We start from the raw sequence: 115,343 nt of genomic DNA on the forward strand, positions 1-115,343 counted from the left end.
CTGGGATGTCGATATCGCCCAACAGCGGCCATCACCAGACGGGGTGGGCTTCCCGCTTACATGGTTTCGTCAATCGCGGCACGCCCGCAGAAGACGAAGGCAAGTAAAAGAAAGGGCCCGGCTTTTGCCGGGCCCTTTCTTTATGAACTGCGTGAAGAGCTATTCCGCCGCGTCGCGCGAAATCACCGTCACACCGTTTTCCTCTTTGCGAGACAGACCGGCATCCTTCGAAACCACATGGCGCTCGGTAGTGTCACTGCTGGCAGCTTCGAGAGCCATGCCATCAAAGCCGGCTGGGGCAGGCTCTGCCTTCTTCTGGCCGAACAGGCCGCGCATCCAGATAAAGGCTCCTGCGAACGCGCCACTTACTGACTTGATCTGGCCCCAGAGGACGTTTGGAGCGGTGATCATCACCGGCACCATCACCAGCGTCAGCAGCGTCGACATGAACAACCCGCTGACGATTGCAGCCGAAAGGTGGGTGAACCACGAGCCGGCAATGCCGCCCACGACGATCTCGCGCCGGATGAAGTCGAACTCGATATTCGCCCACATCGGAATCACGCCTAGCGCCGTCAGCGTTGCCGTCAGCAGCACTGGCCGCACACGCTGGCTGGCGGTGATCAGCATGGCCTTCACCGCTTCGACACCTTCACCGCGATTGTACTCGTTATAGGTGTCGATCAAGACGATGCCGTTCTTCACCACGATACCGGCCAAAGCGACGATGCCGAGGCCGGTCATGATTGCCGAGAAGCTCATCCCGCTGATCAACATGCCTCCGAGCACGCCAGCGGTCGACATGATCACGGTCGAGAGCGTCACCAGCACCTGGTAGAAGCTGTTGTACTCCAGCAGCAGCACAAAGAAGATCAGGAACATCGCGCCGCCGAATGCCTGTACGATGAACGCATTGGCATCGCCCATCTGCTCCTCGGCACCGCCATAGACGATAGAGACGCTGTCGGGGAAATTCTGCTCTCCCACCCATTGCTGAACTTCTGCAACGCGGTCGGCGGCAAACACGCCTTCGGGCAGATTGGCGAGATTCGCCGCGACCGGCATCACATACACCTGGTTCCGCCTCTCGATAGCCGCGACCTTCGGCACGGCCTGACGATCGATGAAGTTCGAAACCGGGATAAGCCCTTCGCTGGTCGCAATCCGCATCGAGTCGAACGCGGCAAAAGTGCGCTCGTCCTGCGGCAGGCGAACCTTGATGTCCAGTTCCTCGCCGGTGTCCTCAGTGCGGTAATTGCCGAGATTAACGCCCGAGGTGATCAGCTGAACGTAAGGCGCCAGTTCACGCACGCCTATGCCGTATCTGGCGGCTTCAACGCGGTCGACTGTGATCTGCCAGTCGATACCCGGGCTTGGCCGGCCGTCCTCGACATCCACAGTGTTTTCGAGGTCGTTCTCGATGAAGTTGCGCAACTCGGCAACAACCGGCTCGAGATCGTCGTAGTTTGTGCTTTCCACCCGCAGGTTGATGTCCTTGCCGGCCGGCGGCCCCTGTTCCTGCGCGATCAGCTGAACGGTCAGCCCTGGAATATCTCCGGTACGCTCGCGGATTTCGGCAAAGATCTCCTCTGCCTTGACGCGGTTTTCGTACTCGATGAGCTGCAGCTGGAAATTGCCGATCGTGTCAGGCGGGGTGCTGCCAAGTGCGCCCTGATCGCCAAACTGCATGATGACATCCTTGATGCCCTGTACCTGCAGCAGTTCATCCTCGACCTCCACCAGCATCCCGCGGATCTGCTCGGGCGAATAGTTGCCGCGCGCCACAACGGCCACGGTTGCGAACTCGGGCTCGGATTCCGGAAAAGCAATGCTGCCGGTCGGGTTCGCCGCGTAAAGCGCCATCGTGCCGAACACGATGCCGAATCCCACCACCAGCGTCGGCAGTGGCCAGCGCAGCAACACCTGTAGCGCCCGCACGTAATAGCCGGTCAGTCCGCGCACCTTCTTGGGGTCGAACTTGTCGGCATACATGACGATGTCGGCAGCTTCCTTGCGCTTCGGATCGACATGGCTCGACGCAATCAGGGCGCCGATTACAGGCATGAAGATGAGGGCCGAAACCAGCGATGCCACCATCACCACGATCACGATAATCGGCAGATAGCTCATGAACTTGCCGATGATGCCTGGCCAGAACAGAAGCGGGACGAACGCGCCAAGCGTCGTCGCGGTGGCGCCGGCCACCGGAACAAACATCTTTCGCACAGCCATGATAAAGGCTTCGCGCTTCGGCACGCCTTCCTGCAATTTTCGCTCGGCGTATTCCACGACCACGACCGGGTCGTCGACAAGCACGCCCACGGCGATCACGAGACCGAACATGATCATCATGTTGATGGTCATTCCAAGCGCCTGAACGACAAGGAATGCCATCATGAACGAGATCGGGATCGACATGCCGATCATGATCGCCGGGCGCAAGCCAAGTGTCGCCACACAGGTGATCAGAACGAGCGCGATCGCAGTGAAGACCGCGGCTTCAAGCGAGCGGAAAAGCCCGAGCGTAGTATCCGCCTGATCAAGGAAGAAGCTGACCTCTATCCCGTCTGGCCAGTCAGCGCTGATCTCTTCAGCAGCGGCCCTTGCCTTGTCCGAAACGTCAATGACATTGGTGCCTAGCTTCTTGGAAACGCCGAGGATCAGGGCAGGGGAGCCGTTGACGTTGGTGAATTCGGTCGCATCTTCGAGCGTGCGGGTGATGGTCGCCACATCAGAGAAGGTCACGACGGCGTCGCCATCGGTCTTTAGCGGCAAGGTCATCACGTCTTCGGCGGTATTGATCAGACCGGGCACTTCAACGTTGAACTGGCCTTGCCCGGTGTTGAGCGTGCCACCGGAAACGACGAGGTTGTTGCGCGCCAGTGCGTCAAACAGCTGGTTCGCCGTAAGGCCGTAGGATTCGAGCCGCAGCAGGTCGATCGTGACCTCGAGCACCTCGTCGCGCGCACCGGAAAGCGTGACTTCACGCACCTCGCTGATGCCCTCGATGGCATCCTGCAGCGCTTCGGCACGGGCCGTCAGTTCACGCTCCGAGACATCTCCGTAAACTGCAATCGACAGGATAGGGAAACCAACGACGTCGACTTCCGAGACAGTCGGGTCATCGGCGTCTTCAGGCAAGTCGGCACGAATGGTATCGAGCTCGGCGCGCACATCCTGAAGCGCCTGATCCTTGTCGAAATTGATGTCGAACTCCAGTAGCACAGAGGCGTGGCCCTGGGTCGAGGTCGACGTCATGTTCGTCAGCCCGTCGAGATCGGCCAGCGCGTCCTCGACCGGCTTTGCCAGCAGGTTCTCGGCATCGCGAGGCGAAACACCGCTCTGCGACACAGAAACATAGAGATACGGAACGTCGATCGCCGGAAAGCTCTCTTTCGGCAACGAAACGTACGCGGAGCCGCCGGCAACGAGCAGCAGCACCATCACTGTCATGACGACGCGCGGCATCCTCAGGATGCTTTCGAGGAAGTTCAGCATGGTCAGACGCTCGCCTCGGCTTCAGATTGCGGCTCGGCTTCAAGGTCGGACCCGTCGGTGCGCGTTGCATCGACGGCCTGACCGGTCGTCACGTATTCCTGGCCCAGAGTTATGATCTCTGCCTCTGCCGGCAGTCCTGTAACCCATACGCCATCGCGCGTATCGCGGACCACCTGCACCTCGTGAAAAGCGACCACGCCGTCCTCGACGGTGCGAACGCCGAGCGTTCCGTCATCGTCGAGAGTCAGGACGGATTGCGGCAGCAGGTGTCCGGGGGCGGTCCCGACATCGATCGTTGCTTCTGCCGTAACCCCGTCGCGGATGTTTCCATCTTCGTTCGGAAATTCGATCTCGACGGCGAAGGAGCGTGTTGCAGGCTCGGCTGTAGCTGAAACATAAGTGACCTTGCCCTTCGCGGTCTGATTGGTCACCGTGCGGATCGTGGCCTCAAGACCCGTGCGGGCAAGGGCGATATGGGCTTCCGGCACACGACCGGTGAACAGCATCGGGTCGAGCTGGACGATGGCGGCGCACGGCGTCCCCATCGAGAGCATTTCACCGAGATTGGCCAACGGTTCCTGCACAAGTCCGCCGACTTCGGCAGTGATTTCGGTGTTCTCGAGTTCGGTCCGGGCATTGTCGAGCCCGACCTGAGCTGAACTCAGCGAGGCTTCAGCGGCAGTAACTGCGACGCGCGCCGAGTTGGCTGTATTTTCCGGGGTCAAGCCACGCTCGCGAAGGCGCTGATTGGTCTCGAAATCGAGCTGTGCCTGTTCCAGCGAGGCTTCGGCCTGCGCCACCTGCGCTTCGGCCTGTGCAACGGCGGCCCGCCGCGTACCCTGGTCGAGCGTGCACAGCATGTCGCCGGCTTCAACGCGCTGCCCTTTCGAGACATGCACCGTCTCGACGATACCCGATGTCTCGGCCACCGCGTTCACGGTGGCGCGGGCACTGGTCTGGCCCCGCAGCGGCACGATGATCGGCATGGGCTGCACTTCGTAAAGCGTGGTGCGCACTGACCGCGCCGAGGTGTCACCCTCGCGAGCGGCCTCGTTGCGCTGCGCAATCGTCAGCCGTGGGTCGACCTCGTCCTCACCCTGTCCGTGCTGGGCTAGTATGCCCGCATCATCAAGCGTCTGGGATAACGGGCCATGCGGCTCGCCTTCGATCAGGGAAATGATCGGCGTTTCGCCCATCCCCGGGCCATTGCCACCAACCACGAGAGTGCCCGTCGCGAGCCAGCCGCCAGCCAGCAGCAGGATCAGAAAGGCCAGTCCGTAAGAAAATAATGCGCGCATGAAATCGCCCCTATTCAGCCGCGTCTTTGTCTTGTTCGTTTTGGCGAGCCAAAGCGATCAGTTCTTCTTTGTTCTCGACAAGGTAGTTTTCGGCGGCCCGCATGACTGTCTTGCCATAGGTCAGAACCCACCGATCAGCCGTCGTCAGGCTTCGGTCCGTCTCGCAGTCAGTGAGAAGCTTAAGCCGCTTTTGTTGCCGTTCGATGTGCTCGTCGATGCGTGTCTCGACGAGATCCGCCGGCAGCAAATGCGCATAGCGCGCAAACAGCAGGAACGGGCTGCGGAACACCTCTTCCTCGACAGGCTCCTGCAACGACAGAAGAAATGTCTCGCGGCCCTTGTCGGTGATGGAGTAGACCTTGCGCGCAGGCTTGCCTTCCTGAGGCTCCACCCGGCTTGAGACCAGCCCTTCATCCTCCAGCCGTGCCAGCGCCGGATAGATCGAGCCGAAGCTCGCCTCGACAAAATACGAAAACTCGCCCTCGACGCACAGGCGGCGAATTTCGTATCCCGTAGCGTCTTGCTCAAACAGGATCGACAGGCAAAGCGTCTTGACGTTCACGGAGGCGGCTACCCTATTCTCAACCGATATATGCCGGGCATATATATACTGGTCGTGAGCCGCGCAAGGTTCTGGCCTGCTGCTCTAGCGCAGGGCAGTTAAGAGCATGTTGCATGGCAGGGATTTAGCGTTAGCAAAAAAGCTTGGTCGCCGGTGGGTGTTCGGCTTCCGGCCGCGCTAACGAGACGTTAACCGCATCAACGCTTCGCGCTACACCACGTCACTGTTGCGGAGCGCATTCAATTCATCAATGGCATGCGCGGCCAGCTCTTCGCTGCATGCTGCGACAAAGAACGGATTGTAGAAATCGTCCTGCCTTTTTCCATAGCGCAGCGGCTGCTTGTCGAATGTCAGCACCACGCCGCCAGCAGCCTCTACAACCGCTTGTCCCGCGGCCGTGTCCCACTCGCAGGTCGGCGTCAGACGTGGATAGAGTTCTGCAGCGGCCTCCGCCAAGAGACAGAATTTCAACGACGAGCCGACCGAGACATCTTCCGTGATCTGGAGTGAACTGCACAGCGCGCTGACTTCGATACTGCGGTGGGAGCGGCTGGCAACGACACGCGGCGGATGCCGCTCGGCAACGGAAATCGCGCTCAGCGGGCCAAGCTTCTCATCCGAAACCTCACCGACAAGCGCGCCAGATGAGCAGCCTATATGCGTCCTGCCTGTAACCGGAGCCAAGACCACCCCGGCAATCGGCCGACCGTCTTCCACGAGGGCAATATTGACGGTGAATTCGCCGTTGCGCTTGAGGAATTCCTTGGTCCCATCGAGCGGGTCGACCACGAAATATCGCTCCCCGAGCGATGGAATGCGGCCCGCAGCCACCGATTCTTCGGCCAACACAGGCAGTCCGGTGCTTTCGAGCCACGACAGGATTACGGTCTCTGCCGCCGAATCCGCCTCGGTTACAGGCGAGCCATCGGCTTTTTGCTCGGCCTCCACGTCACGTGCATAAACGTCGTTGATGACCTGAGCTGCCGCTATCGATGCCTCGATCATCGTCTGAACGATTAAATCGAGCGCATCGAAATCGGAGTGATGCGGCATCTCAGGCCTCCACAACAATATCGAGCCCGAGGTCGAGCGATGGCGCCCCCATCGTGATCTGGCTCGAAGAGATGTAATCAACGCCGGTCTCTGCGATTGCCTTCACGGTTTCAAGCGTAACCCGGCCCGACGCCTCCAGCAGTGCACGTCCCGCGTTCAAGCTTACTGCTTCCCGCAAAAGGTCAGGCGTCATGTTGTCGAGAAGCACCCGGGTCGCGCCGGCATCGAGAGCTTCGGCGAGTTCGTCAAGCGTACCGACCTCGATCTCGATCGCTACAAGGTGGCCGGCGAAGGCAAGGGCGGAGGCATAGGCCTTGGCCACCCCACCAGCCACCGCGATGTGGTTGTCCTTGATCAGGACAGCGTCATCGAGGCCGTAGCGATGGTTGGCACCACCGCCGCACCGAACCGCATACTTCTGGAAAGCGCGCAGCCCCGGCATTGTCTTGCGGGTATCGCAGATCCTGGCATTCGTTCCTGCCGCCTCGCGCACGAACCGGCTCGTCAACGTCGCGATGCCACTGAGGGGGTTGAGAAAATTGAGGGCCGTGCGTTCCGCTGCAAGCATTTGGCGTGCGTTGCCGGTAATCTCCGCGACGACTTCGCCGACCTCGACCGTCTCGCCGTCCGCACAGTGGGCTTTGAAGGCGACCTCGTCCCCGATCAGCCGAAATGCGGCGCTCGCAAGCGCCAAGCCGGCAATCGTGCCCGGCTCGCGCGCCGAGAGGGTGGCGTGCGCCCGGGCGTGCGGTGCAATGGTTGCCTGGCTGGTCAGGTCGCCCGAAAGCCCCAGATCCTCCGCCAAAGCAGCTGAAACGGCGCTGTCAACGAGATGCCGGGGCAGGTCGGCAGGATAAGCGGACATGAAATGACCTTGAGGCGGGTGGGTGGCTCAGCGATGGGCGGGCCGGTTGCTTTCGATTATCGCGTGCGTGACCGAGCCGGTCGCCGGAAACAGCGGAATCAGGCAGGCCTGCAACGCATGGTAGATATCCGGCTTGCCGACGAAAAGTCGCTCGACCGGGGTCAAATCTTCCTGCAATTCGGGGCGCCAGCCGCTGTTCTCGTGATCGATCAGATGATTGGCGGCAAAATCCCAGAGCCGGCGATACCAGATTTCGAAGAACGGATCCTGGTCGTAGTGCGTGAAAAATGCGGCGGCTGCAATCGCCTCGCAGACCGGCCACCACAGCTTCTCGCGCATGATCGGCTGATTGTTCCAGTCGAGCGTGTAATAAAAGCCGCCATGCTTATCATCCCAACCAAGCTCGATGGCCTTGCGGAAGAGGCCACGCGCAGCATCCGGAAGCCAGGGCTCTGCCTTGTGCCCAAGAACCCAGAGCTGCATCAAGAGCCGCGACCATTCCAGCCAGTGCCCGGGCGTCGAACCTGACGGCCGGAACATCTCGTTGCCAGTGTAGTCCTTATCGAGAGTCCAGTCGGCATCGAAGTGCTCGGCCACGCGATAGTCAAGTTCCAAGGCGTGCTTGCCGATGATCAATTTCGCGATGCGTTCTGCGCGTTGCAGATACAGCTTTTCGCCGGTGGCCTCATAAGCAGCCATCAGCGCTTCAGTCATGTGCATGTTCGAGTTCTGGCCGCGATAGTCGGTGATCTTCGACCAATCGTTGGCGTATTCCTCACTGATCGCGCCGTGCTCTTCTTCCCAGAAGCGCTTGTCGATCACCTCCGAAACATCTGCGATCAAGCGGTCAGCCAGCGGATGGCCCGCCAGCTTGGCGCTCGATCCGGCCAACAACACGAAGGCATGGCCATAGGCCTGCTTGCTGTCATCGCGCGGGCCGTTATTGTCGAGAGACCAGATATAGCCGCCATGCGTCTTGTCGCGATGATGCTCGATGAGATAGCGCATGCCATGGTCGACAATCTCGTCGGAGCCAGGACGCCCGAGCAGGCTGCCGATGGCAAAGCAATGCACCATCCGGCCCGTGGCATGGATCTGGCGCAGCGGATTATCCCTGTTGACCGGGTGGCCGACGCTGTCGAGATCATGAAATCCGCCATCCCGATTGATCGAACTGCGCTCGAAGAAATCGAAGAGTCGATCGCTCTGGCGCATCAGCCATTGCCTGTGGAACGGCCGAGCGGCAGCGCGCCCCGAATTGGTTGGGGGCAGGTCGAATGTCTCATTGCTCATGCGGGCCTCCTCGCCGGTCGCGCGCCGGTGCGTTTTGCGCAGTTAGCACGCGGCTCGCAACGTTGCAAAGCTGCCCGAGGGTTACAGCTGCTGATAAAGCCGCTCGATGCGTTCGACTTCAGCGCTTGAGCCGAGGATCACAGGAATGCGCTGGTGAATAGAACTGGGCGCAGCCTCGAGCAACCGACCGGGGCCAGTGCTGGCGCGGCCGCCTGCCGCCTCGACGATCAGCGCCATTGGATTTGCTTCATAGAGCAACCTCAGGCGCCCGCCTTTGGCAACGGTCTCGCTGTCGAGAGGATAGAGAAATACGCCACCACGCATCAGGATGCGGTGAATGTCCGCGACCATAGAGCCGACCCAGCGCATGTTGTAGCGCTTGCCGAGAGGGCCGTCTTCGCCCTTTACCGAATCCGCAACATAGGTCCGCGTCGCCTCGTCCCAGAACCGTTCGCGCGCTGCGTTGATGGCATACTCTGCGGACTCGGAAGGGATGGTAAGTGTTGCGGCTGTCAGCACGAAATCGCCGGACGCATCGAGCGTGAACGCGCTGGCCTGCCCCTGATAGACGAGGACAAGACTGGTGGAATTGCCGTAAGCGGCATAGCCGGCAGCGATCTGCTCCGTGCCGGGCTGCAGCAGATGCGCGCCCGGATCATCCGCAGGCACCTCGAGAAACGAAAAGATCGAGCCGACGGTAACGTTGACATCGAGATTTGAGCTGCCGTCGAGCGGATCGCAGGCAATCGCAAGCCCACCTTCATCGGCAGACCTTTCGAACAGCAGCGGCTCTTCCAGTTCCTCGGAAACCAAGGCCGAGACATGGCGATTTGGCCGGAGATGCTCAATGAAGATATCGTTCGATACGACATCGAGCTGCTTCTGGTCTTCTCCCTGAACATTGGTCGTCCCGGCAACGCCCGAAATGCCCTCGATAGGGGCCGTGCGCAGCACTTCGGCAATCTCGGCGCAAGCAGCAGCCACGCTGGTCATGGTCTCTGCCAGCTTTGGGGGCACCTGCCGATGCAGCAGCCATTCCGAAAGATTTGTACGCGCCATTGAATATCCTCGTGCGTTTGTCTGTGACGGCTGCCAGCATGCTGTCCGGCCCGCATCTGGCAAGCAAGACTTTGGAATGATGCGGGATTTAGCTCCCACCTGCTATGTCGGTCAGTAGCCCCGCCGCAACGGAGAGGCGCGATACGGTCAATGTGCCGCGCGTCAGCTCCGACACGGCTGAAACCGTCCGTGAGACCGCATCAGCTCGCCCCTGTTGCCACGCCAGCAGTTTGTCAGCCACGCTGGAGCCGCCGGTTGCGAGCACATCCGCCGCCAGCTCGCGCTGCGCCCTTGTCAGGTTCGCAAGCGCTCGATCCAGCGCCATGCGGTCATAGCGATCAAGAAGCACCAGCTGGCGTGCATTTTCGCCGACCCCCGTCAGGTTGAACAGGGTTACGATCCCGAAATAGGCTTGCGCCGCGTCCGGCAGGCTAGCGCCCGAACGATCGCTGACCAGCACCACATCGCTTGCATGTGCTATCATCGGCAGATCAGCGATCCGTTGTGCCAGAGCTTCGGGAACGCCGCCGGCAGCCAATCTTTCGATATGCCGTGCGCGGCGCTCCGCCACCTCTGCAGGCATCAGCTCCGCCAGGAGATTGGAGACGGTCACCACACCCTCGCGATGCCTTGCAACGATCGAGCGGGTGTCACCGGCCAGCGCGGCATTGCGAAGGAACCACAGCGCCTCGCGCCGCATCAGCGCCTCGACTTCAGCATATAGCTCCAGCTGCAAAGTGCCGCTGATCGCCCCATCGAGCGCATCGATGGCACTGTTGAGATCGGTGAGGCCATAGGTGTCACGTGTCGCAACATAAGCCCGCGCTACGTCTCCTGGCCCAGCGCTTGTTGCTGCTCGCAACTCGTCAACCACCGCAGGTCCGCCGCGGTTGATGATCGCGTTCGAAAGAACCGTCGCAACCACTTCCCGGCGAAGCCTGTGGTGTTCGACTGCGTCGGGATAGGTTGCCGCAAGCTGATCCGGAAAATAGCGCAGCATCTCGCCTGTGAGATAAGGGTCATCCGGCGCATCGGACTCCAACAGGTCGGCGTAGTAGGTGAGTTTGGCGTAGGCGAGCAGAACGGCGAGTTCAGGCCTTGTCAGGGCCTGACCATTTGCTGCGCGGTCGTCGATTTCCTGCTCGCTCGGCAGGAATTCGACGCCACGATCGAGAAGGCCGCGCTCTTCGAGCGTGCACATCAGGTCGCGAAGGTCTGGCAATTCCGAGAGCCCGGCGCGATCGGCGAGCGATATCGCAAGACTCTGCAGGTAATTGTTGCGCAAGCACAGCTGGGCCACGGCCTCGGTCATCTCGGCGAGGAAGGCGTTTCGCTGGCCATCCTCCAGCCTGCCAGCTTCCTGCACCGGACGGAGCGCGATCTTGATATTGACCTCGAGATCCGAGGAATTCACGCCTGCCGAGTTATCTATCGCGTCTGTGTTAATCCGCCCGCCTTTGAGCGCATATTCGATACGGCCTCGCTGCGTGATGCCGAGGTTGGCGCCTTCACCGATCACCAGGGCGCGCACCTTATCGGCGCTGACACGAATGGCGTCGTTTGCGCGGTCACCGACATCGGCATTGCTTTCGCTTCTGGCCCGGACATAGGTGCCGATCCCGCCAAACCACAGCAGATCGACATTGAGGGACAGGATAGCCGACATGATTGCTGTCGGGGTGGCAGCCTCGCCCTCGAGACCGAGCAGATCGCGCAGCCTGTCGTTCAGCGGAATGGACTTGGCACTGCGCGAGAATACGCCGCCCATCGGTGAGATCAGCGATTTGTCGTAGTCCTGCCAGCTCGAGCGCGGCAGTTGAAATAACCGGCGACGTTCGGCAATCGATGCTGCAGCGTCGGGATCAGGATCAAGGAAGATATCGCGGTGGTCGAACGCGGCGACCAGCCGGATCTCCTCTGATAGAAGCATGCCGTTGCCGAACACGTCCCCGGACATGTCGCCAACACCGGCGACAGTGAACGGCTCGGTCTGGATATCGCGGTCCATCTCGCGGAAATGGCGGCGCACGCATTCCCATGCGCCGCGCGCGGTGATGCCCATTTCCTTATGGTCATAGCCGGCGGAGCCACCGGACGCGAAGGCATCGCCCAACCAGAAGCCTCGACTGACCGCAATCGCATTCGCCGTATCGGAGAAGCTGGCCGTGCCCTTGTCAGCCGCAACAACCAGGTAGGGGTCATCGCCATCGCGGCGTATCACACGCTCCGGCGCCTCGATATCGGCGCCCACACGGTTATCGGTTATGTCGAGCAGCGCACCGATGAAAATCTTGTAGCATGCGGTTCCCTCCGCCTGCCGCGCCTCGCGCGCCATGTCGGTCGTCAAGTGTTTCGGTACAAACCCGCCTTTAGCGCCCACTGGCACGATGACCGCATTCTTGACCTGCTGCGCCTTCACCAAGCCCAGGACTTCCGTTCGGAAATCCTCTGGGCGATCGGACCACCGCAGTCCGCCACGCGCGATAGCGCCGAACCGCAGGTGAATGCCTTCGACGCGCGGCGAGTAGACGAAAATCTCGCGGAATGGCCTTGGCGCCGGCATGGCCTCGACAAGAGAACTGTCAAACTTGATCGCGAGCGCGGGACGCTGCTCGCCGGTCTTTCCCCGCTGGAAGAAATTCGTGCGCAGCGATGCTTCGACCAGATTGGCGAAGCGCGCCAGGATACGATCTTCATCAATGGAACTGGCAGCATCGCGCGCCGCCTCGATGCGCTTGCGCGCCTCCTCGGCCTCGGCCCCATCGGCACGATCCGGGTCATGCAGGGCATGGAACAGGCTGACCACCGCGGCAGCTGCGTCGCTGTGAGTGTTCAGCACCTGTGCCAGATAGCGTTGCGAATAAGAGATCCCCACCTGACGCAGATAACGCGAGAGCGCCCGTAAGAGAGCAACATCCGGCCACTCCAGGCGCTCAAGAACGGTCAAGGCATTGAGGCCATCGCTCTCCGTCGCGTCACTCCAGACCGCCAAGAGGGCGGATTCGAGAACTGTGAACAGAGCCTCGACATCGGCCTCGCCACTGAGCGGCGAGACAAGAACCATGTCGTGGATATAGCGCACCGCTTCATCGGTGGCCCGGACGGTATAGGTCCGCTCCTCGATGACCCGGAAGCCGAATTGCTCAAGCATCGGCACGCGGTCGCTCAGCGGGATGGCGCTGCCGAGATGGTAAAAGCGCAAACGCACGCCGTCCGGCACCTCACTGGTCCGATTAAGGGCGATGGCGAGACTTGCGCCGTCCGAAAGGCTCTCGAAACGTTCGATATCGGCCAGTGCATCTTCGACCGAGTTTCGCGACTGGTAGGCCTGCGAAAATCCCTCGCGGAAACGCGCGGCGCTCGCAGGATTTTTCGTAGCAGCCATCAGCCGTTCGCCAAAGCCGCGGCTGATCTTCTCCACCCGCTCTTCAAGGGCCGAACGCGATGGCGTTGGCGTGTCTCCGCCATTGCGGCCGATGATAACGTGAACCCGCACCAGCTCGCCTTCGAGATAGTTCGGGTAGAACGCCGAAACGCGTCCGTCATACTGCTCGGCGAGTTCGTTGAGAATTGCGGCGCGGATATGAGCGTCGTAACGGTCGCGCGGCACGTAGACGAGGATCGAGACAAAATTGTCGAACCTGTCGATGCGCGGCAGCACGCGAACGCGCGGCCGGTCGTAGAGCGCTGCGATAGCTGCGCCATACTCCGCAAGAAGGCCGGTGTCGATCTGGAAGAGTTCGTCGCGCGGATAGCTCATCAATGCGCCGAGCAGGGCACGCCTTGCATGGCTCTCCGGGTTGAGCTGCGATCGCCGCATCACCTCGAGGATCTTCTGGCGAATTATTGGAACATCGGTATGGGGTGCTGCCACCGCCTGCGCAGTGAACAGCCCCAATAGGCGCACCTCGCCGCTGACCTTGCCGTCTCCATCCACCAGCTTGATGACGACGTAATCGAGATGGACGCGCCGATGCACCCGGCTGCGGATGTTGGCCTTGTTGACGGTGACAGGTGCGGCATTCCTGATGAACGCCTCGTGCTCTGGCGTGAACTCGACGAAATCGGTGCCGCTGCGCAAAAACTTCAAGTCGGGATCGCGCAGGATGCCGAGGCCAGACTCAGGCAGGGGAGAGCTGTCCGCTTCCGAGATGGTGTATTCGCGCAGGCCGATAAACGTGAAGTTGTTTTCCGTCAGCCAATCGAGAAGCGCCGCCGCTTCGGCATTTGCCGTGTCCCGTCCGGCGCGCTTTTCGATGTCACGGGCGAGCGAGCGGGCACGCGCCTGCATCGGCTCCCAATCGGCGACCGCCAGACGCACGTCGGCCAGCGTGGCCTCGATCTCCGAGACCAGCCGCGCCTCTTCCGCGATTGGATCGATCTCGACATGCATGATGCTGAGAGCTTCAGCACCTTCGTGCGGCTTTGCCGTTAGGGTGCCATCCTGGCTCTCGAAAACTCTGGGGTGCGCGAAGAGTCTGATGGTGCCGCCGATCTCGCGAATGGACGCAAGAATGCTGTCGACGATGAACGGCATATCGCGCGACACCACCGATACCACCATAGTTCCGGAGCTGTCCGGAGAGACCCGAACCGCGCCCACCTCCTCGGTCCGAGCAATATCGAACGATCTCTTCAGCCGGTCGATGAGTGCGTCAGGATCGGCGGACTTCAGATCATCTTCGTCAATCGAGGCGAGGGCCGCATCGAGAAGCGCCGCGTTGTCCGTATCCACCTCGGTAAGTGTGGCGATACGGCTCGCCATCTGCTCCCGCGCATCCTTGATCGAGTCTGGCACGCTTTCCCCCTCCGGTATGGTCTCGCACTGATGAAGGCTATACCGGAACGAGCGCGATTTCGATTGGCTGCGTAATCAGTCGTCAATGACGTCCTGGCGCATCTGGCTCGGCGTGATGCCATATGCGCGGCGGAAGTGTTCATAGAACTGTGTCAGCGAGGTGAAGCCGGACTGAAAGGCGACGTTGGCAATCGACAAATTGCCTTCGAACAGCAATGCGCGCGCACGAATGAGCCGCATCCGCGTCACGAATTTCTGGATCGAAATGCGCATGACCTTTGAAAACAGGTCAGCGGCATAGTTCGGGTGAAGGCCGACAACCTTGGCCACCTCCGCGGCGGGCAGGGGCTCCGAAATGTTCTCGATGACGTAGCGCACCATTGCCACTACGTACCGGACCGGTGAGGCGCTGCGGGTCCGTCGGCCTTCGCTTTCGATCCAGGCAGGCAGCAGCATCTCCCAGCCGGTGAGGGCTGCCCGCCGGAACATGGCGCCCATTTCGACCTGAACAATATCTGTGCGCAGCGCATTGCCGCTGCGATAATCCGAATGCCAACGTTCCAGCGTATCGATCCCCACCGCATCGGGGTTCAGAGCGACGATGCCACCCCCCATCATCGTCTCCGTCAGACGACCGAGCTGCGGCATGTGGAGGAACGAATCGAGCGGCAGGTAGACGTTGAGCTGGCGACCTTGCTGCGCTGTCGGACTGAGTGCAACCGTCTGGTGTGGAATACCGGCCCAGAAGGCCACCAATCGTTCCGAAGGCACGCACACTGGACGCCCGTCATAGACATAGTGCATCTCGCCAGCGCTCAGCCAGTTGATCTCGATATGTCCATGGCTGTGCGGTTCCGACATGACGATGGGCCGGAAAGACCGGATGCCGAACCGGCCGAAGGCCCGGCTCGAAGCATAAAAGCTCCTGTCCGGGCGCGGCATCGGTCGTGGCGCCTGGCTACCCGGCACCTTCGTGGTGGATGAAGCTTGCTTGTTAACTTCCATTCAAGACTGCGTGGATCTGTGAAACCCGGAAATACTCTCTAGAAAAGCGGATTGCTTGCGCCATTGCAAGGCTTAGGGTCACCCCATGGACGTGTCGGGGAGGAAACCGGCACCGTGGCCAACCGGCCGTCCGTTATACTGGGAGGTATCATGAGGAAGCATGTTCATGCCCTTGGCGGGGCAAGTCTGCTGCTTGGCGTATCGATAATCGCCACGCAGGCGCAGGTGCTGGAGCCAACCACTCCGCCCGAGCCACCTGAGTTCGCTGCCCAAAGCGAACCGAACTTTGTCGGCGTTTCCGAGATCCTAGGCTTCGAGGCGCTCGACGAGTATCACGAGCCAGAGTGGGTGACTGAAAACTTCGTCGAGCCCGGCCTGCTACCGCCGGTCGAGGAACGGCTGCCTGCGGAGCCGATGGTCTACAAGACCAGCAATATGCCGGACGGCATCGGTGTCTACGGCGATGTGATGCGTCACGTCATCGGCGGACGGCCCGAAGGCTGGAACTATATCGGTGGCCAGTCTCAAGGCTGGGGCGGTATCGATATCGGCTTGTCCGAGTGCCTCACCCGCACCGGACCCCTGTTCATGGTCAATGCCGACGAGCTTGAGCCTCTGCCCAACTTGGCAAAGAGCTGGGAATGGTCTGAAGACGGTCACGAACTGACCATGCATCTCATCGAAGGTGCGAAATGGTCCGATGGCGACCCCTTCGATTCAGAAGACATCATGTTCTTCTGGGAAGACAACGTTCTCGATTCCAACGTTTCGCCGCTCAACGGCGCAACACCGGAAACATTCGGCACCGGCACGACCCTCGAGGCCGTCGACGAGTACACGATCAAGTGGACGTTCCAGGAAGAGCGGCCGACGCAGTATCTCTATCAGATGGCTTACGGCACATTCTGCCCCGGCCCGAGCCACATCCTGAAGCCCGAACACCCGAACTACTCGGACAACACCTACGAAGAGTACAAGAACGCGTTCCCGCCTGATTACCTGAACATTCCGGTCATGGGCGGTTGGGTTCCGGTCGAATATCGGGCCGAAGACATCATCGTGATGCGTCGCAATCCGTACTATTGGAAGGTCGACGAGGAAGGCAACCAGCTCCCATATCTCGACGAGCTGCACTATCGCCTGTCCACATGGGCTGACCGTGACGTCCAGACCGTTGCGGGTTCTGCGGACTTCTCGAACCTCGAGCAGCCGGAAAGCTTCGTTGAGTCACTGCGCCGTTCTGCCGAGGAAACGGCTCCGGCACGCCTGCAGTTCGGTGCTCGCACCATCGGGTATGCATTGCAGATGAATCTGTCGGCGAATGGCTGGGGCGACCCGGACGAGCGCGAGCAGGCCGTCCGCGAACTCAACCGTGAGCTCGATTTCCGCAAGGCCGTCACCTCTGCTGTCGACCGTCAGCGGCTTGGCAATTCCCTTGTCCAAGGGCCGTTCACGGCAATCTATCCCGGCGGTCTTTACGCTGGAACACCGTTCTACGACCGCGAGTCGACAGCTTACTATCCCTTTGATCTTGAAGGCGCCAATGCGGTGCTCGACGAGATGGGGCTCGAGGATACGGACGGCAATGGCATTCGCAACTTCCCCGAAGGCGGCGAAGACATTGAGATAACGCTGCTCGCCAACACAGATTACGCGACCGACACAAACGTCGCCGAAGCCGTGATAGCGATGATGCAGCCGCTCGGAATTCGCGTTGTTGCGAACTTCCAATCTGGGACCTCGCGTGACGATTCCGCAGCGGCGGGCCAGTTCGACTGGCAGATTGTCCGTCAGGGTGCCGAAGTGGCATCTGTTGTGCAGAACACGGTGGCCTTGGCGCCTGTTGGCCCACGCACCCACACGTTCCACCGTGCAGGCCCGGATGGAGAACTCGATCTGATGCCGTTCGAGCAGGAGCTCGTCGATATCGTCAATGAGTTCATCGCAACGAGCGACACCGAAGAGCGCGTCGACCTGATGCACGAGTTCCAGCAGGTCTACACCGAGAACGTCTTCGCCGTGGGGCTGACCCAGTACCCGGGTGCGCTGATCATCAACAAGCGCTTCGCCAACGTGCCGGCCGGTACGCCGATCTTCCAGTACAACTGGGCTGAAGACAGCGTGATCCGCGAGCGGCTCTATGTGCCCGAGGACCAGCAGACCGATGCCGCGTTGTTCCCCAACACGCTGCCGGGCGAGCCGGGTTCCGACGGTCCGACCGAAGGCGAGCCGAGCTGATCGGTCTTTGAACTGAGACAGGGGGCCGCTGGCCCTCTGTCACCTGCACCACGGACAGGCTTGTGGCATGTTTAGATTTCTGACTTTTCGCATTCTCGGGGCGATCCCGCTGCTGCTGCTGCTCAGCGTCGTCACATTCGCGATCATCCAGGCGCCGCCCGGAGACTACAGCGATTACATCCGCTCCATGCTCATCAATCAGGGCGGTGCGACGTTTGACGAAGCTGAAGCGCAGGCGCAGGCCTATCGCGCCGCAAATGGCCTCGACGATCCGTTGGTGGTACAATATTTCCGCTGGATAACCGGCATTGTTACCCGCTTCGATTTCGGTCACTCGCTGTATTACAATCGTCCCGTAGGCGATGTGGTGGCCGACCGACTGCCGGCGACCATATTACTGGCGCTGACCTGTCACATTCTCGCGTCGATACTGGGCATCTCGCTCGGGATCATTGCTGCGACCCGCCAGTACAGCTGGGTCGACACGCTGCTCGGCGTCATCTCGTTTCTCGGCATGACCATCCCGCGCTTCCTAATGGCGCTGATCATTCTTTACGTGCTGGTCTTCAAGCTGAACGTTTCCGAAGTGGGCATGTTCTTTTCTGCTTACTACGGCGGTCAGCCCTGGAGTTGGGGCAAGTTCGTGAACCTGCTGCAGCACGTCTGGCCGGTCATCTTCATCGCCACGTTCGGCGGGCTCGCTTACAACATGCGCGTTATGCGCGGCAATCTGCTGGACGTGTTGAACGCACAATATGTGGAGACAGCCCGGGCCAAAGGCCTGCCCGAACGGTCCGTCATCATGAAGCACGCGGTGCCGAATGCACTGCATCCGCTGGTGGCGTACCAGGGTGTCGTGTTGCCTTACATGCTCACGGGCGAGATTGAAGTCGCCGTGGTCTTCGGGCTGGCGACTGTAGGTCCTGCCATCGTTGGGTCCATGGGCGTCGGCGACGTCTTCGTGACCGCGACGTTCATGCTCGTGCTCGCTGCAACGCTCATCATAGGCAATATCATCGCAGATATCCTGTTGGTTGCGCTTGATCCCCGTATTCGTCTGGGAGGTTCGGCCGAATGACTCAGGATACCAGGCCAAAAACACAAGCACCGGCAGAGCCTTTGCCGGTGGATCCGGGTGGCGGTGCGCGGATAAGCACCGATGTCACCGAGACGGAAGCGCGTGGCCGCTTCGTACAGACTGGCAATGAGAGCTATCCCACGCTGGTCTGGCGCAGGTTCCGGCGATCGGTCATGGGGATGATCGGCTTCGTGCTGGTTCTGGCACTTCTCGTGCTGGCGATCTTTGCCGATTTCTTCGCCCCAATGGATCCGAACCGCGCCGACCTCTCATTCGCGCCGCCGGACATGATCGCCTTCCAGAATCCCGAAGGCGAATTCAGCCTGATCCCCTATATTTATCCTATCGGGGAGACCGGTGAATTCGATCCCGTTACGTTCCAGCCGCTGACGGGTCCTGTGCTGGACAGTCCAACGCCTTATGGCTTTTTCGTGCGCGGTTACGAATACAGCCTTTTCTGGGTTCTGCGGACCAATATCCACTTTTTCGGCGCGACAGACGGCAGCTCCCTGCACCTGCTGGGAACCGATCGGCTCGGACGAGACATCCTGTCGCGCGGGATCATCGGTTCGCGCATCTCGCTGACCATCGCGCTGGCCGTCGTGACATTGACCACCATCATCGGAACTCTCGTCGGTATTACCTCCGGCTATCTTGGGGGAGCGCTCGACAGCTGGCTTCAACGGTTCGTAGAGTTCGTGCTGGCATTCCCGCAATTGCCGCTTTACCTGGCTTTGACGACGCTCATCCCGGTAACTGCGCCGTCAAATCTGTTCATCGCTTTCGTCATTGGCGTCATGGCGGTGATTGGCTGGGCCCAGCTCAGTCGCGAGGTGAGATCCAAGACCCTGTCACTGGCGCGGATTGAATATGTGCGCGCGGCGATTGCCGTGGGCTCAGGGGATCTGCGTATCATCACGCGCCATATCCTGCCGAACGTCATGAGCCACGTGATCGTCGCGGTCACATTGGCCGTGCCAACCGTGGTCCTTCTGGAGAGCTTCCTCGGGTTCCTGGGCTTTGCGGTCAAGCCGCCTCTGATCTCCTGGGGGCTTATGCTGCAGGACACCAATACGTTCTCTGTGATCGGCTCCTATCCCTGGATCCTGTCGCCGGTGGGATTCGTGCTGGTCACGGTGTTCGCGTTCAACGCGTTGGGTGACGGCCTGCGCGACGCTATCGATCCTTATTGAGAAGGCCGCCTGATATGTCTCAAGACAAAGAGAATCTGGCGCCAAGCGAGCGCCACGACATTGGCACGCACGACCGCGAACTGATCCTTGATGCCCGCAATCTCGCGGTCAATTTCAAGGTCGAGGGTGGCATTGTCGAAGCGGTACGAGATGTTTCGTTCCAGCTCCACAAGGGCGAAACCATCGCGCTTGTCGGCGAGAGTGGTTCGGGCAAATCCGTCACGGCCCGCGCCATCATGAAACTCCTGACCAAGCGCGCGACCATAATGCCGGGCAGCAAGATCACGCTCAAGGACCGCGACATCGTTGCGACGAGCGATCAGGATATGCGCAAGCTGCGTGGCAATGACGTCGCAATGATCTTTCAGGAGCCAATGAGCTCGCTTAATCCAGTTTATACAATCGGACAGCAGATCTGCGAGGTCTTGCACCTGCATAACAAGATGTCGCGCAGCCAGGCGATGGATCGGGCGCGCGAACTTCTGGAGGAAGTGCAGATACCGGAGCCTGAAGCTCGCCTGCGGCAGTATCCGCACCAGCTGTCGGGTGGGCAGCGCCAGCGTGTTATGATCGCGATGGCACTGGCGAACCGCCCGGATGTCCTCATTGCCGATGAGCCAACAACGGCACTCGACGTGACCGTTCAGGCGCAAATCCTTAACCTGATCAAGGATTTGAAGGATCGTCACGGCATGGCGGTGATCCTGATCACCCATGACCTGACGATTGTCCGACAGTTCTCGGAATACGTTTATGTGATGCAGAACGGCGTCGTGCAGGAGCACAACGACACCGAAGCGTTGTTCAACAACCCGAAGCACGCATACACCAAGCACCTCCTGGCCTCCGAGCCGAAGGGTGTTGCAAATCCCTTGGTGGGCGAGGAAGGGACCGTTCTGGAGGGCAAAGACGTCCGCGTCGTCTTTACGCTCAAACGTGGCGGCTTTTTCAAGCCGAACTATTTTGATCTCGTCGCAGTAGACGATCTATCCCTCAAGCTCCAAAGGCACGAAACCCTTGGCATTGTGGGAGAAAGCGGGTCGGGCAAGACAACGTTCGGCCAGGCGCTGATCCGATTAATCGGCAATAATGGTGGAGAGATCTTCTTCGACGGCAAGCCCATCCACGGAAATGACCGGCGTGCAATGCGTCCGTTGCGAAGCCGCATGCAGATCGTCTTCCAGGACCCCTTTGCCAGCCTCAACCCGCGCATGTCGATCCGTCAGATCATTGAAGAGGGCCTGATCGTCAACGGCATCGGCGCCAATACAAAGGACCGTGTCGATCGCGTTCGCCAGGCGCTTGTCGATGCCGGCATGCCCAACAACATTCTCAACCGCTTCCCGCACGAGTTCTCGGGCGGGCAGCGGCAGCGCATCGCCATAGCCCGTGCGATTGCGCTTGAGCCGGAGTTCATCCTGCTCGACGAGCCGACTTCTGCACTCGACCTGTCGGTTCAGGCTCAGATCATTGATCTGCTGCGTAAGCTGCAGGATGAGAAGGGCCTCAGCTACCTGTTCATCTCGCATGACCTGAAGGTCGTGCGCGCGCTCTGCCACCGAGTGATGGTGATGCAGCATGGCAAGGTCGTGGAGCAGGGGCCCGTTAGCGAGGTTCTGACCAACCCCAAGACCGAATACACGACGCGCCTCGTGCGCGCCGCCTTTGAAATAGCCGCATAACCTTCGGGAGTTCGTTTATGGCTGCCAATCCAAAAGTCACATTCATCGGTGCCGGCTCGACGGTGTTCATGAAGAACATCATCGGCGATCTGCTTCAGCGTCCCGCGCTTGCCGGCGCATCCATTGCGCTGATGGACATCAACACAGAGCGCCTCGAAGAGAGCGCCATCGTTGCCGGCAAGATCGCCAAGACGCTCGACGTTCCGGCCAAGATCGAGACGTACACGGATCAGAAAAAAGCCCTCGAGGGCGCCAATTTCGTTGTCGTAGCCTTCCAGATCGGCGGGTATGAGCCGGCAACCGTCACCGATTTCGAGGTGCCGAAAAAATACAATCTGCGCCAGACCATTGCCGATACGCTCGGCGTCGGCGGCATCATGCGTGGTGTGCGCACGGTCCCGCATCTGTGGAAGATCTGTGAGGACATGACGCAGGTCTGCCCCGATGCGATCATGCTGCAATACGTCAACCCGATGGCGATCAACACCTGGGCGATCTCGGCCAAGTATCCGAATATCAAGCAGGTCGGGCTCTGCCATTCGGTCCAGGGCACCGCGCACGAACTGGCGCACGACCTCGACATCCCGTACGAGTCGCTGCGCTATCGCGCTGCCGGCATCAACCACATGGCGTTCTACCTGCAGTTCGAACAGCGCATGGAAGATGGCTCGTATCGCGATCTCTATCCGGAGCTGCACAAGGGCTACCGCGAAGGCCGCTTCCCAAAGCCGCCCGAGCACAATCCGCGCTGCCCCAACAAGGTACGCTACGAGATGCTCAGCCGCCTCGGCTACTTCGTCACCGAGAGCTCGGAGCACTTCGCTGAATATACGCCGTACTTCATCAAGGAAGGCCGCGAGGACCTGATCGAGAAGTTCGGCATTCCACTGGACGAGTACCCGAAGCGCTGTGTCGCCCAGGTCGCCCGCTGGAAGAGCCAGGCTGAAGAGTACAAGAACGCCGACACTATCGAGGTCAAGCAGAGCCACGAATACGCGTCCTCGATCATGAACTCGGTCTGGACCGGTGAGCCGAGCGTGATTTACGGCAATGTGCGCAACAATGGCTGCATCACCTCGCTGCCGGCGGACTGTGCCGCAGAAGTCCCGTGCCTCGTCGACGACACCGGCATCCAGCCGACCTATATTGGCGCTCTGCCGCCGCAGCTGACGGCTTTGATGCGTACCAACATCAACGTGCAGGAACTGACGGTCCAGGCGCTCCTCACCGAGAACCGCGAGCATCTCTACCATGCCGCGATGATGGATCCGCACACCGCCGCCGAACTCGATCTTGAGCAGATCTGGAACCTTGTTGATGATCTGACCGCCGCGCATGGCGATTGGCTGCCGGAGTGGGCCCGCGGTCCGCAGCAGCGCAAGGTCGCCTGATCGTTCTGATATAAATTGAAAGACCCCGGCTTAAGCCGGGGTCTTTTTTTGTGCACCGCGGCAAGTCTTTGACCTCAGGCACATGCGGGTGTTTAACACCTCCAGCCTTCTCGCCGGTTGCAGCAATGCCTGATACGACTTCTCCACCGCGGCGCGCCGAAATACCCATGCTGGTACGCACCGCCCCGGCGTTGTTCCTGGTCTTATGGGCGTCCGGCTTCGCTTTTGCAAAACTCGGCCTTGAGCACGCGGCGCCGTTGACGCTGCTGTCGCTGCGCTTCGGCATCATCGTCGTGCTGTTCGTCGTCATTGCCGTCGTCATGCGCCCGCCATTGCCAAAGGCACCCGTCGAATGGCTGCATCTGGTGGCCGTCGGCTTTCTCATCCAGTCGGTCTATTTCGGCCTCGCTTATGCTGGCATGAGCCTCGGCGTCTCTGCCGGCATTGCCGCCGTCATCGCCTCGACACAGCCTCTGATCGTCGGCCTCGCTGCCCCACTGGTCACCAGCGAGCATATCGGTCGGCTGAAATGGGCAGGCCTGTTGCTCGGTGCCATTGGCGCCGTTCTGGTGGTCATCGGGGCGGATCGCCCCTTCGATTCCGCGCTCGATGTCGGACTTTTCTTGTGCGCCGGCTCGGCATTCGGCATGGCCGCCGCAACGCTCTATCAGAAGCGGTTTCCGGTCGCGGCGCATCCGGTCACCGTCAATCTGGTGCACTACGTCGTCGGCTTCGTCACCATCACGCCGTTTGCCTTGAGCTTTGAGACAACACCGATTGATTGGGGGACGGAACTCGCAGTCGCCCTCGCCTGGCTGGTTGTCGCCAATTCGCTGATTGCGGTTTCGCTGCTGCTCTTCATGATCAGGCAGTCTGAGGCCTCAAGGGTATCGGCGCTGTTCTTTCTCGTGCCGCCGGTTGCTGCGCTGATCAGCTGGCTGGTCATGGGTGAGACCATGACCCCGATGGCAATCATCGGCATGGTGGTGGCCGTTATCGGCGTTGGCCTCGTCACCCGTCGGGCATAAGTCTAGCGCATGTCTCGCACATGCCGGAGAAACGCGGAATGGCCGATCGCCTTGCCGGCGGCCGCGCGATACTCCCGTGTCAGCCCCTCGACCGTTTGCTGGGCGAACCGGCGTAGCTTTGGCGTGCGCTCCATCTCCTGACGCGCCACGGATTGATCCAGCAGCCCCAACCCGTCGAGCACTGGGTAGTAAAGCTGTGTCTCGATGTGCGGTAGACCGCCAAGATAATCGCGAAACTGCTCCCGGCGCGGCATATGCCGTTTCCAGAAATCGAGCCGCCGGCGCGTTTCACCGTGAATGCGGTTTTCTCGCACGTCGCGCCAGAAGGGCGTGTCGTCCCGCTCGGTCATGTAGTGCGTGTTGACGAAGGTCCGGAAGTCATCGACCTGGCGCGCTACCCGGCTATTGTATCCATCGCGGTCCGTGGGCGTCATCTGCTCGGGCGCCTTGAGAAACGCCTCGGCGAACATCATCATCTGCACAATCGTGCCGTGGATGGAGGTCGACTCCAGCGGCTCCAGAAAGCTCGAGCTCAGCCCGACCGCCAGACAATTGTTCTTCCATGGCGTTTCGAGCCGCCCAACCGAAAAGCGGATATCGCCGCGTACTTCGATCTCACGACCGAGCCGCTGCTCGACCTCGCGTTTTGCCTCATCGGCCGTCGTGTGCGCATCGGAATAAACATAGCCGCAGCCATAGCGTGACTGCGTCGGAATCATCCACATCCAGCCGGAATCCTGTGCCCAGGCCCGCGTATAGGTGGCAATCTCCTCGTCTTCGCCGATATCGAGCCAGAAGGGCAGGGCGCGATTAACCGGCAGCTCGTTGGCATAGGAAATCCAGGAGGCGTCGAGCCCCTTGACGATCAGCTGCTTGCGAAAGCCCGTGGCGTCGATGAAGAAATCGCCCTTGAGGCGCGTGCCGTCATCAAGCCGAAGCGCGGCGATATCGCCGGTCTCGGCGTTCCGCTCGATATCCGAGACCAGCGCATCGATGACGTCGACGCCCTCGGCCTTTTCAGCAAAGAACTTGCCGACCAGCGCCTGATCGAAGTGATAGGCGTGGTGGTACGGCCCCAGCGCAATCAGCGAGCCATCGTCCTTGAAGGCATAGGGTGCCTTATGCTGCTCCAGCAGCGGCTGGAACAAATGCATGTCCTGCACGGGTCGGCCCGCTGCAACGCTGTAAACGTTGAGAAAATCCGATGGCACGCCCTTCGGCGTCTTCACCACCTGGTGCGGGTCATCGATCGGTCCGTAATAGGTATATCCCTTTCGCCGCCAGTCCTGGTGCCGAATGCCTAGCTTGAACGTGGCTTCGGTCTTGCGGAAAAATTCGAACTCGTCGATGCGGAAATATTGGAGAAGCACCCTGAAGGCTGCGGTGGTCGCCTCGCCGACACCCACATTCGGAATCTTCGTGGACTCAATGACGCTGATCCTTGCATCGATGCTCTTTCGGCGCACCGCATCCTGAAGAATGAACGCCGCCAGCCAGCCAGCCGTGCCACCGCCCACGATGACGAAATGTGCCGGATCGCTCATGCTGTCTCCCCTCCTGCAGACAGCATCCTTGTGCCATCTTCGCCGCAACGATAGCGCGGCAACTCATTGGTCCGTTGATAGCCCAGAGGCGACGATACACACCAGACGAAAACAGGCCGCCACGTCACCGCGGCAGCCTGCTGATTAACAGATCTAGCAGTCTCGATCAGTGGTGACCGCCAGCCATCTCGCGAAGCTCTTCGACACCGCGCACGCGCTTGCGGGCAGCGCCTTCCCAGTCGCGCGTTTTCACGGTCGACTTTTCCATGCGCTCCTTGGCAGCCGGAATGGCATCGGCGTATTGCGGCAGCCACTTGGCTTGGGTGACGACCATTTCGTCGACCATTGCCCACACTTCGTCCGGCGTGCAGATGGCGCCAACCAGCGGATCGTGCAGCACGGCAAGCTTGAGCATGTCGAGATCGCCGGTCATCGCCGCCTCGACGCTCATCCGCTGAACCGAAACCGACACGGAGCACGTGGCGGCACAGGCCATCGGCAGTTCGATGCCCTCGACCATGTTGAGGCCGAACCTGTCGACAAAACCGGTGCTCTCGATGATCGCATCGCTCGGCAGGTTGCGAATGATGCCGTTATTGCGAACATTGAAATGTCCACGATACACGCGGCCGGTTTCCAGCGCCTCGATGATATGGCTGGCGTGCTCGCTGGTGCGCTTGTGCTCGCTCAGCGGCTTGCCGGCCTGATCGAGGAACTTCGGGAAATCGGTCTCGAACCAGTTCCGGCGTTCGGTCGAATAGCGCAGATATCCGCCGGTCTCGCCGTGGATCCAGTCGCTCATGTCGATCCAGTTGCCGATCTCTTCAGGGCGCTTGCGGTACCAGGGCAGGTACTCGGACAGGTGGCCATTGGATTCGGTGGAATAGACGCCGAAGCGCTTGAGAACGTCGATCCGGACCTTCTCCTGCTGCGAATATACCGGGTGCTTCTCGAAGGCGGCGACCAGTTCGTCCTTCTCGATCTTGCGGCCCTTGGCCCTGATATCGATGTACCAGGTCTGGTGATTGATGCCTGAGCAGACATAGTCCAGCTCGTCATTTTCGACGCCCAGCACCTTGGCGATCTGGTCGGCCCCGTGCTGCACGCCGTGGCAAAGCCCGATCGTTTCGACGCCGCCATAGGCGTTGGCGGCCCAGGTGTTCATCGCCATCGGGTTGGCGTAGTTGAGGAATTTAGCGCCGGGTTCGGCAACTTCGCGAATGTCCTTGCAGAAGTCGAGGATCACCGGAATGTTGCGCTGGCCATAAAGAATGCCGCCGGCGCAGATGGTGTCGCCGACGCACTGGTCGACGCCGTATTTCAGCGGCACCGAGATATCGCTTGAAAAGGCCTCGAGCCCGCCGACACGCACGCAGCTCATGATGTAGCGCGCGCCACTGATCGCCTCTCGCCGGTCAGTCGTCGCCGTGACCTTGGTGGGTAGATTGTTGACCGATACGATCTTCTCGATGATCTGCCGGATCATGTCGAGATTGTGCTCATTGAGGTCGGTCAGCGCGAACTCGACATCGACAAACTCCGGCACCTTCAGCAGATCGGAGATGAGCGTTTTGGTGAAGCCGACGGAACCGGCACCGATAATGGCAACCTTGAATGACATGGATTTCCTCCTAGAAATGCCGCTCGATGCGCCTTCTCTGAGAACGCCCGGTCGAGTGGCCGTAAGTTTGCCCCATCACTAGCGTCCTGCGTTCCGGACGTGTAGAGAAAGGTTATGCCGCTTAGGGTAATTTTGTGCTGAAAGATCTGTTGGAATACGGTCATGCAGTGCGTGCCGTTGACTTGGCGCGCGGCCATGTGCCGTTGCACGCGATGGCCATCAGCGCAGGGTACGAACAGCGCGCCAATGAAGTGTATTCCTGGGATGGTCGCCGGCGCGGCAATGCCCCTTTCCTGGTGGTGCAGCACACGCTTTCGGGACGCGGGCGTCTCGATTTCGCGGGCGCCGATTTTGCGCTGACCCGCGGCCAGACGATGGTACTGGCGATGCCGCATGCGCACCGCTACTGGCTCGAGCCCGGCCAGACCTGGGAATATTTCTGGATCGTTCTGAATGGTCGGGAGGCGTTGAGGCTGGCGCGCGACATCATCGACGCAAACGGCCCGGTAATTTCGCCGTCGCAAGCCGTCATTGACCGAATGGCGGCGGCCTGCCTCAGCCTGATCTCGCGACCCGAGTTGCAGCCGGGCGAAGTCTCCTCACTGGCTTACACCACCATGATGGCGCTTCATGATGCGGTGTTTGCCGGGCGCCAGCCGGTCAGCCCCGAGCTGCCCCCGGCGATAGCGCGCGTCGTTGCCTATGTCGAAGAGGATGTTACCCGCCCAATGCATGTCGAGCGCCTGGCGGCAATCGCACAGATGAGCCGATCCCATTTCGTGCGTCAGTTCTCAGCGGCGACAGGTCTTGGACCGGCCGCCTTTGTTTTTTCGGCCCGCATCGAGCGTGTGCAGCGCCTGTTATTGGCAACCGATCTGTCCGTGGGAGACATTGCCGCTGCCACTGGTTTCGCAAACGCCAACTATCTTGCCAAGTCGTTCCGCCGCGCCGAGGGAAAGTCTCCTCTCGAATATCGGCGTTTCATGCGCGAGCATGTCGGCGCCTGAGGCGGCGCCTTGCATGCAATGGCAAGGCATGCTCCACTGAGTGTGCGTGTTCAACGCACTTCGCAATTTCAGTCCGATCCGACGTGTTCTTTCAATGCCGTTCCCCGCAGGGGCGCAGGCTGCCGGATCGCGACGCAACCCGACATTGCAGGGAGGACTACTCATGAAGTACCGCAAGCTCGGCAACTCTGGTGCCGTTGTATCGGAATTCGCCCTCGGCACGATGACCTTTGGCAGCGAGGCCGACGAAGACACCTCATTCGCGCTGATGGACGATTATTTTGCCGCTGGCGGCAATTTTCTCGATACCGCAGACGTCTATTCTGCCGGCGTTTCCGAAGAAATCATTGGTCGCTGGCTGAAGGCCCGGCCGACCGAGGCGCGTCAGGCCGTCGTCGCCACCAAGGGGCGTTTTCCGATGGGGCAGGGGCCTAACGATCTCGGCCTGTCACGTAGACACCTTGACGATGCGCTCAACGCATCTTTGAAGCGGCTCGATGTCGAACGCATCGATCTTTACCAGATGCACGCATGGGATGCCTTGACCCCGATCGAGGAGACCCTGCGGTTTCTCGATGATGCCGTTTCAGCCGGCAAGATCGGCTATTACGGCTTTTCGAACTACATCGGCTGGCAAATCAGCAAGGCCGTTTATACCGCCAAGATGCTGGGCTACAGCGCTCCTGTCACGCTGCAGCCTCACTACAATCTTTTGGTACGCGATATCGAGCACGAGATCGTCCCGGCCTGCGAGGATGCGAAGATGGGCCTCTTGCCCTGGTCGCCCCTCGGTGGCGGCTGGCTGACCGGCAAGTACAAGCGCGACACCCAGCCAACGGGCGCAACCCGGCTCGGGGAGAATCCGAACCGTGGTTCAGAAGCTTACGGCCCGCGCAATTCGGACGAGCGCGTCTGGAAGATCATTGAAGCGGTGCAGGCGGTTGCTGATGGCCATGGTGTCAGTCCTGCACAGGTGGCCTTGGCATGGCTCAACCAGCGCCCGGCCATGACCTCGGTCATCCTCGGCGCCCGCAAGCGCGAGCAGTTGGCAGACAACATGGCTGCCGCCGATCTCGCCCTGAGCGTAGACGATATCAAGACGCTTGATGAAGTCAGCGCACCGAAGCAGCCGGGCTACCCGTATGGCGAAAACGGCGTCAACCAGCGCCACCGCAAGATCGAAGGCGGCCGCTAATCACCGGCACCACCGGTAGATCGAACAAAGAGAAGGGGCCGTTCAGGCCCCTTCGTATGTCCGCACCAAACGCCCGTCCGGACGCTCCTGCAGCCGGCTCGATGGCATCGTCGCCAATCGGTTTGCTTCTGCCACCATGTCCGGGTTCGTCGCCAGCTTGCCTTGGCCTGCATCCTCGCTCGAGAGCACAGACGCTTTCAGCAACCTTGAATACGGGTGCTCCGGATCACTAAGCACCACGCGGGCGTCGCCCATTTCGACAATGCGGCCCTTTTGCATGATGATCAGGCGGTCAGAGATATAGTAAGCCGTTGCCAGATCGTGCGTGATGTAGATCACCGAGACCCCGAAATCATCCCGCAGCGAGCGCAGCAGATTGACGATCGCCATGCGCAGCGAAGCGTCGACCATTGAAACCGGCTCGTCCGCGATGAGCAATGGCGGGTTGGGGATCAGCGCCCGCGCAATGGCGCAACGCTGCAACTGACCGCCCGACAACTCGTGAGGATAGCGACCGGCAATTTCCTTGAGGCTGAGGCCGACTTTTTGCAGCGCGTCATCCATCGCCGCATCGATTTTCGCCCGGTCGCTTGTCTTGAGAAACTGCCTGGCGGTCGAGGCCAGGTAGCGATCAATGCGCTTCAACGGATTGAACGCCTCGAACGGATTCTGGAACACCGGTTGCACCTGGCTCATGAACTCGAGGCGCTTTTCGCGGTTCATGTTTCGGCTGACCGACTGTCCCTTGAACAGGATCTCCCCTTCACTTGGCTGTTCAAGTCCGAGGATCATGCGCGCCAGTGTCGTCTTGCCCGATCCGGATTCCCCGATGATCGTGAAGATCTCAGGCTTGTCCGCGGTTAACGAGAAGCTGGCATCCTGTACCGCGTCGATGTGAGCACGTGACAGCAATCCGCCCATCGGGAAGCGCTTCCAGACGTTCCGGATTTCAAGCAGGTCCGTCATAGCTGCGCCTCCATTTTGCCAGTCGGCGCACCATCGAGGGGACGCACATCCTGCCAGCGCCAGCAGGCCGTGCGGTGATCAGTGTCCACGGTTTCAAGCGGCGGAACATCAGTCCGGCACTTGTCGATCGCCAGCGGGCAGCGCGGATGGAACCGACAACCGGGCGGGGGGTCAGCGAGGTTAGGCGGCTTGCCCTCAAGGGCAGGGCGCTGCGTGGTATCGCCAATGCGCGGCAGGCTTGCGACGAGATGCGCCGTATAAGGGTGCTTCGGCGCAAAGAACATCTGGCGCGTCGGGCCTTCTTCGACCAGCCGGCCCGCATAGATAATGCCGATACGGTCAGCCATGTTGGCGTGCACCGACATGTCGTGCGTCACGAACACCACCGAAGACCCCATCTTCTGCTGGATCTCGCGGATCATCGACAGCACTTCCTTTTGCACCACCACATCGAGCGCCGTCGTCGGTTCGTCTGCAATGATGAACTCTGGATGGCATACCGTGGCGAGCCCAATAGTGACGCGCTGGCGCATGCCGCCGGACAGTTCGTGCGGATAGGAACGAAGCACGGATGGTGGCAGCTTGAGGCTGCTCAGATGCTGTTCCACACGTTCCCTGAAGGCCGGTCCCGACAGGCCCAGCGGCTCCTTTGCAAAATCGGCGAAGGTCCGTTCGATCCGGCGCACCGGATTTAGCACGCTCATGGAACCCTGCATGATGTAGCTCAGGTGCTTCCAGCGGATGCGCTTCAGGTCCTCCTTGCTGGCGGTGGTCGGGTCGATCTCCTCGCCGTTGAAATGATACCTCACAGATCCATCAACAACTTCGAGCGGGGGCCGCATGGCAGCGGCGAGCACCTTGATCAGCGAGGTTTTGCCGCTCGAACTCTCGCCGGCAATCCCATAAATCTCGTTGCGGCGAATGCTCATTGTAATGTCGTCCACCGCCCGCACTTCGCGGGAGATGCCGAAATACTTCATGAGATAGTAGGCCTTGAGGCCTTTGACATCGAGAACGGTGTCCATCATGGCCTCCTAGCTGCCCATCCGGCGGAGCCGGCTGCGCGGGTCGATATATTCGTTGATGGAAACAGCGAGCAAGAACAGCCCGAGGAACATCATGACCAGCAGCACGACCGGAATGATGATCCACCACCACACGCCCACCACCATGGCTGAATGGTTGTTTGCCCAATAAAGCGCTGTGCCCACAGTAGGGATGTTGATGTTGGTAAATCCGAGAACGGCCAAAGTCACTTCGAACCCGATCGACCAGATCATGTTGGCCATCGCGGTCGAGAAGACGATCGGCATGACGTAGGGCAAGTGTTCTTCCATCATGATCTTGCGCGGTGACATTCCGGCGAAAATCGCCTGGCGGGTAAATTCGCGGAACCGGAGACCAAGCGCCACCGAGCGGATCAGCCGGGCATCGAACGCCCAACCAAGGCACGCCATGATAACCGCGAGCGTATAGGTGTTCAGATCGCTCCTCAGCACGAAATAGAAAAGGATCAGGATTGGGAAAATCGGGATCGCAACAAAAATGTCGTTGAAAAACATCAAGATGCGGTCAACCCACCCGCCCAGATAGCCGGATGCGAGTCCTATGGTGATCGAGATCAGGCGGCTTAGCACCGCAACGATAATGCCAAATGTCAGCGTGTTCCGGAACGCGAAGCTCAGCTGCCAGAAGAGGTCTTGGCCGCGCGAGTTTGTCCCGAACCAATACTGCCAGCTGGGCGGCTGGTCAGGGATGACCACATAGATATCCTGCGCTGGGTATGGCGAGAAAAAGCTCAGACAGGCGAAGATGACGATAAGCGACACCAGCAAGAGGCCGATCGTGAACTCTCGGTTGTAGCGAATGAGATCTTTGAAAACGGACAGCATGGCCTATTCCACCTTCACGCGTGGGTCGAGCAGTGGGTGGATCATGTCGATGACGAAGATCGCAGATGCCACGGCAATCACGGCGACGGAGGACACCGCCAGCACGAGTGTGGAGTCGCCACCGTTGACGGCTCGGATTAAAAGAGTCCCGAGCCCAGGATAGGAGAACACTTGCTCGGTGATGATCGTGCCCGAAAAAATACCGCCTAGCGCCATCGCCAAAGCCGTAAGCTGCGGCACCAGGGCGTTGCGGATCACATAGGAGCCTACGATGCGCTCCTCTTTGACCCCTGCGATTTCTGCGTACGTTACATAATCCTCGGTGACGATGTTGGAGACCAGAGAGCGCATTCCCAGGAACCAAGTGCCCATGCCGACAAGGACCAGCGATGTAGCTGGCAAGATCGAGTGATGCAGGATCGATAGGATAAACTGCGGCGTCCAGCCGGGCCTGACGTTCATCGAGAAGCCGCCACTGATCGGAAGGACCGGCCAAAGGAAGCCGAAAATGATCACCATCAAGAAAGCGACGATGTAATAGGGAATTGGCTGCACGCCGATAGCCAAGACGCCAAACGCCTTGAGCAGTCGCGAGTTTTGGTAGTAGCCGGCGAGCCCGCCGAGGATATTACCGAGCAACCAGGTTATGATGATTGAGACCGTGAGCAGTCCCACTGTCCAAGGCAGTGCAAGCATTACAAGCTGCATTGCCGGTGTGGGGAAGGCGATCAGCGAGGGCCCTAGATCACCGACAATTAGCCGGCCGAGAAAATTGAAGTACTGCTCATGAAGCGGAATATTTAGCCCGAACAGCTCGTTGAGCGTGGAACGCAAGGACTCGATCGCCTGTGGCGAGAAACTGGAATTGCCGGAAACACGTCCGATGATGGATTCAACCGGACTGATCGGAGACAGCCGGGAGATGAAGAATGCAGCTGAAACACCTGCGAACACAACAGCGGTAAGCTGCAATAACCGTTTGAGCGCAAATAACAAATAGGCGCGCATCCCGATACCAAACCTCTCGACAGAACCGGACTTCAAAGCAGGAAGCGGCGCCCGTGGCCATGCCCGGGCGCCGCACTGTTGTCAGAGCTAGTTGGCGGTTTCGCCAGTCGGCTCAAGCTGGGTGAGGATGTACTTGGAGTTCGCCCAGTTGGTCACGATATTGGCGTACGGGTTTTCTTCCGCAGTCGGGAAGCCCTCCCAGTAGAGTGTGTCATACGCCGAGAAGACGTTGAACGACATCACTGGAATGACCGGCATCTCTTCGACCATCAGCTGGATGAACCGGTTGCCAAGTTCAATGTTCGCTTCGGTATCGGTGAACTCGGTCACACGCATATCTTCGATGATCTGGTCGAGCTCTTCGTTTTCCCAACGCTGCCAGTTACGCTGCGGCTGACGTTCGCCTGGTTCGGCAACGTAGTCAGAGTGCCAGCTGTCAAGGAAGAAGCTCAAGTCCGGATTACCGCCCCAGGTCTCGATCGACCAGGCGGTGGCAACCTCGAACTGGCCCAACGGCAAGGTCTGAGCAAAGATTTGCGGATCGGCTTCAGGGGTTACCTGGATACCCTGCTGCGACCATTGCTGCGCAACCATCGTACCCATGCGGTTGATCACGCCTTCAGTAAAGGTCGAGAGCGTGAACTCGAAGGGTTCGCCGTCCGGCGTCATCCAGGTGTTGCCCTGCTTCGTGAAGCCGGCCTGCTCAAGCAGCGTATTGGCCGCTTCGATATCCTGCTGCCACCAGCCGTATCCGAAGGCATTGCGGATCGCGGTCTCGTCAGTCGGCACGCTTTCGCCGAACTGCGGCCGGACCATCTCTGCGACCTGAAGGCCGACATCCGGATCGTACGGAGTGATCGTCTCGCCATTGCCAAGGTCCAGCTCGTAGTTCGTGAGCCATTCCTGCAAGGGAGCGTGGTAGTCCTGCGGATGCGTGCCGGTCGGCGGCATTGCGATCGCCGAAAGCGTGGCTGCACCACGATAGGACGCCATCGAAATCTGGCGCGCATCAAGCATCAGCGCAAGCGCCCAGCGCACGCGGCGGTCGTCAAAACGCTCATCCTGAGTGTTGAAGATCACCATCGGCAAGGTCGGGTCAGGGTGGGCATAGGGGAAGCCCTCGAACCAGCCGCGGCAGGTGTCGCACTGTTCAACCAGCGAGAACATGCCTTCAGGCGTCAGATCGTGGATCATGTCCAGATCGTGGTTCGCCATTTCGATCAAGCGGTTGTCGGTAGAGGGAATCGAGCGATAGATCACATACTGAGGTGCAGGCTCTCCCCATTCCGCGATCGCCGTGCGGTCCCAGTCTTCGCGTTTCTCCCAGATATACCAATAGCCGTTGGGGTCGTAGGAGTTGAGGACATAGGGCCCAAGGCTGACAGGCGGATTGAAGTCGTAGGCCAGAACGTCGTCAACTTCCGAGAAAACGTGTTCCGGCATGATCCAAGCGGCGTTCCAGCGAACCGAGAACAGCGAATGGAAGCGCGAGTTGGCTTTGCTGAGCGTGAAGTGGACCGTGTGCTCGTCTACGGCCTCAACGCTCTCTACATATTCGGAGAACGGAGCGCTCCAGACCATTCCGGGCGTGTCGATCTGGGTCTGGACGGTGAACACTACGTCATCCGCAGTGAATTCCTCACCATCGCTCCAATAGATGCCGTCGCGAAGGTTCACCGTCATCTCGGTGAAGTCGTCATTATATTCCCAGGGCTCGGCAGCCAACTGGTTGTAAAGCGCGCCATCAAGACCAGCATCCGGGTCGATGAACCATAGTGTATCAAGCGACAGCTGATGCAATCCGTTGGACCACGCAGCGCCATTGCCGGCTACCCACATGTTGAACATACCGGGGTTGGTCGCCGGTTGTTCAGGATTGTTGATAATCAGCGTCTCTTCACGCGGGAATTCGTTGATCGGCGGCGCTTCGGCTGCTTCCTGGGAAACAGCAGGTAAAGCAGAGCCGGCGACCGTGGCGGCAACGGCCGCCAGGGTAATCCATTTCTTCATCGATGTTCCTCCCAATAAAGGGGCTCCTCAGCACCCTTCAATACGTGGACTAGGCTAACGCAGCATCGCCACGTGTCAACAACTTTAGTGATATGAACCCCAAAGGATGATACAAAAGAAAGCGAGCACGCTTTCGCGTGCTCGCTTTGCTTCACTTCGTGTCAGTATATCGTGCTGGCCTAGAGCTTCACACGGATCATCTGGTAGGAATAGGGCGGTAGCGATGCGGATAGCTTGCCATCCGCGACCTGTGCGCCGCTGCCTTTTCGCGGTGCCACTTCTTCCTTGTTCTTGGAGGTATTGACCGCTTCGAGGTTAGAGTGCGTCATCACCTGATGATCGGCAATGGTGCCACCGGTGAACCCCTGAAGGCCGATCTCCACGTCGATTGATTCGTTCGCATGGCGGTTGACCAGGAAGAAGGTCAGCATGCCGTTCTCCTCGTCATGGACGCCCGAAACATCGAGGTACGGAACGTTGTCGTCGTGGATGCTGTCATATCCGGGCGAGTTGACCAGAAGGTGCAGCGCCGTGCCGCGCCCGTAGATCGAGGCGAAGTAGTACGGATAGTAGATGGTCTGCTTCCAGGCGTCACCACCGCGCTCGGTCATGATCGGGGCAATCACGTTGACCAGCTGTGCGATACAGGCGATCTTCACCACGTCAGAGCGACGGATGAATGTGTTGATCACGCAACCGACCTGCAGCACGTCCTCGAAGTTGTAGATGTCTTCGAGAAGGGCGGGTGCATGCGGCCATCCGGTGCTGCCCTGAAGAATGGCGCGGTCCTGCTGCTGCGAGTGGTACCACACGTTCCATTCGTCGAATGAGATATACACGTCGCGTTTCGAGCGCTTTTTGCCCTTCACGTAGCGAATGGTCGAGGCAATGGTCTCGATATACCGATCGAGCTTCTGATTCAGCGCCAGGAAGTTCTCGGTGTTCTTTTCCGGATTGCGGAAATACATGTGCAGCGAGACATGGTCGACCACATCGTATGTGTGCTCGAGAACGATCCGCTCCCACTCCGGATATGTCGGCATATCCGCGTGCGACGAGCCGCAGACGATCAGTTCGAGCGAGCTGTCGAAAGCACGCATAGCCTTCGCCGTCTCATTGGCAAGCTTGGCGTACTCTTCAGCGTCCTTATGGCCGACCTGCCAGGGGCCGTCCATTTCGTTGCCCAGGCACCAGACCTTGACGTTCCACGGGTCTTTCTGGCCGTTCTTGATGCGCAGATCGGACCAGTAGCTGCCGCCAGGGTGGTTCACGTATTCGAGGAAGTTGCGGGCTGCATCGAGGCCGCGCGAACCGAGATTGACGGCCAGCATCATTTCGGTGCCGACGGTCTCGCACCACTTGGCGAACTCGTGAATGCCGACTTCGTTGTTGTCGGAGGTGTGCCAGGCAAGGTCGAGCCGCGTCGGGCGGTCTTCTTTGGGGCCGATGCCGTCTTCCCAGTTATAGGCCGAAACGAAGTTGCCGCCGGGGTAGCGCACCAGCGGGATATTCAGCGCCTTGACCAATTCGGCGACGTCGCCGCGCATGCCGTCTGCATCGGCTGTCGGATGATCCGGCTCGTAAATGCCGGAGTATATCGCGCGTCCGAGATGTTCGAGAAATGCGCCATAGACCCGATCGTCGATTTCCGCGATCGTATAGTCCTTGTGGGCCGTGACGGTGGCCTTCATGTCTTCCTCCCTTTGAACCCATAAAGCTGATTTGTATCAGTGATTGTGTTCTACAGGAGGGCTTTCCTTTTGCGCAAGTGCGCTTTCGTCTAAACCGCGAATTAATGTGGCGGTGGCTAGCGCGAGGTTTGGAGCCGCAAAACGATGTCCTGATCATAATTGCCGAAGCCACGGCCGAATATATTGAGGCCCCCGGGATGACGCGCGTCTTCCTTGACTGCAATGCGCAGGCGGATCGAGTGGTGCGTTTCGAGATCCAGATCCTGAAGGGAAACAGGAGAGATCTTCAGTCCGTCAATGTAGGTGCCATCCGGTGTGACCCGCCAGTCCTTCAGCTTACCGTACTGGCTGCCCTTCAGCTTCCACCAATCAGGCGTATAAAGCCCGCGCTTGTCGCCGAAATCGCCGGGCGAGGTCCACGTCCCGCATTCGATCCCGTTGATCGACAACGTGATATCCGAGGGCCAGTTGGCCGATGTACCTGGAACCTCGGAAGAGAGTTCCATCGAGACCTCGAGGCTTTCAAGGCGCGTGTGGCCAAGCTTGGCATTATTGGGGAACTTGTATTCAACATAGCCGCGGGTGAACCAGATCAGACCCGCTTTCATGCGCTCAGGGTCGAGAAACGTGTCTGGAACATCAAGCAGCCCGATAATGCCGTCCTTTGAGCATAATCCGCACGGGGCCGACACTTCGCAACTGGTGTAAAGTCCGAGCGGCATCGCCACCTCGATGCCGTCGCTGCGCACCGGCGCGATGTCGTTCTTGAACATCACCAGGACTTCGTCGAAGGTGGAGTGGCAGATCTTCTGATTGCCTTTGCGCGCCTTCTGCGTTTCGGTGCGGATCAGCCCCGCGCGTTCAAGGATCTGAAGGTTCGTCGAGACCGTCGATTGCGGCAGCTGCAGCATTTCCGCGATGTCGTTACCGTTGAGCGGGCCCTCCACATGCAGCAGCTTCAGTATGCGGACACGGATCGTAGAGGCGAGCCCCTTTAATACATCGAGCCCTTCCTCGGGGTCGACGACAAGAAAATTCCGGCTCATCCTACGATCTTCTATTCAATATTTCTGACCAATCCATCATCTGTATCAGAGAAGCTGATTTGGTCAAGGATTGCCGCTAGAGGGTTATTTGCCTGCCTTCGTCGGCCGATTGGCGAGCCGCAAGTACGATCCGCAAAGAGTCGAGCCCATCGCGCAGCGGCACATGCGGCGCTTTGTTGCCGGCAATTGCTTCCAGAACATCCTGTAGCTGCGCTACAAACACGTCGCGCTCTCCCACAATGGGCACTGCGGTGACGTTCTCGGGATTTTGGGTGTCGATGAATTCCGCAGAATTGTAGCCGGCAAAGCTGCCAGTCATCTTCTCGGCTATGATTTTCCAGCCACTCTCCCAGCGGCCCGGGATGGCGCTGTTTGTGGCGTCGAGGACGCCGACCCTGCCATCGCCATAGCCGAGGATCATCGCGCTCACGTCTTCACTATCATAGCCAGGCACGTCCTGATGAAACATGTTGGCCGCACGGGCATAGACTGTTTCCGGCATGCCCAGTGTATGCCGTGCAAGGTCGACGACATGGATTAATTGCTCGACGGTCTGCCCCCCTGAAAGTTCGCGCGTTCGCCACCAGGGGGCGTGAAGCGAGTTGCAGTGAAAGTAGCCGGTGAACATACCCGGCCGTCCCGTTCGATCCGCGGCCAGAGCCTGCTCCCACCCTTCGACGGCTACGCCAAAGCGGTGCATGAAGCCGCATGATGCAACAATGCCGGCTTCATCGGCAGCCTGAACCATTGCCTCCGCACGCTCGAGACCAAGCGCGATGGGCTTTTCAACCAGAAGGTGCACACCAGCGCGTGCCGCCGCCTCGACTTGCCCCTCGTGCGCGAACGGCGGCAGAGCCACGATCAGCAGATCAAGCTTCTCGTTAGCGAGCATTGTCGACAGATCGGTGTATGCGGCGGCCCCGCCGCGTTCCACAGCGAAAGACTTCGTACGTTCTTCATCGCGCCCGCAACACGCTACCAGCGTTGCAAAGGCTCGCAACTCGTTGAGCGCTTCCACGTGCCGCGCGCCAATGCCGCCGCAACCCAACAACCCTACGCGCAGCGATTCCATCACGTCCTCCCCGACCGGTCGCGGTGGCCACCTGCGAGCAGGTCCGCCTCACCGGTTCATGTTTTCAGTCTTCGGGTCTTGCACTGAAAACATGAACCGGACAAGGGTGGCGGGCAAACGCGAGGGTCCCAGACATGTCCGACAGCACGGTTCATCTGTTTATCGGTTCAATCAATCGCACAGCCGACACGCTGACAGCGGGGCAGGGGATCGCTGTCATGCGCTTCAATGAGGAGACACTGGACCTCGAAAGTCTCCACGTCACAGACGAGATTGACAATCCGAGCTTTCTCGCCGTCGACCGGCCCAATGCGAGGCTCTATGCGGTTTCCGAGGTTGCAAGCTGGATGGAAGGCACCGTCACCGCCTTCGCAATCGATGTCGAGGCCGGCAGTCTGACCTATCTCAACAAGCAGCCGACACTTGGGCGTGCCACCTGCCATGTCACGGTGACCGGGGAGGGGCACGTGGCGACGGCCAACTATAGCGCAGGCACAGGCGGCCCAGACCGTGCCATGGCCGTCTATGCGATTGCCGAGGACGGCCGCCTCAGCCCGCCGCTTGCCAGCGTTGCGCATGAAGGCACCGGTCCACGCACCGACAGGCAGGACCGTAGTCATGCGCACAGTGTGCAACTGACGCCGGATAAACGCCATCTGCTCGTGGCCGATCTCGGCACGGACGAACTGGTCGCATATCGGCTTGAAGGCACCGAACTAAAGCGGGCATTCGCCTTTAAGGCGCAGCCGGGCTCTGGCCCACGCCACTTCACGTTCGCCAAGGATGGCAGCGTCGTCTACCTGATGAACGAGATTGCATGCACGGTCAGCGTATTACAGTGCAGTGGCGACGAATTGACCGAAATCCAGACCATTTCCACTCTGCCAGCGGACTACTCTGAGCAGTCCTGGGGCGCGGACATTCATCTCTCCCCCGATGGCCGCTATCTCTATGCCTCGACGCGCGTGCACGATTCAGTGGCCGTCTTCGCAGTTGGCGGGGATGGCACCTTGAGCCTGAAGGAAATCGTTCCCAGTGGCGGCAAGTGGCCGCGCAGCTTCGCCATCACGCCCTCTGGCAGGCATGTCCTCGTTGCCAACCACAATTCAGATCTCATCGCCATCTTTGCGCGTGATGCCGAGACCGGTGCGCTGACGCAGACTGGCAAGTCGATCGCCATTGGCACACCGATGCGGATTCAAGCTGTCAGCTTTGCTTGAGGGGTTACTCCGCCGCCTGCCGGCGACGGGCAGGACTCGGGCGCTGGCCGCGATCCTCTAGGAACCTGTCTTCCAGCCGGGCCTTGAGGCCCAGCATGTGCTGTTCGGCTTCGATCATGTGGTGGGTGAGGATCTGGTCGACGCGCTTTGCATCGCCGGCTTTCATCGCGGCAATCATCTCGCGCTGGTGCTGGATGCCGCTCTGGCGCAACACCGGCTCTGGCTGAACGTATATGTCGTGGCAGATCGCCAGTTCTTTGAGCAGGCGCTGCAGGAAGCGGCAGGTGAAGGCGAGGATCGGGTTGTCGGAGTATTCCGCCACCACGCCGTGAAAATCGAGTTCTGCCATGCGCTGATCCCAGCGCTCCTGCGCATCGGCAGGTTCGTGATCATAGATCGCGATGATGCTCTCAAGCCGCTGATAGCCGGCCTCGTCGATATTGCCGATAGCGCTGACCGCGACCTGCGGTTCAAGCACCTTGCGCATCTGGTAAATGTGCTCGATCGACAGATCCTTTGCGAACAGGAAATTCGACAGAAGGCTCATCGCGCGGCTTTCCGACATGCGCGCGATAAAGGCGCCGCCCCCCGGACCGGTCCGGATACGGATCAGGCCCTGCACCTCAAGCGACTTCAGCGCTTCACGCACAGTGCCCTTGCCGGCCGAGAACTGCGCCATCAAGTCCTTTTCCTGAGGCAGCCGATCCCCCGGCGCAAGACCATGCTCGACGATCATCCGCTTGATCGCATCGACGATTTCATCGGTGCGTTTGAGGCGGTGTGGCGAAGGCGTGCTGCCACCTTTGGTGGCAGGCTCGGCGGCGTCAGGCATGTCTCAGGTCTTTTCGGCGCCGGCTAGGCGCGGTGCGCTCTCGATCAGATTGCGCGTGTACTCGTGTTCGGGCTGTCTGAACAGGTCTTGTGCGTCACCGATCTCGACAACCTCGCCGAGATACATCACGGCGACGCGGTCAGAGACGGACTCGACGACGGCAAGATCGTGGCTGATGAACAGGTAAGAGAGCCCGAATTCCTCTTTCAGCTGGTCGAGCAGTAACAGGACTTGAGCCTGGACCGACACGTCGAGAGCGCTGACGGGCTCATCGAGAACAAGAATCCGGGCATTGGCGGCGAGGGCCCGGGCAATGGCTATACGCTGCGCTTGCCCGCCGGAAAACTCGTGTGGATAGCGCTCAAGGGTATCGACCGGCATCTGTACGGCGTCGAGAAGCTCGCGCATGCGCGCCTTGCGGGCGCCACTATCAAGGCCTCTCAGCCGCCTCAGGGGGACATCGAGGATCTGTCGGATCGTCTTGCGCGGATTGAGCGATGCCACCGGGTCCTGGAATACATATTGGATCATGCGGCCAAACGCTTGCGGCCCCTGTCGCGCCAACTCGTCGGCACTGGCCCCGCCAATGGTCATCGTGCCCGATGTCGGCCGCTCCAACCCCACAAGCATACGGGCGAGGGTCGACTTTCCAGATCCGCTCTCGCCCACGATGGCGAGGGTTTCGCCGTCCTTCAACTCCAGCGAGACGCCACGTACAGCATGCACCGCATGCTGCTCTCCGCCAAACAGGCTACGTCCACCGCCAAAGGTCTTGGTGACATTGTCGATGCTGATCGCTGATCCGGTCATGCCTCGGCTCCCTTGCCACTGAACAGCGGACGTACCTTATCGAGAAATGCTCGTCCGACGCCGAGCTCTGGCACGCAGGCGATCAAGCGCTTGGTGTAGGCGTGCTGTGGTGCACGAAGCACATCCGAGGTTTCGCCCTGCTCGACGATCTCACCATCCTTCATCACTGCAACGCGGTCGCAGATCTGCGCGACAACGCCGAAATCGTGCGTGATCAGCAACAGCGCAAGGCCGCGTTCCCGCCTGAGCTTTTGCAGCAGTTCCAGAATGCGGGCCTGAACTGTCACATCGAGCGCCGTGGTTGGCTCATCGGCAATGATCACGTCCGGATCATTGGCGAGCGCCATTGCGATGCCGATGCGCTGGCGTTGCCCTCCGGACAGTTCGTGCGGATAGGCGCTGGCGCGCTGCTGTGCGTCGCGAATGCCGACCGTTTCCATTAATTCGACCGCTTGGGCACGGGCGGTCTTTCCGTCCATTCGCTGGTGCGCGGTGATCGCCTCAGCAATCTGGTCCCCCACCGAGAACAGCGGGTGAAGTGTCGTCAGCGGGTCCTGGAAGACGTAGGACACGCGCCCGCCGCGCTGCGCAACGATCTGCGAGTCCGGCTGCGACAGCACATCCTCGCCGTCGAGATACACCGCTCCATTGCTGATAACGCCTGGAGGCGAGGCGACAAGCCCGAGCAGCGACAACGCAGTGACCGATTTGCCGGAGCCGCTTTCCCCGATCAGGCCAAGGCATTCCCCCTTGTTGAGCGAGAAGCTGACACCCTTAACGGCCGCGTTTACGCGATTGCCGGAGCGGAAGCCAGTCTCAAGATTGGCAACCTCCAGAAGCGCCGCATTGGCTTTGCGAGGCTCCGGCTTGACCGCACGGTCAATGGTCGTCACTGCCATTGGCCGGTTGAGAGCGCCGGAGCGAAGCCGAGGATCGAGCACGTCGCGAATACCATCACCCAACAAATTGATGCTCATGACGAGCAGGAAAATCATGATGCCGGGCACCATCGAAACATGCGGCGCCGTGAACAGCTGCGCACGACCCTGCCCAAGCATCGAGCCGAGATCCGAGGTCGGCGGCTGTGCGCCGAGCCCGAGGAATGACAGGCCAGCCGTTTCAAGGATCATCCAGCCGACCGTGGTCGACATGGTGATCACGATCACAGGCAGGACATTCGGCAGCACTTCGGTGAACAGGATGGCCAGATGGCCTTTGCCGGAGAGACGGGCTGCATCAACGAACTCGCTGTGCCGGATCGACAGCGTCACGCCGCGTATGTTGCGGGCAAAGAACGGGATGTTGACGACGGCGATGGCATAGAGCGCGTTCAACAGCCCCGGGCCAAGCACCGCGACAATGGCAAGGGCCAAAAGGATATAAGGAAACGCCATCAGCATATCGATGAGACGCATCATGATGTTGTCTGCCTTGCCGCCGACATAGCCGGCGGACAGCCCGATCAGCGAGCCGATCAGGGCTGCAATTGCCGTGGCGCTGATGCCGACGAGGATCGAGACCTGCGTGCCCCAGATCAGGCGCGAGAGGATATCGCGTCCCAGATGATCGGTTCCCAACAGGTGCCCCGGGGAAAGCGGCGGCAGCAGACGGTTAGGCTGGTCGGTTATGTCCGGATCGGGCAGGGGCAGGATCGGCGCCAGAATGGCAATCAACAGGATCGCTGACAAAGCGAACAGACCGACGGCGGCCAGTCGGTTCGCCATCAGCAACTGCCAGCTGCTGAGCCGGCCGGATTGTGGGGCGGCGGCGGAGGGCAGGGCGGTCTCGCTCATGACTTCAACCTCGGGTCCAGCATGGCCTGCGCGACATCCGCAGCCAGGTTTACGAGAACGTAAAGTGTGGCGGCGACCAGGACGCCGCCCTGCACCAGCAGCAGGTCACGTGTTGAGACGGCCTGCACCAGCATGGCGCCAAGGCCCGGCCACTGAAACACGGTCTCAATGTAGACGGCGCCGCCAAGCACAAACCCGGCCTGCACACCGATAACCGGGATGATCGAGACGAGGGCCGCGCGCAGCGCATGCTTGAAGATCACTGTGCGCTCGTTGAGACCCTTGGCGCGCGCGGTTCGAACAAAATCCTGCCGCAGCACCTCGAGCATCGCAGCGCGTGTCAGACGGGCAATGACGCCTGTTGCGACAATCGCGAGTGTCACTGCCGGCATGATCAGGTGGCGCAGCAGATCCGGCAGATCGCCGCCGCCATAGACCGCGTACATGCCCGAAGCGGGCAGCACGCGCAGTTGCACGGCAAACACCAGGATGAAGATCAGCCCGAGCCAGAAGGCCGGCATCGAGATGCCGATGAGGACAAAGAAGGTGACGATCCTGTCGGTCCAGCCGAACTGGCGGACGGCGGATACAATGCCGGCGATGAGGCCGAAGACTGAACACAGCACCAGCGAGACCCCCGCGAGGATGAGGGTCGCGGAGAGCCGCTCAAGAACTTCGTCGATGACCGGGCGGTTGAGGATGTAGGAGCGTCCGAAATCGCCCTGCACAAGGTTGGCGACCCAGATGAAATACTGCTCGGGAAGCGATCGGTCGAGGCCGAGATCACGGTTGATGCGCGCCACGTTCTCGGGTGTCGCATAAGAACCGAGCAACGCCAGTGCAGGATCCCCCGGAATCATCGCCATGATCAGAAAAACGATGATGGACAGGCCGATAATGACCGGTATGGCGGTCAGCAACCGCTTGATGATGTAGCTCGCCATCGTCTGCCTCCGGCGTCACGATCTCGGGAAACTGGTGGCGGCGGGCCGCCACCAGTCAGTCGCGGGAGGAGAAGCTAGTTCTTCTCGACTTCGCGCAGCACCAGATTGAAGTCTGGCTGAACCACGAAGTTCTGGACGTTGTCGGTGGTCACGGCATTCTGCTGCCAGTTGGCGACAAACAGCCATGGCGCGTCGTCATGAACGATCTGCTGGATCTGCTTGTAGAGTTCGCCACGTTCCTCGCGGTCAGTGGCTTCGCGAGCCTGCTGGACCAGTTCGTCGACTTCTTCGTTGGAGTAGTAGCTGGAGTTGAAGCCGCCTTCGTCCGGGAACGCGCCCGAGGTCAGGGTTAGGGCTGGCAGAGTGTCTGGATCAGTGGTCATCCAGGCCATTTCCGCCATGTCTGCCTTGCCTTCGAGGCCCGGGTTAACTTCTGAGAGGAATGTGTTCCACTCATAGGTCTCGATGTTCACGTCGAGCCCGACCGCCGCGAGATCAGCCTGGATTGCGGTGCCCATGGGCACAGGGTCGAGCATGCCGGAGCCACCTTCGGTCACAAAGAATGTCAGCTCAGTGCCGTCTTCGATACCAGCTTCCTCGAGCAATTGCCGCGCCATATCCGGATCGTATGGATACGGATCAACATCCTCGTTGTAAGCCCAGTTGAAAGCCGGGGGGATCGGCCCGGCGGCAACTGCCGCAGTACCCTGCAGCACATCGTTGACCAGGCTTTCCTTGTTGACCGCATAGTTCACGGCCTGACGGACGCGCTGATCGGTAAACGGGCCGTCATTCATGTTGAGCATGGCGTACCAGACATGCGGGCCAACGGCTTCGTGGACGACGAAATTGGCGTCCTGTTCGAAAGTCGCGACGTTGTCCGGCGGCGTTTCTACGAGAACGTCGATGCCGCCAGAAAGCATTTCTGCAACGCGCGTATTGGCATCGGTGATCGGACGGAAGACCACAGCTTCAAGCGAAGGCGCGCCATCCCAATAGTCTTCATTGCGCGAGGCAACGACGCGCTGGTTTGATTCCCATTCCTCGAACTTGAATGCGCCGGTGCCCGAGGGATTGCGGCCATAATCCTCACCATATTCCTCGACAGCCGTTGGCGAGACGATCAGGCCCGTGGGCGAGGCAAGGTTGGACAGGAACGGGGCAAACGGCTGGCTCAGCGTGAACTCGACCGTCATGTCGTCTACAACTGTCACCTCTTCGATCGAGGAGAAGTTGAACGAAAGCGGGAACGGGCCAGTATCATAGTAAGGATGCTCTTCATCGAGCATACGATCGAAGTTGAACTTCACAGCTTCGGCGTTGAACGGCGATCCATCATGAAAGCTCACGCCTTCGCGAAGGTTGAACGTGTAGGTCAGCCCGTCATCCGAAACCGTCCAGTCCGTCGCAAGCGCGGGCTCGATCTCGAGGGTGCCGGACTTGTTGCGCACAAGCCCGTCATAAAGATTGACGTGGATGCGGAAATCGTTGGCTGCAGTCGACACGTGCGGATCGAGCGACGCAGGCTCGGCGATCTGACCGACGATCAGAACGTTGGGCGGAGTCTGGGCATTTGCCGGACCGGCAAGAGCGAGAGCGCTGGCTACTGCTAGAAGCGCTACACCCTTTTTCAGATTGAACATCACGAAACCTCCTTGGGGCACCTTTTTTGGGGGCTGTTGCCTCATGGGGGGTTCCCGTAGGCAACCGACCTTGCGACAATTTATCAGCATAAATTTGCGGCGCAACTCATTTATGCGTATAAATTACGCACCACAGTGCAAGTGGGGGAGTGATGACGTTTTCGATAGTGGCACGCGATCCGGCAACAGGTGCATTCGGCGTAGCAACTGCCACAGGTGGGCCGGTGGTCGGCTCTCTGGTGCCTCACGCAAGGGCGGGTGTCGGGGCAATTGCGACGCAAGGATACACCAATGGCCTCTACGGCTTTGATGGCCTTGATCTGCTGTCCGGCGGGCAGCCGGCAGAGACTGTTCTCAGCATACTCACCGATGCTGACGCGGGGCGGCAAAGACGACAATGCCTTGTGATGGACCGCGATGGATCAACGGCAGCCTGGTCCGGCGATGGTCTGACGCCCTATGCCGGGTCCCTTTCAAGCCGCGATGTCGCAGTTGCGGGCAATTTGCTTGTAGGGCCCCAGGTCTTGCAAGCCATGCTGGATGCCTATCAAGCCATGGATGCGCCGATAGAAGACAAGCTGCTCGCGGCGCTGGTAGCGGCTGACGCCAAGGGCGGTGACAGCAGGGGCACCCGCTCTGCGGCGCTCAAGGTCTACACCAGCGAGCCATATCCGGCGATCGACATCAGGGTCGACTGGTCCGACACGCCGATCGCGGATCTTGAGCCGATCCTCGATCGTGTTCGGGCGCCGGATTATGCCTCGTTCTTCAAGCGCGTTCCGACGCGCGCTGATCCCGGCCGAATGTAACCCGCATCTTTGCTAGCGAATAACTTCCTTGCTGATACTTGCGGGCGTACGGGAACTGGACTAACCGTCCAATTCCTTGGCAAGATGATGCCGAGGGGGAGGATGATTTGCAGATTCTGGCAGGATTGGTCCGCCTAGTTGGCGGGATAAACTGGATTGTGGGGCAAGTCCTGTCCTGGCTGGCGCTGGCATGCGTCGTCGTCTGCTTTGCAGTCGTTGTCCAGCGGTACCTATTCTCCATCTCGATCCTCTGGATGCAGGATCTTTATGTCTGGCTGAGCGGAGCGATGTTCACCGGGGTGGCCGGCTTCGCGCTGCTGCGGAACGACCATGTGCGCGTAGACGTCTTCTACCGTCCTTGGCCTGTGCGCCGGAAGGCAATCGCAGACCTGTTCGGGGTTGTCTTCTTCCTCTTGCCGTTCGTTTACGTGGTCTGGAGCTACGGCTTCGTCAGCGTCTCGCGCTCGTGGGGATACTACGAAGGATCTGCGAATTTCGGCGGCATGCCGGGCCTGTTCGTACTCAAGACCTTCGTTCTGGTATTTGCGGTCCTGATCGGTATCCAGGGCATTTCCATGGCCGCCCGCTCAATCCTGGTGCTTGCGGGGGAGGAGCACCGCTTGCCGGAGGGCCTGCGGTACCGGCAGGGCGGTGAATCCGTGCCCGCAGGAGAACGCGGCTGATGGATCCGGTTCTGCTCGGCGAAATTCTTGCCGCCCTCATGTTCTTCGGCGTCATCGGCATCCTGCTGATCGGCTTTCCGGTCGCGTTTTCACTCGCCGGCACGGCCTTGATTTTCGGGGTGATCGGATGGTGGCTCGGCGTCTTTGACCCGAGCAATTTCGGCTCGCTGTTCGGGCGCTATATCGGACTGATGACCAACGAAGTGTTGGTCGCGGTTCCTTTGTTCATCTTTATGGGTGTGATGCTCGAGCGGTCCGGAATCGCCGAGCAATTGCTGCTGACGATGGGCAAGCTGTTCGGCAATATGCGCGGCGGGCTCGGCATCTCGGTTGTCGTTGTCGGTGCGCTCCTCGCCGCATCGACAGGTGTCGTCGGCGCCACCGTCGTAACCATGGGCCTGATATCGCTGCCGGCCATGCTGCGGGCAGGGTACGACCCGAAGATGGCGACTGGCGTGATTTGCGCCTCTGGCACGCTGGGGCAGATCATCCCGCCGTCGACCGTGCTGATTTTCATGGGCGACATGCTGTCCGGCATCAACCAGCAGGTGCAGATGGAGCAGGGCAACTTTGCGCCCGAGCCCGTATCGGTAGGCTCGCTCTTTGCCGGCGCTCTCATTCCCGGCTTCTTGCTGGTCGGGCTTTACATCGTCTGGGTGCTGATCAAGGCGGTGATCGATCCCAAGTCCTGTCCCGCGACGCCGGTGCCGGCTGACGAGCGCGGTCATTTGTGGCGTGAAGTGCTTGTGGCCCTGGTGCCGCCGCTTCTTCTGATCCTTGCAGTGCTCGGCTCAATCCTCGGCGGCATCGCCACTCCGACGGAAGCTGCCTCGGTTGGCTCGGTCGGTGCAATGGTGCTGGCAGCAGCGCGTCTCAAGCTGAGCTTCAAGATCCTGCACGAGGTGGTGATCTCGACAGCGACGATCACATCAATGGTCTTCGTCATATTGTTTGGCGCTGCGGTGTTCTCCGTCGTCTTCCGCATGATGGGTGGTGACAATCTCGTTCACGAGTTCCTGTCATCCATGCCTGGTGGTGCACTTGGTGCAGCCATCATCGTGATGTTCATCATGTTTCTGCTGGGCTTCATCCTCGATACTTTCGAGATCATTTTCATCGTTATCCCGATCACGGCACCCATCCTTCTGACCCTGGGCCTCGATCCGGTTTGGCTTGGTGTGATGGTGGGCGTGAACCTGCAGACCAGCTTCCTGACGCCGCCTTTCGGATTTGCGCTGTTCTACCTTCGCGGGGTGGCGCCGCCCACGGTATCGACCGGCATGATCTACAGAGGCGCCGTCCCCTTCGTCATTCTGCAGATCATCGGGCTCGCGCTGTTGTTCGCATTCCCCGATCTCATCACCTGGCTGCCGGATGTTCTTTATGACTGATCATGGACACTGGACAGCGCCGCGCATTGCGGCTTTCTTGAAATGCCGGCCAAAAGGCCGCAACTCCGCCGCTGACATCGTGGCGGACACACCTGCGGAGACTTTTCCGCATAGCCCGGCTCTCTTGGGAGGAGACCAATGAAAAGACGCGACTTCTTCAAAACTGCAGGCATTTCCGCAGCCGGTGCGGCCGCCGCAACCCTTGCCACTCCTGCCATTGCGCAGGGCGGCACCACCTGGCGCATGGTCACCACATGGCCGAAGAACTTCCCTGGTCTCGGCGTTGGTGCCCAGCGTCTGGCCGATCGCATCACCGCCGCCTCGGGTGGGGAGCTCACTATCCAGGTCTTCGCAGCCGGCGAAATGGTGCCAGGTCTGCAGGCGCTCGATGCCGTCATCGACGGATCGGCGGAAATGAGCCATGGCGCGGCCTACTATTGGCAGAACAAGAGTCAGGGCCTGGCGTTCTTCACCGGCGTGCCCTACGGCATGACCAGCCGCGAGTTGACCGCCTGGGTGCGTTTCCTCGGCGGGCAGGAAATCTGGGACGAAATATACGACCAGTTCGGCGTTCAAGGCTTCCTGTCCGGCGATACCGGCACGCAGGCTGGCGGCTGGTTCCGCAACGAGCTGACGGGCGTCAGCGATATCGAGGGCCTGCGGTTCCGCACTCCCGGCCTCGGTGGCCAGGTCTGGCAGAAGCTTGGCGCATCGGTCACCAACCTCGCCGCTGGCGAGATCTTTCAGGCGCTGCAGTCCGGCACGCTCGACGCTGCTGAATTTGTTGGCCCGTACAACGACCTGGCGCTCGGCTTCTACCAGATTGCCAAGAACTACTATTTCCCGAGCTTCATCGAGCCGGGCCTTGCGACGGAGCTGGTCGTTGACAAGGCAAAGTACCAGGCTCTCCCCGAGAACCTGCAGGCGATCATCCGCGATTGCTGCCAGGCAGAATATGACAACGTGGCAGCCGACTTTGCCGCCAACGATCCGCGCGCTCTCGAGACACTTATCAACGAGCATGACGTTACCATCCGTCAGTTCCCCGAGGAAATTCTCCAGGCTGGCGCTGAAGCGGCCCGGGAACTGCTCATGGAAATTCGCGAAGGCGGCGATCCGCTGACGAAGAAGACGGCAGAGAGCTTCATTTCAGCGTTGAACCTGACGCGTCAAAAAACCGAGGGCACCGACATGCTGTTCCTGCGCGCCCGCGATCAGTACTTCAGTCTCGACTGATACCGGTTGTTCTGAGATTCGGGCCCCGGCGTGTTGCGCCGGGGCTTTTTTGTCCGCGTTTACGGCGCCAGAAACAGCCGGACGACAAGCCCGATCAGCGTCACCACGCCGACACCACCAAGCCACAAAGCGGCGAACCACAGCCAGTTTCGTGCCTTTGGGGAATTCAATGGTAGCCCTCTTCCGGGTCAATTTTGCCGCGAAACACCCAGTAGGCGTATCCAGTGTATGCCAGAATGACCGGCACGAGCACGAGCGCCCCTGCGAGCAGGAATGCCAGCGAGCTATCGGGCGCAGCAGCTTCTTCGATCGTCAGCGCGCCCGGCACCATATAGGGGTAAAAACTCACACCGAGCCCGACGAAGCTGATGACGAACAGGCCAAGCGCTGCAAGAAACGGTTGCAGGTGCTTGTCTGTCGTGAGGCCATGCCAGAGCGCGAACGCGCAGCCGGCGAGCAGTAGCGGAACGAGCGCAGAATAGAACGCGGTCGGCCAGCCAAACCAGCGATCGAAATAGTTCGCGTTGAGGAACGGGCTCCAAAGGCTGACAACGCCGATCAGCGCCAGTGTCACCACCCCTGTCACCATCGATAGCCGCCGCGCATGGGCCTGCAATTCGCCTGATGTCTTGAGATTAAGCCATGTGGCGCCGAGCAGAGCATAGCCGATGGTGACCGCGAGCCCGCACAGCAGCGTGAACGGCGTCAGCCAGTCCCACCACTCGCCAACATATTGCCGGTTCGCAATTTCAATTCCCTGCACCAAAGCCCCAAGTGCGATGCCCTGCATGAAGGCTGCAAGTGTCGAGCCGATCCAGAAGCCGACATCCCACGATCTCGAGCCGCGCGTCGTGCGCCAGCGGAACTCGAACGCCACGCCGCGAAACACCAGGCCCAGCAGCATGACGATGATCGGCATATATAGCGCCGGCAGGACAGTGGCGTAAACGACCGGGAAGACCGCCATGAGCCCGCCGCCACCAAGCACCAGCCAGGTCTCGTTACCGTCCCAGACCGGAGCGATAGAGTTGGTCATGATGTCCCGGTCATGCCGCTTCGGGAACAGTGGGAAGAGGATTCCGACGCCTAGATCGAACCCGTCGAGGACCACGTAGGCGAGAACGGCAAAGGCGATGAGCCCGGCCCAGACCGTTGGCAGATCAATCTCCACTTGATGACCCTCCTGCGCGGATCGGCTCTTCCTGTGCCGGGCCGGGGTTGATGCCGGCGGCGCGATGCGGCCCCCTGTCCAGCTCGTGGTCCTCCTCAAGGATCGGCACGCGGCGGAACAACCTGAAGAGATAAAAAACGCCTGCGCCGAACACCAGGAAGTAGACGATAACGAACGCCACCAGCGAGGCGCCCACGGCTGGCGCGTCCACCGGAGAAAGGCTGTCGCTGGTACGCATCAACCCGTAGATCGTATAGGGCTGGCGGCCGATTTCGGTGGTGTACCACCCGGCCAGCACCGCGATGAAACCCGATGGCCCCATCGCCAGTGCTGCGCGATGCAGCCAGCGGTCCTCGTACAGCGTCTTGCGGTAGCGCGCCCACAGCGACCACATCCCGATTCCAAGCATCAGAAAGCCGATGGCGACCATGATGCGGAAGGTAAAGAACGGTATCAGCACGGGTGGGCGCTCATCCTCGGGAAAATCCTCAAGACCTTGAAGCGGCGCATTGAGGTCATGCTTGAGAATGAGCGAACTGAGTTTCGGGATCTCGATCGCGAAGTCGATCCGCTGCTCGTCTTCGTTGGGAATGCCGAACAGGATCAGCGGCGCTCCATTTGGGTGGCTCTCGTAATGGCCTTCCATCGCCGCAATCTTCTGCGGCTGGTACTCGAGCGTGTTGAGCCCGTGCTGATCACCGACGAAGATCTGGATCGGTGTCACCACGGCGGCCATCCACATCGCCATCGAGAACATGATCCGGGCCTGCCGGTTCGTCCGATCATGCAGCAGATGCCAGGCACCCACCGCACCCACGGCGAACGCTGTCGTCAGGAATGCAGCAAGAACCGTGTGCGTCAGGCGGTAGGGGAATGAGGGGTTGAAGATGATCGCCCACCAGTCTTCAGGGACGAAATTGCCGTTGCTGTCTACGGAGAAGCCTGCCGGCGTATGCATCCAGCTATTGGCCGAGGTGATCCATGTCGCCGATATTAGTGTGCCGACTGCCACTGCGACGACTGCCACCATGTGCAGCGGTTCGCCGACACGCTTGCGACCGAACAGGGCGATACCCAGAAACCCGGCTTCCAGAAAGAATGCGGTCAAAACCTCGTAGCCCATGAGCGGCCCGATGACTGCGCCGGCCTTGTCGGAAAACTCGGACCAGTTGGTGCCGAATTGGTAGCTCATGACGATGCCGGACACGACGCCCATGCCAAAGGTGATCGCGAAGATGGTCTTCCAGTATTCGAACAGCTTCAGATAGGCACGGTCGCGTTTCCAAAGCCACAGACCATTCAGCACGGCGAGGTAACTCGCCGTCCCGATCGAGAGGGCGGGGAAGATAAAATGAAAGGACACCGTGAACGCAAACTGTATGCGTGCCAGCATCTCCGCAGTCAGACCCATTGTCATCGGCAGATCACCTTGCAGGGTTCGTGCGAGTTCTTACTCGTGGCACAATGTAGCCTCTTCGCTGCCACTTCAAGAATGCGACCAAACGTGTCTGCGACGCCTGGTCTCACTTCTAGCTACCGCTCTCGCCCTCGGCCTGCTCATCACACTGTCATAAAATCGCGAAAATCTGCCATACCAGATGCGCTCTCCCCTTGCAGCGACATGTGTATTGGGTCTTAATTGCCGAGCGAGTGATTTTCTCCCGAAAGAGTCGTCTTTCGGCGCCAAATCGGCGAAAAATTCAGTTTGGAACATACTTTGAGCAGCGATGCGATAAGCAGCGCGGCGAAGCGAAACAATTCGTTCGCGCATGTCGAGGCGGCCGGCTGGGGCCGGGGCCTCAGTACACTCCTGCGCATTACGCGCATGTGTCTGCGGCACTCGTTTCAGGTCTCGGTTGCCATTGGCGCAACAATCGTCGCGGCTGTTCTGCAGCTGACAATTCCGGTTCTTCTGGGCACTGCCGTCGATCAAACACAGGTGGTGCTTGAAGGCGGCAATGCCGGCGCGGCTGCTGAAAGCGCATTGTGGCTCACGGCCATGTCGCTGTTGTTCGTCAGCATATTCCGCGGCGTTTTCACGCTCTTGCAGAACTATTTTGGCGAGTCCGTCGGGCACCATATCGGCTATGAGCTGCGGCTCGCCTGCTACGAAAAGATTCAACGCCAGAGCTTTTCGTTTCACGACAGCATCCACTCGGGCGACCTCATCACGACGGGCATGCTCGATATCGAAGGCGTGCGCATGTACTTTTCCACGGCGCTCATCCGCGTGGTCTTGCTTGCGATCCTGATCGGCGTTGGCGCTTACCTGCTGATCTCGACGGATGTGGTGCTCGGGTTGCTGGCGCTGAGCTTCGTGCCGTTCGTCGCCTGGCGCTCGTCGGTGACACAGCTGCGCCTACGCGCCACCTGGTTGGAATTGCAGAACAGGTTGTCCGTGCTGACACGCGTGATGGAAGAAAACCTCGGCGGCATCCGCGTGGTGCGCGCTTTTGCGGCACAAGCCTACGAAATGACGAAGTTCGATGTAGCCTCAAAGCGCGCTTTGACACTGGCCTACGAACGCGTTGGCATCCGTGTGCGGAATACCAGTGCGATGACATTCTCGTTCTTCGCAGCAATGGGGCTGGTGCTGTGGGTGGGCGGCAACAAGGTGATTGCCGAAGAGATTTCGGTTGGTACGCTCGCGTCGTTCCTGACCTTCATGACCATTCTGCAGATGCCGGTCCGCCAACTCGGCATGATGGTGAACTCGTTTGCGCGCGCATCCACCTGCGGCTCGCGGCTGTTTTCGCTGCTCGATCTCGACATTCAGGTCAAGGACGCACCGGACGCGCAAAAGCTCGAGGTCACGGAAGGAACGCTGCGCTTCGACAATGTCGACTTTGCCTATCCCAACGCGCCGGAACGGCCAGCGTTGAAACATATCAGCTTCGAGGGCCGCAAAGGCGAGACCATCGGTATCGTCGGCCCGCCGGGAAGCGGCAAATCGACGATCGCGCATTTGATCCCGCGCTTTTACGACACGACCGGTGGCTCCATAACGATTGACGGCCAGGATATCTCGAAGGCGACGCTTGCATCGTTGCGGCAGGCTGTAGCCGTTGTGCAGCAGGATTCGTTCCTGTTCACCACGACGATCGAAAACAACATCGCTTACGGAGATCCGTGGGCGAAGGAGCATCGCATCGAGCGTGCGAGTGAGTTCGCACAGCTCCACAACTACGTCCTGGGCCTACCCTCGCAATATGGCACGGTTGTCGGCGAGCGTGGGGTTTCTCTGTCCGGCGGGCAGCGTCAGCGTCTCTCGATTGCCCGCACCTTGATGCTGCGGCCGGCTGTGATGGTGTTCGACGACTCGACCGCTGCAATCGATGCCGCCACCGAACAGCGCATTCGCAGCGCCATGAAGCGCTTCGCCAAGGACCGTGTGACGATCATCGTGGCGCACCGGCTCAGCTCGCTGATGCATGCCGACCAAATCCTGTTCGTTGAAGATGGAGAGATCGTCGAGCGCGGAACACACGAGGAATTGCTGGCCAAGGGTGGTCGATACAAGGCGCTTTACGACCTGCAGATCCGGCCTGGCGACGACATGCTGGAAGACACGACCGAACAGGCCAATAAGGAGGCCGAGGACTAATGGCGGAGGAGCTCGAAACTGAACGCAATGACGTGCGTGAAGATGGTCGTCGGCCGCCACGGGCTGTCGTCGGCTCGACGAGGGTCGAGGAGGAAATGTTCGGCAAGGTGTTCGATGGCAAGGTCGTGCGCCGGATCTGGAATTTTGTCAGCCCATATAAGTCGAAGGTCTACCTGGCAGTGGGCGCGGTGCTTGTGTTTACAGGCACGCAGCTGGTGATCCCGCTGATCATTCGCTACGCCATCGACAATGGCATGACCCCTGGCAATGTCGACCATAGCGCCTTGATGTGGGCGGGGATTGCCTTTGCCATCGCCATTCTGATCAATTTCGCTGCGAGCTTTGTGCAGGAGAACACGGTCGGCCAGGTGGCCGAGAACGTGCTCTTCGATATCCGCCGGTCAATGTTCGGCCACCTGCAGAAAGTGTCGCTATCCTTCATGGACAAGACGGAAGTCGGTCGGCTGATGTCGCGCCTGCAAGGCGACGTCAACTCGATGCAGGAGTTCCTCGAAACCTCAGTGCTCTCGATCGGCGATATCGTGCTGCTGTTCGGCATCGTTTTCGTCATGCTCTGGCTGGATTTCCGGCTTGGCCTTCTGACCCTTTCGGTGCTGCCCATACTCTTCATCGTGCGCATTTTTTGGCTGCCGCGGGCGCGCAAGGCCTTTATGCGCGCGCACGAGACAAACTCGCTCACGAACGGGGCCTTGGCCGAGGGCATTCATGGCGTGCGTGCGGTGCAGTCGATGGATCGCCAGCAGGTCAACTTTCAGCTCTTCGACGATAAAGCCCACCAGAACCTTAAGACGCATCTCATCGCATCGCGCTACGCGCAGGTGATGGTTCCGATCGTCGATACGCTGACCGGCATGGCCATGGCCGTCGTCGTTGTAGTTGGCGGTTCGATGGTGCTGAACAATTCACTCGATGTCGGCGTGATGGTCGCTTTCCTCTTTTACATTCAGCGCTTTTTCGACCCTATCCGGTCGCTGACCATGCAGTACTCGGTGATGCAGCGGGCAATGGCCTCGGGTCAACGACTGACAGAAGTGCTGGATGTCGATCTCGACATTACGGACAAGCCGGACGCCAAGGTTCTGTCGCCGCAAATGGATGGCTCGGTCGAGTTTCAGAACGTCACCTTCGGCTACAATCCTGGCCAGCCAGTGCTGAAGGACGTCAACTTTAAGGTAAATCCCGGCGAGACCGTTGCGCTGGTCGGCCCTACTGGCTCCGGCAAGTCGAGCGCCATGGCGCTCGTGCACCGCTTTTACGATGTGCAAGAGGGGCGCGTATTGGTGGGCGGGCACGATGTACGTGATCTCACCCAGGAGTCGCTCGGTCATCAGGTTGCAATGGTGTTGCAGGAGCCGTTCCTGTTTACCGGCACCGTGTTCGAGAACATTCGCTACCAAAAGCGCGACGCGACGCTTGATGATGTGATCGAGGCGGCCAAGGCCGTGGGTGCTCATGACTTCATCATGGACCTGGCGGAAGGTTACGACACGGAACTGGGCGAGCGCGGCGGCAACCTGTCCCTCGGTCAGCGCCAGCTGATCAGCTTTGCCCGAGCACTCGTCGCTGATGCGAAGATCCTTGTGCTCGATGAAGCGACTGCAAACATCGACAGCTACACAGAAATGCTGATCCAGAAGGCGCTCATCCGTCTGCTGGAAGGGCGCACCGGGCTTGTCATCGCGCACCGGCTGGCAACCATACGCGGTGCGGACCGGATCATTGTGCTGCAGAACGGGCAGTTGATCGAAACCGGCAACCACGACCAACTGATGGCGCAAGGTGGCCTGTACTCGAAACTCTACAACCTCAATTACGCTTCGTTTGACGACATCCCGGATGATGCGCTGGAAGCGGCCGCTCAGGGCAACTACGCCACCTGACGATCAGGTGCAGGCGCTGATAAACAGCGTCGGCGCGTAAACGAGGACAGCGGCGCCCAGCGCCGCTGTCGCCGCCCATAATCCGGTCTGTTGGAGGAACGGCTGTGGTTGCGGGCCGCCGCGGGCCCGCCAGATCAGCAGCAGTGTCGCTACTTGCACCGCTATCGCCACCACAAAACCGGCGACAAGCAGGATGCGGTGCAAATCGAACAGCCCGACAGTGATGGTGTGCCAGCCGAACCTGCAGCCCAGCGCCTGCAGCGTATAAAGGCCGACAAAACTACCTGACCAGACGATAAAGCCTGCAAGTAGCAGCATGACTCGGCGCGGGCCTATTGCGGTCTCGCTCATTGGAGTCCTCCAACGCCGGCCAGCAACTGTACGAACAGCAGCCCCAGCACGGCACACGCCAGCGCATAGCCCTGCCAGATGACGGAAAGCCTCGGATCCGTCTGGCGTCTGGCTGAGACATAGCCACCGCGCATGCGCCAGACACAGTGACCACTGATCAACGCCGCAACGGCGCAATGTAGGCTCATATAGACCAGAATGGCGAAGCTGATCGCGCCGCGTGCATGGGTGAAGAGATCCGGAATGGTGAATGCCAATGCACTAAGCAAACAAGCAGCGAGGAGCTGCGACAGACACGCACCGCCCTGAACCAGCATCGGGTTCCGCCCACGCTCGGTCTGCTTGCGCGCCAGCCATGCAAGTGCCGTTCCCGCAGCGCTGAAAACCAACGCCAGAACAAGCATCGGCGAAGGCGGGGCAAGGCTTAACGTTTCCGACCAGCCGGGTGCCACCACCAAGAGATAGAGCGCGCCGAAAAGCAATGAGCCATATAGCGTCGCGTCGACGATCACCGCGGTGATGTTGGCCATCACGGTCAGGTTGTAGTGTGTTTCTTCACTCGAGGGCACAGCCTCGCCATTGCCGATGTCGATCGGGCCGAGGTCCTTTTTCTCCCCAAGCGCGGCCGGCCATAGGCAGAACATTGCGACAGCCGCAAGCGCAGCGAACGGTGTCAACCAGTAGACCTTGAACAGGAGCGACAGGAAAAAGACCCCCGTCACGAGCGCTGTAAGCAGTGGCAGATAGGTGCGCTGTGGCAGCACCATGAGGTGCTCCACCCGGCCAGTGGTCATATCGACCGCCAAGGTTTCCTGCCTGCCGCGCGAGAAGCCGAGATAGCCGGCGCCGGTGGCCAAGGCCGGACCGGCCTCCTTCGGCTTTAACTGATCGGCGCGCCGATCAATGTGCGGCAGGGACGCAAAATTGTAGGATGGCGGCGGTGTGGCAGTTGCCCACTCGAGCGTTGCAGCATCCCAAGGGTCGCGAACCTGACGCTTGCCGAACCGCGTCTGCAACACCAGGTCGGCCAAAACCAGGGCAAAGCCCATGGTCAGGATGAACCCGCCGATTGAGGACAGCAGGTTGAGCCAATCCCAGCCGAACGAGGACGGGTAGGTCGATATGCGCCGTGGCATGCCCATCAGGCCTGTCAGGTGCATCATGAAGAAGGTAAGGTTGAACCCGATAAAGATCAGCCAGAAGCCGGGGATCGAGAGGCGGTGTACGCTTAACCGGCCGGTGATGTGCGGCAGCCAGTAGTAAAGCCCCGCCAGCATCGGAAACACGAACCCGCCGACCAGCACGTAATGCAGATGGGCGACGACGAAATAGCTGTCATGCGCCTGCGTGTTGAAGGGCACCATTGCCAGCATCACACCCGTTAGGCCGCCGAGAACGAACACCGCAAAAAAACCGGCCACATAGAGCATGGGCACTTCGAAGCGTGGTTTTCCGTAGGAGAGGGTGGCGATCCAGGCAAAAATCTGCACTGCCGTTGGGATGGTCACAAGCGCGCTCGCGGCTGAAAAGAAGGCGAGCGCGAGGTGCGGGATGCCGACCGTGAACATGTGGTGAACCCACAGCCCGAAGCTGAGAAAGGCCATTGCGATAATGGCGACGACGATTGCGCGATAGCCAATGATGGGGCGCTGCGCAAACACCGGAATGATCGTCGAGAGCACCCCGGCCGCCGGCAGGAAAATGATGTAGACTTCAGGATGTCCGAACAGCCAGAACAGGTGCTGCCACAACAGCGGATCGCCGCCGCGCGTCGGATCGAAATAGGGCAGGTCGAACGCCCTTTCCATTTCGAGAAGGATCGAGCCTAGGATCAGCGGCGGAAAGCCCACCAGCATCATCCCTGAGGTACCCAACATGTACCAGGCGAACAACGGCATGCGATCGAGCGACATGCCCGGGGCGCGCATCTTGAGGATGGTGACGGTGATCTCGATCGCAGCGGTAACGGCGGAGATTTCAACGAAGGTTATGCCCAAAAGCCAGACATCCGAGTTGATGCCAGGCGTGTAGACGTTGGAGGACAGCGGCGTATACATGAACCAGCCGCTGTTCGGCGCATAGCCGAGCACCATCGCCACGATCAGGATGCTGCCTCCGAACAGGTAACACCAAAACCCGTAGGCGGTCAGCCGTGGGAACGCGAGGTCACGGGCCCCCAGCATTTTCGGCAGCATGTAGATCGCGAAGCCCTCGAACATCGGGATCGCGAACAGGAACATCATTACCGTGCCGTGCATGGTGAAGACCTGGTTATAGAGTTCGGGCCCTATAAACGCGCTGTCAGGCGTTGCCAGCTGCGCTCGGATCAGCATCGAAAGAATGCCACCGATGGAGAAAAAGGTCAGCGCCAGAACCATGAAGCGCTTGCCGACAATGTTGTGATTGACCGCGGACAAGCGCGCCCATCCGCCCGGCGTGCCCCATATGGATTCAAGTTGGCTGTGCAACCTGACGGCGACCACGCCACCATCCGTGTCAGTCGAGCCTGTCATTGCTCTTCTCCCCCGAGTGCAGCGGCGAACTCATCCACCGGATGCGCCTCGACAATGAATCGCATCGTCTCATGTCCCACACCGCAGTATTCAGCGCAGACGCCGTAATATCGGCCGGGCTCGTCAGCCTCGATGAGAGTGGTATTGGTGTGGCCAGGGATGGCGTCCATCTTGCCACCGAGACGCGGTATCCAGAACGAATGGATGACATCGCGGCCAACCACCTCCACCAGGACCGGTACGCCGGCTGGAATGTGCAGAAGGTTGTCCGTCGTTGCTGCGCCTGGCACATCGGGATAGGAAAAAGTCCACTGCCATCGTTCCGCCGCAGCAATAACGCGAGTGGGTTCGCTGCCGTCGGCTGGCCGGGCCAGGAATTGCTCGCCGATCAAGAGCGCCGAAACGGTGAGTGCGACCAGAACGGGCAACGGCAGGAGCAGGCCGCCCGCTACGATCCACTGCCCGGGCGAGAGCTTTTGCATCGCGGTCTGCCAGCGATGGCTCGCATACAGCAGCACCATCAAGAGAGCGAACAGAGCCATAGCGCCGACGAACATGATCCACCACAGATTGGCGAGGATGGAGGCTCTGGGCCCTGCAGGGTCGAGCGTAGACAGCGGTGCTGCGCAACCGGTGACGGCGCCGAGCATTGCGGCTAGACTGAATAGACGAACCAGCGAGTATCGATGATGGCCGAACGCGAAGCGCAACGGGAACAGGAAGAAGAGATCCGCTCCGAGGAAAGCCCGGCGGAAGCGCGTCCCGACCATCCCAATCCAGGCATAAGGGCGATTGCAGAAAAGGACGTCGGTTCGGCTATCGCAGTTGCGGGACACCCCATCCACGCCATGATGGTGCACTTCCCCATTGCCCTTGTCATTAGCACGTTCGGAGTTGATCTCCTGTACTGGTGGAGCGGCGATCCGTTCTGGGTGCGCGTTGGAATCTACTCGTCCGGATTCGCCTTCCTGTTCGGCGTGCTCGCAGCGCTTGCCGGAACGGCCGAATTGCTGCTGGTTCCGGGGATCAGGGTGCGCGTGGCCAGTTGGAACCACGCCGTAGCCGCAATGGTGCTGGTGTCCATCGCTGGCGCCAATTGGGGTTTCCGCGTCTATCATCCCGAGGACATTCTTCCGCACGGGTTGCTGCTGTCGTTTCTGGCGTCCGTGGCCACAGCGTTTGCTGGCTGGCATGGCGGCAAATTGGTGCTGGATCATGGGGTCGGCCTACTCATATCGACCAAGCAGTAAGCTGTTCAAACATATTGCCAGCAATGCGCCCCAGTTCACCGGGCTGAAACAAGCCGTTGAAATCATCGACTTGATTGATTGACGGTTTGCCCAGCACGATGAACAGAATGCCCGACACGATCAGCACCACGGCGCTGGTCATGGTCACGGCGCGCCAGCCCGGATAGGCCTTCTCCGGTTCGAACAACCAAAGAATCGTCAGGCCGCACAAAATGTGCGCCAGCGTCATTGCTGCGACCAGCAATAGCTTCAACGAGAACCACGGCATGAACGTGGCTTGAACAAAAATCAATGCCGTGCCGGATGCGATCGCCACGAACGCGGCAGGCGACACCAGCGCCACGTAGAAAAACCGGGTGAAGAGGTGCAACCGGAAGAGCGCGTCCTGCTTGAGACCGGCCCGCTGGTTGTAGATGAAGGGAAGGCTGATCAGCCCACCCGCCCACACCGCGATGGCCGCAAGGTGTACGAACTTCAGGATCAGGACGGTCATCCGGTCTCCGCGGTGAAAGGGCTACACATAAAGCGACCCGCCGGCGGCGGGTCGCAAGACAGTAATCTGCGAAGCTGGCTCTTGTCATGCGCCAGTCGGTGAAGGGCCGGCATCGCCGGCCCTCTTTTCCTAGTCTTCAACAACATCCTCGGGCAGGGCCCAGGCTATCACTTCATCGCCGATCGGCGTTTCCATGAAGTGGTGGCCACCCGGAGCCAGCACGATGAACTGGCGGCCACCAACTTCGTAGGAAATCGGCGTCGTCTGTCCGCCGGCTGGCAGCGTGTCCTCCCACACAGTCTCGCCTGTTGCGACATCGATAGCCCGGATCAGACCGTCGGTGGCCGCCGCGACGAAGATGAGGCCGCTCTCGGTGATGATCGGACCACCATTGTTGGGCGTGCCGATGTTGAGTGGCAGGCGGGACGGGATCCCAAAAGGACCGTTGTTGCGCGCGGTCCCGAGTGGGCGGTCCCAAATGGTTTCACCGGTTTCAAGATCGATTGCGCGAATGCCGCCATAGGGAGGCTCCGTGCAGAGCAAGCCGGTGAAGGGAACACGCCAGCCGGCATTGATCGCGATAGCGTAAGGCGAACCCAGTTGTGGACCTGCCTCCGCGCCGCCCGGCTGATACTCCGGCTCGAAGATGGCGTGGACACCCATCTCTTCAGCCTCTTCGCGAGGGATCAGCCGATTGTAGTTTGGCATGTTGTTGTAGTTTGCGATCAGCACGCCGCGTTCCGTATCGACTGCCATTGATCCCCAATCCTGACCACCGTTGTAGCCGGGATACTGGATCCACCGACCATCGGCCGTGGGCGGCGTATACATGCCCTCGTAGTTGGCCATGCGGAACTGGATGCGGCACCAGAGCTGGTCCAGTGGCGACATGCCCCACATGTCCTTCTCCTCGAGCCTGGGGAAGGCAAGCGTGTGGTATGTGGAGAACGGCTGTGTGGGCGACAGGTAATCCTGCTCGACGCCCATGTCGGTCGGCACCTCGCGTTCCTCGACCTCGAACAGCGACTCGCCGGTCTCGCGGTTGAGAATATAGATGTCACCCTGCTTCGAGCTCAGGATGATGGCCGGAACCGTGCCCTCGTCAGTCGGAAATTCCACGAGGCTCGGCTGAGACCCGAGATCATAGTCCCAGACGTCGCGATGGACGGTCTGGAAGTGCCAGACGTCGTCGCCGGTCGTTGCATCGACGGCCACGAGCGATGTCGAGTACTCGTTTTCGGCCTCGGAACGGTTGGAGCCGTAATAGTCGACTGCCGAATTGCCGAGCGGCAGGTAGACGAGGCCCAGCTCTTCATCGGCCGCCGCCATTGTCCACATGTTTGGCGTGCCGCGCGTGTAAACTTCGCCCTCGGCAGGCTCAGCACGGTTATCCGGGTTGCCGAGATCCCAAGCCCAGGCAAGTTCCCCGGTGATCGCGTTGTATCCGCGGACAACGCCCGACGGAGAGTCCTCGGCCTGCCCGTCATTGACCTGCGCGCCAGTAACGACAACGCCACGCACGATGACCGGCGGAGCCGTCACGGCATACCAGCCCGGCACGGTGTCTCCGAGGCCTTCTTCAAGATAGACCTCGCCGTTCAAGCCGAAGTCCTCGCATGGCTGACCGAGCCGCGCATCAACGGCGATAAGGCGTGCATCGAGAGTGCCCCAGATAATGCGCTGAGCGCACAGATCGTCCGGGCTGTCGGCGTTGGGATTTTCATAGTAAGCCATTCCGCGGCAGGTTGCGCCGTACGGGATAGCGTCCACCGGAACCTCCGGGTCGAAACGCCACTCTTCAAGGCCAGTCGCTGCATCAACGGCAATCGCGATCCCCATTGCCGAACAGACATAAATGTCATCGCCAACCTTCAGCGGGGTGTTTTCAGGAGAATATCGCCCCTCGGCTTCTTCCGAAGGCATATCGCCGGTTTCGAACGTCCAGACGCGCTCCAGTTGATCAACATTTTCCGGCGTGATCTGGGACAGCGGAGAGTAACGATTGGCGCGATAGGTTCCGCCATAGGCGGGCCAGTTGGCCCCGACGTCCAACTGTTCCTCCGGCGTCATGGAAACCAGCGAAATCTCTTCACCACCGCCTTCAGTGCCTTCTTCGTTTTCCGGCTGCGGTGGCTCGAGTCCTGCGGTGCCTTCGCCGGTGTCAGGACTATTGACGCCAAGATCGGCTGGAACCTCTTCTGGATCCGGGCTTTCGGTCGTAGCGTCCGTAGCCTCATCGGACTGAATAAGCGCGTCGGTCTCGCCTTCTACCGTGTCTTCCGGCCGTGCGCTTGGCGTGGCAGGTGTCTCGTCTACCTCGTTGCTGACGGTCTCTTCGCCAACTGGGGCGCCGGTTTCTGCAGAGGCTTCGTCTTCATTCAAAGGCTCCGGCAATTCAACGACAGGTGCCTGCGTTTCCTGCGCGACAACAGCGTCCCCCTGAGATGTCACGAGCACGGCGCCAGAGGCGCCGAGCGCAAATAGTCCGGCCACGCCGGCAGCAAACGCTCCACGACCTGCACCAGCCCGACTGCGCAATGCAGGAATTGTCAGCAGAACGAGGACAAGCACGATACTGGGCGCCACAAGACGGGGAACTTGCGCCCAGCCATCAAACCCTTTTTCCCAAAGGGCCCAGATTACCGTTCCGACGAAGGTGAGGAGGTACACCCAGACGGCGCCCATCGACCGCCGAAAAAGAAAGTATGCAGTGAGAAGCAGGCCGATCCCGGCGAATAGGTAGTACCATGTACCCCCGAGCGTCAGCAGCCAGATGCCTCCGCCAAAAATCGCAATTCCGAGTAGGGTAATTATGGCGCCAAGCAGGATGGCCCACCAAAAGCCAAATCCTTTGCTCGGCGTATCGTGATCGCGCCCCGCCATGTGTCACTCCCGTAAAATAAGGCTGTACTTTGGCGCAAACGGGGCGGGTGCGGCTTGGTTCCTGCCTGCGAGAATGGTTTTGCGACGATCGCGAAGATTGGATCAAATGCGGCTCAGCCCCTGAGGGCAACGCGCCTCTCGCGGAAAAATATGAAAAGTCCTGCGGCGACGATGATCGCCGACCCGAGCAACATTGCGGGACGAGGCACCTCAGCAAACACGAACCAGCCAAGCGCGATCGCCCAGACTAACTGTGTGTATTGATATGGCGCGACGGCGTTGGCGTCTGCCAGCTTTAGGGCGCGATTGACGCAGGTATGTGCCAGCATGGCGATTACCCCAAGCAGCCCCAAAAGCAAAAGATCGGTAGGCGCAGGATTAACCCATGTTAATGGCGCGATCACCAGCCCGGCCAGCCCGCCACCCAGTATCTGCCAGAACACCAGAGTAATATCGGGAGTTCCGCGCAGCGTGCGGCCGGTAATCATCATCAACGCGAAAGTCAGGCTGCCAACGATCGATATTGCGGCGGCCGGGGAGAGCGAGGCGCGAGATGGCTCAAGCGCCACCAACACGCCGATGAAACCGCAGATAATGGCGGTCCAACGCACCGGCCCTACACGCTCTCCAAGAAGAAACGGCGACATGGCTGCGACATAAATCGGGGCCGCGAGCCAGTATGTCATCACGTCTGCCAGTGGCAGGTAATAAACTGCCCAGTAAAAGCAGATGACCTCCACTGTCGAGAAAACGACGCGCAGGATTTGAGCACCGGGTCTGTCCACCTGCAAGAGGACCTGAAAGCCTCGGCGCCAGAGGAACGGCAAAAGCACCAGCAGGGCACCGATGCTGCGCAACACAAGCACCTGCCACACTGAATAACTCGCCACCATCCACTTGCCGATTGCATCATTGATGGAAAACAACAGCATGCCCGTCAGCATCATCAGGATGCCGAGGCGAGCCGTCGGCATCGCGCGGATGCTGGCCAAAGTTGCGGTAATGGTGCTCATGAGAATCCGGATTGACGATAATTCCAGCAATATAGACCGCCACCGGCGCTGCCAATACGTCGTTGGGCTTTCTTCGGACGCAGCCGGAAGGTATGCCGAGGCTTATGGCTTGCAATGCACGGAGACGGACATGAACCAGATAGACCTTGATCAGCAAACGGCAGTGGTGACCGGTGGTGCGCAGGGGCTGGGGTTGGCCATGGCACGCCGCCTACTGCAGTCGGGTGCCAAGGTGAGCATATGGGATCGCGATGCAGCAATGCTCGATCGTGCAGTTGAAGCGTTGGGAGAGGGGGCGGAAGCTCGACTCGTCGACATTACAGATCTGCCGGGACTGGAAGAGGCACACGAACGAACCGAGGCGGCGTTGGGGCCGGTATCAATTCTCGTGAACTCGGCTGGTATTGCAGGACGGAACGGCCCACTCGAAACCTTCGACCCGGAAGAATGGCGTCAGGTTATCGAGGTCAACCTCAACGGGACATTTTACGTCAATCGGGTGGTCATTCCATCGATGAAAGCCCGAAATTACGGGCGTATTGTCAATATTTCCTCGGTTGCGGGCAAGGAGGGGAACCCCAATCTTGCGGCTTATTCGGCGGCCAAAGCCGGCGTCATCGGTCTAGTCAAATCCTTGGGCAAGGAACTGGCCGGCTATGACATCGCGGTAAACGCCATAACGCCGGCTACAGCCAAGACCCGGATTCTCGACAGCCTCACCGAGGAGTTTATCGAATATATGCGGGTGCGCATTCCGCGCGGCCGTTTTCTTGAGGTCGAGGAGGCAGCTGCGATGGTGGCCTGGCTCGTTTCGAAGGAGAACAGCTTCACCACTGCCTCGGTCTTTGACCTGTCAGGCGGGCGCACGACGTACTAGCTCAACTCTCAAGCTTGAGTTCGGCAATGAAATCGTACCGATCGCCGCGATAGGAGGAGCGGGTCACCTCGATAGCGCGGCCATTTGCCAGAAAGGCGTGCCGCTCGATATGAAGCACCGGGCTTCCGGTGGAAATGCCAAGGAGCTCGGCCTCGGTTCTGTCGGCAATTGCCGCGCGCAGGCGCTGTAGAGCTCGCACTGGCATGTTTCCGCTGGCGCGCAGAGCATCGTAAAGAGATCCTGCAATCGTGTCGGGGTCTACTGCGCCTGATGGCACCACCGCACGCTCGATCGCCAAAGCCGTATCGTCCGCCAGCCGAACGCGTGACAGGCGTACAACGGTTTCGCCAGAGGACAATCCAAGCTTGACCATTTCATCCGGGCGCGGGGCGCCGACAGACTTTTCCAGCAGCCTCGAACTGGCCCGAGCACCGCGCCGTTGCATGTCGGCACTGAACCCGATCAGGACCGAAAGCGGCTGATCGACAAGCGGTGATACATACGAGCCAGCACCAGGGCGCTTGTAGATCAGCCCGTCGCGGAACAGATCCTCTACGGCGCTGCGGACCGTCACACGGCTATAGCCGGTGGCTTTCATCAGCGAGCGTTCCGAGGGCAGGGCCTCGCCACCACGCAGTTCGCCGCGTTCGACCATCACGCGCAGGGCCGAAGCCAGTTGCATGTAGAGCGGATCGCTGGATGTGCCGCGGCTAGGCAGGTACGCGAGAACCTTCGAGGCCGTATCGAGGTGCATCGTGTCCATTCAGGATGCGCCGCGCAGCCGCGGATCGAGCGTGTCGCGCAGTGCGTCGCCCAAGAGGTTGAAGCCGAACGATAGCAGGAGGATGGCAAATCCGGCGAAGACGGCGGGCCATGGAGACAGCAGCAGGAAGTTCCGCCCCTCGGACAGCATGAGCCCGAGCGACGGCGTTGGCGGCTGCGCTCCGAGACCGAGAAAGGACAGCGACGCTTCGACCAGAATGGCAGCAGAAAGCAGCAGGCTGGTCTGGACGAGAATGACAGAGGCGAGGTTGGGGAGAAGATGAATAAGGATGATGCGCCAGTTCGATGCGCCGATGGCCTTGGCGCCATTGACGTACTCGCTCTCGCAGATCACCAGCGCCGGCCCACGCAAAAGCCGTGCAAAAATCGGCGTATAGACGATGGCAATGGCTAGAGCCGCACTCCACGACGTAGGCCCCAGAACCGCGATCACAGCAATGGCCAGCAGCATGATCGGGAAGGCAAAGAGAATGTCCATCAGCCGCATGACGATGCGGTCGAACCAGCCTCGATAATAGGCGGCGAGCATCCCGATAAGCCCGCCGACAACGAGAGCCAGCGACACCGCCGTCAGACAGGTCAGCAGTGACGTGCGATAGCCGTAAATGATGCGCGCCAGCACATCCCGTCCGAGCTGGTCGGTCCCGAGCAGATTGGCCGTGCTCGGCCCTTGCATCCGCGCCACCATGACCTGCGCGAAAGGGTCCTGGAGCCCAAGAAAAGGGGCAAATATTGCGGCAACGAGCTGCAGGACCACCAGCGCGATGGCAAAGCTGAGAAGCTTGTTACGGGCGTAGAAAGCGGTCATTTCGAAACCCGCGGATCAATCACTGCATAGAGCAGGTCGACGAGGAAATTGACGATCACGAAGGCCGCCGTCATCACGAGGATCGTGGCCTGCACCAGAGGATAATTGCGTTCCGAGATGGCCCCCAGCACCAGCCGCCCGAGCCCCGGTATTGCAAACACCTGTTCCACGACAATCGCGCCCCCCAGCAGGTAACCTGCGGCGACACCAACGCTCGTTATGTAGGGGATCAACGCGTTGCGCAGTGCGTGTTTGTAGATCAGGCGGCGCTTGCTGGCGCCTTTCGCCTTGGCCGTGCGGATATAGTCCTGTCCGAGCGCATCCAGCATGGCCGAGCGCACCAGCCGCGACAGGTTGGCGAGCATCGGCAGGCTGAGCGCGATGACCGGCAGGATCATGCGCTGCAAATTCCCCAGCGGATCCTCCGTGAAGGGTACATAGCCGAGCGCCTGAAAACCCGGAAAGAGTTTCGACAGCACAAAGATCGAGACGATTCCCAGCCAGAATGACGGGATTGTCAGCCCTGCAATGGCACCAATGCGCACCGCGACCTCGGCTCCCTTGCCGCGCGCCGAGGCCATGAAGGCGCCGAGCGGTATGGATAGACCCGCGCCGACAAGAATGGAGAGGAGTGTGAGTTCTAGCGTCGGCCAGATATTGGCAGCGATTTCTTGCGCCACCGGCCGTCCGGTCCACACCGAAGTACCGAAATCACCTCGTAGCGCTCCCCAGATCCAGTTTCCGTACTGGATGAGGATCGGCTGATCGAGCCCCAGCCGCGACTCCAGTGCCGCAACGCGTTCGGGTGTGATGTCGGTGTTTGCGCCCAGCATGATCGCCACGGCATCACCTGGGATCAGCCGGATCATCAGGAACACCACAACCGATATCCCGAACAGCACCACTGCGAGGTCAAGCAGCCGCCCGAGAAGAAAACGCTGGGACATCTGAACTCCTGCGAGGCCGGCCGGCACAGAATGCCGGCCGGCGGGTCGACTACTCGCTGACCGTCACGTTGACGAGGCTGGTCAGGCGACCGTTCGGATAGATCTCGAAACCTTCAACCCGGTCGTTCACGGCCGTGTACAGCGTGCCATAGGCGACGTGCGCGACAGGGCCCTCGCAGGCAAGCTTGGTCTGCACCTGATCGTAGATCTCCTTGCGGGCAGCCTGATCGGTCTCGGAGCGGCCCGCCTCCAGCCACTCATTGATCTCTGCATCATCGTAGTGGAAGACATTGGTCGAGCCGCCACCGATGAAGGTCCGGTAGAAATACTCGTCCGGATCCGGGCTGCCACCATTCGCCGAGACGAACATGTCGAAGTTGGAATTGCGCCAATCCTGAACGAACTGGCCGATCTCCTGGTTGAGCAGTTCGACTTCGATGCCGCCTTCAGCGAGCTGCTGCTGCACGACCTGGGCGATATCGCGGGCGTCCTGGCGGGGCAGGACGTTCATCGAGACCTGCACCGGCGTCTCGACGCCAGCCTCTTCGAGCAAGGCCTTGGCTTCTTCGACATTGTGCGAATAGCAGGAGAATTCCGAGGTATCGAGCGCCCAGTCAGCTAGCGCCGGCGAAAGCGGACCGGCGGGGACACCGGCACCGAACAGCGCGCCGTTGATGATTTCCTGCCGGTCGAGCAAGAGGTTGACAGCCTCGCGTACCAACGGGTCATCGAACGGCTCCTGCGACGCGTTCATGCCCACAAGCGTATAGGAGATATCGCGCGTTTCCTCGACTGTGACATTCGGCTGGCCCTGCAGCTGCAAAGCAGTGGCCGGGTCAATACCTGGCAGCAGGTCATATTCGCCACTGACAATGCCGACCTGACGGGTTGCGGCCTCTGGTACGAAGTTGAACACCACCTCGTCGAGCTGCGGCTGGTCGGCAACGTAGTACTCGTCGTTCTTTTCAAGACGAATAAAGCCGTTCGGCTGCCATTCCGCGAACGCGAATGGACCGGTGCCGACTGGCTCCTGCTGAAGGCTGTCGATGTCATCCTCGAGCTCAGCCGGTACGATTGCGATGCCCGACAGCGACGACAGGATCGGCGCAAACGGGGCATCGAGAGTCAGTGCGATCGTTTGCGGATCGACTACTTCCATGTCAGTGATGGGCGAAACGCGGCTGGCAAGTGGGGAGCCGGTATTTTCGGCCTGAACCCGGCGGATCGATGCCGCTACGTCTTCCGCGGTCATCTCGGAGCCGTCGTGGAATACGACGCCGTCGCGGAGATGGAAAGTGTAGGTCAGCCCGTCATCCGAGATGTCCCAGGATTCCGCGAGTCCCGGCACGACCGACAAATTGCTGTCGATAGCCGTCAGTCCCTCGTAAATATTGCTCTGAACGATCACCACCGAGTTGAAGGCAGTGATCAGGTGCGGATCGAGGCCCGCAGGCGACGAGTCGATTGCAACGTCGAGCGTTGCGGCCATAGCGCCGCCGGTGAGTACGGACGTCGCCAGCAGGGTTGCACCAAGCGATTTCAATGTCATGTCTCCCTCCCCGGAGAAGGCGCGGCTGCGCCGGTTTGAATAGGTCCAGTATAAGACCAGTCTGGACTTCGCTGACGCTATGGTATTAGTTTGGACATGGCAAGCATCTCGCGTAGCCTCGCGGGACTTCAATCAAAACAGCGAGTGCGATGAGCCAGCAGCCTCTTCTCGACATCGAGGATCTCAAGATCACCGTTGGCGGCAACGCGGTGATCGAGGACGTATCGCTTGGCATCGCGCCGGGTGAGATGGTCGGCCTTGTCGGCGAGTCGGGCTGCGGCAAGTCTGTGACGGCGTTGTCGATCATGCGGCTATTGGCCGAGCCCCCCATGCGGGTTGCAGGTGGCCGGATACTGTTCGAAAACGAGGATGTCCTCGAGTACTCCGAGCGGGCGCTCGAGAAATTGCGCGGCGACCGCATTTCGATGATCTTTCAGGAGCCGATGACCTCGCTGAACCCCGTGTTCACCATCGGCGAGCAAATCGCCGAAACGTTGCTGCTCCACCGCGAAATCTCGTCGTCCGCTGCCGAGGCGCGTGCTGTCGAATTGCTGGAGCGCGTCGGCATCCCGGGGCCGAGCGCCGCATTGCGCCGCTATCCGCACCAGCTTTCCGGCGGTCAACGTCAACGCGTCATGATCGCGATGGCGCTTGCCTGTGAGCCGAAGCTTCTGATCGCCGACGAGCCGACAACAGCACTCGATGTCACGGTTCAAGCGCAGATTCTTGATCTGATTGACGATCTCAGGCGCGAGACCGGCATGGCGGTCTTGCTGATCACCCACGATCTTGGCGTCGTTTCGCAATATTGCGACAGGGTCGCCGTAATGTATGGCGGGCGCATCGTTGAAACTGCAAGCGCCGAGGATTTGTTCGGCCATCCGCGTCATCGCTATACTGAGGCGCTGCTGCGCACCATTCCGGCATCCAATCCCCCCGGCACCGACCTTCCGGCGATTCCCGGAGCGGTGCCGCCCCCAGGCCGCCGCCCCTCAGGCTGCGCCTTCCACCCGCGCTGCCACGCGGTTGTCGAGGAGTGCCCAAGGCTGGTCCCGGACCTTGTCGGCGGCACCCACCGCGCCAGGTGCTGGAACCCCGTCGCATGAGCCTTTTACAAGTCAACAAGCTATCGAAGACCTACCCCAATTTGGGCGGGCCACCAGTGCAGGCGGTTTCGGAGGTGTCCCTTCACGTCGACGAAGGCGAGGTCCTTGGAGTGGTCGGGGAATCCGGCTGCGGCAAGTCCACCCTGGGACGCAGCCTGCTGCGCCTGATCGAGCCGAGCTCGGGCGAGGTTATTTTCGCCGGCAAATCGCTGACGCGGCTGTCGCAGACCGAAATGAAAGCGGTTCGGCGCGACATGCAGGTGATCTTTCAGGATCCGTTCGGCTCGTTAAACCCGCGCCACACAGTCGGCTACATTATCGGCGAGCCGCTGATTGTGCATCGCCGCGGGAATAAGGCTGAGCGGCGTCGGCGGGTCGAAGAGTTGCTCGGCATTGTCGGCCTGCCTCAGGATGCTGCAGACCGCTACCCGCACGAGTTTTCGGGCGGCCAGCGGCAGCGCATTGCCATTGCGCGAGCCCTGGCGCTCGACCCGAAACTGCTGATCGCGGATGAGGCCGTCTCCGCGCTCGACGTGTCGATTCAGAGCCAGATCATCAATCTGATAGCCGATCTGCAAAAGCGCCTGTCGCTGGCGATCATCTTCATCAGTCACGACCTCTCGGTGATCCGCCACGTCAGTGACCGTATCGCGGTCATGTATCTTGGGCGGATCGTTGAGGTCGGCCCTGCCGAAGAGATCATGCAGGCCCCAAAGCATCCCTATACGCAGGCTCTGCTTTCAGCCGTGCCGCGGCCCGGTGTTGCGCGCACAGAGCGTATCAAGCTGGCGGGAGAACTTCCCGATCCGACAGATCCTCCGTCGGGCTGTGCCTTTCACACCCGATGCCCGAAGGTAATGGATGTGTGCCGGCTCGAGCGGCCGGACCTAGTGCAGCGCCAGATCGATGGACACCCAACCCCAGGCGAGGCCGCATGTCATCTGTATCCAGCGTAAGTCATGAAGAGCGTCTCGGCAGGGCCTTCGCGCCGGTTGCGGAGGCCATTGAAGCCGGTCGAATCCCCGGCGGTGTACTTGGGCTGATCGATGCCGAGGGCCAGAGAGGTGTGCTGGCAAAGGGCCGCGCGCAGGTCGTGCCGAACGCGCGCGAGATGCGTGAGGATACCTGGTTCGATTTGGCGTCGCTCACAAAGGTGATTTTCACCAGTGTGCGCATTCTCGAATTGGCGGCGCAGGGGACAATCGATCTCGATGCGCCGCTGATTTCTGTGCTCCCGGATTTGCGCCAGTACAATCCCGATGCCTGGGAGCGCAAGATCACCTTTCGTCAATGCCTCGGCCATCAGACGCCGTTCCCGGCGGTCGAGCCGATCTACACCTATGGGCGCGATCCCGATCTGTTGCGGACCTTCATCTTGCAGCGCGAATGGCGGGCGGGCCCTTCGGTCTATTCCGACATCAACTACATCCTGCTTGGCCTTGCGCTTGAACGGCTTGAAGGAAAATGGATCCGCGAGATGGATGCGGGCAAGGGATTTGCCTGGTCCGCCGATCCGGAGCAGAGCGCTGCAACCGAGGACTGCGTTTGGCGCCACCGGGTACTGTGCGGCGAAGTGCACGACGATAACTGCGCAGCGCTCGAAGGCTCGGGGCATGCCGGGCTTTTTGGCACCGTCGCGTCGGTGCTCGATTTCGCGGAGGGCGTTTTGAACGCGTCCCGGGTCTCACCGGCTACGGTTGCGCTGATGCGAACACCGCTTTCCGACAAGCGCACGCATGGCTGGGAACGGCCCTATATCGGTTGGTCCGGTGGCGGGCACTGCACAGCCGATACGATCGGACACACCGGCTTTACCGGCACTGGCCTATGGATCGATTTCGAGAATGGACGCGCCTGGACGCTGTTGACCAACAGGGTTCATCCGACACGACATTTCGACAGCGGCATCTTTGCCCTCAGGCGTGCCGTTGGTGACGCGATCAATCAAGCATAAAGGACTGACGATGCAGCCAATCTGGACCATCGGCTTGATGACCGGCACGGTTCTCGATGGAAATATCGACATCGCGCTGCTGCGCACCGACGGCGAGAGCATCGAAGAGTTCGGCGCCTATACGCTCGCACCCTACGGGGCAGAGTTAAATTCACTCCTGCAGGAAACGCTGGCCGCAGCCCGCATCTGGAATTTTGATCCCCCGGACCCTGAAATTTTTGCTCGCGCCGAAGCCGCGCTCACAAAAGCGCAGGCAGAGGCAGTTGCGGCATTTGTCAGCGCGCAAGGCCTCAAGATGGCGGACATCGGCGCTGTGGGCTTTCATGGCCAGAGCGTCTTGCACCGCGCGCCTCGAAAAGACCGGCTTGGCGCGACACGACAACTCGGCGATGGCGAGCTGATGGCCGCGATGCTTGGCACCAAGGTGGTCTATGATTTTCGCTCGGCAGACGTTGCAGCCGGCGGGCAGGGCGCACCGTTGTCCGCTGTCTATCACCGGGCCCTTCTCAGGGATCTAGGCGCTTCCGGCGATACTGCAGTGCTCAATCTCGGTGGCGTCGCCAATATCACCTGGACCGACGGAGATGAGGAGGTCATCGCCTTCGACACGGGGCCTGCCAATGCGCCGATCAACGACTTCGTGCGCGCCAATGGCGGCGGCGATATGGATCGCGACGGTCGGTTGGCGCTCACTGGTACGGTTGCGGAAACGCGGCTCCAAAAGCTGCTGCGGCATCCATATCTGAGCGCCCCCTTCCCGAAATCCCTTGATCGCTTCGACTTTACCGCCGACATGGCCGATGGCCTCAGCCTCGAAGATGGCGCCGCGACACTGACCGCGTTTACAACGTCAGCAGTTGGCAAAGCTCTGGATTTGCTGCCGCAACGGCCGCAACGCCTGATTGTGTGCGGCGGTGGCCGACGCAACCCGGCCATCATGCAGATGCTCAACGAGCGGGCTGGCGTGGAGGCTGTTTCAGCAGAGTCTGTGGGCTGGCGCGGCGATGCCATCGAAGCGGAGTGCTTCGGTTTTCTCGCCGCGCGCGTCTTGCGTGGTTTGCCAATAAGCTTTCCGACAACTACCGGCGCCCCCGAACCGATGACCGGGGGCAGGGTGGCCGGCTGATCAGACGAGGGCCCGGCCGAGCTTGCCGTCCACCCGATCGAGCAGGGCTTCGGCATCGGAAGCGTCGAGATGCTTGGCGATCATCACGGAGGCAATCTTGATGCTACCCTGTGCGGCGTCGAGCGCTTCTCGGGCAGTCTCGTAGTCGGCGTCCGTGATCTGCGCCACCATTTTCGCGGCGCGATCCTGCAGCTTTACATTGGTTGGACGCATCTCGACCATCATGCCTTTGTAAACGAAGCCGAGCCGGATCATGATGCCGGTGGAGATACAGTTCAGCGCCACCTTCTGCGCGGTCCCCGCCTTCATGCGGGTGGAGCCGGCAAGAAACTCTGTTCCGGTCTCGATAAGAACGGGCAACTCGGCAGCGTCGCCCAGTTTGCCGCCACGATTATTGAAGATGCCGATGGTCAGCGCGCCGGACTTTTTTGCATGTTCTAACCCGGCGATCGCGAAAGGAGTGCGTCCGCTTGCCGCAAGACCGATGACCACATCATCCGACCCGATCTTTAGGTCATCAAGTCCTTCGATGGCCAAAGCCTCGCTGTCCTCGGCGCCTTCTGCGGCGTGAAAAAACGCATCGCGCCCGCCGGCCATCAGCGTGATTGCCCGCTCATAGGGCCAGTTGAAAGTCGGGGGGAGCTCTGCAGCGTCCTGCATTGCGATGCGCCCTGATGTGCCGGCTCCGAGATAGATCAGGCGGCCCGTATCTCCCAGCCGCGCTGCGCCTTGGTCGATGGCCGCCGCAATCTGCGCATTCGCCATTTGAACGGCAGCGATCGCTGCGTACTGGCCCTCAATGATACCGGCCACCAGCTCTGGGCTGGTCCAGTCATCGATGCCGGCAAATCGCTGCGAAGCGGTTTCGGTGGTGCTCATCGGTTCTCCTGTTTGTGTGCAGCAGTGGCTGCCCGTTGTGCTGCCGATAGCGCAGCGTCGATCTGGGGGAAATAGACCTCGAGATCGCTGAGCGCTCTTTCTATTTCCGGCTTGATACCATGAAGGCGCGGTATCCCGCCGACGATCGCCACCGGTAATTGTGTAGTGCGCGAGATCAAGGCGCGAGCTAGCCGGGCCAGCTCCACGCCGGCCTCTTCGATGATGCCGGCGGCCACGGGGTCGCCCTTGGCGCCGGCTTCCGCGACCGATTGTGCGAGCGTTCCGATGCGCCCACGATCGCCACCGTAAACGAACGCCCGCGTCGCATCCCAATTGTCCCCGCCAATCGCCGAGAACACGGTTTCGGCGAGGAGCGACGCCTGGTCGAAGCCCCCAGTTTCGTCGAACAAGCGATACAGTCGATCGAGCGCCTTGAGCGCGATCCAGCTTCCGGAGCCGCCATCATCTATGAGAATGCCGCGGCCACCGACGCGGATCGGCGTTCCGTCGCGCTGAAGATGTAGCCCAATGGAGCCAGTTCCTGCCGAGATCAGATGACCCTCACCCGGCGCAAACACCGCGCGATACGCTAGGGCGATATCGTCATCGAGCGCGATCGCCTCATCTGTAAGGCCAAAGACTTCACGGACCAGCGCGCGAAGTGCGTCCCGCACCTGTACCCCGTAGCCCGTGAGGCCGATCGAAAGTGCGCGAGGCCGCAGATCTGCGCCCAAAGTGCCAGCGATCGTCTCGAGTACCGATTTCAGTTTGGTCCGCTCATCGGGGTTGAACAGATGTCCCGTGGCCCCGCCCGCGCTCCCGCGTGCGATCTCATCGCCTTCGCCGTTGACCGCCACCCAGCGTGTGGCCGTGCCACCAACGTCGATGCCGAGATAGATCGCGGTCATTAGTGCCCCAGAACACGCCGCGCAAAGCTGCGGGTAATCTCGCGCGGGTTGGTGATCATCGTGCCGACAACGACAGCATGGGCTCCTGCATCTATGGCGGCGCGCGCCAGCTCCGGTGTATTGAACCGCCCCTCGGCAACGACCGGGATGTCGATGCGCGCTGACAACTCGGCAATGAGCGCCAAGTCCGGCCCCTCGGGCTTCGGCGCAGATGCGTCCGTATAGCCGGACAGGGTTGTCGCGACATAGGTGGCGCCCATTGAGGCGGCCGCCATACCTTCCTCGAGTGTAGACACATCAGCAAAGACTTCGAGACCCAAGGTATCTCGCACATGCTGGATAATGGCATCGGCCGGATCGCCGCTCCGCTGGCGCATCGTGCAATCGAGCGCAATGATGTCGGCGCCCGCACCCGACAATGCCTCTGCGGCGGCGATCGTCGGGGTGATGTAGACCGGTGATGCCTCGTCGAAGACCTTATGGATACCAATGACCGGAAGGCCGGTAGCCTTGACGGCCTTGACGTCCTCTGGCCCGTTGGCACGAATAGCGCAGGCGCCGCCATCACGCGCGGCCAGCGCCATCGCGGCCATGAACATTGGTCCATGGAGCGGATTGTCCTCGCGCGCCTGGCACGAAACGATCAGCCCGCCTTTCTCGATAAGCGTCGTCATTTGATCGCTCCGGCTGTCATGCCTGCGATGAACTGGCGGGACAGCAGAATGTAGATGATGATGATGGGCAGCGCCGACAGGGTTAGACCCGAATACAGCACGCCATAGTCGGTGGAGTACTCGCCCATGAAGGTCGTCAGACCTTGAGGCAGCGTCTTGAGGTTGTCGTTCTGGATGAACACCAGCGGGAAGAAGAAGTCGTTCCAGATCGGAACGACATTCTGAATGCCAGCAATGACCATTGCCGGGCGCACTAATGGCAGCATGATCGCCCACATGATGCGTGCTTCGCTCGCACCATCCATGCGCGCCGCATCTTCGAGTTCATTCGGCAAGGAGCGAATGAATCCCGTCATGATGAATACCGTCGTCGGCAGCCCCATCGCGGTATAGACGAAGATCAGCGAAAACTGGTTGTTCAGCAGCCCGAGGTCACGCATCAGCATGAACAACGGGATGATCGCCAGCTTCAGCGGCAAGGTCAGCCCAGCCAGAAAGAACAGCAGGATGAAGCTCGCGCCGAAAAATTCGTACCGCGCGATGGCGTAAGCCGCCATGGTGCCGAGCGTCAGCACCAGGGCCATTGCCCCACCTGTCACCACAAACGAGTTGATCAGGTAGCGCAGGAAATTGGTCTCGGTCCAGATCCGCACGAAGTTGTCGACATGCGTGAAGTCGGGGATCGAGAACGGAGATTGGAAGATCTCCGGATTGGTCTTGAACGCCGAAAAGACCATGATGACGATCGGCGCCAACATGATGAACGTGTTGGCGATCAGGATGATCTGGATCAACCCGTCGCGGCCGAGCGTGCCAAGAAGGCTATTGTGCTGGGGCGGATTGGCAGTGGCGACGGTCATACCTGGATCTCCCGGGCACGCAGCCGCACAGTGATGACGCTGGCAACCGCAGCTATGAAAATGAAGATCAGCACCGCAAGCGCACTACCCAAGCCGAAATCCTGCGTACCGGCGGAAACATTGCCGAAGGCGGTGCGGTAGAAATAGAGCCCGAGAACGTCGGTCGATCCGAACGGCGAGCCGTCAAGACCGGCCATGATATAGGGTAGCTCGAACCAGTTGAACGCACCGACGAACAACAGCACGAACACGATCGTCGCGCTCGGGGCGACGAGCGGCCAGACGATCTGCGTGATCTTGACCCATTCGCTCTCGGTTTCCATGCGTGCGGCGTCGAGAATTTCTGTCGGGATCCGCTGCATGCCGGCGAGGAAAACGAGCGTGGGAAAGCCCACAAGATGCCACGCGTTGGCGATGATCAAGGCCCAGAGTGCGGTTGAGCTCTGCCCGAGCCACGGCTGCGCTAACTGGTCGAGGCCGATGCCACGCAGCACCTGGTTCACCGGCCCGAACAGCGGATGATAGAACAGCTTCCACAGATAGCCGACGATGATTGTCGACAGCACCACAGGCATGAACACCGCGATCCGATGAAACCGGGCGCCTGGTAGACCGCGCCATAGGCCGTAAGCCAACAGGAACCCAAGCCCGTTCTGCAACACCATCAACGCGAAGAACACGATGATGTTGTGCGTGAAGGCGTTTCGCGTCCAGCTTGCATATGGCTCGACGAACAGCACCTGGTGAAAATTCGCGAAGCCGACGAATTCGCCGCGCAGCAGGCCCTGCCAGTCGAAGAACGCATAAGCGAATGCAGCGATGATCGGATAGACGATGAACAGCGCGACGAACGCGAGGGGTGGGGCCACGAGCGTCGTGATCCACAGGCCCCGTCCGGTCATGCGTAGCTTGGCCATGAAGGTCTCTTGGCAGGGCGACCCGGCGGTCGCGTTGGCGAGGAAACTTGCCGACCCCCAGCGGGGATCGGCAGTGCGTCAGGCGTGAAGCCTCAGTCCTGGAATGGCTCGTACCACGTCGACAGGCCCTCGGTGATCGTTTCACCGGCAGCCTCTGGCGTCGTTTCACCAGCAAGCAGCTTCTGCACTTCCTGCTGCAGCAGAACCGAGCCAGACGGCTCGCCATAGCGGAAGTCCACCAACATCATGTAGGGAATCGATGCCTGGTTGAGTTCAGAGACTTCCTGCAGCAGGGGATCGGAGAACTCGACACCCGGGATCGGCGAGATGTTGCTGAGACTATCTGCAAAAGCCTGGCCGAATTCCTGGCTCGCAACGTAGTTCAGGAACTTGAGGGCAGCTTCAGGGTGGTCGGTCGACGCGTTGGCTGCGTAGCCGCCATCATAAAAGAGGCCCACGAGTTTCTCGTCATCGGTCGAAGTGCCGGGAGCGGCAAACACACCGAGTTCGAGATCCGGATTGAGGTTGCGGAACGTCGCGATCTCGAACGACCCGCCGGCGAACATCGCCGCCATGCCGGAGCTGAACAGCTGCTGAGCCGACGCGTAGTCCAGCCCGATGAAGCCATCCGGGAAGTAAGCGCTGATCTCTTCGAGATGCGTCAGTGCGTCGATGAAGCGCTCGTCGGTGAAATCAGCTTCACCGGCGTCGAGATCTTCATAGAAGCCCGAGCCCATGATCGAGGAGGTCAGCGCGCTGACGATAGTCTCGTTCTGCCAAGCAGTCGCCGTGCCATTGGCAAACGGCATCATTCCGGCTTCCTCGATGGTCTGGGAAATCTCCAGCAGCTCTTCCCAGGTCTCGGGCTCTTCGATGCCGAGGTCATCGAAGATCTGCTGGTTGTAGATTACCAGCATTGTCTGGCTGGCAAACGGAACGGCGTAGAGCGTTTCATCCGAACGCATGGTCTCGGCGGCAAGCGCCGAGTCGGGGAACTCCGCCAGTGCCGGAATTTTCTCTTCATCAAGCGGCATCAAATAGCCGGCAGAGGCCACGTTTTCGAGCCCGCCGTATGCGCGAACCATCATCAGGTCCGGGCCGGTCCCGCCGGCAAGGGCGGTCGACAGGATGGTGTTGTAGTTGGTCGCCTCGAAGCTTTCGAACGTCACCGTGATGTCCGGGTTTTCTTCCTCGAACGCTGCGATGAACTCCTCGTACTGCGCGCGATCTTCCTGGCGCCAGCTCCAGAATGTGAGGTCCTGTGCCAATGCCGGTGCGGCGATCGTCGCCGCCCCGAGCACTGCCGCAATGCGGATTGTGGTCTTTGTCATGTGCTCTTCCTCTCCTTGTGGTCGTTCCCTCGTCGGCGTGGCACGCTCAGGCCAGCCTCTCACCGTTTTCGAGCGAGAAGTAGTGTGCGCCCTCGGACGCCACGCCCAGACGAATCTTTGTGTCCGGCTGATAATTGTCGGCCGGGTGCGTGCGCACCGCCACCAACGTCCCATCAGCCAGCCGCGCATAGACATAGGCGTCATCGCCCAGATACTCAGTGTAGACGACGCTGGCGTCGAAACCGTCTTCACTGCTCGTATCGAGCAGCCGGAACGCGTCGGGACGGACGCCGAGACGCAATCCCTTCGTACCGCTATCGGGGACGCGCTCAAGCACGACCGAGCCACCATCGGGGATCGCGAGCCGTGCACCCTCACGCTTGACTTCGAACAATGCCATGCGTGGTGCGCCGATAAAACCGGCAACGAAGGTGTTCGCGGGTGTCTCATAAAGCTCGCGCGGCGACCCGACCTGCTCGATGCGACCGTGATTCATCACAACGATACGATCGGCCAGCGTCATCGCCTCGACCTGATCGTGCGTCACATAGATCATCGTGCCGCCGATCTCGCGGTGCAGCCGCGCGATTTCCAGCCGGACCTCCGAGCGTAGCGCCGCGTCGAGATTTGACAGAGGCTCATCGAGCAGGAACACCTGCGGCTTGCGCACCAGCGCCCGGCCGATGGCGACGCGCTGGCGCTGGCCGCCGGACAATTCGCGTGGCCGCCGTTTCAGCAACGGCTCGAGCTGCAGCATCCTGGCGGCTTCGCTGATGCGGCGCTCGACTTCCGGCTTATCGAGCCCCATCAGCCGCGCGCCGAACGCCATGTTCTCGTAAACGTCCATATGCGGATAAAGCGCGTATGACTGGAACACCATTGCGATGCCGCGACGTGAAGGCGCGACCTCGTTCATCCGCTCGCCGTTGAGGTCGAACTCACCGTCCGTGATCGGGTCGAGGCCGGCAATCAGTCGCAGCAAGGTAGATTTGCCGCAGCCAGACGGACCAACGAACACGACGAATTCTCGGTCATGGATGTCGAGGTCGATGCCGTGCAGCACCTGGGTGGATTTGAAGCTTTTCTTGATGTTTCGAAGCGTCAGCCGTGCCACCGTTGCCGTCTCCAGTCCAGACGCAGTCCATCTGCATACCAATTCAATACCAAATCATCGGACAGTCCGGCGGACGTGTAAAGAGGCTCAACGTTATTTCACAAAGAAACCGTCACGCGGTATTGCCTCAAGTCGTCGAGCGCTACCCTTTTTTCTGCGCCGTATATGGAAACTCAAAGCTATGGCGACGTTGACCCTGCAAACGCGCCGTGAATGCAAAAGAGAGTTTCATGACCAGCCAGATCACCACCATTAATCCGGCGACTGAGCAACCGATCAAGTCTTACGACCTGATGACCAATGCCGAGCTGTCCGAGGCAATTGAGGCTTGCCACAAGGCTTTCCTTTCTTGGAAGGCAAAGCCCCTCGATGAACGCGCAAACATTATCCGCGCCATCGGGCAGGAGCTACGAGCCAGCAAGACGGAGTTCGCCAAGCTGATGACCGAGGAAGTAGGCAAGCTCATCGGTGACAGCGAACAGGAAGTCGAGTTGTGCGCCTCGATCTGTGATTTTACCGCAGAGCAGGGGCCGAAGGAACTTGCAGACGAGGAGCGCGAGATTCCCGGAGGCACCGGCGTGGTGAGCTATGCCCCTGTTGGGGTCATATACGGAATACAGCCTTGGAACTTTCCCTGCTATCAGGCTGTGCGGTACGCAATCGCCAACCTTATGGCAGGCAACGGTGTCCTCCTGAAGCATGCTGAAATCTGCACCGGGTCGGGGCTGTTCCTGAAGCAGGTTTTTGAAACGGCAGGACTGCCGAAAGATCTCTTCACCGTCTTGCTTATCGATCACGATCAGTCGGATGCCGTCATTGAAAATCCGCATGTGCGCGGCGTGACTTTGACTGGCAGCGATAGCGCGGGCCGCACCGTCGCGGCGAAAGCTGCGGAGAACCTCAAGAAGACGGTGATGGAGCTTGGCTCCAATGACGCCTACATCGTGCTCGAAGACGCCGATCTTGATGTCGCCGTAAAGGCTTGCGTCGAAGGCCGGCTCTACAACAATGGTCAGACCTGCGTGAATGCAAAACGCTTCATCGTGACTGAAAAGATCTACGATAGCTTCGTCGAGCGCTACGCGGAAAAGATGCGCGATATCGAAATGGGCGACCCCACCGACCAAGACACCAAGCTTGGCCCCATGGCGCGAAATGACTTGCGTGACAAGCTGGCTGCGCAGGTCGATGAGAGCATCGATAAGGGCGCGCGCGCAATCGTTGGCGGAAAGACCCCCGACCGGAAAGGCGCGTATTACCCCGCGACGGTGCTTGTCGACGTGGAGCCCGGTCAGCCAGCCTATGAGGACGAGTTGTTCGGTCCGGTTGCCTCGATCATCAAGGCAAGAGACGATGACGACGCCATCCGCATCGCCAATGACAGTCGCTATGGCCTTGGCGGCGGTATCTTCTCAAGGGACGAGAAGCGCGCGCGCAAGCTTGCCGCAGAACGCTTTGATACCGGGATGATCTCGGTCAACGGCTTCAACATCGCCATCCCCAACATGCCGTTTGGCGGTGTGAAAGATTCGGGTTATGGCCGAGAACATGGCGGCTTCGGCATGAAGGAGTTCGTCAACATCAAGTCGATCTATCTCGCTTGACGATTGACCTGCTCGGCGGCCTCGAGAGGTTGCTGCCGAGCAGGGCCTGCTATGAAGCGTCTCTGGTGGCGATCGTACGACCTTTCGAAGGCCCGCTACCTGCGACCATTTCCTGCTGCGCCACAATCTGCAGGCCCACGCTGCGAACCTGATTCCTGCCGAGCCGTTTTGCTTCGTAAAGCGCAGCATCGGCCCGGGTAAGAAGGCTGCCGAGGGCCTGTGGCTGCCCCACGGATACCGCGAACCCGGCGCTGGTCGTCGCAAAGACCACGCCCTTCGGATCCTTGAACGTTTCAGCCTCAAGCTCCGTGCGTATTCTTTCGGCGATCTCGAAAGCAGTTTTTGCACTGCTGTTGCGCAAGACGACGCAGAATTCTTCACCGCCCATTCGCGCGGCTATATCGTCGTGGCCGATATTAGCGGTGACGATACGCGCAAACTGCCGAAGCACCAGATCGCCCGCGGCATGTCCAAACAGATCGTTGATGCTCTTGAAGTGGTCGAGATCGAAGATCATCACGGCAGCGCCGGGCTGCACGCTTTTCGTATGAAACTGCTCCATCAATGCACGCCGGTTGAGCAGTCCTGTCAGCGGGTCCGTGATCGCATCCACGCGGTGCCGACGAGCAATCCGCGACTGGTTCATGGCCAACGACAGGGCGCCAATGCCCGTAATCCCGATAATCAGGGTGATTGCGTTGAGGTCTTCAGCCCAGTTTTCCGGGAGCGCATTGAGCACGAGCTTGCCCTCGAACAGCAACACCAGACCACACAACGAGAAAGAAAACGCGTTAAGGGCGTAAAGAAATGCGTTTGCTGCCATTGGCACCGGCGCTTCGGCCCGGCCCGCCCAGAACTCATAGGCAGTGAGAGCAAGAAGCGAGGTGATCGCAAAATTGCCAAGAACGGTCCCAATTCCGGAATACCCGAGCGCGTAGGCGACACCAGAGGACATTACCCCTGTCGCCGTAACGATCAGCACCCTGGGCCAGTTTGCGGCTTCGCTGCGGTATTGCATGGCTCCGGCGTAGATTTGACCGAAACCGCAGATGATCAGCACGAATGACATGTACTGAACCGTGGCCTGGTAGCTTGTGCCAAGTGCGCCGAATAGAACCACGCCGCCAACAAGGGTCGCCAGTCCGCCGGCCCAGCTGACGAGGAACACATCCCGCCGGCTGATGAGCCAATGCAGGCAGAGTGTTGCGCTGAGCGCCGCGGCCGAAAAGCCGATTGCAGCCAGCAAAGAGACCTGATCCAGAATCAAGGGCAATACCGCGTGAGAATTTTCAGCATCTTGCTCGATTGAGGCGCGGAAGTCGCTTCACACTTGGCGGTATTCAAAGGTTTGGTTTTCAAATTCTTAGCTTGTGTTGCCAACTTTACAGGCTGGCTGGCGAGGACGGCCCGATGCTCCCCGCTGGACGCCGCTCCGCCTCTGGGAAATACTCCCACAGGAGCAAGTCGACGCCGAAGAGGCGTTGCCGGGGAGAGGAGAGCACTATGTATGCCGACATGAAGGGCTCGGCCCATCGATTGGCACCGGCGGAGATCGCCATACCAGTCTTGCCGGAAGACGAGAGCGTCTGGGTGCCGCAAGCTGAGGGGGTATGGTTTCGCCCGCTGATGCTCAACACCATTCAAGGGCAGTGGTGCAATCTGCTCAGGGTGCGCCGTTCAGGCATTCTCTCGCGGCACCTGCATACCAACCCCGTTCATGGCTACGTGATCAAGGGACGCTGGTTCTACAAGGAGCATGACTGGGTAGCCGAGACCGGCTCTTACGTATTTGAGCCACCCGGCGAGATCCACACCCTGATGGTGCCTGAAGATTGCGAGGAGATGATCACCTTCTTCAATATCACGGGCTGCATGTTCTACCTCGACGAGGCCAACCGTCACGTCGGTTATGAAGACGTCTTCACCAAGATCGATATGTGTCGTGCGCACTACGACAAGGTTGGGCTGGGAGCAGACTATGTCGACCAGTTCATCCGCTGACCACTCCTGGGCAAGGGGGAAACATGTCCTTGTGGCCGGTGGCACCTCGGGGATCGGCGCCGCGATAGCGCACGCGTTCTCCGCAGCGGGTGCACGCGTGACCGCCACCGGCGCTAATGAGGCTGAGATCGCGCACTTCGCATCCAGGACCGCCTCGGAGATATCGGCGAGACTGCTCGATGTGCGTGATCAGCAAGCTGTGCGGCGCATCTTCGAGGAACAGGAAAGCCTTGATATCCTCATCAACTGCGCCGGCATCATCAGGCGCAACGATGAGCATGACCCCGATATTTTCGCTGACGTTGTTGACGTGAACCTCAATGGCACGATGCGGATGTGTGCCCGCGCGCGCCCGCTGCTTGCGAAACGCGGAGGCAGTATCGTCAACCTCGCCTCGATGCTGTCATTCTTCGGCGGAGGTCTGGTCCCGGGATATGCTGCAAGCAAGGGCGGCATTGCTCAGCTGACGAAATCGCTCGCCATCGCGTATGCGTCAGAGGGCATTCGCGTAAACGCAGTAGCGCCGGGCTGGATTGACACGCCGCTGACATCGGCTCTCGTTGCCGACGCCGACCGCAGTGGGGCAATCCTCAGCCGCACCCCCATGAAGCGCTGGGGCACGCCTGAGGACATTGTTGGCCCCGTGCTCTTTCTCTGCTCACCAGAAGCGGGCTTTGTGACGGGTGTCATCCTGCCGGTCGATGGCGGTTACGCCGCTGCCTGATCCTTAAGGCAGTTGCACAGTATGGTCAGGCTCAAACTCTGCCTTGCCGAAGGTCGACTTGAACTGGTTCTCAGTCCACTCGAACGGATAGCCAAGCTTTAGCGGCATCGCCTCGCTTAATTCGTTGTAAGCCTCCTGCGGCAGATCGAAGTCGCCTGCTACGAGGTTTTCCTCAATCTGCTGTGCATTGCGCGCCCCAATGATGGCCGACGTGATGCGCCGGTCGCCGAAGAGCCAGCTCAAGGCGACCTGGCTGGGGGTTTTGCCAAGGCGGTCTGCCACTGCCACCAGTTTTTCGATCATCGCCAATGCGTCATCGAACCAGTACCGGGGCAGGGTGACCGCAGCCTGAAGTCCCAGCCGGGAACTGGCGTCCGGCTTGTCCATATTGCGGTATTTGCCACTCAGCATGCCGGCCGCAAGGGGGCTCCAGCAGATCATCCCGAGACCAGAATCCGCACAGGCAGGCAGGATCTCGCGTTCGATATCGCGGCGTACGAGATTGTAGAGATGCTGCGCCGATACCAGCGGTTCGTAGTCCCGCGCATCGGCTATGGCGTTCGCCTTCGAAATCTGCCAGCCATAAAAATTCGAGCACCCGATATAGCGCACCTTGCCGGATCGTATGAGGTCCTCGGCTGCCCTCAGCGTTTCAGCGAGCGGTGTATAAGGGTCGGGCCCATGAAACTGGTAGAGATCGATATAGTCGAGCCCCATGCGCTTGAGACTGCTCTCGCAGGCTTCCACGATGTGCTTGCGTGACAGGCCGCGCGCTGTAACGGCCTTGCCACTTGGAAACCAGCACTTCGTCGCAATCACCAGATCATCCCGGGAATAGGCCTCTAAGGCCTTGCCCAACATCTTCTCCGACTCGCCTCCCGAATAGCCGTCCGCCGTGTCGATGAAGTTGCCGCCGCCCTCGATAAAGGTGCGGATTATGGCGTCCGCGTCGTCCTGATCGCACCCCCAGTCGGCATTGCCAAAGGTCATCGTGCCAAGGCACAGACGCGAGACGAGCAGGCCTGATCGGCCCAGATAGCGATATTTCATGGCATTGCCGCCGGGTTAGTCGAAGAACCCGGCATCCTCTTCATTCAGATATTTGCGGGCGCCCTCGGGATCGATATCGAGCCCGAGGCCGGGGGCCTCCAAAAGGTCTACCATCGAGTTCGTCACGATCTGGTCTGGCAGTCCAATCACGATATCCTCCCACCACGGGTCGGACGCGCTTGGATATTCGAAGGCGATGAAGTTGGCCGGTAGCGTCGCGCAAACATTGATCAGCGCGCCAAGGCCCAGAAGGCCGTTTGCCGTGCCATGCGGCGCCATCATGATCGAGTGCATATGGGCGTGTTCCGCCACCCATTTCAGTTCGGCAATGCCGCCAATATCGGCAGGGTCCGGCCCGACAACGCGCACAGACTGCGTTTCGATCAGTTCTTTGAAGTTGTTCCTGAGATAGATCTGTTCGCCAGTGTGAATGGGGGTCGAGGTTGAGACGGTGAGTTCCCGGTAAACCTGCGGATTGACCCACGGAACGTAATCCCCGGTCAGCATGTCCTCGAGCCACATCAGGTTGTATTGCTCAACGGCACGCGCGAAGCGGATGGCGTCGTTCAAGAACCATCCCGGCCCGCAATCGAGCGCCAGTGAAACTTTGTCTCCCGTGACCTCCTTCATCGCCGCGACGCACTCGAGCATATGGCCCATGGCGCGCTCGCTGATCTGGCCCTGTTCCATCATGCCGTGGTAGCCGGATTTCGAGGGCTTGGTGCCATAGTGAAAGTCTGGCACCGTTTCTTTCATGTTCGAATGAAAGCCGATGCCCTGCTTGATCATGAAGAAGCCTTGCGGCTGCTCCATCATCCACTTTACGTCTTCGGCATAGTCTTCCGGTCGGTCCCCGGTGCGCTTTCTGCGGATCGAGCCGTTATAGCACCGCACCTTGTCCCGCACCTTGCCGCCAAGCAGCTTGTAGACCGGCACGTTTGCAGCTTTGCCGGCGATATCCCACAGCGCATGCTCGATCGCACTCACGGCAGCGCCATAGGGCTTGAAGCCGCCGCGCTGCCTGATCTTCAGCATGCAGCGTTCGACATCGGTCGGATCTTCCCCGAGCAGCGCCTCGCGAAAGTGGAGCACCCAGGGTTTGAGATAGGGTTTGGTGTACTCCACCTCACCAAGCCCATAGAGTCCCTCATCCGTAACGATGCGCACGATGGGGTGACGGCCAATGACCGCGCAGCGCAGGTCCGTGATTTTCATTGTCTTGTTCCTTCAGTCTTCGCCGTGCACATCATGCGGCACCCGGTCGAACCCGACACGGGTATGATTCCACTCGCTGGTATCAGCGAAATACTCCTGGCCCTTGCGCAGGTTTTCCCGGATCACCTCCTCATTGAGGTCGATCCCGAGTCCCGGCGAATCCGGCACAGTGACGTAGCCGTCGGCCATATAGTCCTCGTCGAGACCGGTAACGAGTTGCCGGAAGAACGGCAGATCAAGCCCATGATGTTCAAGCGCCACCAGGCTGGCAATCGACGCTCCCAGGTGAACATTGGCCATGAACGCCACCGGCGAGCAGCAGGCGTGAAGCGCTGTCGGAATGCCATAGCGCTCGGCATGATCGGCGATCTTCTTGGTCTCGGTCAATCCGCCGGAGCTGAGCATATCCGGGTGAATGATATCCACGGCGCGGGTTTCGATCGGCTCCTGAAATCCCTCCCACAAATACCAGTCCTCGCCGGCTGCGACAGGAGTAAGCAGCGCGTCCGCGACTTTCTTGTGCCCGGCGATATCTGTCCATGGCATCGGATCTTCGACCCAGGCGAGATTGTGCGGCTCAAGCGCGTGCCCGATGCGGATCGCCTCATCGGCGGTAACGAAGCCTTCGCCAAAGTGGTCGGTACACAAGCTGATCTCCGGCCCCACCGCCTCGCGCACTGCCCCGGCGATGGCAGCAACGAGTTCAAGCCCCTGCTGGGAAACCCGGGCGCCGGCGCCACGTCCTGGCACGTACCACTGCCGATACTGCTCATATTCGTATTTGGTGGCAGAGCCTACGAGTGCGCCGGCGTTGCGCTCGAAGACGCGGGCCGGCAGGTCGAACTTGATGAAGGTGAGGCCCAGCGCCTTTCGCTTCAAAACCACCTCGACATAGCCCTCGGGCGTCATCTCACGCGGGGCAGGGGTATCCCCATAAAGGCGCACTTTGTCACGGAACTTGCCGCCGAGGAGCTGGTAGCACGGCACGCCATAAGCCTTGCCGACGAGATCCATCAGCGCAATCTCGATGCCGCAAACGCCACCCGCCTCACGGCTGTCACCGCCATAGGCTTTTATGGACTTGAACAAATACTCCACGTTGCATGGGTTTTGCCCGATCAGCAGCGATTTCAAGCGCATCGCCGTGTCGTGGTGGGCGCCGTCACGCACTTCGCCGAGCCCGTAAATGCCCTGGTTGGTGTCAATTCTCAGGATCGGGTAGTAGCCATGTCCGACCACGGTGGCGACGCGTATATCCGTGATCCGCAATTCGCTTGGACGCGAGCCCGTGCGGATATTGTCTTCGATCGTATCGGTGGCCTTCAGATCACCTAGTTCAATGCTCATTTGTCCCCTCCCTGAGACAGAAAACGGTTAGGCCGGGCTACGCCGCGGGATGATGCGCTTCGCTGCGCCCATCTGCTCGATGATGTGCCGGCCTGATCCCTCAACATGCTGCGCAACGATGGCAGCGGCCCCCTCGGCGTCCTGCGCCCGCAACGCCGCGATCAGCGTACGATGTTCTCTCAGCACCGCTTGGCGTCTGCTGAGCGATGTTGCGAAGCGGCGGCTGATGGCGCGCAGCACTTCGCGGTGTTTCCACCACAATTCGGATGCGTGGCGGTTGTAGTGGCGGTCATAGATGAGTTGATGAAACCTGGTGTCGAGTTCGCCGTGGCGGACGCGATCGGCAAAGTCGTTTTCCTCGATCTGGGCTTGTACGGCTTCGAGTTCGGCGATGTCGGCCTCGTTCGCGATCGAGACGAACCATTTCGTCAACGCTGGTTCGAGCAGAACCTCGATCTCGATGATATCGCGGACGAAAGCTTCATCGATGGGGCGGACGCGGGCGCCGCGATTGGGCTCCATCTGCACAAAATCCTCGCCCCGCAATTGCTGCAGTGCCTCGCGGACCGGATTGGTCGATGTGCGATAGCGAAGGGCAAGTTCAGCAATCTTTAGACGTGCATTGGGCTCCAGTCGCCCCGAAACAATGTCGTCGCGGATCATCTCATACACCGAACCTGTCGACCGGTTATCGCTTTCGATCATCTCGCGCGCATCGCAATGTCGTTACCAGATGTGTGTTTAGGCTCATTTCATGTGTACGCCAATAAACCAGATGCCTGAAAGTAGAAAAATCATACATGATCTATTCCGCTTGACACACACCTGATGCTCTGGAACTGTCATGCTTGGGTAACAGAGGCGAAATTGCCCGGCCCTGAGGAGGCGCAGGCCCAGACCTGCGAGGAAGTCCCGGTTCGGCCGAGGGGGCTGAACGGTCTTCCGCATCGAGGAGGACTAACCATGAAGGATATGCAGGTCCGCATGCCGCGGCCCGGCGCGAGGACGCGTCGGCGCCTGATGGCCAAGACATTGGCCGTCGCGAGCGTCGCGTCGTTGTTGTCCAGTACCGCTTATGCGCAAAGCGTCGACGTCAGCCAGTGGTCGCCGGAATACATCCGCTCGATCGCGGGTACCGAGGAGTTCGACACCGCCGGCCATTGTGCGGATGTCGTGCCGCTCGATTATGAGGGCAACCTGACCTATTGGTGGACAGGTCCCACCGAAGCATCCCCGCAGATAGAACACGAGATCAACGACGAGTTCTGGGCCGCCTGGGAAGAGACCTATCCCAATATTGAGACGGACGCCCAAAACGTCGACTACAACCAGCTTCTGGACCGTTTGCGCACCACCCTGCTGGGAAATGCAGCGCCAATGGTGGTGCGCCTGCAGATCCTAGGCGGTGTGGAGTTTGCCTCGAAAGGCTATTTCCAGCCGCTGGCGCCTGAAGATATCGGCTACCCAACGGAAGATTTCTGGCCTGGCGCGATGAAGTCGGTCACCTGGGACGGCGAAACCTACGGTATCCCGACCAACAATGAGACCATGGCGTTTATCTGGAACGCAGACATCTTCGAACGGGCCGGCCTCGACCCGGAAGAGCCGCCAGCCACCTGGGACGAAGTTGTCGAATACTCCAAGCAGATCCACGATGAACTGGGGATTTCCGGCTATGGGCTCGTGGCGCGGCAAAACGCCGGCAACACCCCGTTCCGGTTCATGCCGACATTGTGGGCCTATGGCGGTGGCGCGCTCGATGAGGCCGAGGATTCGCCGAGCTACTCGGACGTTTACATCAACAACGAAGGCTCGAAAGCTGCCCTGCAGGCCGCGTACGACATGTATGTGCGCGACAGGTCTGTGCCGACGTCGGCTTTGACCAATACCCAGAACGAGAACCAGGCGCCGTTCATCGCCGGCCAGCTGGCCATGATGATCGCGCACCCGTCCGAATACGCCAAGATGGTGGACCTGGCCGGTCAGGCGACGGGCGCCGACAAGGAAGTCGCCGATTCCGTGGTCGAAAACATGCGTTATGGCCTGATCCCGGAAGGTCCGGAGCGGCGCGCCGTGGTGTTTGGCGGCTCCAACATGCACTTCATCGAGGAAGAGTATGTCGACGGCGAGTTCGACGAGATGGCTGCCAAGGCCTTCGCATGCTTCTGGAACAGTCCTGAATGGTCGACAAAACTGGCCTGGACCGGCTCCAACCCAGGAAACCTCGCCGGCTTCAAGACGGAGTGGATGAAGGAACGCCTGGATACGATCAAGTTCCTTGACGTCACCACCTCGATGTTGCCGAGCGGCGTGCCGTTCCCGGTGATCCCGGAAGCCACCGAGATCATGAACATCATCGTGCCGGACATGCTGCAGAACGCACTGACCGAACGCATGACAGTCGACGAAGCAGCCGAAGACGCTGCTGCCAAGGTCGACTCTCTGGTCGGCGGCGGTCTCTAGAGCCTCCTGTCCGTCGGCGCCACGCGCGCCGGCGGACCTTCTCCGAAAGAGCGCCACAAAGGAAGGACGGCTCGTGAGCATTGCAACGGGACGGGCGGCGAGCCCCCTAAGTGCTCGATCGGCAAAAAAGCCGAATGTCTTCAGCCGCATGGCGGCACACCGGACGGACTATCTTTACGTCCTGCCGGCGCTCATCGTGATGATGGTGGTGATCGCGTACCCCATTTATTACACGATCGAATTGAGCTTCTATAGAACGCCCCCGAACCTGCAATTGCGTGACAAGGTCTGGGCAGGGTTTGACAACTATACGGCTGTCCTCAGCTCTTCGGTATTTCATGAGGTTACGCTTAATACTGTCATCTGGACGGTTGCATCGACCTTCTTCTCTTTTGTGCTCGGACTTGGAGCAGCGCTGTCGCTGCATCGCGAGTTCATCGGAAGAGGGCTTTTCCGCGCGCTTTTGATGATCCCTTATGTGGTGAGCGCGGTCGCTGCCTCATATGTTTGGAAGTGGCTCTATCACTCGGATTTCGGCGTTATCGGCGCTCTGGCGGTGCAACTCGGGTTCACGTCCGAACCGATCAATTTCCTCGACAATCGGCAGACGGTTCTTTCGTCGCTGATTGTCGTCAACATCTGGCGCGAGTTCTCGTTCGCCATGGTGATGATGATGGCCGGCCTTCAAACTGTGCCCGAACAGTTGCTGCGCGCGGCACAGGTTGATGGCGCCACCCCCTGGAACCGCTTCTGGCACGTCACCTTCCCACACCTGAAGGGCGTGTCGATGGTGACAGTGCTGCTGTTGATGGTGGCCAATTTCAACTCGATCATCATCCCGTTCATCATGACCGGTGGCGGACCGGCCGATGCCTCGCACATCTGGATTACGCATATCTACCAGCTGGCCTTTGGCCGCCAGCAATGGGGCGCGGCTGCGGCCTACGCGGTCATCCTGTTCATCGTGATGATGGCGCTTGGATATTTCTACGTGAAGGCACTGACCCGCGGCGATGAAGCGAGGCAAGAATGACCACGACAGCAACCTATGAGCGTCCACGCGTCCGCAAGCCGATTGATTGGTGGCGCTGGGCCGGGCGCGGGTTCATCACCTTCATCATGCTCTTCGCCACACTGCCGATGCTCTGGATGATCCTGACCTCGGTCAAGACGCAGTTCGCAGCAATGCAGTATCCGCCGCAATGGTGGCCCGCCGAGCCAACGCTGAACAGCTACATCAAGCTGCTGAACCCGAACGACCAGATCGGTCAGGATTTTCTGCGTTACTTCGGAAACAGCTTTTACGTGTCGTTTCTCACGACGGTCCTCGGCGTCGTCGTTGCTGTACCGGCCGCCTATGCCTTTTCGCGCTTCCGGTTCCCCGGCCGCACCTTCCTGTTCTTTTCAGTGCTGGTGCGCAACATGTTCCCGGCGGTGGTCTTTCTTGTGCCGCTGTTCATCCTGATGCGCTGGCTCGGGCTGGTGAACACCCACGGTTCGCTGGTGCTGACATATCTCACCTTCGGGCTGCCGCTCTCCATCTGGCTGCTCAAGGGGTTCTACGACAATATCCCGATCCAGCTCGAGCAGGCCGCCCGCATCGATGGCGCTACGCGCTTTCAAGCCTTCCTGCTGATCGTGATGCCGCTATCCTCCCCCGGGATCATCGCCACATCGATCTTCTCGTTCATCGGCGCCTGGAACGAATACATCTACGCCTACACTTTCTTGTCGCGAGACGACCAGATGACTTTGCCGGTCGGCATCCAACGGTTCTTCACCGAGTTTGCAACCGATTGGCCGGGCCTGATGGCCGCGACGTTCCTGATGAGCGTCCCTGTCGTCGTCATGTTCCTCGTCTTGCAGAAATACTTCGTCCAGGCGCTCACCGAAGGTGCCGTCAAACACTGATGCTTCGTCCAACCCATGCTCAATGCGCTTTAGACTAGGAAAGTTTACCGTATGGCCCAGGTCGTTTTGCAGGACATCGTCAAGAGTTACGGCAGCCTCTATGCCGTCAATCATGTCTCCCTGACTGTTGATGATGGCGAGTTCGTCGCGCTGGTCGGACCGTCGGGTTGTGGCAAGACGACGACACTCAATCTCGTCGCCGGATTGCTGCCGATGACCGACGGCGACATCGTCATTGGCGACCGGATCGTGACCGATCTCGATCCCAAGGATCGTGATATCGCCATGGTGTTCCAGAACTACGCGCTTTACCCCAACAAGACGGTCTACAAGAACCTCGCCTTTCCGTTGCAGATGCGCAAATTGCCCAAGGACGAGATCGACCAGAAGGTGCGCGCCGCAGCAAAGGTTCTCGATATCGTGCCTTTGCTGGAGCGTCGCCCGCGAGAACTGTCAGGTGGCCAGCAGCAACGCGTTGCCTTGGGGCGTGCCCTGGTTCGCGATCCGCGAGTCTTCCTGATGGATGAGCCGCTCTCCAACCTCGACGCCAAGCTGCGCGTTCAGATGCGCACCGAGATCAAGCGTTTCCATCAGGATCTCAACGCGACCATCATCTACGTCACCCATGATCAGCTCGAAGCCGTGACCATGGCCGACAAGATGGCGGTGATGAACAAGGGCTTCCTGCAGCAATACGACACCCCGAAAAACGTCTTCGACAACCCGGTCAACACCTTCGTTGCAAGTTTCATCGGCAGCCCCGCCATGAGTCTGGTGCCGCTTGAGGTCGTGCAGAGGGGTGATCAGGCGGTGCTAACGAACGAAGCTGGATGGGAGTTACCGCTGTCCGCGATGAATACGCGCAAAGCCTTGAAGGCCACCACAAACAAGGTGGTGCTCGGTGCGCGCCATTCCACCATAAAGCTGCACAAGAGCGAGACCGTCGGCGCCGTACCCGCAAGGGTTTATACGGTCGAACCCACCGGCGACATCACCTTCGTTCAGGCCTTTGTCGGAGAAGCAGTCGTCATCGTCAGCCTCGATCCAACGGTGATCGTACGCCCTGACGAGGATGTATGGCTCGAGTTCGACCAGGAGCGGATGCATCTGTTCGATGGTGAAACCACCATGGCGCTGTCCGCTGCCTAGGACGGGCACAAATCACGGCGTCGTCGATCGTGACGTCGCCACCACCCATGGCCGACTGCGTCGGTGAGCAACTGGTAAGAAGACATGACGAGCATTCCCACCATCACCCGTCCGCCGAAAGACGTCATCGCCGCCGTCCTTGCATTGGGCGCCGCCTCTGCATCGAGCACGCTTGCCCATATGGGCATCCGCAATTGTCATATTCTCGGGCCGGTCCCGTGGTCGCCTGGCAAGGCGATCGCCGGTCCGGCGCTGACGCTGCAATTCATGCCCAAGCGCGAGGATATGTACGACGAAAGCGAATACTCGGATCCTGAAAAGCAGTTGCACCGGCACGTCCTCTATCAGGTGGAGGAAGGCGATGTGGTCGTCGTCGATGCGCGCGGAGACATGAGCTCGGGCGTTTTCGGGGACATGATGTCCACCTACTTCAAGGGACGCGGTGGCGCCGGTATGGTCATCGACGGTTGCCTTCGCGATCAGCCCAATCTCAAAAAGCTCGATATCCCGGTGTGGATCCGCGGTTGGACACCGAACTTCCATACGCAGACCAACCTCATGCCGTTCGCCGTCAATGTTCCGGTCGCGTGTGGCGGCGTCACCGTCATGCCAGGCGATATCATCATCGCCGATGACGATGGCGCAGTGTGCGTGCCGGCAGCGCTCGCCGAAACCGTCGTCGAGCGCTCCAACAAAAGCCATGACTGGGAAGATTTCTCGCGCATGAAACTGATGGAGGGCGCCCCGTTGCAGCGCTATTACCCGCTGCACGAAGACGCCCGCCCTGAATATGAGGAGTGGAGAAAGCTCAACCCGCTCGTCCACCCCTGATCCTTGGTGCCGGTCGGTCTTCTAGACCGCCGTGTATCCGCCATCCGCAAGGTGATAGCTGCCGGTAATAAAGCCGGCGGCCGGGGATAGCAGGAACACGGTCAGTGCCGCCACTTCCTCGGGAGTGCCGAGGCGGCCGATCGGATGCAGGCTCTGTATGTATTCCAAAGCCTGCTTATCGAGGTTTTGCGAGAGCAAGGGGGTGTCGATGAACCCCGGGCCCACCGAGTTGATCCGGATGTTCTGCTTGGCATACTCGGCAGCGGCCGCTTTCGTCATCCCGACTACGCCGTGCTTGGCCGCGACATAGGCCACCGAATTGGCAAATCCTACTGACCCGAGAATGGACGCCATGTTCACGATAGCACCGCCGCCTGATTCCAGGATGGCCGGGATTTCATACCGCAACCCGTAAAAGACGCTGTTGAGGTTGATCTCGATGACCTTTGACCAGCCCTCGAGAGGATACTCGCCGGTAGGCGCGGCAGGCCCGCCGATGCCTGCATTGTTGACCGCATAGTGCAGCGCGCCGTACGTGCTCCTGCATTTCTCGACCAAGGCCTCCATTTCGCTGGCGACGCCAACGTCGACGGCCACGGCAGTAGCCTCACCGCCATTTGCGCGGATGGCCTCAACCACGGCTTCTGCACCGTCCTTGTTTAGGTCCCCAAGCACGACCTTTGCGCCTCTTTCCGCCAGCTGGTGGGCGACTGCCGCGCCGATGCCGGACGCTGCTCCGGTAACCAGAGCGACCTTGTCCTTGAAATCGTGATCCATTGCTTCTTCTCCTGAAGTGGTATGAGTGAGGCTATGAGAAGGTGCCGCCGATCGCATTGATCAGGGTCAATCTCAGGGCAACTTATGATTGAGGTGATTCAGTGTCAGCTACGTCTCAGGGTGCACGTCGACGAGCTGAAGCCGGACAATAAGTGGCTCCGAAAGACCATCCAGATACTCGAGTTTGAAGCCGAGCGCCCCGCACAATGCCAGCATCCGATGATTGTCCGGCAGGACGATGCCCGTGAGTTCTTCAAGGCCCTGGCTGCGTGCATAGCGAATCAGGTGCTTCATCAACCCTGCGCCCAGCCCGTGCCCTTGCAGATCGCTGCGAACCAGCAATCCGAATTCGGCACTACGCCGGTCGGCATCGGCGGCGTAGCGCACGATACCCGCAAGTTCCCCCTTCGGCTCCGTCAGAGCAACGAAGGCGATGTCGCGGTGATAGTCCAGCTGCGTCATGCGCACCAGCATGTCCGGCGACAGCTGCCGGATAGGGCCAAGAAAGCGCAGGCGCAAATCCTCACGCGTCGTTCTGTTGAAGAATTCTGGGTAGAGCGCCGCGTCGACCGGGCGTATCGGTCTTACGTGGTATCGCGCTCCCTTCGCAGCGATCTCTGCGCTCCACTCCGCCGGGTAGGGGCGTATGGCGAGCGACGGGTTGGGCGCCGTTGTGCTTATTTGCGACGGGTCGATTTCAATGCGCGCATCAAGCGCGATAACGCCCTCCGCGTCAGCCAGCAGCGGATTGATGTCGAGGCCTTTGATCAGCGGAAAGTCGATCAGCATTTGCGAGACCGCCTTCAGGGCCCGGACAATGCCGGCGCGGTTGGCGGGCTTGCGGTCGCGGTACCCTGCTAGCAGGGCGCTGACCCGGGTCCGACCGATCATGTCTTCAGCCAGCACATCGTCGACGGGAAGCAATTCCATCGTCGTGTCCCTGACGACTTCGACAGCCGTCCCGCCTGCACCGAACATCAGCACGGGCCCGAATACGGGGTCGCTGTTCACTCCGACGATCAACTCTTCTGACTGAGGGCGTTTGATCATCTGCTGTACGGCGAAACCCTCTAGTTCATCACCAACGCCCTTGGCGGTCAGTCGTCCGGCAATCTCGCGGGCTGCATCGGCCGCCGCCTCTGCAGAGGAAAGGTTAAGCACCACCCCGCCGAGATCTGATTTGTGGGTGAGGGTGGAGGAGACCATCTTCACGGCTACTTCGTCCGCATTCGCGAGCAGCTCGGCGGCAGCCTTGTGGACACCATCGGCATCCGGCACCACCGTCGTACCAGGCACGGCGATGCCGTAAGCTTTCAGCACGGCCTTCGCTTCGGGCTCGGTGAGCATCGTCCGGCCTTGGCCGGCAACGTCATGCAGCACTGCTTGTGCCGAGGGCCGGTCTACATGCAGCGTTTCAAAGGTCTTCGGTACGCGCTGCAACTGCGTGTTGAGATGGCGCCAACGCACCAGCAGGCTGATCGCGTCGGCAGCCTTGGCCGGAGTATCGAGGCTGGCGATGCCACCGCAGTTCAACGCGTCGCGGGCCTTTGCAGCGGCATGCTGGCCAAGCCAGGTTGCAAGGATTGGCTTGCCGTTGACCATTCCTTTGCGGGTCATTCCTGCCAGGCCTTCAGCGGCGGCCACCGGCTCCGCGAGTGCGGTCGGACAGTTCATCACCAGCAAGGCATCGACATCCGGATCCTCGGCAACGATGCGCACGGCATTGATGTAGCGCTCAGGGGTAGCGTCGCCGATTATGTCAACGGGGTTGGCGCGCGACCAGGTAGGGGGCAACACCTTGTCGAGCGCCGCGATAGTGTCCTCAGAGAGGCTGGCGATCTCCATGCCGCGATCGAGAAGGTGGTCCAGGGCCAAGACGCCAGCACCGCCGCCATTGGTGACGATGGCGACACGCCCGCGTTCCAGGGGCTTGAAACGCGCCGTGATTTCGGCGGCAGAGAACAGGTCTTCGAGGTCATCCACCCGCAGCACGCCGGCCCTGCGCAGAGCAGCGTCGACAACTGCGTCGGCGCCGGCCAGGGCCCCGGTATGGGTGCTGGCGGCTTTCGCCGTCTGCTCGTGCCGTCCCGGCTTCACGACAATGACCGGCTTGATACGGGCTGCGGCGCGCGCCGCCGACATGAACTTGCGCCCGTGCGGAAGCGATTCGAGATACATCAGAATGGCGCGCGTATGCGGATCCAGCGCCATCATGTTTAGGCAATCGCCCACGTCCACATCCGCCATGTCGCCGAGCGAGACGATCTGCGAAAAGCCGATACCCTCGGACTCAGCCCAATCAATGATCGAGGAAACGACGGCTCCGGATTGCGACAGCAGGGCAAGCGAGCCGGGCCTGGCGGGAATATGCGTGAAACTCGCGTTTAAGTTGAGGTTGGGCGCGAGCAGGCCGATCGTGTTTGGCCCGATGATGCGCACGTCATGACGGCGCGCAGCCTCGAGCATGCGATTGCGCAGATCGTCCTCACTGCCAATTCCTGCAGTGATGATCACCGCTGCGCGTCCCCCAAACGAACCGATCTGCTCGATCAGATCCGGTATCGTCCGCGCCGGCGTCGCGATGACGCAGAGGTCAGGGATTTCTGGCAACTCGTCGACGCGCGCGTAACAGCGCAGGCCGCACAGCTTCTGGTATCGCGGGTTAATCGGGTAGATCTTCCCGCCATAGCCGCCTTGAACGATGTTGGTGAGCAGGTGTGCGCCAAGTTGTCCCTGTCGTTCCGAAGCCCCGATGACCGCGACTGATCTTGGCGCGAATGCGGCGTCGAGATTGCGAATGGTCATGCGGGCTACTCCTGTTCAGGCGAAACAGGGACAAACTGCAGTCTGCGAACAACAATTTCGTTGATCTAGATCAACGGCAGCGACGCCGGATAAAGTTGCGGTTCGGCATGGCCGCCGGGTTTCGCCAGTCAGATATGGGGTTGCAGCGATTGTAGGGCAATCTGTATGCGCTCACGAAGCCAGAGCAGGGCCCCATCCTCGCTGGTGCGCTTGTGCCAGGTCATGTGAAAATTCTGTGTGCTGAGCGGAAACGGTGGCTCGATGATCTGCAGCCGGTCCGCATCCGGGCAGGTCTGGGCGTGAAGGCGACTCGCAAAGCCCACGAGATCGGTCGTTGCAGCAAGTTCAAGAATGGACCCCACGCGACTGACCAGCACCGCATCCTTGCGCTCGAGCCGTGAGGTGAGATTCACCAGGTGCGCATTCGCCATTGCACCGGGAGTCATGTCGAGTGCGATATGCGGAAGCGTCTGCAGCTGCTCCCGCGTGATTGCCCCGTCAATTTGCGGGTGCCCCTTACGTGCGACAACCACCACATCCAGCGGCGCCAATACCTCCCAGCGAAAATCGCGATGGGTTGGCGCTGGCACGTTGACCGCGAGGTCGATCAACCCTTCTTCCAGAGCCGCCTCGATGGATGTTGCGGCAGACAATACCAGCCGAAACGAAATCTGGTCGTTCTGCGCCGCATCGCGGACAAGCGCCGGCATGACGATGCGCTCGAGGGCGTCGACGACCATCAGTTTGAACTCGCGTCTGCTCTTGGCAGGGTTGAAGGCCGCACCGGGTTGCAGCGCAGAGCGCATATCCGCAAGTGCCCGCTGAACGGGGCCAATCAATTCGTCGGCCTTCGCTGTCGGCACGATCCCGCGTGCCTGTCGGACAAACAATGGATCGTTGAGGCTAGTACGCAGCCGCGCCACGGCGTTGGAGACGGTGGGCTGCGACACACGCAGCCGCTCCGCCGCACGCGTCATGTTCCGCAACAGGTAAACGGCCTCGAAAACCTCAAGCAGATTGAGGTCAAGTGAGGAGAAATGCTCGGCCAAACGGGTATCTCCGGATGCGATCTGCGCGGCTGGAGTTAAGAGCACGCCGTGCCATTCACCGTTCAGGCGGAACAAAGTCAACAGGGTGATGCATGATCAAGAGACGATATTGGCTCACCTTATGGGTGAGGGAAATAAGGCTGATATCACAAAGGATAAGCTTGTGGTGATCAACGCCCCGCACTAGAGCAAAAACCAGAACAAGGATAGATACTGCAAAGAAGCGCCGAGGTGCAAGTATATATGAAATATAAAATGCACCGAAGAAGCTTTGTGTCGTCTATTGGCAGCGCGGAGTGGTCTAACTTTCGCATAAGGACGGCATTGTTTTCTCGCATGCGAGAACTTTTCAGGCTGCAGCGTCTGCGAGCCAGGTTTCCCGTATGATCGATATCTTCCTGCTGGCCTGAACCATGCTTTCAAATCAGGCACGTTATCTTGTCGAGGACTGGCGCAGGGCGCTGTCCTCCGGTCGCAAGCCTTCGCAAAGTGAACTGGTACATCTAGCCGTCGTGCTGAATGCCCAGGTGGATACGCGACAGGCGCTCGAAGCGAGCTTCGAGCAGTTTGCGGCCTCCCTGCAAGCCTGGGTGGTGACAAATCCGCGCCAGAAGCGCTCTGTTCTCAGCGCGTTTGAGGAATTGTGCGACACTGCCGAACGTGGAGGGCCGTGCCGCCCCGGCGCTTCGCAGGCGTCAACCAGACCCTTGCCCTGAACTGATAGCACTACAGCTTTCGCGAGGGTTGCGGCGACGACAACTGTGCATGCGCGTGAAATAATCGCATGCCTTGCGATCCGTTTTCGCTCGCGGCGCATTATGCCGTGTGTGAAACTCCTCGGTACCCAGTCAATGACGAAGAAGAAGCGGGTCGCCCTTGTCGGCGGCGGCCCTACGGCGGTCTATACCTTAAAGAACCTCCTGCAAAAGGCGGAGGCTCTGCATATAACCATTTTTGAGGCCGGGCGCGTGGCTGGCTGTGGTCTGCCCTATTCGGAGGATCACAACACACCGGACCTGATGGCAAACATCACGTCTGTCGAGATTCCACCGGTGCTGGTCTCGCTATCTGATTGGGTACGCTCGGCAGATGGCAAGCTGCTGAAAAAGTTCGGTATCGCGCGTGACCAGGTGAACGAGCGAGACTTCTACCCGCGTGTGCTGATTGGCGCCTATTATTCTGAGCAGCTTGCGCGCCTGGCCGAAGCCTGCGCGCCTTGGCAAACGGTCACTATCGAGACCGAGACGCGCGTCGTGGACGTAAGTCCGGCTGGACAAGGCTTCACGCTTCGCATCGACAAGAATGGTAAAAAAGCCAGACGTCACTACGATGCGGTGATCATGGCCACTGGCCATTTGACAAAAGGCCAAAACGCGCAGCCCCTGCCAGGGCTTTTCCGCTCACCCTATCCGGTGCAGAACCTTGAAGTGGGTTCCGATCGTGCGGCGCTGATCCTCGGGTCTTCGCTGAGCGCCATCGATGCTGCCGTTGGGCTGGCAAACCGTTACGGCAAATTTGTCGGCGACGAAAACCATCTTTCGTTCGAGCTTTTGTCCAAAGAACCGCTGCGGCTCGTCATGGCCTCACGGAAGGGCACACTGCCGGATGCCGACTTTTTCTATCCGATCCCCGAAGAACCACTCATGATTTTCACGCCTGCTCGGCTTCAAATGTTGCGGCAAGAGGGCCAGTCGGGGCTGCTTGGAAGGGCTTTTAAGCTGTTCAAGAAGCAATTGGCGGCCGATGATCCTGATTTCGTTGCTCGGCTTGCCTTACAGCGGTTTACGCCAGAGGGCTTTGCCAAAGCGTACCTCGCCATGCGAAAGGCACGCCAGGGATTCGACGCTATAGAGCAAAACCTGGCCGAGGCCACGCGCGATTATCGCGAGCGGCGCGTGGTGATGTGGCGCTACACGATGATGCGTGCCCACGAGGTATTCAGCGAACTGGTGCCCTTTCTTGATCGGCGTGACCTTGCCCGGTTTCGCCGCCATCTCGCCCCGGTATTCGCCGACGCCTATGGATGCGTCCCGCACCTCTCCATCCTGCGGCTTCTGGCCCTCCAACGCGCCGGTTGCTTGGATATTGTGGCTTTGGGCGAAGACGGCACGATACGCTATGGCGCCGGAAACTTTATCCTTGCAGCGGGCGGACGTGAAGAAAGCTTCGGGACCTTTATTGACGCGCGTGGTCAGCAGGCTGCGTCGTTTTCAGAGCTTGGCTTCAGCCAGCTTGATCAAGCCCTGGCAACAACGGACCCGCTGAAACGCACAAATGGTCAGCGGAATGACGATCAGTTTCGGCTCCGGCTGGACGGACAGCCTCACGCCGATATTTTCTGTATTTCGATCCCGGTCATGATGGAGCGCTATCCGTTTGCCCAGGGCTTGGTCGCCTGTTCGGAAGCGGCAGAGGTCGTCGCAACAGCGATATAAGCCAAAGGCGCACGGGAAATTCATGAGCAGATTTTCGATTGAGCAGATTTTCATCTATCCGGTCAAATCGCTCGGCGGTATGGCCGTTTCGCGCGCCGAAATCACGTCCAGTGGGTCGCTGCGCGGAGACCGCGAGTGGATCGTCACGCGCCCGAATGGCACCATGCTCTGGCAGGGCGATATCCCGCACATGACCCTGCTTTCAGCCCAATTGGAAAACGGCCGCCTGATTATCGTCGATCGCGATGGTGAGTTTTCGCCACGTGCAGAGGAGGGGGGCGGCGTTACGGTCGATCTCGAGGGTCATGAACTTGCGGGAACCGATCAGGGCGATGCGGTTGCCGATTGGCTTTCGCATCGATTGCAGTCGGCGTGCCGCCTTGTTCACATCGGTCGGCAGGCTCATCAATGGGCCGGGTTGAACCCGGTGCACGCTATCTCGACAGTATCGCTTCACGCCCTCAACAAACGCTTGACCGAACGCGGGGAGGCAGCAGTAGAGCTGAAGCGCTTTCGCCCAAATGTCGTGCTGTCCGGCACGCACCCGGCCTTTGCGGAGGAAACAGTAGAGGAGATAATCTTCAACGGCGCATCGCTTAGCCTGCGCGAGCCTTGCGTGCGGTGCGAACTGCCAAACATCAGTCTCGAGGACGCCAGCCGCGGCAAGCAGCCGCTAAAACTGATCGGCGCCCTAAGCCGCGAACGCCCATCCGCCCGTCCTGCCTCATTCGGCACATACTGCACCGCTTACGGACAGACCCTGCAGGTCGGCATGTCTTCATCTGAAGTCTAGCGCCGAGAAACGCATCAGAAAAATTGGCTGGGGAACCTGGACCCTGCCCTTGTCTAGATCAGTATATATACTTCAAAGACTTAGCAAGGTCGGGAACGAAAAATGTGGACTAAAGTGGATCACCCTTGTGGTCAGGCCGCTGCCAGGTTCGACACCGGCCCCTTGTCAATAGCATAAGAGGTGATAGAGCACTAAGGTGTGACACGCGCTATGACTGCTCGCTTAGGGGGGAGTGTGTGGACGAATATACTGGTTTAAAGTTCGCTTGGTGGAACACTCGATTAACGCCACCGCGAGGCGAGCCTCTCATCGCACCAGAACGCCACATAGTTTTTGCCTATCTTTTAAAAATTCTTGGCGGAGGTGTCGAAATGTTGGCGCTGTGTGAAGTTGCCAATGACGACATAGACGCGCTTAAGGGTGCGCTGGCCGGTTCACCTTACAGCGTCGCTCCCTACTTCGGTTCTGATAACACCGGTAGATTTGGAATTTGCCTTATTTGGAAGCCAGACACGATTACAATTATCTCGCACGACTATATAGTTGATATTGTTCGCGGTTATAGTAAGCGTATTGCTGTAAGACTAACAGTCTCGCACAACTCAGGTTTTGTTTTTGACATGTTCTTAGTGCATTGGCCCAGCAGATTGCACATGAATGAAGAGTCCGCAAGTCGAGAATTACTAGGCAGTGCTTTGCGGCGGAGCGTCACTCATCAACATCTTCAAGGGCAGCAACACATCGTGGTGATGGGCGACTTCAATGATGAGCCTTTCAATGATGCGTTGACAGAGGGGCTCAGATCCACGCGGGATCCAAATCGTGCGTCTCAACAGTCCGATTTGTTCTACAACCCTTTTTGGCGACATATGGCTCCAGCAACAGGACACGTGTGGGGGCAAGACGCGTCAGAGCGGCAAGGCAGCTATTACTATCGCTCGCACCAATTGGATCGTTGGAGAGTGATAGACCAAATCCTCTTTTCCTCGTCGTTCGTGATGAGCGATGGGGTGTGGCAAATGGTTGAGAATGGCACCCACATCAGCCAGGATAACGAACTCCGGGAAATAGTCGAAAGCTCGCGATCGAAAATCGACCATCTGCCGATTTTTGGGGAGATTAGGAGAAAAAAATGACCAATTTTCTCGAAGGGCTGCGTGCCGGTTTGGCTGCGCACAATGAAGTCGACGCAGAAAAGCGTGAGATCGCGCAGATAATTAGTGACTTGAACCAACAAGTCCTCATGGTTTCTGATGGCAAAGTTACAGCCGTCGTTCTTGAGGTGACCCAAACGCGTTCGGTGGCCGAGATGTTCGGTCGGGACGGCAAAATACTTCCGGCAAGACGAGTGTTCGAAGCACTTTGCTTTAAACAAGCGGCAGAACCGTATGATTACCGGATTTTGGCCGAGTGGATCGAAGAAGACGGGGGATATCCCGTAACGGTGAGCTTCGACGAACGCCGTATTATATGCCACGACAGGCCGTCTCTTGAGCAAACTATTCTGCAACTAGTGCAGACTGCCACATCCGGGAGGGCGCTGGCGGAGTTGAGGGGCTAAAGGCGTGAGCCAGTAGCCGGACTTTTGTTTGAAGAAGTAGGTGGAAAATATTCCTATATAAGATTATGATCCTATCACGATTACAGTGAGCGGAACATTTGTCTTTTTCCAAGTTTCTTTCTGATGTCCTAAAAAAGTCGGAAGTCGAACAGACCGACTCAAGGCTGTCGACGCTCACCGACCCGCTGGCCTCTTTGCTATTCGGTGCTCAGCCTACCTATTCCAACATTTCGGTAACGCCCAAGACTGCAATGCAGGTGCCTGCCGTTGCGTCTGCGGTGACCCTGATTTCAGATGCCGTAGGCACGCTCCCGGTGAAGCTTTACGTGCGCAATGGCAAGGGCAAGGAAGCCGACACGGCACACCCTGCCTTTACCCTTGCGCATGATGAGGCCACGGACTGGACTAGTGCTGCTGAACTACGGACCCAGCTTACGCGCGATGCGCTGTTGCACGACAACGGCGGTTTCGCGCTCGCAGTGCGTGGCGGCAGTGGCAACGTGGTTGAGCTTCATCGACTAGACCCCGCCACTGTGGAGCTGAAGACCGATGAAACGACCCGCGAGCCTTTTTATCTTGTCAGAGAGGGCCGCAAGAACGTCCGCCACGAGTATTGGGACATTCTGCACGTCCGGCATGACGATGGCGCACCGATCAATCTGGCTCGCAACGCCATTGCTCTAGCCATCGACCTTGAACGGCATGCGGCAAAGCTCTTCAGCAATGGCGCGCGCCCGTCTGGCATCCTAAGCACCGATGCAAAGACGCCGGCTGGACTGAAGAACATTGCCGAGATGTGGAATGCCACGTTTGGCGATCCGTCCAATACCGGCAAGCCCGCCATTCTGCCTGAAGGCACCAATTATCAGCAGACCGGCCTTTCAAGCGTCGACGCTCAGTTTGAGCAGATGCGCCGCTTTCAGACTGAAGAGATTGCCCGGACGTTCCGCGTGCCGCCGACTATGCTGTTCGACCTCACGCGCGGCACTTGGTCGAACACCGAAGAGATGGGGCACCAGTTTCTGACCTACACCCTTCGGCCTTGGCTGAAGGCGTGGGAGTGGGCTTACGCCCGCGTGCTGCTCACGCCGGAAGAGCGCAGGACGCGCTTCTTCGAATTCATCACCGATGACCTTCTAACGGTCAGCTTTGCCCAGCGTGCGGCTTCCTATGGCCAGTATCGCAGCATGGGCGTGCTCACGGCCAATGAGGTGCGGGCAGGGCTCAACCTTCCGCCGCTGCTGGGTGGCGATGAGCTTCAGAACCCATACACGACAACCAGCGCCTCACCGGCGCAGGCAAGCAACGACAACCCAACGAAGACTGAGAAAGACGCCGCCTGATGCACAAGGCATTTTTTGGCGACCGTGAGCGGGAATTCTCGCTCACGCCGCACCTGATTCCAGAACTTGAACGCCTTGCCGGCAAGGGCATTGGTGGCATCGTCGAGAATACCCGCCGCATGGGCTTTGGCGAGATCGTCAACACCATCCGGCTGGGCCTCATCGGTGGCGGCACCCATCCAGAAGAGGCACAGGCGCTAGTGCAGACTTACGTGAAGGTGCATCCACTTGGTGAGCTTCACCTACTTGCCTTGGACATTCTCACCGACCTTTGGGCCGGCGCAGCAGCCCAGCCCAGCGATAAGGCTGCTGCAACGGGCGATTTGTCCGCCGCCGTCAACGCGAGTGCCGCGTGATGGAAAAGCTGGAAATCAAGGCCGAAGTCAGCATCGATGATGCCGGCACAATCACCGGCTTGGCTTGGCCATTCGGTTCTGCCGATAGCGTCGGTGACGTGATCGAAAAGGGCGCGTTTGCCCTTCCGTCCAGACTGCCCATCCTCATTGAACATGACCAGTCGCAGGTTGTGGGCGTGTGGGAAAGCGCCGCCGAAACTGATGCCGGTCTTGAAGTAAAGGGCCGGCTCTTTGTCGAGGGCGTCGACCCAGCCCGTAAGGCGCGTGAGCTCATGCAGCGGAAAAGCATCACCGGCCTGAGCATCGGCTTTCATGCGGACCGCTTTGAATACTTGCCCACCGGTGGCCGCAAGTTCGACGGCCTCACCGTCACCGAAATCTCTCTATGCCGCCGCCCGGTTCATCCGGGCGCGCGGATTACCTCTGTCAAATCCATGGAACAGGAAATCACCCATATGGAAAACGAGTCTCCTGCCGAAGCCAATACCGAGCTGAAGGCGGCAAACGACAATCTCGCAGCGCTTACCTCGCGGCTGGACAAACTGGAAGCCAAGGCCAATCGCCCGGTTGCTGCTAATGACAACGGCGACGCACCGAAGGAAGCCAGCGCCGCATTCGGCAACTTCCTGCGCCTCGGTCGTGAGAACCTTGGCGATATGCACCGGAAGGCGCTCACCGTCGCCAACGATGCGCCGAACTACGTCTTGGCACCCGAAGAGGTGTCGGGTGAATTCCTGCGCAACTTGGTGGAATGGTCGCCAGTTCGCTCTATCGCGGATGTGCGCACAATCGGCACCCACACCATCATTCTGCCTAAGCGCACCGGCGTCACCAATGCCAAATGGACGGGCGAAGCTACGTCTTCGGAAGCGTCTCAGCCCACCTTTGACCAGATGGAAATTCCGGTGAAGGAGCTGACCACTCACGTCGATCTGTCCAATTGGCTCATCGAAGACTCTGGCGCCACTGCCGAGCGCGAAGTGCGTCTAGCGCTGGCTGAAGACTTCGCCAAGAAGGAAGGGACCGCTTTCGTAAACGGCAGCGCCGCAGCTGAGCCCAAGGGTTTCATGGCTGAAGCTGGCATTGCCGCTCACGTGAACGGTCACGCCACAAACATTTCCGCCGACGCGCTGATTTCGTTGCTCTACAGCCTGCCGGGCATCTTCCGCAACGCGGGCAGTTGGGCAATGAACGGCAGCACCCTCGCAGCCGTGCGCAAGCTCAAAGACGGCAATGGCAATTATCTCTGGCAGCCGTCCTACCAAGCAGGCCAGCCAGAAACGATCCTTGGCCGTCCTGTTGTCGAGTTGATCGACATGCCCGACGTAGCAGCGGACGCCTTTCCCATCGTCTTTGGTGACTTCAAGACCGGCTATCGGATCTATGATCGGCTAGACCTCGCCATTTTGCCGAACCACTTCTTGCTAGCGACTGAAGGTCTGGTGCGCTTCCATGCCCGCCGCCGCGTCGGCGCTGGCGTGGTCCGGCCAGATGCCTTCCGCAAGCTGAAGATGGCAACGAGCTAAACCATGAAGCTTGGCGCGGATGGCATCTTTGTCGAGTTGGCAGGGGACGCCCATGAGCTTCGCCCGTCTCTCCGCGCCAGCATGCGCCTTGTTCGGCGGCACGGGCTCACCGGCCTGCTTGCCGCCGTCGATGGCTTCAACGTCAACATCATTTTGGACATGCTGAGGGAAGCGGCCATCAAGCCCAGCTTATTGCTGGAAGAGATCGCCGCAATTGGCCTTGGCGCTGTCCGAAATCGCCTTACCGGCCCGCTGGCCGAATTCGCCCTGGCTATTGCGGGCATCGATCCAAACGACGCCACACCACCTGCACCTGCCAACGGGAAGCCTGTCGATCCTGAGCAAGCCTTCGCTCAGCTCTTTGGCGTCGCCACCGGCTGGCTGGGCTGGGCACCGGAGGAAGCATGGAACGCAACACCCGTAGAGATACTCGCTGCCCGCGCTGGCCGAACAGACCTCATCACAGACGTGCTCAAGGCCGTGTTCGGGAGCCCGAAAGGGACCACCGCAACCGACGCGAGGACGGACCACTACACCGACGAACAACTCCGCAAGATCGAAGAGCAAGGCAGCGATCCGGCATTTGACCGTGCGGCACTGCACTCTCTGAAGAACAAGGGACGCACTACCTGATGCCTATCGCGCCACCACACCTTTGCGGTTGCGGCAATATCGTGCCGTCCGGTGAGCGTTGTGCTTGCCAAAAGGCCAGCGACCGAGCACGCAAAGCCCGCCATGATCGCCGCCGACCATCTGCACGGCAGCGCGGTTACAACACCGAATGGCAGAAGGCCCGCGCTGCGTTTCTAATCGTCCATTCGCATTGTGCATGCGGAAAACCTGCAAGCCATGGGACCACATCACGCCGCATCGTGGTGATGACCAGCTCTTTTGGGACCGCACCAATTGGCAGGCACTTTGCGCTCACTGCCACAACAGCACCAAGCAGCGCCAAGAGCGGACTATGAAGCCTTCGAGGTAATGCGACCGAAATCCCTGCCTTGTTCTGTGATTGCTAGGCCATCTGCGGAACTCCTCTTAATGAAGCCTCGCGCAACTAGGTAATCTACAGCTGCTATGTCGTCTGGACCCCGAATTTTATCAAGAGAAACAACCGCGCCAACCGCAAGTTGGCGCAGCAATCTGTATGCATCAACAGGCATATACTCGGCCATTTTCTTTCTCCATAGGAATTGTTCATCGCTTTTATTCGCAGGACGCAGAACACGCAACAACGCGCCGGCCACATGGTCTGCGCGATGGGCCACCGGGGTGGTTGAGAATTTGCCAGCCTCCAAGGGGACCGGCGGCGGGTCCGTCGCGCAAGATATTTCCTAAATAGAGTTTTTTTGGATGACCGCACTTACCGACCTAAAGGCCCAGCTCAACATCGTCGATGACGATGCCGACGATGGCCTGTTGAACCGCAAGATTGCTGCTGCCGAAGCGTCTGTTTCCGCAGACATTGGCGCGGAGACGCCCGTAAGCTATGCCGATGCACCTGCCGACCTTCAGGAAGCCATCCTGATGAAGGCCGCCCATCTGTATGAAAACCGTGAGGCGGTGCTGGTGGGCATCAGCGCCAACGAGCTGCCTATGGGCTATGCCGACCTCATCGCACCCCATCGGAAGTGGGTGTTTCGATGAGCACTTCACCGCAACTGAAGCGTGTTCTAGCGCGTGTTGAGGGCATTCCGGAAGCCGTTCGGCGGGACATGCAGCCGGCTATCAGGAAGTCTGCTGACGAACTGGCAGACATGCAGCGCAACCTTGCCGAGACTTCCCGTGACACTGGCGCGCTTATCGAGTCCATCGAAGTAACGCCGCCCGGTGGCACCACTCCCAACTACAGCCAGCCGGGTGGCTCCCGCACTGCCCATGAGCTTGAGGCCATCGTGACAGTGGGCAATTCGGAAGTCCGCTATCCGCATCTGGTGGAATACGGCACTGCGCATGCTCCGGCCCAGCCCTTCTTCTGGCCTGCCGTGCGCAGCCTTCAGCGCCGCATCACCAACCGGCTCAACCGTGCTGCCCGCAAGGCCGTTCGTGAGCATTGGAGTGAAGAATGACAGAACCAAGCCTTGCATTGCAGATGGCCATCCGCGCCCGTCTAGTTGCCTCACCGCACGTCATGGAGCTGGTAGAACCGCCCAATATTCGAGACGGCGGAACCCGGCCCGAAGCCTTCCCAAGTATCATTCTTGGTAGTGCGCAGGTCGAGACAGCCGGTCACTATCGGACCTACCGGAACGTGACCGTCTATCTGGATCTGCACATTTGGGGCGAAACGCTAGAGGCCACCAAGAACGTGGGGGCTGCCGTGTCGAAGGCGCTTTTCGGTGAGCCTGACGTGCCTGGCTTCGATCTCACCAACGGCCTGAGCGTTGAACGCAGCATCTATATGACCGACCCATCGGCATGCGGACATGGCGTTGTGAGCCTTCGGGCGCTCATGGGCGGTGCCATATGATGCGCGCCGGTCTCTTGTCTCACACGATCAGCTTGCAGCGTGCCACCGAAGAGGTGAGCGCTGCTGGCACCGTTTTAACGACCTGGGCGGATTTTGCCACGGTTCGTGCTGAGATGGTCACGCATTCGGTCGCAGATGCTGGAATGGCGTTTGGCGAAGCGGCGAAGGCGTCACTGGTGCTGCGCATCCGTCACTATCATGGCCTCACGTCCGACGACCGGCTGATCTTTCGCGGGCAGGCTTACGGCATCACCAATTTATTGGAGCTGGGCCGGCGCGTGATGGAGTTGCATTGCGAGGTGCTGAAATGAGAGGCCGCAAGCCCACCAGCATCGTGAGCGGCAGCAGCCCTGTTTCTGTGGTGCCGAAGCCGCCGAGCTACATGTCGAAGGATGCAAAGGCCGAATGGCGTAAAGTCGCGCCGATCCTGACTAGTGAACGCAGGACGCTCACGGAAGCGGACCTTGCCACATTGGAAAACTACTGTCTTGCCACCGGCACAATGCGGCAGGCGCAGCGCATCCTCAATGTGGAAGGGTTGGTGACTGCGGCAGGGAAGCGCCATCCGGCTTTTGGAATCATGAATGCTGCCCAGACCACTCAGCGGCTTTGCGCTGCTGAGCTTGGCCTTACTCCCGTAAGCCGGTCGCGGCCTGCGGTGCGTAGCGAAGGGAACGATGACAACAATCCCTTCGGCATCTAGGTCGACATACCCGCACTGGATTTATGATGATACGCCCATCGAAGATACCTTCGGTGACGGTGAGCGCGCTGTCCAATTCCTGCGCTGGCTTAAGCACCCCAAGAGCGGGATGCCCGATAAGAGCTTTCAGCTTGATCATTGGCTTGAGCGCATCGTGCGCCGCATTTACGGTCCACGACACCCGGACGGCTCCCGCATTGTGAAGACAGTGGTTCTGTTGCTGCCGCGCGGCAACCGCAAAACCAGCACTGCCGCCGCACTAGCGCTGCTGCACACCGTTGGACCGGAGCGTGTTCCGCACGGTGAAGCGATTTTCGCCGCCGCCGACCGCAAGCAGGCCAGCATCGCCTTCAAGGAGGCGCTGGGCATCGTGCAGGCGCACCGCACGATTTCAGGGGCGGTGAAGGTCTATGACGCGCACAACAGCGCAAAGAAGATCATCTATGCAAAGGAGCGGGTGACGCTGGAAGTCATTTCCGGTGACGCCGGCACACAGCATGGTCGAACTCCAAATTTTGTGCTGGCCGATGAGCTACACGTCTGGCCGAATTTCTATCTTTGGGAAGCCCTTCAGTCCGGTCTGGACAAAAGCGACAACACGTTGATGGTGGTGGCGACCACGGCAGGCCGTGGCCAAGAAAACGTCGCGTGGGAACAGATCGAAGACGCCCGCAAAGTGGCGCGTGGCGAAGTCGACGATCCTTCAATCTTGCCGATCCTCTTCGAAGCCGACCGCGATACAGATTGGCGCGATGAGTCGGTTTGGTATGCCACCAATCCCGGCCTGAAGCATGGCTATCCAAGTCTCGAAGGCTTCCGCCGCGCCGCTGCCAAGGCTGAGCGCAGCATGCGGGAGCGGCAGAGCTTCAGGCAGCTCAAGCTCAACGTCTGGCTTGACCAGAGCACGGACCCGTTCATTGACATGGACGTCTATGACAAGTGCGCCAATGACGTAGAACCAATGGACAACGAGCCGTGCTGGGTCGCGGTGGATATGAGCGCCACGACCGATCTAACTGCTGTTGTCGCCGCCTTCCGTGATGATGATGGCACTGTCTCTGTGCTGCCGCACTTCTTCCTGCCGGGAGACCTGTTGCGCGACCGCGCAGACCGGAATGGTGTGTCGTATCCCGAATGGGCGGAACAGGGTCTACTCACGGCAACGCCCGGCAACGTCATCGACTACCGAGCCGTCACCGACCACATTCTTGAGCTTTGCGCACGCTTCGACGTGCGGGAGATTGCCTTTGATCCCGCATACGCGCAGCCGGTGATGGGGCCACTAGCTGATGAGGGCTTGCCGGTGCTCACAATGCGGCAAGGCTGGGTGACGCAATCGCCGGCGCTCAATGAACTTGAGCGCAACATCGTCGGTGGCACCTTCCGGCATGGCGGGCATCCGCTGCTGCGCTGGTGCTTTTCCAACGTCGCCATTCACACTGACAGCGCAGGCAATCGCACCATGCACAAGGGCAAGAGCACCGGACGCATCGACGGTGCCGTTGCGACCTGGATGGCCGTCTCTCGAGCTGCCGCAAACGACAATTCCGCGTCCGCTTGGGACGACCCCCATTTCATGCAGAAAGTCTACGGATGAACGACCAGATTCTGAACATCTCGATTGAAGCGCGTATCGCCAAGCTTGAGCGCGACCTGCGCCGTGGCAGCAGCGTGCTCAACCGAAACGTTGGCGGCATGGAAAGGCGCGCCAAACTGGCAAGCCAGCGCATCGAGCGCCACTTCGCAGCCATCGGTGCTGGCATGATGGCTGGCGTCACCAGTGCGGTTTCTATGCGTGCCGCTCAGCAGCTCATTGATACAAGCACCCGGATTGGTAATTCCTTGTGGGTGGCTGGGCTTGCCGGTGAAGACCTTGAGAAGGTCTACCGTAGTCTCTTCGAGTCTGCCCAGCGCAATGCCGCTCCGCTGGAATCCCTTGCGCAGCTCTACTCCCGCGTGTCGCTGGTGCAGGGCGAACTTGGCGCTTCAACCGAAGATATGCTGAAATTCACTGATAACGTGGCGGTAGCGCTTCGCGTAGCAGGCACCGACGCGCAGTCCGCATCCGGCGCGCTGCTTCAGCTTTCGCAGGCGATGGGCTCCGGAGTGGTGCGGGCCGAAGAGTTCAATTCCATCCTTGAAGGCGCACTGCCGATTGCACAAGCCGTCGCTGCTGGCCTTGATGAGGCAGGCGGCTCCGTTTCGAAGCTTCGGACACTCGTGGTGGACGGTAAGGTTTCGTCTGCCGCTTTCTTCGATGCCTTCGAAGCTGGTTCGGTAACGTTGCAGCACAAGGTAGCGGCTGCGGAGATGAGCGTCTCATCTTCGTTTGTCCGGCTTCAGAATGTGCTGATCGACGCTGCTGGGCGATTCAATGAGACTTCCAGTGCCGGACAGCGGTTTGCCAGCTTCCTAGATACGCTGGGCAGCAAGATCACCGGGCTGGTAAACTCTCCTTCCTTCGATAGCGCATTGAACGACCTTGGTGACGCCATGGCCAAGACCTTCGAAGCGGACATGCGCGATATTCAGACCGTCATTGAGCTGGTGGAAGGCTTGGCCGCTAAGTTCGACAGCTTCGGCGCTTCCGTCACGGACGCCCAGCTGGAATTGGCTCAAGCCGAACAGGCCATGTCCAATCTGGCAACCAACACCAAAGGCCGCTTTGGCGAGTTGGACGCTGCTTTTCAAGATCTTGTCCAGCAGCTGCTTGAAGGGCGCGGCACCGCTGAGATGGCAGCGGAGGCCATTACCGCTCTTGGCGATGCCAATCCTGACTTCAGCAGCCTTCAGGGCCAAATCAGTGCCGTTATTCAGAACTTCATAGCCTTGCGCGAGGCCGCGCGTGCTGCGCTGCAGCCGGACGTTGCGGGCCTTCCGATGACGTATGCAGGGCAAGAGGGTGCACCGCCGCCAAAGCCTGCCACGCCGGTAGAGCGAGTCACCTTGGCCGATTATCCCGTTGCGCCGGTTGCTGGTGGTGGCAGTGGCGGTGGTGGTCGCGCTTCCGCAGTGCGCGCCGAAGCTGATGCCGCTGCTGAGTTGATCGCTGAGTTGGAAAACGAACTACGGCTTATCGGTCTGTCCGAAGTCGAGAAACGCATTGATACCGAACTGCGCCGAGCCGGGAGCAGTGCCACCGAAGCCCAGAAGCTATCCATACGGGGGCTCGTCACGGAAATTGAGGCGCAGAACGAGGCGCTAGAGCGCACGCAGGCCGCAATGGAAGGCGCAAAGGGTTTGGTCAAGGATTTCTTGGGCGGTCTCTTGAGCGACCTGCGCAGCGGTGTCGACGGCGCCAATGCGCTTGCCAACGCTTTCGGACGATTGGCTGACCGGCTGCTAGATATGGCGCTTGATACCGTCATCAACAGCCTGTTTGCCGGAATGATGGGTGGCGGTGGTGGATTGCTGGGCGGCCTCTTCGGCTTCAGCCAGGGCGGCATCGTTGAGGCTGCAGCGGGCGGGCTAATCCGTGGTCCGGGAAGCGGCACCAGCGACAGCATTCCGGCGCGGCTTTCCGATGGCGAGTTTGTTGTGCGAGCCTCTCAGACGGCCAAGCATCTGGACGTATTGCGGGCTATCAATGATGGCAAAGTCGCCGCGTTTGCCACTGGTGGCCTTGTTGGTGACGGGCCGGCCATAAGGGCGGCAAACGATAACATCGGCAGTGTCCACGGCAACGCCACACCCACCAACGTCACCATCACGTCTAACGTCACCGTCAATACCACCGGAGGCAAACCGGAACAAAATGACGACCT

Annotated in this window: 97 protein-coding genes and 1 pseudogene (1 of these 98 running past the window's edge); 46 read left to right on the top strand and 52 right to left on the bottom strand. The window is 59.9% G+C overall.

Features of this window, described 5'->3' with window-relative positions; translation table 11 throughout:
- Positions 1–159: 159 nt before the first annotated feature.
- The 9 genes from IE127_RS16390 to IE127_RS16430 all read right to left on the bottom strand — a co-directional run bounded on the left by IE127_RS16390 (position 160) and on the right by IE127_RS16430 (position 15,431).
- Positions 160–3,498, bottom strand: coding sequence for an efflux RND transporter permease subunit (locus IE127_RS16390; protein WP_189426818.1), 3,339 nt, complete (start codon positions 3,496–3,498; stop codon positions 160–162).
- 2 nt (positions 3,499–3,500) lie between these two features.
- Complete coding sequence (locus IE127_RS16395) at positions 3,501–4,796, bottom strand: efflux RND transporter periplasmic adaptor subunit (RefSeq protein WP_189426819.1); 1,296 nt, start codon at positions 4,794–4,796, stop codon at positions 3,501–3,503.
- Between the two features lie 10 nt (positions 4,797–4,806).
- Entirely contained in the window at positions 4,807–5,358 is a 552-nt protein-coding gene (locus IE127_RS16400) for a PadR family transcriptional regulator (protein WP_189426820.1), read from the bottom strand.
- Positions 5,359–5,568: 210 nt separating this feature from the next.
- Positions 5,569–6,411: a 3'(2'),5'-bisphosphate nucleotidase CysQ gene (gene cysQ, locus IE127_RS16405; protein WP_210310537.1), complete on the bottom strand. Its 843-nt coding sequence runs from the start codon at positions 6,409–6,411 to the stop codon at positions 5,569–5,571.
- A 1-nt stretch (position 6,412) separates the two neighbouring features.
- Positions 6,413–7,276 (bottom strand): carboxylating nicotinate-nucleotide diphosphorylase, encoded by an 864-nt coding sequence (nadC, locus tag IE127_RS16410; protein ID WP_189426821.1) that lies wholly within the window; start codon positions 7,274–7,276, stop codon positions 6,413–6,415.
- 27 nt (positions 7,277–7,303) lie between these two features.
- Positions 7,304–8,569 carry an AGE family epimerase/isomerase gene (locus IE127_RS16415; protein WP_189426822.1) on the bottom strand — a complete coding sequence of 422 codons (1,266 nt, stop codon included), beginning with the start codon at positions 8,567–8,569 and terminating at the stop codon, positions 7,304–7,306.
- An 81-nt stretch (positions 8,570–8,650) separates the two neighbouring features.
- Positions 8,651–9,628, bottom strand: coding sequence for a class 1 fructose-bisphosphatase (locus IE127_RS16420; RefSeq protein WP_189426823.1), 978 nt, complete (start codon positions 9,626–9,628; stop codon positions 8,651–8,653).
- Between the two features lie 88 nt (positions 9,629–9,716).
- Positions 9,717–14,426, bottom strand: a complete 4,710-nt coding sequence (locus IE127_RS16425; RefSeq protein ID WP_244640289.1) for an NAD-glutamate dehydrogenase — start codon at positions 14,424–14,426, stop codon at positions 9,717–9,719.
- A gap of 75 nt (positions 14,427–14,501) precedes the next feature.
- The gene (locus IE127_RS16430) at positions 14,502–15,431 is read right to left on the bottom strand and encodes a helix-turn-helix domain-containing protein (protein WP_189426824.1); all 930 of its coding nucleotides are present in this window, start codon (positions 15,429–15,431) and stop codon (positions 14,502–14,504) included.
- A gap of 150 nt (positions 15,432–15,581) precedes the next feature.
- On the opposite strand from IE127_RS16430, the gene IE127_RS16435 reads away from it, so the two are divergent.
- From IE127_RS16435 to IE127_RS16460, 6 genes and pseudogenes are all read left to right on the top strand, one after another.
- Positions 15,582–17,669 (top strand): ABC transporter substrate-binding protein, encoded by a 2,088-nt coding sequence (locus IE127_RS16435; protein WP_189426825.1) that lies wholly within the window; start codon positions 15,582–15,584, stop codon positions 17,667–17,669.
- 67 nt (positions 17,670–17,736) lie between these two features.
- On the top strand, positions 17,737–18,747 hold the full coding sequence (locus IE127_RS16440) for an ABC transporter permease (RefSeq protein ID WP_189426826.1): 1,011 nt from the start codon (positions 17,737–17,739) through the stop codon (positions 18,745–18,747).
- A gap of 125 nt (positions 18,748–18,872) precedes the next feature.
- Positions 18,873–19,940 (top strand): annotated as a pseudogene (locus IE127_RS16445) (ABC transporter permease); the annotation flags it as partial.
- A 14-nt stretch (positions 19,941–19,954) separates the two neighbouring features.
- Positions 19,955–21,622, top strand: coding sequence for an ABC transporter ATP-binding protein (locus IE127_RS16450; RefSeq protein ID WP_189426828.1), 1,668 nt, complete (start codon positions 19,955–19,957; stop codon positions 21,620–21,622).
- 17 nt (positions 21,623–21,639) lie between these two features.
- Positions 21,640–23,013, top strand: coding sequence for an alpha-glucosidase/alpha-galactosidase (locus IE127_RS16455; RefSeq protein ID WP_189426829.1), 1,374 nt, complete (start codon positions 21,640–21,642; stop codon positions 23,011–23,013).
- A gap of 167 nt (positions 23,014–23,180) precedes the next feature.
- A complete protein-coding gene (locus tag IE127_RS16460; protein ID WP_210310538.1) occupies positions 23,181–24,041 on the top strand; it encodes a DMT family transporter in 861 nt (286 codons plus the stop codon).
- 2 nt (positions 24,042–24,043) lie between these two features.
- On the opposite strand, the gene IE127_RS16465 is transcribed toward IE127_RS16460, so the two are convergent.
- Positions 24,044–25,585: a tryptophan halogenase family protein gene (locus IE127_RS16465; RefSeq protein ID WP_189426831.1), complete on the bottom strand. Its 1,542-nt coding sequence runs from the start codon at positions 25,583–25,585 to the stop codon at positions 24,044–24,046.
- Between the two features lie 166 nt (positions 25,586–25,751).
- Positions 25,752–27,206, bottom strand: coding sequence for an alpha-glucosidase/alpha-galactosidase (locus tag IE127_RS16470; RefSeq protein WP_189426832.1), 1,455 nt, complete (start codon positions 27,204–27,206; stop codon positions 25,752–25,754).
- Positions 27,207–27,340: 134 nt separating this feature from the next.
- Here IE127_RS16470 and IE127_RS16475 point away from each other — a divergent pair, with 134 nt between their 5' ends.
- Positions 27,341–28,213, top strand: a complete 873-nt coding sequence (locus IE127_RS16475; protein WP_189426833.1) for an AraC family transcriptional regulator — start codon at positions 27,341–27,343, stop codon at positions 28,211–28,213.
- A 163-nt stretch (positions 28,214–28,376) separates the two neighbouring features.
- Positions 28,377–29,408 carry an aldo/keto reductase gene (locus IE127_RS16480; protein ID WP_189426834.1) on the top strand — a complete coding sequence of 344 codons (1,032 nt, stop codon included), beginning with the start codon at positions 28,377–28,379 and terminating at the stop codon, positions 29,406–29,408.
- 42 nt (positions 29,409–29,450) lie between these two features.
- Here the strand turns inward: IE127_RS16480 and IE127_RS16485 are convergent, their stop codons facing one another.
- The 8 genes from IE127_RS16485 to IE127_RS16520 all read right to left on the bottom strand — a co-directional run bounded on the left by IE127_RS16485 (position 29,451) and on the right by IE127_RS16520 (position 39,093).
- Positions 29,451–30,374 (bottom strand): ABC transporter ATP-binding protein, encoded by a 924-nt coding sequence (locus tag IE127_RS16485; protein ID WP_189426835.1) that lies wholly within the window; start codon positions 30,372–30,374, stop codon positions 29,451–29,453.
- Positions 30,371–31,399, bottom strand: coding sequence for an ABC transporter ATP-binding protein (locus IE127_RS16490; protein WP_189426836.1), 1,029 nt, complete (start codon positions 31,397–31,399; stop codon positions 30,371–30,373). Before IE127_RS16490 ends, IE127_RS16485 begins: the two co-directional genes overlap by 4 nt.
- A 9-nt stretch (positions 31,400–31,408) precedes the next feature.
- Positions 31,409–32,266, bottom strand: coding sequence for an ABC transporter permease (locus IE127_RS16495; protein WP_189426837.1), 858 nt, complete (start codon positions 32,264–32,266; stop codon positions 31,409–31,411).
- A 3-nt stretch (positions 32,267–32,269) separates the two neighbouring features.
- Positions 32,270–33,274, bottom strand: a complete 1,005-nt coding sequence (locus tag IE127_RS16500; protein WP_189426838.1) for an ABC transporter permease — start codon at positions 33,272–33,274, stop codon at positions 32,270–32,272.
- A gap of 87 nt (positions 33,275–33,361) precedes the next feature.
- Positions 33,362–35,284 (bottom strand): ABC transporter substrate-binding protein, encoded by a 1,923-nt coding sequence (locus IE127_RS16505; protein WP_189426839.1) that lies wholly within the window; start codon positions 35,282–35,284, stop codon positions 33,362–33,364.
- 179 nt (positions 35,285–35,463) lie between these two features.
- Positions 35,464–36,975, bottom strand: a complete 1,512-nt coding sequence (gene arfA / locus IE127_RS16510; protein ID WP_189426840.1) for an arabinosylfuranosidase ArfA — start codon at positions 36,973–36,975, stop codon at positions 35,464–35,466.
- Between the two features lie 116 nt (positions 36,976–37,091).
- Positions 37,092–38,021: an ArsR/SmtB family transcription factor gene (locus tag IE127_RS16515; protein WP_189426841.1), complete on the bottom strand. Its 930-nt coding sequence runs from the start codon at positions 38,019–38,021 to the stop codon at positions 37,092–37,094.
- A 76-nt stretch (positions 38,022–38,097) separates the two neighbouring features.
- Positions 38,098–39,093: a Gfo/Idh/MocA family protein gene (locus tag IE127_RS16520; protein ID WP_189426842.1), complete on the bottom strand. Its 996-nt coding sequence runs from the start codon at positions 39,091–39,093 to the stop codon at positions 38,098–38,100.
- Between the two features lie 134 nt (positions 39,094–39,227).
- Between IE127_RS16520 and IE127_RS16525 the strand changes: the two genes are divergently transcribed.
- A complete protein-coding gene (locus IE127_RS16525; RefSeq protein ID WP_189426843.1) occupies positions 39,228–40,313 on the top strand; it encodes a lactonase family protein in 1,086 nt (361 codons plus the stop codon).
- Between the two features lie 4 nt (positions 40,314–40,317).
- Here IE127_RS16525 and IE127_RS16530 read toward each other — a convergent pair whose 3' ends face one another.
- From IE127_RS16530 to IE127_RS16550, 5 genes are all read right to left on the bottom strand, one after another.
- Positions 40,318–41,145 (bottom strand): FadR/GntR family transcriptional regulator, encoded by an 828-nt coding sequence (locus tag IE127_RS16530; protein ID WP_189426844.1) that lies wholly within the window; start codon positions 41,143–41,145, stop codon positions 40,318–40,320.
- A gap of 3 nt (positions 41,146–41,148) precedes the next feature.
- On the bottom strand, positions 41,149–41,955 hold the full coding sequence (locus tag IE127_RS16535; protein WP_189426845.1) for an ATP-binding cassette domain-containing protein: 807 nt from the start codon (positions 41,953–41,955) through the stop codon (positions 41,149–41,151).
- Complete coding sequence (locus IE127_RS16540) at positions 41,952–43,748, bottom strand: dipeptide/oligopeptide/nickel ABC transporter permease/ATP-binding protein (RefSeq protein WP_189426846.1); 1,797 nt, start codon at positions 43,746–43,748, stop codon at positions 41,952–41,954. Before IE127_RS16540 ends, IE127_RS16535 begins: the two co-directional genes overlap by 4 nt.
- Positions 43,745–44,692 carry an ABC transporter permease gene (locus tag IE127_RS16545; RefSeq protein WP_189426847.1) on the bottom strand — a complete coding sequence of 316 codons (948 nt, stop codon included), beginning with the start codon at positions 44,690–44,692 and terminating at the stop codon, positions 43,745–43,747. The genes IE127_RS16540 and IE127_RS16545 overlap by 4 nt, the downstream gene beginning before the upstream one ends.
- 74 nt (positions 44,693–44,766) lie before the next feature.
- Positions 44,767–46,335, bottom strand: a complete 1,569-nt coding sequence (locus tag IE127_RS16550) for an ABC transporter substrate-binding protein (protein ID WP_189426848.1) — start codon at positions 46,333–46,335, stop codon at positions 44,767–44,769.
- Between the two features lie 152 nt (positions 46,336–46,487).
- Between IE127_RS16550 and IE127_RS16555 the strand changes: the two genes are divergently transcribed.
- From IE127_RS16555 to IE127_RS16570, 4 genes are all read left to right on the top strand, one after another.
- The gene (locus IE127_RS16555; RefSeq protein ID WP_189426849.1) at positions 46,488–47,144 is read left to right on the top strand and encodes a DUF1028 domain-containing protein; all 657 of its coding nucleotides are present in this window, start codon (positions 46,488–46,490) and stop codon (positions 47,142–47,144) included.
- A 107-nt stretch (positions 47,145–47,251) separates the two neighbouring features.
- Positions 47,252–47,827 carry a TRAP transporter small permease subunit gene (locus tag IE127_RS16560; RefSeq protein ID WP_189426850.1) on the top strand — a complete coding sequence of 192 codons (576 nt, stop codon included), beginning with the start codon at positions 47,252–47,254 and terminating at the stop codon, positions 47,825–47,827.
- Complete coding sequence (locus tag IE127_RS16565) at positions 47,827–49,218, top strand: TRAP transporter large permease (protein WP_189426851.1); 1,392 nt, start codon at positions 47,827–47,829, stop codon at positions 49,216–49,218. The genes IE127_RS16560 and IE127_RS16565 overlap by 1 nt, the downstream gene beginning before the upstream one ends.
- A gap of 138 nt (positions 49,219–49,356) precedes the next feature.
- Entirely contained in the window at positions 49,357–50,454 is a 1,098-nt protein-coding gene (locus IE127_RS16570) for a TRAP transporter substrate-binding protein (protein ID WP_189426852.1), read from the top strand.
- Between the two features lie 59 nt (positions 50,455–50,513).
- On the opposite strand, the gene IE127_RS16575 is transcribed toward IE127_RS16570, so the two are convergent.
- The 3 genes from IE127_RS16575 to IE127_RS16585 are packed head-to-tail and all read right to left on the bottom strand — an operon-like array spanning position 50,514 to position 53,042.
- Positions 50,514–50,624, bottom strand: a complete 111-nt coding sequence (locus IE127_RS16575) for a DUF2474 domain-containing protein (RefSeq protein ID WP_189426853.1) — start codon at positions 50,622–50,624, stop codon at positions 50,514–50,516.
- On the bottom strand, positions 50,621–51,625 hold the full coding sequence (gene cydB, locus IE127_RS16580; RefSeq protein ID WP_189426854.1) for a cytochrome d ubiquinol oxidase subunit II: 1,005 nt from the start codon (positions 51,623–51,625) through the stop codon (positions 50,621–50,623). The genes IE127_RS16575 and cydB overlap by 4 nt, the downstream gene beginning before the upstream one ends.
- A complete protein-coding gene (locus IE127_RS16585) occupies positions 51,615–53,042 on the bottom strand; it encodes a cytochrome ubiquinol oxidase subunit I (RefSeq protein WP_189426855.1) in 1,428 nt (475 codons plus the stop codon). The genes cydB and IE127_RS16585 overlap by 11 nt, the downstream gene beginning before the upstream one ends.
- 300 nt (positions 53,043–53,342) lie before the next feature.
- Between IE127_RS16585 and IE127_RS16590 the strand changes: the two genes are divergently transcribed.
- Positions 53,343–55,229, top strand: coding sequence for an ABC transporter ATP-binding protein (locus tag IE127_RS16590; RefSeq protein ID WP_189426856.1), 1,887 nt, complete (start codon positions 53,343–53,345; stop codon positions 55,227–55,229).
- Positions 55,229–57,130 carry an ABC transporter ATP-binding protein gene (locus IE127_RS16595; protein WP_189426857.1) on the top strand — a complete coding sequence of 634 codons (1,902 nt, stop codon included), beginning with the start codon at positions 55,229–55,231 and terminating at the stop codon, positions 57,128–57,130. The genes IE127_RS16590 and IE127_RS16595 overlap by 1 nt, the downstream gene beginning before the upstream one ends.
- 3 nt (positions 57,131–57,133) lie before the next feature.
- Here the strand turns inward: IE127_RS16595 and IE127_RS16600 are convergent, their stop codons facing one another.
- From IE127_RS16600 to coxB, 3 genes are read right to left on the bottom strand one after another with little or no spacing between them, the layout of a single operon-like run.
- A complete protein-coding gene (locus IE127_RS16600) occupies positions 57,134–57,481 on the bottom strand; it encodes a hypothetical protein (RefSeq protein WP_189426858.1) in 348 nt (115 codons plus the stop codon).
- Positions 57,478–59,994 carry a cytochrome c oxidase subunit I gene (gene ctaD / locus IE127_RS16605; RefSeq protein ID WP_189426859.1) on the bottom strand — a complete coding sequence of 839 codons (2,517 nt, stop codon included), beginning with the start codon at positions 59,992–59,994 and terminating at the stop codon, positions 57,478–57,480. Before ctaD ends, IE127_RS16600 begins: the two co-directional genes overlap by 4 nt.
- Positions 59,991–60,644 carry a cytochrome c oxidase subunit II gene (coxB, locus tag IE127_RS16610; protein ID WP_189426860.1) on the bottom strand — a complete coding sequence of 218 codons (654 nt, stop codon included), beginning with the start codon at positions 60,642–60,644 and terminating at the stop codon, positions 59,991–59,993. The genes ctaD and coxB overlap by 4 nt, the downstream gene beginning before the upstream one ends.
- Before the next feature lie 39 nt (positions 60,645–60,683).
- Between coxB and IE127_RS16615 the strand changes: the two genes are divergently transcribed.
- Complete coding sequence (locus IE127_RS16615; RefSeq protein WP_189426862.1) at positions 60,684–61,244, top strand: DUF2231 domain-containing protein; 561 nt, start codon at positions 60,684–60,686, stop codon at positions 61,242–61,244.
- Here IE127_RS16615 and IE127_RS16620 read toward each other — a convergent pair.
- The 3 genes from IE127_RS16620 to IE127_RS16630 form a co-directional block, all read right to left on the bottom strand.
- Positions 61,225–61,737 carry a CopD family protein gene (locus IE127_RS16620; protein WP_189426864.1) on the bottom strand — a complete coding sequence of 171 codons (513 nt, stop codon included), beginning with the start codon at positions 61,735–61,737 and terminating at the stop codon, positions 61,225–61,227. The two genes, IE127_RS16615 and IE127_RS16620, sit on opposite strands and share 20 nt — an antisense overlap.
- Before the next feature lie 129 nt (positions 61,738–61,866).
- Entirely contained in the window at positions 61,867–64,620 is a 2,754-nt protein-coding gene (locus tag IE127_RS16625; RefSeq protein ID WP_244640291.1) for a membrane-bound PQQ-dependent dehydrogenase, glucose/quinate/shikimate family, read from the bottom strand.
- Between the two features lie 113 nt (positions 64,621–64,733).
- Positions 64,734–65,633, bottom strand: coding sequence for a DMT family transporter (locus IE127_RS16630; protein WP_189426866.1), 900 nt, complete (start codon positions 65,631–65,633; stop codon positions 64,734–64,736).
- Positions 65,634–65,763: 130 nt separating this feature from the next.
- On the opposite strand from IE127_RS16630, the gene IE127_RS16635 reads away from it, so the two are divergent.
- Positions 65,764–66,510 carry an SDR family NAD(P)-dependent oxidoreductase gene (locus IE127_RS16635; RefSeq protein WP_189426867.1) on the top strand — a complete coding sequence of 249 codons (747 nt, stop codon included), beginning with the start codon at positions 65,764–65,766 and terminating at the stop codon, positions 66,508–66,510.
- 1 nt (position 66,511) lies between these two features.
- Here IE127_RS16635 and IE127_RS16640 read toward each other — a convergent pair whose 3' ends face one another.
- Genes IE127_RS16640 through IE127_RS16655 form a run of 4 tightly spaced genes read right to left on the bottom strand, consistent with a single transcriptional unit; the run spans position 66,512 to position 70,597 of the window.
- The gene (locus tag IE127_RS16640; RefSeq protein ID WP_244640292.1) at positions 66,512–67,273 is read right to left on the bottom strand and encodes a GntR family transcriptional regulator; all 762 of its coding nucleotides are present in this window, start codon (positions 67,271–67,273) and stop codon (positions 66,512–66,514) included.
- On the bottom strand, positions 67,274–68,101 hold the full coding sequence (locus IE127_RS16645) for an ABC transporter permease (protein ID WP_189426869.1): 828 nt from the start codon (positions 68,099–68,101) through the stop codon (positions 67,274–67,276).
- Positions 68,098–69,048, bottom strand: coding sequence for an ABC transporter permease (locus IE127_RS16650; protein WP_189426871.1), 951 nt, complete (start codon positions 69,046–69,048; stop codon positions 68,098–68,100). The genes IE127_RS16645 and IE127_RS16650 overlap by 4 nt, the downstream gene beginning before the upstream one ends.
- A gap of 49 nt (positions 69,049–69,097) precedes the next feature.
- Positions 69,098–70,597 (bottom strand): ABC transporter substrate-binding protein, encoded by a 1,500-nt coding sequence (locus IE127_RS16655; protein WP_189426873.1) that lies wholly within the window; start codon positions 70,595–70,597, stop codon positions 69,098–69,100.
- A gap of 149 nt (positions 70,598–70,746) precedes the next feature.
- Here IE127_RS16655 and IE127_RS16660 point away from each other — a divergent pair, with 149 nt between their 5' ends.
- From IE127_RS16660 to IE127_RS16675, 4 genes are read left to right on the top strand one after another with little or no spacing between them, the layout of a single operon-like run.
- Positions 70,747–71,703 (top strand): ABC transporter ATP-binding protein, encoded by a 957-nt coding sequence (locus IE127_RS16660; RefSeq protein WP_189426875.1) that lies wholly within the window; start codon positions 70,747–70,749, stop codon positions 71,701–71,703.
- Positions 71,700–72,659 carry an ABC transporter ATP-binding protein gene (locus IE127_RS16665; protein WP_189426881.1) on the top strand — a complete coding sequence of 320 codons (960 nt, stop codon included), beginning with the start codon at positions 71,700–71,702 and terminating at the stop codon, positions 72,657–72,659. Before IE127_RS16660 ends, IE127_RS16665 begins: the two co-directional genes overlap by 4 nt.
- Positions 72,638–73,657 carry a serine hydrolase domain-containing protein gene (locus IE127_RS16670; RefSeq protein ID WP_189426883.1) on the top strand — a complete coding sequence of 340 codons (1,020 nt, stop codon included), beginning with the start codon at positions 72,638–72,640 and terminating at the stop codon, positions 73,655–73,657. Before IE127_RS16665 ends, IE127_RS16670 begins: the two co-directional genes overlap by 22 nt.
- A gap of 10 nt (positions 73,658–73,667) precedes the next feature.
- A complete protein-coding gene (locus IE127_RS16675; protein ID WP_189426884.1) occupies positions 73,668–74,783 on the top strand; it encodes an anhydro-N-acetylmuramic acid kinase in 1,116 nt (371 codons plus the stop codon).
- Here the strand turns inward: IE127_RS16675 and IE127_RS16680 are convergent, their stop codons facing one another.
- The 7 genes from IE127_RS16680 to IE127_RS16710 all read right to left on the bottom strand — a co-directional run bounded on the left by IE127_RS16680 (position 74,784) and on the right by IE127_RS16710 (position 81,466).
- Positions 74,784–75,662, bottom strand: coding sequence for an N-acetylmuramic acid 6-phosphate etherase (locus IE127_RS16680; RefSeq protein ID WP_189426886.1), 879 nt, complete (start codon positions 75,660–75,662; stop codon positions 74,784–74,786).
- Complete coding sequence (locus IE127_RS16685; protein ID WP_189426888.1) at positions 75,659–76,570, bottom strand: N-acetylglucosamine kinase; 912 nt, start codon at positions 76,568–76,570, stop codon at positions 75,659–75,661. Before IE127_RS16685 ends, IE127_RS16680 begins: the two co-directional genes overlap by 4 nt.
- Entirely contained in the window at positions 76,570–77,244 is a 675-nt protein-coding gene (locus IE127_RS16690; protein WP_189426890.1) for an N-acetylmannosamine-6-phosphate 2-epimerase, read from the bottom strand. The genes IE127_RS16685 and IE127_RS16690 overlap by 1 nt, the downstream gene beginning before the upstream one ends.
- A complete protein-coding gene (locus tag IE127_RS16695; RefSeq protein ID WP_189426892.1) occupies positions 77,241–78,104 on the bottom strand; it encodes a carbohydrate ABC transporter permease in 864 nt (287 codons plus the stop codon). The genes IE127_RS16690 and IE127_RS16695 overlap by 4 nt, the downstream gene beginning before the upstream one ends.
- Positions 78,101–79,021, bottom strand: coding sequence for a carbohydrate ABC transporter permease (locus IE127_RS16700; protein WP_189426894.1), 921 nt, complete (start codon positions 79,019–79,021; stop codon positions 78,101–78,103). The genes IE127_RS16695 and IE127_RS16700 overlap by 4 nt, the downstream gene beginning before the upstream one ends.
- Positions 79,022–79,113: 92 nt before the next feature.
- Positions 79,114–80,352: an extracellular solute-binding protein gene (locus IE127_RS16705; RefSeq protein ID WP_189426901.1), complete on the bottom strand. Its 1,239-nt coding sequence runs from the start codon at positions 80,350–80,352 to the stop codon at positions 79,114–79,116.
- Positions 80,353–80,398: 46 nt separating this feature from the next.
- Positions 80,399–81,466 (bottom strand): ABC transporter ATP-binding protein, encoded by a 1,068-nt coding sequence (locus tag IE127_RS16710; RefSeq protein ID WP_189426903.1) that lies wholly within the window; start codon positions 81,464–81,466, stop codon positions 80,399–80,401.
- A 230-nt stretch (positions 81,467–81,696) separates the two neighbouring features.
- On the opposite strand from IE127_RS16710, the gene IE127_RS16715 reads away from it, so the two are divergent.
- On the top strand, positions 81,697–83,070 hold the full coding sequence (locus IE127_RS16715; RefSeq protein ID WP_189426905.1) for an NAD-dependent succinate-semialdehyde dehydrogenase: 1,374 nt from the start codon (positions 81,697–81,699) through the stop codon (positions 83,068–83,070).
- A gap of 49 nt (positions 83,071–83,119) precedes the next feature.
- Here IE127_RS16715 and IE127_RS16720 read toward each other — a convergent pair whose 3' ends face one another.
- Positions 83,120–84,337 (bottom strand): GGDEF domain-containing protein, encoded by a 1,218-nt coding sequence (locus IE127_RS16720; RefSeq protein WP_189426907.1) that lies wholly within the window; start codon positions 84,335–84,337, stop codon positions 83,120–83,122.
- Positions 84,338–84,573: 236 nt separating this feature from the next.
- Between IE127_RS16720 and IE127_RS16725 the strand changes: the two genes are divergently transcribed.
- Both IE127_RS16725 and IE127_RS16730 read left to right on the top strand, forming a co-directional pair.
- A complete protein-coding gene (locus IE127_RS16725) occupies positions 84,574–85,071 on the top strand; it encodes a 2,4'-dihydroxyacetophenone dioxygenase family protein (RefSeq protein ID WP_244640294.1) in 498 nt (165 codons plus the stop codon).
- Positions 85,049–85,795, top strand: a complete 747-nt coding sequence (locus IE127_RS16730) for an SDR family NAD(P)-dependent oxidoreductase (RefSeq protein ID WP_189426909.1) — start codon at positions 85,049–85,051, stop codon at positions 85,793–85,795. Before IE127_RS16725 ends, IE127_RS16730 begins: the two co-directional genes overlap by 23 nt.
- Positions 85,796–85,798: 3 nt before the next feature.
- On the opposite strand, the gene IE127_RS16735 is transcribed toward IE127_RS16730, so the two are convergent.
- From IE127_RS16735 to IE127_RS16750, 4 genes are read right to left on the bottom strand one after another with little or no spacing between them, the layout of a single operon-like run.
- Positions 85,799–86,845 (bottom strand): aldo/keto reductase, encoded by a 1,047-nt coding sequence (locus IE127_RS16735; RefSeq protein WP_189426911.1) that lies wholly within the window; start codon positions 86,843–86,845, stop codon positions 85,799–85,801.
- 15 nt (positions 86,846–86,860) lie between these two features.
- Positions 86,861–88,060: a mandelate racemase/muconate lactonizing enzyme family protein gene (locus tag IE127_RS16740; protein ID WP_189426913.1), complete on the bottom strand. Its 1,200-nt coding sequence runs from the start codon at positions 88,058–88,060 to the stop codon at positions 86,861–86,863.
- A 12-nt stretch (positions 88,061–88,072) separates the two neighbouring features.
- Entirely contained in the window at positions 88,073–89,407 is a 1,335-nt protein-coding gene (locus IE127_RS16745; RefSeq protein ID WP_189426915.1) for a mandelate racemase/muconate lactonizing enzyme family protein, read from the bottom strand.
- Positions 89,408–89,434: 27 nt separating this feature from the next.
- Positions 89,435–90,112 (bottom strand): GntR family transcriptional regulator, encoded by a 678-nt coding sequence (locus IE127_RS16750; RefSeq protein WP_189426916.1) that lies wholly within the window; start codon positions 90,110–90,112, stop codon positions 89,435–89,437.
- A gap of 267 nt (positions 90,113–90,379) precedes the next feature.
- Here IE127_RS16750 and IE127_RS16755 point away from each other — a divergent pair, with 267 nt between their 5' ends.
- The 5 genes from IE127_RS16755 to IE127_RS16775 all read left to right on the top strand — a co-directional run bounded on the left by IE127_RS16755 (position 90,380) and on the right by IE127_RS16775 (position 95,761).
- On the top strand, positions 90,380–91,870 hold the full coding sequence (locus IE127_RS16755; RefSeq protein WP_244640327.1) for an extracellular solute-binding protein: 1,491 nt from the start codon (positions 90,380–90,382) through the stop codon (positions 91,868–91,870).
- Positions 91,871–91,943: 73 nt separating this feature from the next.
- Positions 91,944–92,903, top strand: coding sequence for a carbohydrate ABC transporter permease (locus IE127_RS16760; RefSeq protein WP_373297335.1), 960 nt, complete (start codon positions 91,944–91,946; stop codon positions 92,901–92,903).
- On the top strand, positions 92,900–93,781 hold the full coding sequence (locus IE127_RS16765) for a carbohydrate ABC transporter permease (RefSeq protein WP_189426918.1): 882 nt from the start codon (positions 92,900–92,902) through the stop codon (positions 93,779–93,781). The genes IE127_RS16760 and IE127_RS16765 overlap by 4 nt, the downstream gene beginning before the upstream one ends.
- Before the next feature lie 51 nt (positions 93,782–93,832).
- Complete coding sequence (locus IE127_RS16770; protein WP_189426921.1) at positions 93,833–94,930, top strand: ABC transporter ATP-binding protein; 1,098 nt, start codon at positions 93,833–93,835, stop codon at positions 94,928–94,930.
- A gap of 84 nt (positions 94,931–95,014) precedes the next feature.
- A complete protein-coding gene (locus IE127_RS16775; RefSeq protein WP_189426922.1) occupies positions 95,015–95,761 on the top strand; it encodes a ribonuclease activity regulator RraA in 747 nt (248 codons plus the stop codon).
- 21 nt (positions 95,762–95,782) lie between these two features.
- Here IE127_RS16775 and IE127_RS16780 read toward each other — a convergent pair whose 3' ends face one another.
- The 3 genes from IE127_RS16780 to IE127_RS16790 form a co-directional block, all read right to left on the bottom strand.
- Complete coding sequence (locus IE127_RS16780; RefSeq protein ID WP_189426924.1) at positions 95,783–96,538, bottom strand: SDR family NAD(P)-dependent oxidoreductase; 756 nt, start codon at positions 96,536–96,538, stop codon at positions 95,783–95,785.
- Positions 96,539–96,646: 108 nt separating this feature from the next.
- Entirely contained in the window at positions 96,647–99,343 is a 2,697-nt protein-coding gene (locus IE127_RS16785; RefSeq protein ID WP_189426926.1) for a bifunctional acetate--CoA ligase family protein/GNAT family N-acetyltransferase, read from the bottom strand.
- A 128-nt stretch (positions 99,344–99,471) separates the two neighbouring features.
- Positions 99,472–100,392, bottom strand: a complete 921-nt coding sequence (locus IE127_RS16790; RefSeq protein ID WP_189426928.1) for a LysR substrate-binding domain-containing protein — start codon at positions 100,390–100,392, stop codon at positions 99,472–99,474.
- 413 nt (positions 100,393–100,805) lie between these two features.
- Between IE127_RS16790 and IE127_RS16795 the strand changes: the two genes are divergently transcribed.
- The 17 genes from IE127_RS16795 to IE127_RS16875 all read left to right on the top strand — a co-directional run.
- Positions 100,806–101,108 carry a hypothetical protein gene (locus tag IE127_RS16795; RefSeq protein WP_189426930.1) on the top strand — a complete coding sequence of 101 codons (303 nt, stop codon included), beginning with the start codon at positions 100,806–100,808 and terminating at the stop codon, positions 101,106–101,108.
- Between the two features lie 135 nt (positions 101,109–101,243).
- Complete coding sequence (locus IE127_RS16800) at positions 101,244–102,827, top strand: FAD/NAD(P)-binding protein (RefSeq protein WP_189426932.1); 1,584 nt, start codon at positions 101,244–101,246, stop codon at positions 102,825–102,827.
- A gap of 22 nt (positions 102,828–102,849) precedes the next feature.
- A complete protein-coding gene (locus tag IE127_RS16805; protein WP_189426934.1) occupies positions 102,850–103,620 on the top strand; it encodes an MOSC domain-containing protein in 771 nt (256 codons plus the stop codon).
- 236 nt (positions 103,621–103,856) lie between these two features.
- A complete protein-coding gene (locus tag IE127_RS16810) occupies positions 103,857–104,756 on the top strand; it encodes an endonuclease/exonuclease/phosphatase family protein (protein ID WP_189426936.1) in 900 nt (299 codons plus the stop codon).
- Entirely contained in the window at positions 104,753–105,181 is a 429-nt protein-coding gene (locus IE127_RS16815; protein WP_189426938.1) for a hypothetical protein, read from the top strand. Before IE127_RS16810 ends, IE127_RS16815 begins: the two co-directional genes overlap by 4 nt.
- A 98-nt stretch (positions 105,182–105,279) precedes the next feature.
- Positions 105,280–106,524, top strand: coding sequence for a phage portal protein (locus IE127_RS16820; RefSeq protein ID WP_189426940.1), 1,245 nt, complete (start codon positions 105,280–105,282; stop codon positions 106,522–106,524).
- Positions 106,524–106,880 carry a gene transfer agent family protein gene (locus IE127_RS16825; RefSeq protein WP_189426942.1) on the top strand — a complete coding sequence of 119 codons (357 nt, stop codon included), beginning with the start codon at positions 106,524–106,526 and terminating at the stop codon, positions 106,878–106,880. The genes IE127_RS16820 and IE127_RS16825 overlap by 1 nt, the downstream gene beginning before the upstream one ends.
- Positions 106,880–108,406 carry a phage major capsid protein gene (locus IE127_RS16830; RefSeq protein ID WP_189426944.1) on the top strand — a complete coding sequence of 509 codons (1,527 nt, stop codon included), beginning with the start codon at positions 106,880–106,882 and terminating at the stop codon, positions 108,404–108,406. Before IE127_RS16825 ends, IE127_RS16830 begins: the two co-directional genes overlap by 1 nt.
- A 3-nt stretch (positions 108,407–108,409) precedes the next feature.
- Entirely contained in the window at positions 108,410–109,039 is a 630-nt protein-coding gene (locus IE127_RS16835; RefSeq protein WP_189426946.1) for a phage tail assembly chaperone, read from the top strand.
- Positions 109,040–109,235: 196 nt separating this feature from the next.
- Complete coding sequence (locus IE127_RS19865) at positions 109,236–109,388, top strand: HNH endonuclease (RefSeq protein ID WP_189426952.1); 153 nt, start codon at positions 109,236–109,238, stop codon at positions 109,386–109,388.
- Positions 109,389–109,759: 371 nt separating this feature from the next.
- A complete protein-coding gene (locus IE127_RS16845) occupies positions 109,760–110,053 on the top strand; it encodes a head-tail connector protein (protein WP_189426954.1) in 294 nt (97 codons plus the stop codon).
- Positions 110,050–110,475 (top strand): HK97-gp10 family putative phage morphogenesis protein, encoded by a 426-nt coding sequence (locus IE127_RS16850; RefSeq protein WP_189426956.1) that lies wholly within the window; start codon positions 110,050–110,052, stop codon positions 110,473–110,475. The genes IE127_RS16845 and IE127_RS16850 overlap by 4 nt, the downstream gene beginning before the upstream one ends.
- On the top strand, positions 110,472–110,876 hold the full coding sequence (locus IE127_RS16855; protein ID WP_189426957.1) for a DUF3168 domain-containing protein: 405 nt from the start codon (positions 110,472–110,474) through the stop codon (positions 110,874–110,876). The genes IE127_RS16850 and IE127_RS16855 overlap by 4 nt, the downstream gene beginning before the upstream one ends.
- Positions 110,873–111,187 (top strand): phage head closure protein, encoded by a 315-nt coding sequence (locus IE127_RS16860; RefSeq protein ID WP_189426958.1) that lies wholly within the window; start codon positions 110,873–110,875, stop codon positions 111,185–111,187. Before IE127_RS16855 ends, IE127_RS16860 begins: the two co-directional genes overlap by 4 nt.
- Positions 111,184–111,579 (top strand): phage terminase small subunit P27 family, encoded by a 396-nt coding sequence (locus IE127_RS16865; protein ID WP_189426959.1) that lies wholly within the window; start codon positions 111,184–111,186, stop codon positions 111,577–111,579. The genes IE127_RS16860 and IE127_RS16865 overlap by 4 nt, the downstream gene beginning before the upstream one ends.
- A complete protein-coding gene (locus tag IE127_RS16870; RefSeq protein ID WP_189426960.1) occupies positions 111,554–113,176 on the top strand; it encodes a terminase large subunit in 1,623 nt (540 codons plus the stop codon). The genes IE127_RS16865 and IE127_RS16870 overlap by 26 nt, the downstream gene beginning before the upstream one ends.
- A protein-coding gene (locus tag IE127_RS16875) for a tape measure protein (protein ID WP_189426961.1) crosses the window boundary here: on the top strand, positions 113,173–115,343 show its 5' portion. 103 nt of this gene lie beyond the right edge of the window; only the first 2,171 of its 2,274 coding nucleotides appear in the window; it begins with the start codon at positions 113,173–113,175; its stop codon lies beyond the right edge, outside the window. Before IE127_RS16870 ends, IE127_RS16875 begins: the two co-directional genes overlap by 4 nt.

It is taken from the genome of Devosia pacifica (assembly GCF_014652635.1).
Taxonomy (GTDB): Bacteria; Pseudomonadota; Alphaproteobacteria; order Rhizobiales; family Devosiaceae; genus Devosia; species Devosia pacifica.

Bases quoted from the DNA above. Each gene is read 5' to 3' on its own strand.
- IE127_RS16390 (WP_189426818.1), bottom strand. From the start codon at position 3,498: ATGCTGAACTTCCTCGAAAGCATCCTGAGGATGCCGCGCGTCGTCATG.
- IE127_RS16395 (WP_189426819.1), bottom strand. From the start codon at position 4,796: ATGCGCGCATTATTTTCTTACGGACTGGCCTTTCTGATCCTGCTGCTG.
- cysQ (WP_210310537.1), bottom strand. From the start codon at position 6,411: ATGCCGCATCACTCCGATTTCGATGCGCTCGATTTAATCGTTCAGACG.
- nadC (WP_189426821.1), bottom strand. From the start codon at position 7,276: ATGTCCGCTTATCCTGCCGACCTGCCCCGGCATCTCGTTGACAGCGCC.
- IE127_RS16415 (WP_189426822.1), bottom strand. From the start codon at position 8,569: ATGAGCAATGAGACATTCGACCTGCCCCCAACCAATTCGGGGCGCGCT.
- IE127_RS16420 (WP_189426823.1), bottom strand. From the start codon at position 9,628: ATGGCGCGTACAAATCTTTCGGAATGGCTGCTGCATCGGCAGGTGCCC.
- IE127_RS16430 (WP_189426824.1), bottom strand. From the start codon at position 15,431: ATGGAAGTTAACAAGCAAGCTTCATCCACCACGAAGGTGCCGGGTAGC.
- IE127_RS16435 (WP_189426825.1), top strand. From the start codon at position 15,582: ATGAGGAAGCATGTTCATGCCCTTGGCGGGGCAAGTCTGCTGCTTGGC.
- IE127_RS16440 (WP_189426826.1), top strand. From the start codon at position 17,737: ATGTTTAGATTTCTGACTTTTCGCATTCTCGGGGCGATCCCGCTGCTG.
- IE127_RS16450 (WP_189426828.1), top strand. From the start codon at position 19,955: ATGTCTCAAGACAAAGAGAATCTGGCGCCAAGCGAGCGCCACGACATT.
- IE127_RS16455 (WP_189426829.1), top strand. From the start codon at position 21,640: ATGGCTGCCAATCCAAAAGTCACATTCATCGGTGCCGGCTCGACGGTG.
- IE127_RS16460 (WP_210310538.1), top strand. From the start codon at position 23,181: ATGCTGGTACGCACCGCCCCGGCGTTGTTCCTGGTCTTATGGGCGTCC.
- IE127_RS16465 (WP_189426831.1), bottom strand. From the start codon at position 25,585: ATGAGCGATCCGGCACATTTCGTCATCGTGGGCGGTGGCACGGCTGGC.
- IE127_RS16470 (WP_189426832.1), bottom strand. From the start codon at position 27,206: ATGTCATTCAAGGTTGCCATTATCGGTGCCGGTTCCGTCGGCTTCACC.
- IE127_RS16480 (WP_189426834.1), top strand. From the start codon at position 28,377: ATGAAGTACCGCAAGCTCGGCAACTCTGGTGCCGTTGTATCGGAATTC.
- IE127_RS16485 (WP_189426835.1), bottom strand. From the start codon at position 30,374: ATGACGGACCTGCTTGAAATCCGGAACGTCTGGAAGCGCTTCCCGATG.
- IE127_RS16490 (WP_189426836.1), bottom strand. From the start codon at position 31,399: ATGGACACCGTTCTCGATGTCAAAGGCCTCAAGGCCTACTATCTCATG.
- IE127_RS16495 (WP_189426837.1), bottom strand. From the start codon at position 32,266: ATGCTGTCCGTTTTCAAAGATCTCATTCGCTACAACCGAGAGTTCACG.
- IE127_RS16500 (WP_189426838.1), bottom strand. From the start codon at position 33,274: ATGCGCGCCTATTTGTTATTTGCGCTCAAACGGTTATTGCAGCTTACC.
- IE127_RS16505 (WP_189426839.1), bottom strand. From the start codon at position 35,284: ATGAAGAAATGGATTACCCTGGCGGCCGTTGCCGCCACGGTCGCCGGC.
- arfA (WP_189426840.1), bottom strand. From the start codon at position 36,975: ATGAAGGCCACCGTCACGGCCCACAAGGACTATACGATCGCGGAAATC.
- IE127_RS16515 (WP_189426841.1), bottom strand. From the start codon at position 38,021: ATGAGCCGGAATTTTCTTGTCGTCGACCCCGAGGAAGGGCTCGATGTA.
- IE127_RS16520 (WP_189426842.1), bottom strand. From the start codon at position 39,093: ATGGAATCGCTGCGCGTAGGGTTGTTGGGTTGCGGCGGCATTGGCGCG.
- IE127_RS16525 (WP_189426843.1), top strand. From the start codon at position 39,228: ATGTCCGACAGCACGGTTCATCTGTTTATCGGTTCAATCAATCGCACA.
- IE127_RS16530 (WP_189426844.1), bottom strand. From the start codon at position 41,145: ATGCCTGACGCCGCCGAGCCTGCCACCAAAGGTGGCAGCACGCCTTCG.
- IE127_RS16535 (WP_189426845.1), bottom strand. From the start codon at position 41,955: ATGACCGGATCAGCGATCAGCATCGACAATGTCACCAAGACCTTTGGC.
- IE127_RS16540 (WP_189426846.1), bottom strand. From the start codon at position 43,748: ATGAGCGAGACCGCCCTGCCCTCCGCCGCCGCCCCACAATCCGGCCGG.
- IE127_RS16545 (WP_189426847.1), bottom strand. From the start codon at position 44,692: ATGGCGAGCTACATCATCAAGCGGTTGCTGACCGCCATACCGGTCATT.
- IE127_RS16550 (WP_189426848.1), bottom strand. From the start codon at position 46,335: ATGTTCAATCTGAAAAAGGGTGTAGCGCTTCTAGCAGTAGCCAGCGCT.
- IE127_RS16555 (WP_189426849.1), top strand. From the start codon at position 46,488: ATGACGTTTTCGATAGTGGCACGCGATCCGGCAACAGGTGCATTCGGC.
- IE127_RS16565 (WP_189426851.1), top strand. From the start codon at position 47,827: ATGGATCCGGTTCTGCTCGGCGAAATTCTTGCCGCCCTCATGTTCTTC.
- IE127_RS16570 (WP_189426852.1), top strand. From the start codon at position 49,357: ATGAAAAGACGCGACTTCTTCAAAACTGCAGGCATTTCCGCAGCCGGT.
- IE127_RS16585 (WP_189426855.1), bottom strand. From the start codon at position 53,042: ATGACAATGGGTCTGACTGCGGAGATGCTGGCACGCATACAGTTTGCG.
- IE127_RS16595 (WP_189426857.1), top strand. From the start codon at position 55,229: ATGGCGGAGGAGCTCGAAACTGAACGCAATGACGTGCGTGAAGATGGT.
- IE127_RS16600 (WP_189426858.1), bottom strand. From the start codon at position 57,481: ATGAGCGAGACCGCAATAGGCCCGCGCCGAGTCATGCTGCTACTTGCA.
- ctaD (WP_189426859.1), bottom strand. From the start codon at position 59,994: ATGACAGGCTCGACTGACACGGATGGTGGCGTGGTCGCCGTCAGGTTG.
- coxB (WP_189426860.1), bottom strand. From the start codon at position 60,644: ATGCTCGGCGCCGTCACCGGTTGCGCAGCACCGCTGTCTACGCTCGAC.
- IE127_RS16615 (WP_189426862.1), top strand. From the start codon at position 60,684: ATGGCCGAACGCGAAGCGCAACGGGAACAGGAAGAAGAGATCCGCTCC.
- IE127_RS16620 (WP_189426864.1), bottom strand. From the start codon at position 61,737: ATGACCGTCCTGATCCTGAAGTTCGTACACCTTGCGGCCATCGCGGTG.
- IE127_RS16625 (WP_244640291.1), bottom strand. From the start codon at position 64,620: ATGGCGGGGCGCGATCACGATACGCCGAGCAAAGGATTTGGCTTTTGG.
- IE127_RS16630 (WP_189426866.1), bottom strand. From the start codon at position 65,633: ATGAGCACCATTACCGCAACTTTGGCCAGCATCCGCGCGATGCCGACG.
- IE127_RS16635 (WP_189426867.1), top strand. From the start codon at position 65,764: ATGAACCAGATAGACCTTGATCAGCAAACGGCAGTGGTGACCGGTGGT.
- IE127_RS16640 (WP_244640292.1), bottom strand. From the start codon at position 67,273: ATGGACACGATGCACCTCGATACGGCCTCGAAGGTTCTCGCGTACCTG.
- IE127_RS16645 (WP_189426869.1), bottom strand. From the start codon at position 68,101: ATGACCGCTTTCTACGCCCGTAACAAGCTTCTCAGCTTTGCCATCGCG.
- IE127_RS16650 (WP_189426871.1), bottom strand. From the start codon at position 69,048: ATGTCCCAGCGTTTTCTTCTCGGGCGGCTGCTTGACCTCGCAGTGGTG.
- IE127_RS16655 (WP_189426873.1), bottom strand. From the start codon at position 70,597: ATGACATTGAAATCGCTTGGTGCAACCCTGCTGGCGACGTCCGTACTC.
- IE127_RS16660 (WP_189426875.1), top strand. From the start codon at position 70,747: ATGAGCCAGCAGCCTCTTCTCGACATCGAGGATCTCAAGATCACCGTT.
- IE127_RS16665 (WP_189426881.1), top strand. From the start codon at position 71,700: ATGAGCCTTTTACAAGTCAACAAGCTATCGAAGACCTACCCCAATTTG.
- IE127_RS16670 (WP_189426883.1), top strand. From the start codon at position 72,638: ATGTCATCTGTATCCAGCGTAAGTCATGAAGAGCGTCTCGGCAGGGCC.
- IE127_RS16675 (WP_189426884.1), top strand. From the start codon at position 73,668: ATGCAGCCAATCTGGACCATCGGCTTGATGACCGGCACGGTTCTCGAT.
- IE127_RS16680 (WP_189426886.1), bottom strand. From the start codon at position 75,662: ATGAGCACCACCGAAACCGCTTCGCAGCGATTTGCCGGCATCGATGAC.
- IE127_RS16685 (WP_189426888.1), bottom strand. From the start codon at position 76,570: ATGACCGCGATCTATCTCGGCATCGACGTTGGTGGCACGGCCACACGC.
- IE127_RS16690 (WP_189426890.1), bottom strand. From the start codon at position 77,244: ATGACGACGCTTATCGAGAAAGGCGGGCTGATCGTTTCGTGCCAGGCG.
- IE127_RS16695 (WP_189426892.1), bottom strand. From the start codon at position 78,104: ATGACCGTCGCCACTGCCAATCCGCCCCAGCACAATAGCCTTCTTGGC.
- IE127_RS16700 (WP_189426894.1), bottom strand. From the start codon at position 79,021: ATGGCCAAGCTACGCATGACCGGACGGGGCCTGTGGATCACGACGCTC.
- IE127_RS16705 (WP_189426901.1), bottom strand. From the start codon at position 80,352: ATGACAAAGACCACAATCCGCATTGCGGCAGTGCTCGGGGCGGCGACG.
- IE127_RS16715 (WP_189426905.1), top strand. From the start codon at position 81,697: ATGACCAGCCAGATCACCACCATTAATCCGGCGACTGAGCAACCGATC.
- IE127_RS16725 (WP_244640294.1), top strand. From the start codon at position 84,574: ATGTATGCCGACATGAAGGGCTCGGCCCATCGATTGGCACCGGCGGAG.
- IE127_RS16730 (WP_189426909.1), top strand. From the start codon at position 85,049: ATGTCGACCAGTTCATCCGCTGACCACTCCTGGGCAAGGGGGAAACAT.
- IE127_RS16735 (WP_189426911.1), bottom strand. From the start codon at position 86,845: ATGAAATATCGCTATCTGGGCCGATCAGGCCTGCTCGTCTCGCGTCTG.
- IE127_RS16740 (WP_189426913.1), bottom strand. From the start codon at position 88,060: ATGAAAATCACGGACCTGCGCTGCGCGGTCATTGGCCGTCACCCCATC.
- IE127_RS16745 (WP_189426915.1), bottom strand. From the start codon at position 89,407: ATGAGCATTGAACTAGGTGATCTGAAGGCCACCGATACGATCGAAGAC.
- IE127_RS16750 (WP_189426916.1), bottom strand. From the start codon at position 90,112: ATGATCGAAAGCGATAACCGGTCGACAGGTTCGGTGTATGAGATGATC.
- IE127_RS16755 (WP_244640327.1), top strand. From the start codon at position 90,380: ATGCAGGTCCGCATGCCGCGGCCCGGCGCGAGGACGCGTCGGCGCCTG.
- IE127_RS16765 (WP_189426918.1), top strand. From the start codon at position 92,900: ATGACCACGACAGCAACCTATGAGCGTCCACGCGTCCGCAAGCCGATT.
- IE127_RS16770 (WP_189426921.1), top strand. From the start codon at position 93,833: ATGGCCCAGGTCGTTTTGCAGGACATCGTCAAGAGTTACGGCAGCCTC.
- IE127_RS16775 (WP_189426922.1), top strand. From the start codon at position 95,015: ATGACGAGCATTCCCACCATCACCCGTCCGCCGAAAGACGTCATCGCC.
- IE127_RS16780 (WP_189426924.1), bottom strand. From the start codon at position 96,538: ATGGATCACGATTTCAAGGACAAGGTCGCTCTGGTTACCGGAGCAGCG.
- IE127_RS16785 (WP_189426926.1), bottom strand. From the start codon at position 99,343: ATGACCATTCGCAATCTCGACGCCGCATTCGCGCCAAGATCAGTCGCG.
- IE127_RS16795 (WP_189426930.1), top strand. From the start codon at position 100,806: ATGCTTTCAAATCAGGCACGTTATCTTGTCGAGGACTGGCGCAGGGCG.
- IE127_RS16800 (WP_189426932.1), top strand. From the start codon at position 101,244: ATGACGAAGAAGAAGCGGGTCGCCCTTGTCGGCGGCGGCCCTACGGCG.
- IE127_RS16805 (WP_189426934.1), top strand. From the start codon at position 102,850: ATGAGCAGATTTTCGATTGAGCAGATTTTCATCTATCCGGTCAAATCG.
- IE127_RS16815 (WP_189426938.1), top strand. From the start codon at position 104,753: ATGACCAATTTTCTCGAAGGGCTGCGTGCCGGTTTGGCTGCGCACAAT.
- IE127_RS16825 (WP_189426942.1), top strand. From the start codon at position 106,524: ATGCACAAGGCATTTTTTGGCGACCGTGAGCGGGAATTCTCGCTCACG.
- IE127_RS16830 (WP_189426944.1), top strand. From the start codon at position 106,880: ATGGAAAAGCTGGAAATCAAGGCCGAAGTCAGCATCGATGATGCCGGC.
- IE127_RS16835 (WP_189426946.1), top strand. From the start codon at position 108,410: ATGAAGCTTGGCGCGGATGGCATCTTTGTCGAGTTGGCAGGGGACGCC.
- IE127_RS19865 (WP_189426952.1), top strand. From the start codon at position 109,236: ATGCGGAAAACCTGCAAGCCATGGGACCACATCACGCCGCATCGTGGT.
- IE127_RS16845 (WP_189426954.1), top strand. From the start codon at position 109,760: ATGACCGCACTTACCGACCTAAAGGCCCAGCTCAACATCGTCGATGAC.
- IE127_RS16850 (WP_189426956.1), top strand. From the start codon at position 110,050: ATGAGCACTTCACCGCAACTGAAGCGTGTTCTAGCGCGTGTTGAGGGC.
- IE127_RS16855 (WP_189426957.1), top strand. From the start codon at position 110,472: ATGACAGAACCAAGCCTTGCATTGCAGATGGCCATCCGCGCCCGTCTA.
- IE127_RS16860 (WP_189426958.1), top strand. From the start codon at position 110,873: ATGATGCGCGCCGGTCTCTTGTCTCACACGATCAGCTTGCAGCGTGCC.
- IE127_RS16865 (WP_189426959.1), top strand. From the start codon at position 111,184: ATGAGAGGCCGCAAGCCCACCAGCATCGTGAGCGGCAGCAGCCCTGTT.
- IE127_RS16870 (WP_189426960.1), top strand. From the start codon at position 111,554: ATGACAACAATCCCTTCGGCATCTAGGTCGACATACCCGCACTGGATT.